101 protein-coding genes and 6 pseudogenes (2 of these 107 cut by a window edge) are annotated in these 113555 nt (G+C 71.7%); 52 read left to right on the forward strand and 55 right to left on the reverse strand.

Annotation, left to right across the window (positions count from 1 at the left end; all coding sequences use genetic code 11):
- Positions 1 to 435 carry the 3' portion of a DUF1990 family protein gene (locus tag CP967_RS00790; protein ID WP_150486050.1) on the forward strand. The gene continues 75 nt to the left of window position 1, outside the view, so the window shows 435 of its 510 coding nt (coding positions 76–510); its start codon lies off the left edge, out of view; its stop codon occupies positions 433 to 435.
- Positions 436 to 456: 21 nt separating this feature from the next.
- Positions 457 to 1893 carry a lipase maturation factor family protein gene (locus CP967_RS00795; RefSeq protein WP_150486051.1) on the forward strand — a complete coding sequence of 479 codons (1437 nt, stop codon included), beginning with the start codon at positions 457 to 459 and terminating at the stop codon, positions 1891 to 1893.
- Between the two features lie 58 nt (positions 1894 to 1951).
- Here the strand turns inward: CP967_RS00795 and CP967_RS33810 are convergent, their stop codons facing one another.
- Together CP967_RS33810 and CP967_RS00800 are read right to left on the reverse strand one after the other, a co-directional pair.
- A complete protein-coding gene (locus CP967_RS33810; protein ID WP_167535281.1) occupies positions 1952 to 2125 on the reverse strand; it encodes a hypothetical protein in 174 nt (57 codons plus the stop codon).
- A 424-nt stretch (positions 2126 to 2549) separates the two neighbouring features.
- Complete coding sequence (locus CP967_RS00800; RefSeq protein WP_150486052.1) at positions 2550 to 4040, reverse strand: SDR family NAD(P)-dependent oxidoreductase; 1491 nt, start codon at positions 4038 to 4040, stop codon at positions 2550 to 2552.
- A gap of 288 nt (positions 4041 to 4328) precedes the next feature.
- Here CP967_RS00800 and CP967_RS00805 point away from each other — a divergent pair, with 288 nt between their 5' ends.
- The 6 genes from CP967_RS00805 (at position 4329) to CP967_RS00830 (ending at position 10512) form a co-directional block, all read left to right on the forward strand.
- A complete protein-coding gene (locus CP967_RS00805; protein ID WP_150486053.1) occupies positions 4329 to 5225 on the forward strand; it encodes an RNA polymerase sigma factor SigF in 897 nt (298 codons plus the stop codon).
- Positions 5226 to 5350: 125 nt separating this feature from the next.
- Positions 5351 to 6610 carry a PP2C family protein-serine/threonine phosphatase gene (locus CP967_RS00810; protein ID WP_150486054.1) on the forward strand — a complete coding sequence of 420 codons (1260 nt, stop codon included), beginning with the start codon at positions 5351 to 5353 and terminating at the stop codon, positions 6608 to 6610.
- Complete coding sequence (locus CP967_RS00815) at positions 6607 to 8238, forward strand: sensor histidine kinase (protein WP_150486055.1); 1632 nt, start codon at positions 6607 to 6609, stop codon at positions 8236 to 8238. The genes CP967_RS00810 and CP967_RS00815 overlap by 4 nt, the downstream gene beginning before the upstream one ends.
- Positions 8235 to 8675, forward strand: coding sequence for a response regulator (locus tag CP967_RS00820; RefSeq protein ID WP_150486056.1), 441 nt, complete (start codon positions 8235 to 8237; stop codon positions 8673 to 8675). The genes CP967_RS00815 and CP967_RS00820 overlap by 4 nt, the downstream gene beginning before the upstream one ends.
- Before the next feature lie 136 nt (positions 8676 to 8811).
- Positions 8812 to 9267: an ATP-binding protein gene (locus CP967_RS00825; protein WP_150486057.1), complete on the forward strand. Its 456-nt coding sequence runs from the start codon at positions 8812 to 8814 to the stop codon at positions 9265 to 9267.
- A 147-nt stretch (positions 9268 to 9414) separates the two neighbouring features.
- Complete coding sequence (locus tag CP967_RS00830; RefSeq protein WP_190175125.1) at positions 9415 to 10512, forward strand: DMT family transporter; 1098 nt, start codon at positions 9415 to 9417, stop codon at positions 10510 to 10512.
- On the opposite strand, the gene CP967_RS00835 is transcribed toward CP967_RS00830, so the two are convergent.
- On the reverse strand, positions 10482 to 11810 hold the full coding sequence (locus tag CP967_RS00835; RefSeq protein ID WP_150486058.1) for a transglycosylase family protein: 1329 nt from the start codon (positions 11808 to 11810) through the stop codon (positions 10482 to 10484). The genes CP967_RS00830 and CP967_RS00835 overlap by 31 nt on opposite strands.
- Before the next feature lie 230 nt (positions 11811 to 12040).
- Here CP967_RS00835 and CP967_RS00840 point away from each other — a divergent pair, with 230 nt between their 5' ends.
- A complete protein-coding gene (locus CP967_RS00840; protein ID WP_150486059.1) occupies positions 12041 to 12427 on the forward strand; it encodes a hypothetical protein in 387 nt (128 codons plus the stop codon).
- A 96-nt stretch (positions 12428 to 12523) separates the two neighbouring features.
- Here CP967_RS00840 and CP967_RS00845 read toward each other — a convergent pair whose 3' ends face one another.
- From CP967_RS00845 to CP967_RS00910, 14 genes are all read right to left on the reverse strand, one after another.
- Complete coding sequence (locus tag CP967_RS00845; protein ID WP_150486060.1) at positions 12524 to 13381, reverse strand: alpha/beta fold hydrolase; 858 nt, start codon at positions 13379 to 13381, stop codon at positions 12524 to 12526.
- A gap of 154 nt (positions 13382 to 13535) precedes the next feature.
- On the reverse strand, positions 13536 to 14792 hold the full coding sequence (locus CP967_RS00850; protein WP_150486061.1) for an amidohydrolase: 1257 nt from the start codon (positions 14790 to 14792) through the stop codon (positions 13536 to 13538).
- Between the two features lie 332 nt (positions 14793 to 15124).
- Entirely contained in the window at positions 15125 to 16246 is a 1122-nt protein-coding gene (locus CP967_RS00855) for a S1 family peptidase (RefSeq protein ID WP_150491623.1), read from the reverse strand.
- Positions 16247 to 16484: 238 nt separating this feature from the next.
- Positions 16485 to 18032: a carboxylesterase/lipase family protein gene (locus tag CP967_RS00860; RefSeq protein ID WP_150486062.1), complete on the reverse strand. Its 1548-nt coding sequence runs from the start codon at positions 18030 to 18032 to the stop codon at positions 16485 to 16487.
- The gene (locus tag CP967_RS00865; RefSeq protein ID WP_150486063.1) at positions 18029 to 19684 is read right to left on the reverse strand and encodes an ABC transporter ATP-binding protein; all 1656 of its coding nucleotides are present in this window, start codon (positions 19682 to 19684) and stop codon (positions 18029 to 18031) included. The genes CP967_RS00860 and CP967_RS00865 overlap by 4 nt, the downstream gene beginning before the upstream one ends.
- The gene (locus CP967_RS00870) at positions 19681 to 20568 is read right to left on the reverse strand and encodes an ABC transporter permease subunit (protein WP_150486064.1); all 888 of its coding nucleotides are present in this window, start codon (positions 20566 to 20568) and stop codon (positions 19681 to 19683) included. The genes CP967_RS00865 and CP967_RS00870 overlap by 4 nt, the downstream gene beginning before the upstream one ends.
- Positions 20565 to 21518 (reverse strand): ABC transporter permease, encoded by a 954-nt coding sequence (locus CP967_RS00875; protein ID WP_150486065.1) that lies wholly within the window; start codon positions 21516 to 21518, stop codon positions 20565 to 20567. The genes CP967_RS00870 and CP967_RS00875 overlap by 4 nt, the downstream gene beginning before the upstream one ends.
- A complete protein-coding gene (locus CP967_RS00880) occupies positions 21515 to 23113 on the reverse strand; it encodes an ABC transporter substrate-binding protein (protein ID WP_150486066.1) in 1599 nt (532 codons plus the stop codon). Before CP967_RS00880 ends, CP967_RS00875 begins: the two co-directional genes overlap by 4 nt.
- Positions 23114 to 23177: 64 nt before the next feature.
- Entirely contained in the window at positions 23178 to 23975 is a 798-nt protein-coding gene (locus CP967_RS00885; protein WP_150486067.1) for a class I SAM-dependent DNA methyltransferase, read from the reverse strand.
- Complete coding sequence (locus CP967_RS00890; RefSeq protein WP_150486068.1) at positions 23972 to 25249, reverse strand: MFS transporter; 1278 nt, start codon at positions 25247 to 25249, stop codon at positions 23972 to 23974. Before CP967_RS00890 ends, CP967_RS00885 begins: the two co-directional genes overlap by 4 nt.
- Positions 25246 to 26406 carry a dipeptide epimerase gene (locus CP967_RS00895; protein WP_150486069.1) on the reverse strand — a complete coding sequence of 387 codons (1161 nt, stop codon included), beginning with the start codon at positions 26404 to 26406 and terminating at the stop codon, positions 25246 to 25248. The genes CP967_RS00890 and CP967_RS00895 overlap by 4 nt, the downstream gene beginning before the upstream one ends.
- A 147-nt stretch (positions 26407 to 26553) precedes the next feature.
- Entirely contained in the window at positions 26554 to 27630 is a 1077-nt protein-coding gene (locus CP967_RS00900) for a PLP-dependent cysteine synthase family protein (RefSeq protein ID WP_150486070.1), read from the reverse strand.
- Positions 27627 to 28466 (reverse strand): Rossmann-like domain-containing protein, encoded by an 840-nt coding sequence (locus CP967_RS00905; RefSeq protein ID WP_150486071.1) that lies wholly within the window; start codon positions 28464 to 28466, stop codon positions 27627 to 27629. The genes CP967_RS00900 and CP967_RS00905 overlap by 4 nt, the downstream gene beginning before the upstream one ends.
- The gene (locus CP967_RS00910) at positions 28463 to 29719 is read right to left on the reverse strand and encodes an ATP-grasp domain-containing protein (RefSeq protein WP_150486072.1); all 1257 of its coding nucleotides are present in this window, start codon (positions 29717 to 29719) and stop codon (positions 28463 to 28465) included. Before CP967_RS00910 ends, CP967_RS00905 begins: the two co-directional genes overlap by 4 nt.
- Positions 29720 to 30147: 428 nt before the next feature.
- On the opposite strand from CP967_RS00910, the gene CP967_RS00915 reads away from it, so the two are divergent.
- The 4 genes from CP967_RS00915 (at position 30148) to CP967_RS00930 (ending at position 35708) form a co-directional block, all read left to right on the forward strand.
- Positions 30148 to 30672: a DUF5709 domain-containing protein gene (locus CP967_RS00915; protein WP_150486073.1), complete on the forward strand. Its 525-nt coding sequence runs from the start codon at positions 30148 to 30150 to the stop codon at positions 30670 to 30672.
- A gap of 97 nt (positions 30673 to 30769) precedes the next feature.
- On the forward strand, positions 30770 to 32212 hold the full coding sequence (gene gndA, locus CP967_RS00920) for an NADP-dependent phosphogluconate dehydrogenase (RefSeq protein ID WP_150486074.1): 1443 nt from the start codon (positions 30770 to 30772) through the stop codon (positions 32210 to 32212).
- Between the two features lie 205 nt (positions 32213 to 32417).
- Positions 32418 to 34109: a PucR family transcriptional regulator gene (locus tag CP967_RS00925; protein ID WP_229888427.1), complete on the forward strand. Its 1692-nt coding sequence runs from the start codon at positions 32418 to 32420 to the stop codon at positions 34107 to 34109.
- Between the two features lie 150 nt (positions 34110 to 34259).
- Complete coding sequence (locus CP967_RS00930; protein WP_150486075.1) at positions 34260 to 35708, forward strand: type III PLP-dependent enzyme domain-containing protein; 1449 nt, start codon at positions 34260 to 34262, stop codon at positions 35706 to 35708.
- A 551-nt stretch (positions 35709 to 36259) separates the two neighbouring features.
- Here CP967_RS00930 and CP967_RS00940 read toward each other — a convergent pair.
- On the reverse strand, positions 36260 to 36616 hold the full coding sequence (locus CP967_RS00940) for a GNAT family N-acetyltransferase (RefSeq protein ID WP_150486077.1): 357 nt from the start codon (positions 36614 to 36616) through the stop codon (positions 36260 to 36262).
- 33 nt (positions 36617 to 36649) lie between these two features.
- Positions 36650 to 37075 carry an aspartate 1-decarboxylase gene (gene panD, locus CP967_RS00945; protein WP_150486078.1) on the reverse strand — a complete coding sequence of 142 codons (426 nt, stop codon included), beginning with the start codon at positions 37073 to 37075 and terminating at the stop codon, positions 36650 to 36652.
- Positions 37076 to 37841: 766 nt separating this feature from the next.
- On the opposite strand from panD, the gene CP967_RS00950 reads away from it, so the two are divergent.
- From CP967_RS00950 to CP967_RS00985, 9 genes and pseudogenes are all read left to right on the forward strand, one after another.
- Positions 37842 to 38198: a hypothetical protein gene (locus CP967_RS00950; protein WP_150486079.1), complete on the forward strand. Its 357-nt coding sequence runs from the start codon at positions 37842 to 37844 to the stop codon at positions 38196 to 38198.
- 573 nt (positions 38199 to 38771) lie between these two features.
- Positions 38772 to 40034 (forward strand): hypothetical protein, encoded by a 1263-nt coding sequence (locus tag CP967_RS00955; RefSeq protein ID WP_150486080.1) that lies wholly within the window; start codon positions 38772 to 38774, stop codon positions 40032 to 40034.
- Between the two features lie 261 nt (positions 40035 to 40295).
- The gene (locus tag CP967_RS00960) at positions 40296 to 40790 is read left to right on the forward strand and encodes an IS5 family transposase (RefSeq protein ID WP_229888437.1); all 495 of its coding nucleotides are present in this window, start codon (positions 40296 to 40298) and stop codon (positions 40788 to 40790) included.
- Positions 40791 to 41801: 1011 nt separating this feature from the next.
- A complete protein-coding gene (uppS, locus tag CP967_RS00965; protein ID WP_373300391.1) occupies positions 41802 to 42638 on the forward strand; it encodes a polyprenyl diphosphate synthase in 837 nt (278 codons plus the stop codon).
- Positions 42635 to 44101, forward strand: coding sequence for an oxygenase MpaB family protein (locus tag CP967_RS00970; RefSeq protein WP_150486082.1), 1467 nt, complete (start codon positions 42635 to 42637; stop codon positions 44099 to 44101). The genes uppS and CP967_RS00970 overlap by 4 nt, the downstream gene beginning before the upstream one ends.
- Before the next feature lie 129 nt (positions 44102 to 44230).
- Positions 44231 to 44470, forward strand: a pseudogene (locus tag CP967_RS34425) (IS630 family transposase); the annotation flags it as partial.
- Between the two features lie 210 nt (positions 44471 to 44680).
- A complete protein-coding gene (locus CP967_RS00975) occupies positions 44681 to 45256 on the forward strand; it encodes a recombinase family protein (RefSeq protein WP_229888438.1) in 576 nt (191 codons plus the stop codon).
- Between the two features lies 1 nt (position 45257).
- The gene (locus CP967_RS00980; RefSeq protein ID WP_229888429.1) at positions 45258 to 46046 is read left to right on the forward strand and encodes an RNA-binding protein; all 789 of its coding nucleotides are present in this window, start codon (positions 45258 to 45260) and stop codon (positions 46044 to 46046) included.
- Positions 46047 to 46082: 36 nt separating this feature from the next.
- Positions 46083 to 46592, forward strand: a complete 510-nt coding sequence (locus CP967_RS00985; RefSeq protein WP_244338951.1) for an SUKH-4 family immunity protein — start codon at positions 46083 to 46085, stop codon at positions 46590 to 46592.
- 15 nt (positions 46593 to 46607) lie between these two features.
- Here the strand turns inward: CP967_RS00985 and CP967_RS00990 are convergent, their stop codons facing one another.
- The gene (locus tag CP967_RS00990) at positions 46608 to 47504 is read right to left on the reverse strand and encodes an IS5 family transposase (RefSeq protein ID WP_268253030.1); all 897 of its coding nucleotides are present in this window, start codon (positions 47502 to 47504) and stop codon (positions 46608 to 46610) included.
- A gap of 256 nt (positions 47505 to 47760) precedes the next feature.
- Between CP967_RS00990 and CP967_RS00995 the strand changes: the two genes are divergently transcribed.
- A complete protein-coding gene (locus CP967_RS00995) occupies positions 47761 to 48561 on the forward strand; it encodes an aminoglycoside adenylyltransferase domain-containing protein (RefSeq protein WP_150486086.1) in 801 nt (266 codons plus the stop codon).
- Positions 48562 to 49320: 759 nt separating this feature from the next.
- Positions 49321 to 49560 carry a DUF6411 family protein gene (locus CP967_RS34430; protein ID WP_150486087.1) on the forward strand — a complete coding sequence of 80 codons (240 nt, stop codon included), beginning with the start codon at positions 49321 to 49323 and terminating at the stop codon, positions 49558 to 49560.
- 725 nt (positions 49561 to 50285) lie between these two features.
- Here the strand turns inward: CP967_RS34430 and CP967_RS01005 are convergent.
- Complete coding sequence (locus tag CP967_RS01005) at positions 50286 to 50735, reverse strand: transposase (protein WP_150486088.1); 450 nt, start codon at positions 50733 to 50735, stop codon at positions 50286 to 50288.
- Between the two features lie 301 nt (positions 50736 to 51036).
- Here CP967_RS01005 and CP967_RS01010 point away from each other — a divergent pair, with 301 nt between their 5' ends.
- The 5 genes from CP967_RS01010 (at position 51037) to CP967_RS01030 (ending at position 56211) form a co-directional block, all read left to right on the forward strand.
- Positions 51037 to 51309 carry a DUF4190 domain-containing protein gene (locus CP967_RS01010; RefSeq protein ID WP_150486089.1) on the forward strand — a complete coding sequence of 91 codons (273 nt, stop codon included), beginning with the start codon at positions 51037 to 51039 and terminating at the stop codon, positions 51307 to 51309.
- Between the two features lie 666 nt (positions 51310 to 51975).
- Positions 51976 to 52311, forward strand: a complete 336-nt coding sequence (locus CP967_RS34440) for an STAS domain-containing protein (protein WP_150486090.1) — start codon at positions 51976 to 51978, stop codon at positions 52309 to 52311.
- A 468-nt stretch (positions 52312 to 52779) separates the two neighbouring features.
- Positions 52780 to 53241, forward strand: coding sequence for an SRPBCC family protein (locus CP967_RS01020; protein ID WP_150486091.1), 462 nt, complete (start codon positions 52780 to 52782; stop codon positions 53239 to 53241).
- Positions 53242 to 53470: 229 nt separating this feature from the next.
- Positions 53471 to 54691, forward strand: a complete 1221-nt coding sequence (locus CP967_RS01025; protein ID WP_150486092.1) for a phospholipase D-like domain-containing protein — start codon at positions 53471 to 53473, stop codon at positions 54689 to 54691.
- Between the two features lie 641 nt (positions 54692 to 55332).
- Entirely contained in the window at positions 55333 to 56211 is an 879-nt protein-coding gene (locus tag CP967_RS01030; RefSeq protein WP_150486093.1) for a hypothetical protein, read from the forward strand.
- Between the two features lie 887 nt (positions 56212 to 57098).
- Here CP967_RS01030 and CP967_RS01040 read toward each other — a convergent pair.
- Positions 57099 to 57449, reverse strand: a complete 351-nt coding sequence (locus CP967_RS01040) for a hypothetical protein (RefSeq protein WP_150486094.1) — start codon at positions 57447 to 57449, stop codon at positions 57099 to 57101.
- Entirely contained in the window at positions 57446 to 57949 is a 504-nt protein-coding gene (locus CP967_RS01045) for a DUF6232 family protein (protein ID WP_150486095.1), read from the reverse strand. The genes CP967_RS01040 and CP967_RS01045 overlap by 4 nt, the downstream gene beginning before the upstream one ends.
- Positions 57950 to 58630: 681 nt before the next feature.
- Here CP967_RS01045 and CP967_RS01055 point away from each other — a divergent pair.
- The gene (locus CP967_RS01055; protein ID WP_229888431.1) at positions 58631 to 58831 is read left to right on the forward strand and encodes a zinc-binding dehydrogenase; all 201 of its coding nucleotides are present in this window, start codon (positions 58631 to 58633) and stop codon (positions 58829 to 58831) included.
- A gap of 29 nt (positions 58832 to 58860) precedes the next feature.
- Here the strand turns inward: CP967_RS01055 and CP967_RS01060 are convergent, their stop codons facing one another.
- A complete protein-coding gene (locus tag CP967_RS01060) occupies positions 58861 to 59796 on the reverse strand; it encodes a helix-turn-helix domain-containing protein (protein ID WP_150491625.1) in 936 nt (311 codons plus the stop codon).
- A gap of 131 nt (positions 59797 to 59927) precedes the next feature.
- On the opposite strand from CP967_RS01060, the gene CP967_RS01065 reads away from it, so the two are divergent.
- Together CP967_RS01065 and CP967_RS01070 are read left to right on the forward strand one after the other, a co-directional pair.
- Entirely contained in the window at positions 59928 to 60314 is a 387-nt protein-coding gene (locus CP967_RS01065) for an MmcQ/YjbR family DNA-binding protein (protein ID WP_150486097.1), read from the forward strand.
- A complete protein-coding gene (locus CP967_RS01070) occupies positions 60311 to 60679 on the forward strand; it encodes an MmcQ/YjbR family DNA-binding protein (protein ID WP_150486098.1) in 369 nt (122 codons plus the stop codon). The genes CP967_RS01065 and CP967_RS01070 overlap by 4 nt, the downstream gene beginning before the upstream one ends.
- An 808-nt stretch (positions 60680 to 61487) precedes the next feature.
- On the opposite strand, the pseudogene CP967_RS34450 reads toward CP967_RS01070, so the two are convergent.
- From CP967_RS34450 to CP967_RS01095, 5 genes and pseudogenes are all read right to left on the reverse strand, one after another.
- A pseudogene (locus tag CP967_RS34450) lies at positions 61488 to 61760 on the reverse strand (helix-turn-helix domain-containing protein); the annotation flags it as partial.
- Positions 61761 to 61941: 181 nt separating this feature from the next.
- Positions 61942 to 62265, reverse strand: coding sequence for a hypothetical protein (locus tag CP967_RS01080; RefSeq protein ID WP_167535301.1), 324 nt, complete (start codon positions 62263 to 62265; stop codon positions 61942 to 61944).
- A 222-nt stretch (positions 62266 to 62487) separates the two neighbouring features.
- Positions 62488 to 63237: pseudogene (locus tag CP967_RS01085) on the reverse strand (transposase family protein).
- A 1201-nt stretch (positions 63238 to 64438) separates the two neighbouring features.
- Entirely contained in the window at positions 64439 to 65098 is a 660-nt protein-coding gene (locus tag CP967_RS01090; protein ID WP_150486102.1) for a nucleotidyl transferase AbiEii/AbiGii toxin family protein, read from the reverse strand.
- On the reverse strand, positions 65095 to 65457 hold the full coding sequence (locus tag CP967_RS01095) for a hypothetical protein (protein WP_150486103.1): 363 nt from the start codon (positions 65455 to 65457) through the stop codon (positions 65095 to 65097). The genes CP967_RS01090 and CP967_RS01095 overlap by 4 nt, the downstream gene beginning before the upstream one ends.
- Before the next feature lie 606 nt (positions 65458 to 66063).
- Between CP967_RS01095 and CP967_RS01100 the strand changes: the two genes are divergently transcribed.
- Together CP967_RS01100 and CP967_RS01105 are read left to right on the forward strand one after the other, a co-directional pair.
- A complete protein-coding gene (locus CP967_RS01100) occupies positions 66064 to 66633 on the forward strand; it encodes an RNA polymerase sigma factor (RefSeq protein WP_308436171.1) in 570 nt (189 codons plus the stop codon).
- The gene (locus CP967_RS01105; RefSeq protein WP_229888432.1) at positions 66630 to 67484 is read left to right on the forward strand and encodes an Ada metal-binding domain-containing protein; all 855 of its coding nucleotides are present in this window, start codon (positions 66630 to 66632) and stop codon (positions 67482 to 67484) included. The genes CP967_RS01100 and CP967_RS01105 overlap by 4 nt, the downstream gene beginning before the upstream one ends.
- 58 nt (positions 67485 to 67542) lie before the next feature.
- Here CP967_RS01105 and CP967_RS01110 read toward each other — a convergent pair whose 3' ends face one another.
- The 6 genes from CP967_RS01110 to CP967_RS01135 all read right to left on the reverse strand — a co-directional run bounded on the left by CP967_RS01110 (position 67543) and on the right by CP967_RS01135 (position 73802).
- Positions 67543 to 68214: a LysE family translocator gene (locus CP967_RS01110; protein ID WP_150486104.1), complete on the reverse strand. Its 672-nt coding sequence runs from the start codon at positions 68212 to 68214 to the stop codon at positions 67543 to 67545.
- Positions 68211 to 69503, reverse strand: a complete 1293-nt coding sequence (locus CP967_RS01115; protein WP_229888433.1) for an ATP-grasp domain-containing protein — start codon at positions 69501 to 69503, stop codon at positions 68211 to 68213. Before CP967_RS01115 ends, CP967_RS01110 begins: the two co-directional genes overlap by 4 nt.
- 48 nt (positions 69504 to 69551) lie before the next feature.
- Positions 69552 to 69887 (reverse strand): Rieske 2Fe-2S domain-containing protein, encoded by a 336-nt coding sequence (locus CP967_RS01120; RefSeq protein WP_150486105.1) that lies wholly within the window; start codon positions 69885 to 69887, stop codon positions 69552 to 69554.
- Positions 69875 to 71296 carry an iron-containing redox enzyme family protein gene (locus CP967_RS01125; protein ID WP_150486106.1) on the reverse strand — a complete coding sequence of 474 codons (1422 nt, stop codon included), beginning with the start codon at positions 71294 to 71296 and terminating at the stop codon, positions 69875 to 69877. The genes CP967_RS01120 and CP967_RS01125 overlap by 13 nt, the downstream gene beginning before the upstream one ends.
- A gap of 65 nt (positions 71297 to 71361) precedes the next feature.
- Positions 71362 to 72399, reverse strand: a complete 1038-nt coding sequence (locus CP967_RS01130) for a class I SAM-dependent methyltransferase (RefSeq protein WP_229888434.1) — start codon at positions 72397 to 72399, stop codon at positions 71362 to 71364.
- Positions 72400 to 72695: 296 nt separating this feature from the next.
- Complete coding sequence (locus tag CP967_RS01135; RefSeq protein WP_150486107.1) at positions 72696 to 73802, reverse strand: IS701 family transposase; 1107 nt, start codon at positions 73800 to 73802, stop codon at positions 72696 to 72698.
- A 250-nt stretch (positions 73803 to 74052) separates the two neighbouring features.
- Between CP967_RS01135 and CP967_RS01140 the strand changes: the two genes are divergently transcribed.
- From CP967_RS01140 to CP967_RS01175, 8 genes are all read left to right on the forward strand, one after another.
- A complete protein-coding gene (locus CP967_RS01140) occupies positions 74053 to 75528 on the forward strand; it encodes an amidase (RefSeq protein WP_150486108.1) in 1476 nt (491 codons plus the stop codon).
- A gap of 108 nt (positions 75529 to 75636) precedes the next feature.
- A complete protein-coding gene (locus CP967_RS01145; RefSeq protein WP_150486109.1) occupies positions 75637 to 77142 on the forward strand; it encodes an MFS transporter in 1506 nt (501 codons plus the stop codon).
- 60 nt (positions 77143 to 77202) lie between these two features.
- Complete coding sequence (locus tag CP967_RS01150) at positions 77203 to 77874, forward strand: HAD family hydrolase (protein WP_150486110.1); 672 nt, start codon at positions 77203 to 77205, stop codon at positions 77872 to 77874.
- Between the two features lie 57 nt (positions 77875 to 77931).
- Positions 77932 to 79161 (forward strand): glycosyltransferase family 2 protein, encoded by a 1230-nt coding sequence (locus CP967_RS01155; RefSeq protein WP_150486112.1) that lies wholly within the window; start codon positions 77932 to 77934, stop codon positions 79159 to 79161.
- 116 nt (positions 79162 to 79277) lie between these two features.
- Complete coding sequence (locus CP967_RS01160; RefSeq protein WP_150486113.1) at positions 79278 to 79790, forward strand: methylated-DNA--[protein]-cysteine S-methyltransferase; 513 nt, start codon at positions 79278 to 79280, stop codon at positions 79788 to 79790.
- A 50-nt stretch (positions 79791 to 79840) separates the two neighbouring features.
- The gene (locus tag CP967_RS01165) at positions 79841 to 80626 is read left to right on the forward strand and encodes a 2OG-Fe(II) oxygenase (RefSeq protein ID WP_150486114.1); all 786 of its coding nucleotides are present in this window, start codon (positions 79841 to 79843) and stop codon (positions 80624 to 80626) included.
- Positions 80627 to 80826: 200 nt separating this feature from the next.
- Positions 80827 to 81558: a 2OG-Fe(II) oxygenase gene (locus tag CP967_RS01170; RefSeq protein ID WP_150486115.1), complete on the forward strand. Its 732-nt coding sequence runs from the start codon at positions 80827 to 80829 to the stop codon at positions 81556 to 81558.
- 35 nt (positions 81559 to 81593) lie between these two features.
- Complete coding sequence (locus CP967_RS01175; protein WP_150486116.1) at positions 81594 to 82166, forward strand: type 1 periplasmic-binding domain-containing protein; 573 nt, start codon at positions 81594 to 81596, stop codon at positions 82164 to 82166.
- Between the two features lie 18 nt (positions 82167 to 82184).
- Here the strand turns inward: CP967_RS01175 and CP967_RS01180 are convergent, their stop codons facing one another.
- The 4 genes from CP967_RS01180 to CP967_RS01195 all read right to left on the reverse strand — a co-directional run bounded on the left by CP967_RS01180 (position 82185) and on the right by CP967_RS01195 (position 85433).
- The gene (locus CP967_RS01180; protein ID WP_150486117.1) at positions 82185 to 82676 is read right to left on the reverse strand and encodes a hypothetical protein; all 492 of its coding nucleotides are present in this window, start codon (positions 82674 to 82676) and stop codon (positions 82185 to 82187) included.
- A 175-nt stretch (positions 82677 to 82851) separates the two neighbouring features.
- Positions 82852 to 83697, reverse strand: a complete 846-nt coding sequence (locus tag CP967_RS01185; protein WP_150491630.1) for an aldo/keto reductase — start codon at positions 83695 to 83697, stop codon at positions 82852 to 82854.
- A gap of 277 nt (positions 83698 to 83974) precedes the next feature.
- Complete coding sequence (locus CP967_RS01190) at positions 83975 to 84994, reverse strand: zinc-dependent alcohol dehydrogenase family protein (protein ID WP_150486118.1); 1020 nt, start codon at positions 84992 to 84994, stop codon at positions 83975 to 83977.
- 82 nt (positions 84995 to 85076) lie between these two features.
- A complete protein-coding gene (locus CP967_RS01195) occupies positions 85077 to 85433 on the reverse strand; it encodes a MerR family transcriptional regulator (RefSeq protein ID WP_208838856.1) in 357 nt (118 codons plus the stop codon).
- A gap of 364 nt (positions 85434 to 85797) precedes the next feature.
- Here CP967_RS01195 and CP967_RS01200 point away from each other — a divergent pair, with 364 nt between their 5' ends.
- Entirely contained in the window at positions 85798 to 87483 is a 1686-nt protein-coding gene (locus CP967_RS01200; protein ID WP_150486119.1) for a carboxylesterase/lipase family protein, read from the forward strand.
- The gene (locus CP967_RS01205; protein WP_150486120.1) at positions 87480 to 88487 is read left to right on the forward strand and encodes an amidinotransferase; all 1008 of its coding nucleotides are present in this window, start codon (positions 87480 to 87482) and stop codon (positions 88485 to 88487) included. Before CP967_RS01200 ends, CP967_RS01205 begins: the two co-directional genes overlap by 4 nt.
- Before the next feature lie 282 nt (positions 88488 to 88769).
- On the opposite strand, the gene CP967_RS01210 is transcribed toward CP967_RS01205, so the two are convergent.
- Complete coding sequence (locus tag CP967_RS01210) at positions 88770 to 89402, reverse strand: DDE-type integrase/transposase/recombinase (protein WP_150486121.1); 633 nt, start codon at positions 89400 to 89402, stop codon at positions 88770 to 88772.
- A gap of 139 nt (positions 89403 to 89541) precedes the next feature.
- On the opposite strand from CP967_RS01210, the gene CP967_RS01215 reads away from it, so the two are divergent.
- Together CP967_RS01215 and CP967_RS34455 are read left to right on the forward strand one after the other, a co-directional pair.
- Complete coding sequence (locus CP967_RS01215) at positions 89542 to 90789, forward strand: serine hydrolase domain-containing protein (protein ID WP_150486122.1); 1248 nt, start codon at positions 89542 to 89544, stop codon at positions 90787 to 90789.
- Between the two features lie 206 nt (positions 90790 to 90995).
- Positions 90996 to 91826, forward strand: a pseudogene (locus CP967_RS34455) (hypothetical protein).
- Here CP967_RS34455 and CP967_RS01230 read toward each other — a convergent pair.
- Together CP967_RS01230 and CP967_RS01235 are read right to left on the reverse strand one after the other, a co-directional pair.
- Positions 91719 to 94760: a caspase, EACC1-associated type gene (locus tag CP967_RS01230; protein ID WP_167535303.1), complete on the reverse strand. Its 3042-nt coding sequence runs from the start codon at positions 94758 to 94760 to the stop codon at positions 91719 to 91721. The pseudogene CP967_RS34455 and the gene CP967_RS01230 sit on opposite strands and share 108 nt — an antisense overlap.
- Before the next feature lie 35 nt (positions 94761 to 94795).
- On the reverse strand, positions 94796 to 95212 hold the full coding sequence (locus CP967_RS01235) for an effector-associated constant component EACC1 (RefSeq protein ID WP_150486125.1): 417 nt from the start codon (positions 95210 to 95212) through the stop codon (positions 94796 to 94798).
- A 505-nt stretch (positions 95213 to 95717) separates the two neighbouring features.
- On the opposite strand from CP967_RS01235, the pseudogene CP967_RS01240 reads away from it, so the two are divergent.
- The 3 genes and pseudogenes from CP967_RS01240 to CP967_RS01250 all read left to right on the forward strand — a co-directional run.
- A pseudogene (locus CP967_RS01240) lies at positions 95718 to 96157 on the forward strand (transposase family protein); the annotation flags it as partial.
- Between the two features lie 97 nt (positions 96158 to 96254).
- Positions 96255 to 96548, forward strand: a pseudogene (locus tag CP967_RS01245) (transposase family protein); the annotation flags it as partial.
- A 159-nt stretch (positions 96549 to 96707) separates the two neighbouring features.
- Positions 96708 to 97349 (forward strand): DinB family protein, encoded by a 642-nt coding sequence (locus tag CP967_RS01250; protein ID WP_150486127.1) that lies wholly within the window; start codon positions 96708 to 96710, stop codon positions 97347 to 97349.
- A 143-nt stretch (positions 97350 to 97492) separates the two neighbouring features.
- Here CP967_RS01250 and CP967_RS01255 read toward each other — a convergent pair whose 3' ends face one another.
- The 4 genes from CP967_RS01255 to CP967_RS01270 all read right to left on the reverse strand — a co-directional run bounded on the left by CP967_RS01255 (position 97493) and on the right by CP967_RS01270 (position 101942).
- Complete coding sequence (locus tag CP967_RS01255) at positions 97493 to 97777, reverse strand: helix-turn-helix domain-containing protein (RefSeq protein WP_167535304.1); 285 nt, start codon at positions 97775 to 97777, stop codon at positions 97493 to 97495.
- A gap of 303 nt (positions 97778 to 98080) precedes the next feature.
- The gene (locus CP967_RS01260) at positions 98081 to 99790 is read right to left on the reverse strand and encodes a hypothetical protein (RefSeq protein WP_150486129.1); all 1710 of its coding nucleotides are present in this window, start codon (positions 99788 to 99790) and stop codon (positions 98081 to 98083) included.
- 506 nt (positions 99791 to 100296) lie between these two features.
- Complete coding sequence (locus CP967_RS01265; RefSeq protein WP_150486130.1) at positions 100297 to 101397, reverse strand: CU044_5270 family protein; 1101 nt, start codon at positions 101395 to 101397, stop codon at positions 100297 to 100299.
- Complete coding sequence (locus tag CP967_RS01270; RefSeq protein ID WP_208838857.1) at positions 101394 to 101942, reverse strand: RNA polymerase sigma factor; 549 nt, start codon at positions 101940 to 101942, stop codon at positions 101394 to 101396. The genes CP967_RS01265 and CP967_RS01270 overlap by 4 nt, the downstream gene beginning before the upstream one ends.
- Before the next feature lie 392 nt (positions 101943 to 102334).
- On the opposite strand from CP967_RS01270, the gene CP967_RS01275 reads away from it, so the two are divergent.
- The 3 genes from CP967_RS01275 (at position 102335) to CP967_RS01285 (ending at position 105414) form a co-directional block, all read left to right on the forward strand.
- Entirely contained in the window at positions 102335 to 102580 is a 246-nt protein-coding gene (locus tag CP967_RS01275) for a hypothetical protein (protein WP_150486131.1), read from the forward strand.
- A 346-nt stretch (positions 102581 to 102926) separates the two neighbouring features.
- Positions 102927 to 103622 carry a GntR family transcriptional regulator gene (locus CP967_RS01280; protein ID WP_244338953.1) on the forward strand — a complete coding sequence of 232 codons (696 nt, stop codon included), beginning with the start codon at positions 102927 to 102929 and terminating at the stop codon, positions 103620 to 103622.
- A 136-nt stretch (positions 103623 to 103758) separates the two neighbouring features.
- Positions 103759 to 105414, forward strand: a complete 1656-nt coding sequence (locus tag CP967_RS01285; RefSeq protein WP_150486133.1) for a purine-cytosine permease family protein — start codon at positions 103759 to 103761, stop codon at positions 105412 to 105414.
- A 37-nt stretch (positions 105415 to 105451) separates the two neighbouring features.
- Here the strand turns inward: CP967_RS01285 and CP967_RS01290 are convergent, their stop codons facing one another.
- The 9 genes from CP967_RS01290 to CP967_RS01330 form a co-directional block, all read right to left on the reverse strand.
- Complete coding sequence (locus CP967_RS01290; protein WP_150486134.1) at positions 105452 to 107497, reverse strand: prolyl oligopeptidase family serine peptidase; 2046 nt, start codon at positions 107495 to 107497, stop codon at positions 105452 to 105454.
- Between the two features lie 192 nt (positions 107498 to 107689).
- The gene (locus CP967_RS01295; protein ID WP_483030204.1) at positions 107690 to 109234 is read right to left on the reverse strand and encodes an MDR family MFS transporter; all 1545 of its coding nucleotides are present in this window, start codon (positions 109232 to 109234) and stop codon (positions 107690 to 107692) included.
- A gap of 148 nt (positions 109235 to 109382) precedes the next feature.
- The gene (locus CP967_RS01300; RefSeq protein ID WP_150486136.1) at positions 109383 to 109988 is read right to left on the reverse strand and encodes a TetR/AcrR family transcriptional regulator; all 606 of its coding nucleotides are present in this window, start codon (positions 109986 to 109988) and stop codon (positions 109383 to 109385) included.
- A gap of 139 nt (positions 109989 to 110127) precedes the next feature.
- Complete coding sequence (locus CP967_RS01305; RefSeq protein WP_150486137.1) at positions 110128 to 110556, reverse strand: hypothetical protein; 429 nt, start codon at positions 110554 to 110556, stop codon at positions 110128 to 110130.
- Positions 110557 to 110610: 54 nt separating this feature from the next.
- Positions 110611 to 111009 (reverse strand): gas vesicle protein K, encoded by a 399-nt coding sequence (locus CP967_RS01310; RefSeq protein ID WP_150486138.1) that lies wholly within the window; start codon positions 111007 to 111009, stop codon positions 110611 to 110613.
- 42 nt (positions 111010 to 111051) lie between these two features.
- Entirely contained in the window at positions 111052 to 111315 is a 264-nt protein-coding gene (locus CP967_RS01315) for a gas vesicle protein (protein ID WP_229888623.1), read from the reverse strand.
- On the reverse strand, positions 111312 to 112130 hold the full coding sequence (locus tag CP967_RS01320; RefSeq protein WP_229888624.1) for a GvpL/GvpF family gas vesicle protein: 819 nt from the start codon (positions 112128 to 112130) through the stop codon (positions 111312 to 111314). Before CP967_RS01320 ends, CP967_RS01315 begins: the two co-directional genes overlap by 4 nt.
- Positions 112127 to 112588 (reverse strand): gas vesicle protein, encoded by a 462-nt coding sequence (locus tag CP967_RS01325; RefSeq protein WP_150486139.1) that lies wholly within the window; start codon positions 112586 to 112588, stop codon positions 112127 to 112129. Before CP967_RS01325 ends, CP967_RS01320 begins: the two co-directional genes overlap by 4 nt.
- 39 nt (positions 112589 to 112627) lie before the next feature.
- Positions 112628 to 113555, reverse strand: partial view of an SRPBCC family protein gene (locus CP967_RS01330; protein ID WP_150491635.1) — the 3' portion only. Its footprint extends 347 nt past the window's final position; the window shows 928 of its 1275 coding nt (coding positions 348–1275); the start codon falls outside the window, past its right edge — the gene reads right to left on this strand; its stop codon occupies positions 112628 to 112630.

Genomic DNA, 113555 nt, shown 5'->3' on the forward strand with positions numbered 1-113555 from the left:
CACCGGGCCGCCGTGGGCCGGGGCCGGGCCGGCTTCGAGGCGGCCGGGGCCGCCGTCACCGAGTGGCGCGTGCACCGGGCCTCCGGCGTCCGGGTGCGGTCGTCCGCGGCCCGCGCGGACACCGGCGCCGCCGTGGCGGTGTCGCTCGGCGCCGGCCCCTTCCGCGTCACCGCCCGGTGCGAGGTCGTGTGGACCGTGTACGACGACGCCCGCACCGGCTTCGCCTACGGCACCACCCGGCGGCACCCCGAGCGGGGCGAGGAGAGCTTCGTGGTGGAACTCGCCGAGGACGGCACCGTGTGGTTCACCGTCACGGCGTTCTCCCGGCCTGCCTCCTGGTACGCCCGGCTCGCCGGCCCCCTCGTACCGGTACTCCAGCGGTGGTACGCGCGCCGGCTGGGCGACACGCTGCGCCGCGAGGTGTCCGGCGGCTGATCCGGGCCGATACTGGAGGCGATGGAGTGGTTCACCGCAGACGGCTACTGGCTCAGCAGGCTGGTCTTCCAGCGCGGTCTCGCCGCCGTCTACCTGGTCGCCTTCCTCTCCGCGGCGCTCCAGTTCCGGGCGCTGATCGGCGCGCGAGGCATCCTCCCGGTGCCCGGACTGCTGCGCCGCACCTCCTGGCGCACGGCCCCCGGGCTGTTCCGGCTGCACTACTCCGACCGCTTCTTCGCGGCGGTCGCCTGGACGGGCGTCGCCCTCTCGCTCGCCCTGCTCGCGGGCCTGGACGGGTGTCTGCCGCTCTGGGCGGCGATGCTGCTGTGGGCGGCGCCATGGGTGCTGTACCTGTCGATCGTCCAGGTAGGCCAGATCTGGTACGGCTTCGGCTGGGAGTCGCTGCTGCTGGAGACCGGTTTCCTGGCGGTCTTCCTCGGCAACGCGGACACGTCCGCCCCCGTGCTGGTGCTGTGGCTGCTGCGCTGGCTGCTGTTCCGGCTGGAGTTCGGGGCCGGACTGATCAAGGTGCGGGGCGACGAGTGCTGGCGCAAGCTGACCTGCCTCGAATTCCACCACGAGACCCAGCCGATGCCGGGCCCGCTCAGCTGGTTCTTCCACCGGCTCCCGAAGCCGGTGCACCGGGCGGAGGCGGCCGCCAACCACCTCACCCAACTCGTCGTGCCGTTCCTGTTGTTCACCCCGCAGCCGGTCGCGAGCGCGGCCGCCGGCCTGATGGTCCTCACCCAGCTGTGGCTGGTGCTGTCGGGCAACTTCGCCTGGCTGAACTGGCTGACGATCGTCATCGCGCTCGCCGCGGTCGACTGGTCCCCGCTCGCCGGACCGCCGCCCGCGCAGACGGATCCGCCCCTCTGGTACGAAGCGGTCGTCCTGGCGGCCGGCGTGCTCGTCCTGGCGCTCAGTTACCGTCCGGCACGCAACCTCCTCACCCGCCGGCAGGTGATGAACAGGTCCTTCGACCCGCTGCACCTGGTCAACACCTACGGCGCGTTCGGAAGCATCAGCCGGATGCGCCTGGAGGTGGTGGTGGAGGGCACGGACGAGACGGTGATCCACGAGGGGACCCGGTGGCGCGCCTACGGGTTCCGGGGCAAACCCGGCGACCCGGACAGGCTGCCGCGGCAGTTCGCGCCCTACCACCTGCGGCTCGACTGGATGATGTGGTTCGCGGCGCTCTCCCCCGCGTACGCCCGCCCCTGGTTCAGGCCGTTCGCCGAACGGCTGCTGCGCAACGACCGCGACACCCTGCGGCTCCTGTGCCACAACCCGTTCCCCGACGGACCTCCGGCCCACGTCCGCGCCCGGGTCTTCCACTACGAGTTCACCGGCCCGCGGGAGCTCCGGGCCACCGGGCACTGGTGGCGCCGGACGTACGTCCGCGACTTCATGCGGCCGATGGCGCGCCCCGTGCCGCCGCGTCCGCCGGACCGCCCGTGAACGAGGACCGGGCCCCCGCGGAGGCGGGGGCCCGGTCCGTGCGACGCGGGTGCGGCGGTCAGTCGACGCCGGGCAGGATATGGGGCTCGGCCAGGTCGTCCTCGTAGCCGGCCAGCCGGATCGGTGCCGACCTCGCCCAGACCTCGATGTTCCGGAGCTTCTCGGGCCGGCGGACCCGCTCCTGGACGAGCTCGGGCGGGCTCTGCTCACTCTTGGTCATTTCAGGTGTCACCGCGGACTCCTTAGTGTCGCGTAACCCCGGGCGGTGGCGGCGCTACGGCTGCGGGAACCGGGGCGACCGCCCTCTCCCGCGCAGGGAAGGGTCAGAAGCAGTTCGGTCGCGGTGGCGCCGTTACGGGGGCGGGACGGGCCTGCTTGAGGCCTGCCCCGGGACGGCCGAGGAAGTTTCGTGGGTCCCTCGGTGGCGTCCGTCCCCTTCAGAGTAACCAGATGAGCGCCGGCCCGCTCGACAGAACGTATGGCCTGGGTCACTTTCAGCCAGGACCGGTGCGGTTCCCGCGGGGGCGCCGCGCCTGAAGGGGCTGGTGGGAGGGCGGCGGACGACGGACGGCGCACCCGGGGGTTCCGGGTGCGCCGTCGTCCCCGTGGGCCGGGGTGGCCGGATGCCGTCGCAGGGGGCGGGGCGGCCCCGCCGGTCACCAGCCCGCGGGGGCGTAGTCCTTCAGGAAGCAGCCGTACAGTTCCTCGCCCGCCTCGCCGCGGACGATCGGGTCGTAGACGCGGGCGGCACCGTCGACCAGGTCGAGGGGGGCGTGGAAACCCTCCTCGGCCAGGCGCATCTTGTCGGGGTGCGGGCGCTCGTCGGTGATCCAGCCGGTGTCGACGGCGGTCATCAGGATGCGGTCCTTCTCGAACATCTCCTGGGCGCTGGTGCGCGTGAGCATGTTCAGCGCCGCCTTGGCCATGTTGGTGTGCGGGTGGCCCGCACCCTTGTAACCGCGGCCGAAGACGCCCTCCATCGCGGAGACGTTCACCACGTAGGCGCGCTTCGTGGCCGTGGCGGCCATCGCCGGGCGGAGCCGGCTGATCAGGATGAAGGGCGCGGTGGAGTTGCAGAGCTGGACCTCCAGCAGCTCGATCGGCTCGACCTCCTCGACGGTCTGGATCCAGCTGTTGGTGTCGTGCAGGTCGGGCACCAGACCGCCCGCGTCGATCGCGGTGCCCGCGGCGATCCGGGCCGGCGAGGCCGAACCGGTGACCAGGGCGAGGCCGGTGACGTCCTGCGCCGAGAGGCCCTGGCCCTCCTTGCGGGCCGCGGGCAGGGCCGCGACCCGGTCGACGGTGCCGCTGTTGAAGGTGCCGATCACCTCGGCCGCGGGCAGCACGCCGGCCGGCAGCGGGGCGGACTCGGCCGCCACCAGCTCGCTGTACGCCTGCGGGGAGCGGCGGACCGTCTGGGCCGCGTTGTTGATCAGGATGTCCAGCGGGCCCTCGGCGGCTACGGAGTCGGCCAGGGCCACGACCTGGGCGGGGTCGCGCAGGTCGATGCCGACGATCTTCAGCCGGTGGATCCACTCGTCGCTGTCGGGCATCGCCTTGAAGCGGCGGATCGCGTCGTTGGGAAAGCGGGTGGTGACGGTGGTGTGCGCGCCGTCGCGCAGCAGTCGCAGCGCGATGTACATGCCGATCTTGGCCCGGCCCCCGGTGAGGAGCGCCCGGCGGCCGGTGAGGTCGGTGCGGGCGTCGCGCCGGGAGCGGTTCTCCCGGGCGCACGCCTGGCAGAGCTGGTGGTAGAAGGCGTCCACCTCGACGTACCGGGTCTTGCAGATGTAGCAGGACCTGGGGCGCTGGAGTATGCCCGCGATCTCGGCGGTCGCCGAGGAGGAGGGCAGTACACCCTGGGTCTCGTCGTCGATGCGGTCGGCCGAGCCCGTCGCGGTGGCCTCGGTGACGGCCTTGTCGTGGGCGGTCTTGGCGGCGCGGCGCTCCTGGCGGCGGCGCTGCTTGACCGTGCGGTAGATGCCGGCGGTGGCCCGGCGGACGGCGATGGCGTCGGGGTGGTCGACCTCGATGGTGTCGAGCTCCGCGAGCACGCCCAGACAGACGGCCAGCCGCTCGGGGTCGATGCCGGGACCGAGCTCGTCGGTCCCGGGAGCGAACTCCGGGCTGTCCTTGGTCACCGTCATCGCCGTTCCTCTGTCACTCGTCACTCATGCCGCTGCCGGGCTTCGGGTGGGGAGGGGTCCGGCCGGGGCCGGCGAGGGCAGGCGCGCGCGGGCGGAAGCCCCGGTCAAGTCTGCCATGGTTCGAACGCTGTCCGGTCCGGCGGTGCGGGCGGCCCCGTTCGGGCGGCGGGTGCCGTCCGGGACGGCGGGGCGCGTACGGTGTGAGAAGAATCCGCGATCCGGTGGCATGAGTTCCGGGAAGCGGGGAAGACGGTGCTCGAAACACCGGATCTTCAGGGAGGGTGCACCATGACGGCCATGTCAGTACGGACCACCGGAGCGATCGACACGGCGTCCTCGCAGCGCGAGGACGCGGGAGCCGTCACCGACGGGGCCGCGCTGCCATGGATCGAGGACGCCGGCCAGGTCGCCCCGCAGGACGCCCGGGCGATGTCGAAGCTGTTCTTCGAACGGCTCCAGGTCCTCGAAGAGGGCACGCACGAGTACCAGTACGCGCGCAACACGCTGATCGAGATGAATCTCTCCCTGGTGCGTTACGCCGCGTCGCGTTTCCGCAACCGGGGCGGCGACGACGCCGAGGACATCATCCAGGTGGGGACGATCGGCCTGATCAAGGCGATCGACCGGTTCGAACTGTCCCGCGAGGTCGAGTTCGCCACGTTCGCGGTCCCCTACATCGTGGGCGAGATCAAGCGGTTCTTCCGCGACACCACCTGGTCGGTGCACGTACCGCGCCGGCTCCAGGAGCTGCGGGTGGAGCTCGCGAAGGCCAAGGAAGCCCTGTCCGCGCGGCTCGACCGTGACCCGACGGTGGCGGAACTGGCCCGGCACCTGGACCGTTCCGAGGAGGAGATCATCGAGGGGCTGGTCGCCGCCAACGGGTACTCGGCGGGATCGCTGGACACCCCGAGCGCCGACAGCGAGTCGGGCGGCGAGCAGCGGACGTACGCGGACCTGCTGGGTGACGAGGACCCCGGCATGGAGAGCGTCGAGAACCTCCACGACCTGGCGCCGCTGCTGCGCCAGCTGGACGAGCGGGAGCGGGCGATCGTCCGGATGCGGTTCGGCCAGGAGATGACACAGGCGCAGATCGGCGCGGAACTGGGCGTGTCCCAGATGCATGTGTCGCGCCTGCTCAGCAGGATCGTGAAGCGGCTGCGCACGGGGATGTGCGTGGAGGGCTGACACGGCGTTCCGGTACTCCGTGACCGGTGCCCGGCAAATGAGCCGGGCACCGGTCACATATGCTTCCAGGCGAAACGGTGCGGGGCGTCCCCCGTGCCGTCCGTCCGCCGAAGGGGAATTCAGACGTGGTCGAGCTGCCGACGGGCGCGCCTTCGCATCCGCTGGGGCCCACCGGGATTCCCGCCCAGCAGACGGGTCCCGGCCCGGCCGGGTCCTCTGTGTGGGACCTCGATGCGGCGATCCTCCTGGTGGAGGACGACTCCGGCGACGCCCTGCTCGTCGAGGAGATGCTCGCGGACAGCGAGCTGGACTCCACCCTCACCCGCTGCAAGACGCTGGCGGAGGCGCGGCGGTTCCTGAGCGACTGCCCCACCCCGGTGTGTGTGCTGCTGGACCTGCACCTGCCGGACGTGAACGGCCTCGACGCGGTCCGGCAGCTCGTCCAGTCCTCGCCGGACGCGGCCGTCGTCGTGCTGACGGGGCTGGCCGAGACGGAGACGGGGCTGTCCGCCGTGGCGCACGGCGCCCAGGACTACCTCATCAAGGGCCGGATCGACCCCGAGGTCCTGAGCCGGGCCATCCGGTACGCCCTCCAGCGCAAGAACGCCGAACGGGCCGCCTCCGCGATCCGGACCAGCAGGCTGATCGCCCAGGAGAACGCGCGCCTGGAGCGCGCCCTGCTCCCCATCCCGGTGCTGCACGACGACGGTTTCGCCGTCGCCGCGCGCTACGAGGCGGGCCGGGCGCACGGACTGCTGAGCGGTGACTTCTACGACGTCGTGCAGACCGCCGACGGCGCGGTGCACGCGGTGATCGGCGACGTCTCGGGGCACGGTGCGGCCGAGGCGGCCCTCGGTGTCTGCCTGCGGGTGGCCTGGCGCACCGCGGTGCTGACCGGGGTCTCGCAGCTGCAGAAGATCCGGCTGCTGGAGGAGATACTCGTGGCCGAGCGGTCGGACCCCCATGTCTTCGCCACCGTCACCACACTGGTCTTCCCGCCGGAGCGGGACCGGGTCCGGATCGCGCGGGCCGGACATCCGGGGATGCTGCTGCGGCGGGGCACGGACGTCAGCTGGGTCGAGCCCGACACCGGCATGGCGCTGGGACTGCTGCCGGGCGCGGGCCACTGGACGCTCACGGAGCTGGACCTCTGCCCGGAGAGCGAACTGGTCCTGTTCACGGACGGCCTGTTCGAGGGACGCACCGGACCGCGGACCCGGCTCGGTGAGGACGGTCTGCTGGAGATGGCCCGAAGACACGGCTCCCTGGAGCCCCGGGCGTTCATCGACGCCCTGATCGCCGAGGCCACCGAGAGTGCCTCACCCTACGGAGGGCTGGCCGACGACGTCGCGGTACTGCAGCTCGGCTGGAGGACGGGTATATGAGCGGCTCCGGTGCCGGGGGTCCGGCAGCACGGACCGGCCGCATGTCACGGCTGTCGGTGCAGAACTGGGTCCATCTGATCCTGGCCGGCTTCGTGCTGGTGGTCTGCGGGTGTGTCGTCGTCGGCGGAGTCGTCCTGTCACGGATGTCCGACCGGACGACCGAGCTGGTGGACCGCATCCAGCCCGCCCGCTCGTCCTCCTACCAGCTGCAGACCTCCCTCCTCGACCAGGAGACCGGGGTACGCGGGTTCGCGCTCACCGGCGACCGGTCGTTCCTGGAGCCGTACGAGGCGGGGAAGGCCGCCGAGCGGCTGAGGCTGAAGCAGGTGCGCGCGCTGATCGGGAACGAGCAGCCGTTCACCGCGGACATCGACCGGATCGAACAGGCGACGCAGCGCTGGCGCGAGGAGCAGGCGAAGCCGCTGATCGCGTCGGTGCGGGCGGACGGCCCGGCGGGCGCGACGTCCGCGCCGGTCCGGCGCAGCAAGACGGAGTTCGACGGACTGCGCCGGCTGAACGCCTCGCTGCAGCAGCACCTGGACACGGCACGTGACCAGGCGCGCACGGAACTCGACGACGCCCGGGCGACACGCGACCGGGTGCTGGCCTCCCTGATGGCCGGCGCGGTCCTGGCCGTCGTGATGCTCAGCCTGCTGCTCCACCGGGTGGTGGGGCGGCCCCTGAACGCGCTGGCCGCGGCCTCCCGCCGGGTGCGGACCGGTGCGGTGGAGGAGCGGATCGACGTCCGGGGGCCCGCCGACGTCACGGCGGTGGCGGCCGCGGTGGAGGACATGCGCCGCCGGCTGACGGAGGAACTGGACGCGGCCCAGCGCCGGGAGACACTGCTGGCCGAGCAGACCACGGAACTGCGCCGGTCCAACTCCGAGCTGGAGCAGTTCGCGTACGTGGCCTCGCACGACCTCCAGGAGCCGTTGCGGAAGGTCGCTTCGTTCTGCCAGCTGCTGGAGAAGCGGTACGGCAAGGAACTCGACGACCGGGGCAAGCAGTACATCGCCTTCGCGGTCGACGGGGCGAAGCGGATGCAGGTGCTCATCAACGACCTGCTGACCTTCTCCCGGGTCGGGCGGGTCCACGAGGGCTGGAAGCCCGTGGACCTCGGCCGGGCCCTGGACCGGGCGCTGAACAACCTCACGGTGGCGGTGGAGGAGTCGGGTGCCACGATCGTGCGCGAGGACCCGCTGCCCGAACTCCTCGGCGACTCGACGGCGTTGACGATGGTCTGGCAGAACCTCATCGGCAACGCGGTCAAGTTCCGCCGCCCCGACGTCCCGTGCCGGATCACGGTGGGCTGCGTCCGGGAGGGCGAGGACTGGCATCTGACGGTCGCCGACAACGGGATCGGCATCGCGCCCGAGTTCTCGGACAAGGTCTTCGTCATCTTCCAGCGTCTGCACGCCCGCGACGAGTACGAGGGCACCGGGATCGGCCTGTCGCTCTGCCGTAAGGTGATCGAGTTCCACGGTGGCCGGATCTGGCTCGAACCGGAGCCCGAGGAGGGTACGATCTTGCACTTCACCCTTCCCGTCCTTCCTGACGCCCCCACACTCACCACGGCGGAGCTGCTTGCACCCGCCCCCCTCGCACCCCACCCGGGAGACACCCCTTGAACGAACCGGCCAAGCCCATCGAGGTCCTGCTGGTCGAGGACGACCCGGGTGACGAGCTGATGACCCGCGAGGCGTTCGAGGACAACAAGATCCGCAACACCCTCCATGTCGTCCGGGACGGCCAGGAGGCGCTGGACTTCCTCTACCGGCAGGGTGACCACCCCGACGCGCCCCGGCCGGATCTGGTGCTGCTGGACCTGAACCTGCCGAAGTACGACGGCAGGCAGGTGCTGGAGAAGATCAAGACCGATCCGGACCTGGCGCTCATCCCGGTCGTGGTCCTCACCACGTCCTCGGCCGAGGAGGACATCCTGCGCAGCTACAAGCTCCACGCCAACGCGTACGTCACCAAGCCCGTGGACCTGGAGCAGTTCATCGGCGCGGTCCGGCAGATCGACGACTTCTTCGTCAGCGTGGTCCGGCTCCCGGGCCGTTAGTAAAATCTGCCGTGCGTAAGATCTGAGTGATCCCTGGAATGGGATCTCCCGGTGCGGGTAGACGAAGGTCGAGAAAGAGGTCCGGAACCGACGGGACAGGTCCGGACCTCACCCTGCGGCGCCTTGGCTGGAGCACATGAACGAACAGGTCACCTCACGACCGGACAGCGCGGCGCCGGGTGCTCCGACCACGGACGTCCTGCTCACGGCCGAGGTGTTCGACGGTGAGCAGGGGTGTATCGCGCAGGCCCGCGCACTGGCCGACCGCTTCCTGAGCCGGCTCGTGGCCGAGTGGCTCGCGGTGCTGGGGGAACACACGCGCAGCGATCTGATGCTGGCGGTGAGCGAGCTCATCACCAACGCGGACCGGTACAGCCACGGCCCGTACATGCTGGAGCTGGAGGGCAACGCCCAGCGGATCAGTGTGACGGTCTACGACAGCAGCACGGCGCTCCCGGTGCTCTACTCCCCCGACCCGGCGCGGCTGGGCGGTCACGGCATGGAGATCGTGGTGGCCCTCTGCGACCGGGTGACGGCCGAGCGGGTGCCGGTCGGCAAGCGCATCCGGGCCGAGTTCGAGCTCAGCAGCTGAACGGTTCCTCGCCCGGGGCGGCCGGGGAAGGGCGTGCCACGGACCGGAGGACGACTCCGGCACGACGGACGTACTACCGGGGCAGTACGTGCGATCGCCGCCTCAAGGACGACGACGCCGGGGCTTCGACGGGACATCGTGGTGTACATGAGCTCCCTCGCGTGGTCCGTGCTGTTGTCGCTGGTCTCCGCGGTCGCCTACGCGGCCGGGGCGGTCGTCCAGGAGCGGGTGGCGGCGGCCGGCGCACCGAGCGTCCGCGCGCTGCTGCGTGACGGCGCGTGGTGGGTGGCCGTGACGCTCAACGGGGCGGGCGCGGTGCTGCATGTGGCGGCACTCGCGTACGGGCCGCTGAGCCTCGTGCAGCCGCTCGGTGCGCTGACGATCGTGTTCGCGCTGCCGATGGCGGCCCTGTTCGCCGGGCGCGGTACGGGGCGTGCCGCCTGGCGCGGTGCTCTGATGGCGACGGCCGGGCTGGCCGGGCTGCTGGCCCTCACCGGCCGTGCGGGCTCGCACTCGCTGTCCGGGCCGGACCGGTCGGCGCTGGCGGCCGGTTCGGCGGTGGCGGTGGCGGCGCTGTTCCTGCTCGCGAAGGGGTTGCGGCCGGGGGTCCCGCGCGGCGTGGTGCTGGCGGCGGGTGCCGGGGTGGCGTTCGGCATGGCCTCGGTCTTCACCAAGACCGTGGCGGTGGACTGGACGTCGGGGGCGGTGGGTTCGGGCCTGCCGACGCTCGCCGTCATCGGGGTGCTCGCCTCGGCGGGCCTGCTGCTCTCGCAGGCGGCGTACCGGGGGGCCGGGCTGACCGCGCCGCTGGCGATCGTCACGGTCGTCAATCCGGTGGTCGCCGCGGCGGTGGGCATCAGCTTCTTCGGTGAGCAGTTCCGCCACGGCACGGCCGGTGCCGTGCTGGCGCCGGTCTGCGGCGCGCTGGCCGCGACGGGGCTGGTGCTGCTGACCGCACGGCGGCCGAAGGGGCCGGAGGACGGCCGGGGCGGGGCGGGGGGCGAGGGGGCGGCCGTTCCCGGTCCCGTGGTGCCCGGTGCGCGCACGCCGCACGGCCCGGGGCTGCCGGAGCCGGTACCGCCGCTCGCCCCGGGCACGGTCCACGCGTCGGGCGGCGTCCCGGCGGCGTCCTGCCCGGCCGGAACGGCGGGGCAGGCCCTGGAGCGTACGGAAGCCGGCGTGCACCGGCCCGTCGGCCCCGGGCCGTGCGGGGTTCAGACCTTGGCGCCCCCGGCCCTCAGGTAGGCCACCGGGTCGATGTCGGATCCGTATCCGGGGCCGGTGCGGATCTCGAAGTGCAGGTGCGGGCCGGTGCTGTTGCCGGTGGACCCCGAGCGGGCGATCCGCTGTCCGCCCCCGACCTGCTGGCCCTCGCGTACGTGGAGCGAGGAGAGGTGCGCGTACTGGCTGTACCTGCCGTCGGCGTGCCGGATGACGATCTCGTATCCGTACGCGCCCGCCCAGCCCGCCGAGACGACCTTGCCGGAGGCCACGGCCTTCACCGAGGTGCCGGTGGGAACGGGGAAGTCGACACCGGTGTGGTAGCCGCTGGACCATGATCCCGCCTGGTGGTACGGGGTTCCGGTGCGGGCGGCCACGGGCGCGGTGAGCCCCGCGCTCTTCTTCTCGGCTTTGGGCTTCTCCGCCTTGGGCTTCTCGGCTTTGGGCTTCTGCGCCTCGGGTTTCGCGGCCTCGGGCTTCTCCGCCCTGGGTTTCGCGGCCTCGGCGGCCCGCGCGGGTTCCGCCGCGGCGGCCTGCCGCTCCGGTGCGGCCTTCTTCTTCGGGGCGGTCTTCGCGGGGGCGGCCTTGCCGGCGGGCTTCTCGGCGGTCTTCGCCTTCGGGGCGGCCCGGCCGCCGGCCGCACGGGCGACGTCGAGGCTGAGGCGCTGCCCCGGCATGATGAGGTCGGGGTCGGAGCCGACCACGGTGCGGTTCGCCGCGTACAGGCTCTGCCAGCCGCCCTTGACCCGTTCGTCCGCCGCTATGCCGGAGAGGGAGTCACCGGGCGACACCGTGTAGGAGTCGCGGACGCCGGGCACGGTGGTCGGCGAGGCGGCTGCCGCGGTCCGGGGCGTTTTCGGGGTGGTGGCGGGTGCCGCCGTCCTGACGGTGACCGCGCCGTCCCCGCCGCGGTGCGTCTGCGGGGCGATGCCGGGCGCGCCGCCGCCCCGGGTGAGCCCGGCCCGTTCCGAGCAGGTGGGCCAGGCGCCCGGCCCCTGCCCGTCCAGTACCTTCTCGGCGACGGCGATCTGCTGGTCCCTGGTCGCCAGGTCGGCCCGCTCGGCATAGGCCGTCCCGCCGTAGGCGTCCCAGGTCGATCGGGAGAACTGCAGGCCGCCGTAGTAACCGTTACCGGTGTTGATGTGCCAGTCGCCCGTCGACTCGCACGCGGCGACCTTCTCCCACACCTCGGTCGTGGCGGCTGTGGCCGAGGCCGCCGTGAGCAGCGGGAGCGCGATGCCCGCGCCGCCCGCCGTCACCGTTAACGAAGCACGGTTGATCCGGCTCGGCTGATATCTGCGGTGCCGTCCGTTCGCGGCCATGACTCGGCTCCCCCACTGGCAGTTTGACACGTCGCAAGCGGCCAACTTATGGGCAGGTGAAGGGTGCTGACAAGTGAGCAGTCGTCGCTCTCCGCACACGGGCCCCGGCGTACGCCCGGTGGTCCGCGCGGGCGCGGGGCGGGTGACCTGCGTGGTTCCGCCGTCCGCCCGGCAGGGACACCCTGGCCGGAAGCGCGGATGCGGGAGGACAGGGCGCCTATGCTCGCCGCATGGAGCAGAGCGAAGTCCTCAAGCGAGTGATCGGCATCCTCACGGAAGCCGGCGAGATGCAGCGCAAGGCGGAGCAGGACGACGTGGCCGGGGCCGACGCGGGCGGCAGCATCGTCACGTCGTTGCTGAACGAGACCATGCCGCACATCGCCATCTCCGCCGACGCGACCGTCGAGGAGGTGGCCCTCCTGGTGGGGCGTGAGGTGGGAGGTGCCGTGGAACAGCTGGTCGGTGCCTTCACCCTCGCCTTCATCGCCCTTTCCCAGGTGCATGATTCGGGCCAGCATGAGGTGACCTCCGCCGATGTCCTGCAGGACCTCGCGCTGCGTGCGGAGGAGCTGAGCGCGGGCGGGGACGGCGACAGCGGGCCGGAGGAATCCCTCTAGACGAGACGAGAGGGGGCGGCGGCCTGTCGTGCGGGCCGTGGGTGCCGCGCTCCGGCCGGTACGGCGTGTCCCGGGGGCCGGGCGGGGGCAGGGCGGTCAGCCGGTGAACGCCGCCCGGAGGGCCGCCGCGAACTCCGCCGGACGTTCGACGACTCCGAGGTGCCCGCCCGGGAACGGTGCCGCCTTCCGCCCGAACCGCTGCGCGAGGGCCCGTACCGGGCGGGCGGTGAGCTGTTCACCGGATTCCTCGCCCACGGCGAGCACCAGCCGGTCCGCCGCGGCCTCCAGGGCCGCCGTGTCGGGCGCATAGCCGGTGAACGGGCAGAGCATGTGCTCCAGGAAGACAGGAAGGTTGGCCCGCATCCGCCGGAGCGTCTCCGGTGTCAGCGGCGGCGGTGCGGAGGCCGCCCCGTCGTCCTGCGGCCGGCTCGCCCCCTCGCCGATTCCGGCGCTCATCACGGCCGCGGCGGCCTTTGCACCGTCCCGCCGGAACGCCGCGCGCACCTCGGCGAAGAGGGCGCGCCCCGTCTCGGGGTCGGGGAGCACCTCCACCACGGGCGGTTCGTGCGCGACGACCGTGCCGAGCCGTTCCGGGTGCCGGCTCAGCAGGTCCAGCGCCACCACGGCGCTCGCGCTGCTGCCGAAGACACAGGCCCGTTCCCCGCCGGAGCCGATGTGCTCGATGAGCCGCAGCGCGTCGTCGCTGTGGTCCGTCACCCGCTGGTCGGCGGGCGGGGCGTCGAGCCGGCTGCGGGAGTAGCACCGCGGGTCGTAGGTGATCACCGTCCAGCGGTCCGCGAGATCGGCGGCCAGGCTCTCGTACAGTCCCGCGTCGGCGCTCCCTCCCGCCATGAGCAGGAGGAGCGGGCCGCTGCCCCGCACTTCGTGGTGGAGGGTCGCCCCCGGCACCTTCAGCGAGCCGGTACGCACCGTCGTGTGCGGCCGGTCGGTCATCGTGTCCTCTCCCCCGGTCTGTTCCGACAGGGCGTCACCGTCCTTGCCGCGCCCGGCCGGTCGTGGGCGCGGGACATCCTGCACAGCGGGACCCCCGGCGGGCAAAGGGTTTTCCGGCCGGGGCGGGCGGCGGGCGGGCGGTGCTCCGGCGCCGTCAGGGGGCGAGCCAGCCGAGCGACGCGACGACGAGCGCGCTGACACCGGTGTCCAGGGTGGGCTGGAGCACCGGGGCGAAGTGCGGGCTGTGGTTGACCGGTACGTCCCGGCCGAGGGTGCCGCCGGCGGTGGCCGCCGCGTGCAGGGCGGGGTCGGTGCCGCCGATGCCCCAGTAGGTGAAGGGGGCTCCGTAGGCCCGGGGGATCTTGCTCATGTCCTCACTGGCCGTCTGCAGGTCGATGGTGTGGGCGTCGTCGCCGAAGTGGGCGGCGAACGCCTCGGCGACGCGCCGGGTGGGTGCGGCGTCGTTGACCGTGGGCGGGAAGGAGGTGATCTGCTCGAACACGGGCGGTTGCGGTGATCCGGACGCCTGGCACTCGGCGGTGACGATCCGTTCGACCGCTTCCAGCACCCGGGTCCGCGTGTCCTGGTCGTAGGTGCGGACGTTGACCTGGATGACCGCGTGGTCGGGAATGATGTTGGGGTCCGTCCCGGAGTGGATGCTGCCCACGGTGACCACGGCGGGGGTGTGCGCGGACAGTTCCCGGGAGACGATCGTCTGGAGGCGCAGGACGATCATCGCGGCCGTCACCACCGGGTCCACCGCCGCCTGCGGCATGGAGCCGTGCCCTCCCCGCCCGTGGACGGTGATGCGCAGGCTGTCCGCCGCCGACAGGAAGGAACCGGTCCGGGTGCCGACGTATCCGGCGGGGTAGGGCATGACGTGCTGGGCGAGCACCACGTCGGGGCGGGGGGCCCTCGCCGTCAGGCCGTCCGCGAGCATGGCGTCCGCGCCGTCGCCGCGTTCCTCGGAGGGCTGGAAGAGCGCCACGAAGGTGCCCCTCCAGGCGTCCTTGGCCTCGGCGAGCAGGCGTGCGCAGCCGATGAGGGCGGCGACGTGCACATCGTGTCCGCAGGCGTGCATGACGGGCTGCTCGGTGCCGTCGCTCGCGGTCGTGGTCACGGTGGAGGCGTACGGCAGGCCGGTGCGTTCGCGTACGGGCAGGGCGTCCATGTCGGCACGGACCATGACGGTGGGGCCCTCGCCGTTGGTGAGGACGCCGACGACCCCGGTGCCGCCGATGCCGTCCACGACGGTGTAGCCGAGGGCGCGCAGGGCGTCGGCGGCCTTCGCGGACGTACGGTGTTCCGCCAGGCCGAGTTCGGGGTGGCTGTGCAGGTCCTTGTAGAGGGCCTCGACATCGGGGCGGACGCGGTCCAGACCTGCCAGCACGGTGCGGACGCTGTCGGTCATGCTCACTCCCTGGGGCCGGGCCTGTGGCGGCCCCGCTTCTCGCTGTTCCGGTCCCGCGGCTCCGGGCCGGGCCGCCCGGTTCCGGCTGCCCGGGCCGAGGTTACCGGCCCGGGAGGCGCCGGATGCCTCCGGGTGCCGGGGCCGGTGCGTCCGGGGTGGGGCCTGTGTGTCCGGGGCGAGGCCTGTGCGTCCGGCGCGGGCGCACGCTTTCAGGCGGCGCGGGACGGCGAGCGCTCCGCGGCCGCACTCCGCGGCCCGGGCGGGAGCCGTCGCCCGGCGTAACCGCCGCCCCCGGGGGCCGCAGGGGCCGCCGGGGACGGCGTACGCCGCTGTCAGGCGGTGTGGAGGGTCAGTCCGTAGCGGTTGAGGATCTCGTTGACCGGCTGGTGCCAGGTCTCCCCTCCGCTGCCGCAGTTGCCCCAGCCGCCCGAGGTGACGCCCTGGGCCTGGTCGCCGCTGATGAACGAGCCGCCCGAGTCACCCGGTTCGGCGCAGACGCTGGTCTTGGTCATCTGGTGGACGGCGCCCTGGCTGTAGTTGACCGTCTCGTTCTTGGCCAGGACGTTTCCGCAGTGCCAGTGCGTGGTGGAGCCGGAGCGGCAGACCGAGGCTCCGACCGGGGCCTCGGCGGATCCCCGGACCAGCTGGTCGGAGACGGTCCCCCAGCCGAGGACGACCGGGACCGTCCACCAGCCGCTGCCCACGTTCACCCAGGCGTAGTCGTTGTCGGGGAAGGACGAGCCCTGGAAGTTGCCGATGGCGGAGCCGTCCCAGCCCCTGACGGCGTCGCCCGCCCGCCCGCAGTGCCCGGCGGTGACGAAGCCGCCGTGGACCGAGAAGCCTATGGAGCAGCGGACGTTGCCCGTGTAGTAGGGATCGCCGCCCACGGTTCCGGCGGCGAAGGTCCGCGGTGCCTCGGCGACTTCCCGCACCGTGACCGGGCCTGTCTTCCGTGCCTGGTCCACAAAGGCGCGGACATCGTTGTCAGTCCGTTCGGCCGTGACGATGGCGACCACGACGCTGTTGGTCCGGGGGTCGGCGTGCCAGCCGGCGACCCCGCTCGGGGCCGTCAGGCCGTCGATCCTGGCCTTGGCCGCGTCGAGCTGCCGGGAGGTGCGTTCGACGAGCCGGACCGCCGCGCCGGTAGCCGTCACGGCACGGGCGCTCGCGCGGTCGGTGACGGCCACGGTCAGCCTGCCCTCGGCCGCGTCGAACCAGGAGCCTCCGTACGCCGCCCCGGCGGCCTCACGTGCCGTGTCCTGCAGGACCGTCGCTTTCTTCTCCGCCTCGATACGGGCCAGTGCCTGATGTTCCGTCAGGCCGAGGTCTCTCTGCATCGCCTCGATCAGGCCGGCGGACGCGGGGGCTCCGGAGGCCGGCCGGGCGCCGGCCGTGGCGGGGTTTTCGGGCGGGGCCGCCTGGGCCGGGCCGGTGGCCGCCCAGGTGCCGAGCATGAGGAGTGCGGACAGGCCGGCCCACACCGTCGTGGATGGTCTCAAGGGGGTGCCCCTTCTGTTGTTCCAGCATCGTGGGGGTGGAACAGGAAGTGACCGAGAACGTTCTGAGAGCGCTCTCAGAACCACAGGACGGACTGTAGCCCAGGAGGAAGGTCAGGTCTATGCCAATTTCGGACCTGCAGTCCGGATCCGGACGCCGGGCGGGGCCCCGGACTCCCTTGCTCCGCCCGGCCGTTCACGGTTCCATGAGCGGCAGTCCCGCCTTCCGCCACGGGGCCCGGAAGGCGTCCCGCCTCCCCGGTACGCCTCCCCCGCCGGTGTCCCGGTTCCGTACCTCGCCGTTGCCGTCCGTGTCCCAGATCCGCACCTCGCCCTCGCCGTCCGCCCGCAGCCGCGGCCAGCCGGGGTCCCCGGTCGCGGCGAATCCCGCCCAGGCCCGCGTCATCCGCTCCGCCAGTGCGTGGTCCGCGGCCCCGGGCTCGCCCCCGATGAGGAAGTGGACGTCGGCGCGGTCCAGGGTGCCGAAGGCGAACGGTACGTCCGCGCAGTGCCAGGCCCGGACCGGCTGCCCCCGGCCGCCGCGCCGCCGCGCGAACCGCGCCAGGTGGGTGCGTCCGCCCGCGCGGGCGTGGGCGTCGGCGAGCCTGCTGCTGTACTCGGCGAAGAGCAGGTCGCCGTGGACCGCCAGATGCACCTCACCGGCGGGGGCTCCCGGCAGCAGCGCGCGGTAGTCGTCCAGCAGGGTCTTCGGCAGGCCGAAGTCGGCCGCGAACGCGTCGAGCCCGCTGTCCGTGGTGATCTCCGCACTGTCGCCCACGGCGTCCAGCAGCCAGTACTCCTCGGTGGTGTGGCAGACCAGCAGGTCCACTCCGGCGCCGGCCCCCGCCTCGTACGCCGTCAGCGGGTCGAGGGGGAGGGTGTCGCCGCCGGCCACCGGGCCGTGGACAGCCGGGTCGTAGTGGCGGGGGCCCGAACCGGGGTCGTCCCGGTAGCGTGCGGCCACGGTGTCGGACGCCGCGACGAGCACCGCGGGGGGCACCTGGAGCAGGGCCTCGTGGGTGGCGGGCGTCCCGGCCGCCGCGGCCACCTCCGCCGTGGTGGCCGCCGCGGAGCGCACCGTGGCGCAGGCGTTCACGGCGCTGTGCAGGACCGCACGGCGGAAGAGGCCGCGGGCCCGTTCCATCACCGTCAGGCACGCCACCGAGGTCGCGCCCGCGGACTGCCCGGCCACGGTGACGTCCCGGGCGGACCCCCCGAAGGCGGCGATGTTGTCCCGGACCCACGTGAGGGCCGCGATCTGGTCGAGCAGGCCACGGTTGTCCGGGCACGGTTCGCCGCCGCCGACGGGTGGCGGGACGTGCCCGAACCCCTCGAATCCCAGACGGTAGTTGAGGGTGACGACCACCAGTCCGAGGGCGGCGAGGGCGGTGCCGTCGAAGTCCGGCTGCGCCGAGGAACCGTAGGCGAAGGCACCGCCGTGGATCCAGACGAGCACCGGGAGCGTGTCGCCTTCCGTGCCCGGTGTCCAGATGTTGAGGGTGAGGACGTCCTCGTCGCCGGCGGTCCAGCCGGGCGCTCCCGGCAGCCGCGCCGACTGCGGTGCGACGGGGCCGAACCGGGTGCAGTCCCTGACGCCCGCCCAGGGGGCGGCGGGGCGTGGCGCCCGGAACCGTGCGGCGCCGAACGGCGGTGCGGCGTACGGGATTCCGCGCAGTGCGACGATCCCCGGACGGCCGGCGAGCCCGCCCCGTACCGTCCCCGACCGGGTGGTGAAGCCGTTCATCCGTGGTTCTCCGTTCCCTCGCCGCCGCCCGCCGTCCGGACGGGGTTCAGCCTGCCACCGGGGGTGAGAGCCGGGCCAGCACCTGATCCGGCGTGATTCACATGCGTGCCGCGTGAATCATCCGCGTCGAGCAGGGCCGCCGTGAAGGGGTGGCGGGGCGCGGTGAGGATCTGCTCCCTGGCCCCGCATTCGACGATCTCGCCGTCGTCCAGCACGGCGATGCGGGTGGCGGGTGCCGCGGTGTCGAGGTCGTGGGTGATCAGGACGAGGCAGAGTCCGTCCCGCCGCCGGATCAGTGCGGCCAGCAGGTCCAGGAGGGCGCGCCGGGCGACCGGGTCGAGTCCGGAGGTGATCTCGTCGCAGACCAGCACACGGGGACGGGCGAGGAGGGCGCGGGCGAGGGCGGCGCGCTGGAGTTCTCCACCGGACAGCAGGCCGGGGCGCCTGCGGACCAGTTCCCCGTCGTCCAGGCCGAGTTCGGCCAGGACCCGCCGGGCTTCGCCGGTGGCCTCGTCCCGGGTGGTGCCGTGCAGCCGGACGGCGGTGCGGGCCACCTGGTCGATCACGGGCCGGTGTTCGTCGAAGGCCGCCCGGGTGTCCTGGAAGACGTACTGTACGGCGGCGAGTTGTGCAGGTCCGCGGTCCCGGACGCCGGCGGGCAGGGGCGCACCGTCGAGCAGGATCCGTCCGCCGTGGTCGCGGTGGAGTCCGGCGAGGCAGCGTCCGAGCGTGGTCTTGCCGCTGCCCGAGCGCCCGACGACGGCGAGGCATTCACCGCGGTGCAGGGAGAGCCGGTCCACCCGTAGGACGGGTGCGCGGCCGCGGCGGGTGCGGTGCCGGGCGACGAGGTCCTCGACGCGCAGCACCTCCGTGCCCCGGGCGGCCTCGCCCGCGTAGGGCGAGGTGCGCGGGCCGGCCAGGAGTTCGCGCGTCCAGGGGTGTCCGGGGGTGTGCAGCACCTGGGCGGCGGGGCCGCTCTCGACCGTGCGGCCGCCGCGCATCACATGGATCTCGTCGGCGAGTTCGCGTACGACGTCGAGGTCGTGGCTGAGCAGGAGGACGGCGACGCCATCGGCGGCCAGGGCGGAGAACTGCCCGGCGACGCGGCGCCGGGTCAGGGCGTCCTGGCCGGTGGTGGGTTCGTCGGCGACGAGGACCCGGGCGCCGAGCAGGAGTGCCTGGGCGAGCACGATCCGCTGCTGCTGGCCGCCGGAGAGCTGGTGCGGGTAGCGGCGCAGCAGTTCCGCGCCGTCGGGGAGCTGGGCCCGGGCGAGGGCCTCGGCCACCCGGTGCCGGGCCGCGGCCCGGCGTGCGGAGCGGGGCAGGCCGCTCACCTGGCGGCGGGCCACGTCCCACAGCAGGGCGCCGGACCGGCGGGCCGGGTTGAGGGCGGTGGAGGGGTGCTGGGGGATGTAGCCGGCCCGGGTGCCGTGCAGGACCACGTCGCCGGTGACGCGGGCGTGCGCCGGGTACGTCCCGAGGAGGGCGAGGCCCGTGGTGGACTTGCCGCTGCCGGAGGCCCCGACGAGCGCGGTGACCGTACCGGCGCGGAGCCGGAGGGAGACCCGGTCGACGAGCAGCCGGCCTCCGGCCTCGACGGTCAGCCCGGTGACGGCCGCGAGGACCTCGGGGTCGTGGCTGTGCTGGTTCATTGCTGTCGGGCCTTCCGGGACGGGGCACGGCCGGGGCGGGGGGCGCGGCCGGGGCGGGGGAAGCGGGGGGCCGTGCGGGTGCCGGGGGCCCGGGGCGCCGGGGGCCGCCGTTCCAGCGTGGCGTCGGCCAGCAGGTTGCCGCCCGTGGTGAGGGCGACGACGAGCAGGGCGGGTACGACGACCGCCCAGGGCTGGACGGGGAGTCCCGGGCGGTTGCGGTCGACCATCACCGCCCAGTCGGTGGCGTCCGGGGCGACCCCGATGCCCAGGAAGGCGGCGGTGGCCACGAGGTAGAGCGCCCCGGTCAGGCGTATCCCGGCGTCCGCGGCGAGGGTGCGCAGCAGACAGCGCCCGACGTAGCCGACGGCCAGCCGCCACCAGCTCTCCCCCTGCATCCGCAGCGCTTCCACGGCCGGCCGGGAGGCGGCCTCGGCGGCGGCGGCACGGATGATCCTCGCGGTGTCGGGGACGGAGACGAGGGCGACCAGCAGGGTCAGCCCGAGGGGGCCGGGCGGGAAGGCCGCGGCGGCCAGCAGGAGCATCAGCAGGGACGGCACGGCGAGCAGGACGTCCAGCGGGCGCATCAGCGCCTCCTCCAGCCACCGCCGGTGGGTGAGGGCGCTCACCAGGGCGAGCGGCAGGGCGGCCAGGTAGGTGAGGGCGGTCGCGGCGAGCGCCACGAGGACCACCGGGCGGCCGCCGAGCAGTATCTGGTGCAGGACGTCACGGCCGACGAAGTCGGTGCCGAGCGGGCCGGCGCCGTCGAGGGTGAACGAGGCGGCGCGGGAGGGTGGTTCGCCCGCGAGGAGCGGTCCGCACACCGCGAGGCAGAGCGGCAGTCCGGCGAGGACCGCGCCGAGCGCGTACCGTCCGGGCCGTTTCACGCCGCCACCTCCGCACGGGGGGCGAACCGGTGGGTGACGAGGTCGGCGCCGAGGTTGACCAGGACGGTGGTGAGGCCGAACACCACCGCGAGCCCCTGGATCACGGGGATGTCCCGGTCGGCGACGGCGTTCATCAGGACGGTGCCGAGCCCGGGGATCACGAAGAGGGCTTCCACGACGACCACTCCGCACAGCAGCCAGTCCACGGTGCGGGCGAGCTGCTGGGCGGCGGGAGTGAGGGCGACCGGCAGTGCGTGTGCATAGCGGAGGCGGGCGCCGGAGACACCGTACCGCTGGGCCTGGGCGGTGTGGGGCGCGGCCAGGGCGTCGGTCATCCCGGCCCTGATCAGCCGGGCGAGGGAGCAGACCGGCCGGGCGAGCAGCACCAGGACGGGCAGGACGAGGGCGGCCGGGTGGGCGAGCAGGTCCGTGCCGTATCCCAGCGCGGTCGGCGGGAGCCAGCCGAGGCGCAGGGCGAAGACGGTCACCAGGAGTACACCGAGGGCGAATTCGGGGATGGCGTAGACGGCGAGGAGAACCGCGGAGACCAGCCGGTCGGCGGGCCGCCCCTCGTGCCGGGCCGCGAACACCCCGAGCCCCACCCCGGCCGGCACGAGGAGGACCACGGTGAGCCCGGTGAGCAGCAGGGTGGGGCCGAAGCCGTCGGCGAGGAAGGCGGTCACGGGGCGGCCGGAGGTGAGCGAGGTGCCGAGGTCGCCGTGGAGCAGCCCCCAGGCCCATGCGGCGAGCCTTTCGTGGGCGGGCCGGTCCAGGCCCATGGAGGCGCGGACCGCGGCGATGCTCTCCGGGTCGGGCTGGTCGCCGGCGAAGGAGACGGCGGCGTCGCCCGGGAGCGCCTCGGTGAGGACGAAGACGAGGAGGACGACGGCCACGGTCTGTGCCAGGCCGAGCAGCAGTCTGCGGGCGGCCCAGGAGCCGGATGCGTTCACGCCAGCCAGACCTTGTCGAAGCGGGCCCAGTCCAGGGTGTTGGCGGGGGCGTCGCGCTCGACGCCGTGCACGGAGCGGGCGGTGCCGATGATCCAGTCCCCGAAGCCCCAGACGAGGAAGCCGCCTTCGGCGTGCAGCCGCCGTTGCATACGGGCGTAGAGGGCGGCCCGGTCCTGCTTGTCCCGGGTGGACTGGGCCTGCTGGTACAGGGCGTCGAAGTCCTTGTCCCGCCAGTGGGTGGCGTTGGTGGTGGAGCCGGTGAGCAGTCGCTGGGAGATGTGGGTTTCGATGGGCATGGCGCCCGAGCGGTAGCAGCACAGGGTTCCGGAGTCGAGGATGTCCTTCCAGTAGGAGTCCTTGCTGCCCGGTCGGACGTGGACGGTGACCCCCGCGCGGGCGGCCTGGTCGCGGAAGATCCCGGCGGCCTCGGTGAAGCCCGCGGCGACGGCGGAGGTGTCGAGGGTGACCTCCAGGTCCTCCGCCCCGGCCTCCCTGAGGAGGCTCCGGGCCCGGCCGATGTCCTGTTCGCGCTGGGGGAGTCCGCCGGCGTAGTACTCGTATCCCTTGCCGAAGAGGTCGTTGCCGATCTCTCCGGCTCCGGACAGGGCGCCGTCCACGAGTTCCTGACGGTCCGCCAGGTGGAAGAACGCCTCACGGACGCGGGGGTCGTCGAAGGGCGGGCGGTCGGTCTTCATGGCGAAGGCCTGCATGGCGCTGTTGCGCAGCCGGATGATCTCGACGGCGCCCGATCCCTCGTGGGCCCGTCCGGTGGTGGGGCTCAGCTCGTGCGCGTACTCGATCTGGCCGCCGAGGAGGGCGTTGGTCCGGGCCGACTCGTCGTTGGCGACGACGAATTCGAGTTCGTCCAGGTGCGGTGCGCCGTCCCAGTAGGCGTCGTTGCGGCGCAGGAGGGTGGTCCGGCCGGGGGTGAAGGAGACGAAGGCGAAGGGCCCCGACCCGACCGGACGGCGGTCGAACTCCTCCGCTCCCTCGGGGACGATGTACGTGCCGAACGCGGCCATGACGTTGGGGAATTCGGCGGTAGGCCGTTTGAGTACGAAGCGGACGGTGCGGGCCCCGACGGCGCGGCTGGCGTCGAGGTCCACGGGTTCCAGGGAGGCGCGGGCGCGGTAGGCCTTGCGCGGGTCGGCCATGCGCCGGTAGCTGTACAGGACGTCGGCGGCGGTGACCGGGCGGCCGTCGTGGAACTCTGCCTTCCGCAGGGTGACGGTCCAGCGGTCGAGGCCCGCGTCCGGTTCCCAGCGCTCGGCGAGCCGGGGTACGGCGGCGAGGTCGGGGCCGTAGTCGGCCAGTTTGTCGAAGAGCGCCTTGCCGCGGGCGGCGTCGGCGAAGAGGTTGCCGAGGTGCGGGTCGAGGGTCTCGCTCGCGCCGCCGCCGGCGAAGGCGGCGCGCAGCCGGCCGCCGCTCCGCGGGGCCCTGGCGCCGCCCCCGGTGGAGCCGTCGTCCGGGCCGCTCGTCCCCGAGCATCCGGTCAGGGCGAGCGCGCCGATCCCGGCCGCGCCCCCGGCGGCGAGGAAGCCGCGCCTGCGCAGACCGGGGAAGGGGTTCGGCTGGGGGAGGTCCGGGTCGGTCATGGGGTTCTCCTGTAAGGGATCGCGGGGTTCTCCCGCAGGGGGACACGGGTTTTCCCGCGAGGGGTCACGGGGTGGTCCGGAGCCGGGCCACGAGGTGGAGCCGGTCGCCGTCGGCGGTGGTCCCGGGTGCGGCACCGGGCCGCCAGGGCGGTTCGGTGCGCGGGCCGGGCCCGTCGTGCAGGGCGAGTACGGCGAAGCCGTGGGCGGTGAGGAAGTGGCGCAGCTCCTGCGGGAAAAGCAGCCGCCAGGCGGTGCGTTCCTCGACGGGTTCGCCTCCGTCGTCGGCGGCCCAGTGGCGGGTGCGCCGCAGGAGCTGGGCAGTGCGGTCGAGGCGGAGCGCGGTGGTGGAGCGGTAGGTGGTGCCGTGCCAGGTGAAGCGGGAGACGGCCGGTGCGGCGGGCGGTTCCTCCCGGCCGAGGAAGTAGGCACCGTTGCGCATCTCGGCGACCAGCAGCCCGCCGGGCACCAGGGCGTCGCGGCAGGAGGCGAGGAAGCCGTCGAGCTGCTCGTTGGTGTGGCAGTACAGCAGGGAGCTGTCCAGGCACACCACGGCGTCGAAGGCGCGCCGGCCGAGGTCGAACCCGGTGAGGTCGGCCCGGACGTAGGCGGGCCCGGGGTGGTGGAGGCGGGCGTGGGCGAGCATGCTGCCGGAGAGGTCCGCGGCCGTCACCCGCCGTCCCGCGCCGTGCAGGTGGGCCGCGTCCCTGCCCGTTCCGCAGCCGAGGTCCAGGACGGCGGGCCCGGCCGCGTACCGGCGCAGGCAGTCCTCCGCCCACCGTCCGGCGAGCCGGCCGGGGTCGGGGAACCGGGCTTCGTAGAGTTCGGGCCGGTCGGTGAGGAGGTTCCCCGTCCGCCTGTTCATGCCGTCACCGGTTCCGTGGGGGCCTGCCGGGTGTCCGGCAGGGCGCCTGTGCGGTGCAGTCTGGCCACCCCGTACGCGGAGGCGAGTCCGAGGAGGAGGCAGCAGAGCCATGGCAGGAGGGCGGCGGCGCTGCCCGCTCCCGCGCGTCCGGCCAGGTCCATGGCCCAGCCGATGCCCGTGTTGCCGAGCGCCGCGGCGATCCCCGACGCGGCGTAGAAGATCCCGAAGTAGGTGCCGGTCAGCCCTGGCCGGCCGAAGGACGGGACCATCTCCATGACGAACGGCTGCGCGATCATGATCCCGAGGTGCAGCAGGAGTGCTCCGGCGAGGACGGGCAGGGCCCGCAGGGCCGCCTGGACCGGTCCGTCCGGGGGCGGTCCGGCCCCCGCCACCACGGCCGGCGGCACGAACGCCAGGGCCATCAGGGCGAGTCCGGCCGCCATCCAGCGGGCGCGGCTGCCCCGGGCCTTGAGGGCACGGGTGAGGGGCAGTTGCACCGTGAGGCCGGCGAGCGTGCCGACGAGGAAGACGAGTCCGGCCGCGCCGTCCCAGCCGGTGGCCTGCCTCGCTCCGTGGGGCAGCAGCAGGTACAGCTGGTTCTCCAGGGTGAACATGCCGGTCATGACCAGGGCGAAGGTGAGGAAGGGCCGGTTGCCGGCGGCCTCGCGCCAGTCCGTGAGAACTCTGGTCCGGGCCGGTGCGGTCTTCCGTGTGGGCAGTACCAGGGCCTGGGCGACGGTGAGGAGGGCGAAGATGCCGGCGGCGGTGAGCGCGGACGCCCGGAAGTCGACGAGCAGCAGGAGGCTGCCGAGGAGCGGGCCGAGGAGCGCGCCGGTGGTCGCGAAGAGGTTGAAGAGGGCGAACGCCTCCGCCCTGCGCTCCCCCGCCTCCTGGGAGAGGTAGGTACGGACGGCGGGGTTGAACAGCGCCCCGGCCACTCCGCTGAGCACGGAGGCGGCGAGCAGGACGGGCAGCCGGTCGCCCAGGGCGAAGAGGGCGAAGCCGGCGGTGCGTATCGCGCAGCCGGTGATGATGACACCGCGCGCGCCGAGGCGGTCGGCGGCCGATCCCCCGAGGAGGAACAGGCCCTGCTGGCTGAGGTTGCGCACTCCGAGCACGACGCCGACGACGGCGGCGGACATGCCCAGGTGGTCGCCGAGGTGGGTGGCGAGGTAGGGGATGAGGAGGTAGAAGCCGGTGTTGACGCCGAGCTGGTTGACCAGCAGCAGGCGTACGGCGAGCGGGAAGGCGCGGATCTCGTGCCAGGTCTTCATCGGGCCGCGCACCGGGGCTCGGCGGTCCGGGGCCGCCGGTCACCGGCCGTCCGGCCGGTGGCCTCCGCACGGCCGGTGGTGTCCGTCCCGCCGGTGGCGTCCGCCTCGCCGGTGGTCTCCGCGCGGGGCCGTACGCCGAGGCCGGGCAGGCCGGGTGCGGTGACGAAACCGTCGGTGCCGCCGATCCCGGTCCAGGGGTCGTGGGCGAGCAGCAGGTGCCCGTCGAGGTCGGCCCAGCGGGCGCGGTCCGCGATGTGTACGGCGGGTGCGATACCGAGGGTGCTGGCGGTCAGACAGCCGAGCATCAGGTCCGTGCCGCTGCCTTCCAGGAGGGCGGCGATCCTCAGGGCGGCGTGCACTCCCCCGCACTTGGCGAGTTTGACGTTGATGCCGTGGACGCGTCCGGCGAGCCGGCGGGCGTCCTGGTGGCCGACCGCGTCCTCGTCCGCGATGACCGGCAGGGGCGAGCGGGCGGCGAGCCGGGCGAGCGTCTCCGGTTCGCCGGGGGCGATGGGCTGTTCCACGGCTTCCACCCCCAGCTCGGCGAAGCGGGGCAGGAGGGCGCGGGCCCGGTCCGGTGTCCACGCGCCGTTGGGGTCCAGGAGGAGCCGGGTGCCGGGGGCCGCCGCGCGGACGGCGCGGACGCGGTCGAGGTCGGCCGTCTCGTCCGGGTCGCCCGCCTTGATCTTGATGAGGGTGAATCCGGCCCCGGCGAGCCGGCGGGCGTGCTCCGCCGCCCGCCCGGGGGTGGTGAGGGAGATGGTGCGCGCGGTGGCGGTCCTGGGCGCGCGGGCCGAGCCGAGGAACCGGTGGACGGCGGTACCGGTGCGCTTTCCGACCAGGTCGAGGAGGGCCGCCTCGACGGCGGCGGTCACCGCGGGCGGGGTGCCGTCCTCGGTGAGTTCACCGGCGCGCAGGGCGTGCAGGGCGGTCTCCGGGCCGGCGAACCGGGTGAGGCGCTCGGCCGCGTCGGCCGTGTGCCGTCGCAGGGCGGGGAGAGCGAGGCCGTAGTAGGCGCTGGTCACGGCCTCGCCGTGGCCCCGGACCCCGTCGTGTTCCACGGTCAGGACGACGGCGTCGCGAGCGGCCATGGTGGAGCGCGAGATGCGCAGCGGTTCGGTGAGTACGAGCCGCACGGTGTGCTGGGTGGTCTTCACAGTTGCCTCTTCCGGAGCTGGGACGGGGCCGGTACGGCCGGGGGGCAGGGCGCGTACGGCCGGGGGCAAGGCGTGCACGGCCGGGGACGGAGCCGGTACGGCCGGGGGCAGGGCATGCGTACGGCCGGGGCAGGCGTGTACGGCGGATCAGTGCCGGGCGGGCCCCAGCGGGTCGGTGACGGTGGTGCACCTGGCCCACCCGCCGGTCTGCGCGGCGCGCGGGTGGGGGACGTCGACGGGCCGGTCCGCGGCCGTTTCGGGGTCCAGCCGGTGGGTGGTGGTGAAGTCGTCGTCGTAGACGGTGCCGAGGTAGCGGTGCGGTCCGTCGGGGAAGACGGTGGCGACGGTCGCCCCGGGGTGGGCGCGTGCGGCCCAGGCGGCGACGCGTGCGACGGCGCCGGTGCTCCAGCCGCCGCTGACGAAGTTGCCCCGGGCGAGTCTGCGGCAGGCGTCGGCGGCTTCGGCGGGGCCGATCCAGTGCACCTCGTCGAAGGCCCCGTAGGCGACGTTGCGCGGGTGGATGCTGCTGCCGAGTCCGCGCATCAGGCGGGGTGCGGCGGGCTGTCCGAAGATGGTGGATCCGGTGGAGTCGACCGCGATCAGGCGCAGGGACGGCCAGTGTCTGCGCAACGGTCCGGCGATCCCGGCGCTGTGCCCGCCGGTGCCGACACTGCACACGAGGATGTCCAGCCGGTCGAGCTGGGTGGCGAGTTCGGCGGCGAGGGAGGCGTAGCCGGCGGTGTTGTCCGGGTTGTTGTACTGGTCGGGCCAGTACGCCCCGGGGAGTCGGCCGAGCAGGTCGTGCAGCCGTTCCAGCCGGGCTCCCTGCCAGCCGCCGTGGGCGGCGGGCCGGTCGACGATCTCGAGCCGCGCGCCGTGGGCACGCAGCAACTGGCGCATGGACGGTTCGAGTTCGCTGTCGCCGACCAGGATGACGGGATGGCCGAGCGCCTGTCCGGCGAAGGCGAGTCCGATGCCGAGGGTGCCGGAGGTGGACTCCACCACGGGGGCGCCGGGCAGCAGTTCACCGCGTTCCTCGGCGCCCAGGAGCATCGACACGGCGGCGCGGGCCTTCATCCCGCCGACGCCGTACTCTTCGAGTTTCGCCCAGAATCCCGGGTGGTCCCCGGGCAGCCGGGTGGTGATCCGGGCCAGGGGGGTGCGGCCGAGCAGGGCGAGCAGCTCGCGGTTGGGGGCGAGGGCTGCGGGCCAGGCGGTGGTCATGGGGTGCCTCCGTGGGCCGCGCGGTAGTGGTGGACGGTGCCGGGCCCGCCGTCGAGCCAGAAGAAGGGGTACGGTTCCGCGCACACGGCGCTCACTCCGGCGCCGAGGAACCGGGGCAGCACGGCGCTGCCCGTCTGGGCGAACATGACCAGTTCCCGGCCGTGCTCCCGGGCGTGCCGGAGCAGCGGGTCGAACGTGCCGTTGCCGAGCGTCATCCCGGAGGCGAGTACCGCGTCGCAGCGGTCGAGGTGGGCCGCCGCGTCCGTGACGACGGGTTCGCCCCACTCGGTGGTGCCGCCCTTCAGGTCGCACGGCACGCCCGTCAGTCCGCGTGCGCGCAGTTCGGCCAGCAGCGAGTTGACGACGCCGACGACCAGGACGGTGCTGCCGGGCGGCTGGTCCAGCAGGTCCACGACGGCCCTGGCCCGTGCCCGGGAGCGTTCCAGCGAGGTTCCGCCGGGCAGGGCCACCGGCCGTGCGCCGTGGGCCGGGGTGTGCGGGGCCGTGTCCATGAGGTAGGCGTCCAGGGCGGCGACCCGTACCGGCAGCAGGGGGTGGCCGAGGAGGTCCGCGAGGGCCGCCCCGGCGCAGTCGGTGACCGTCGCGGCGGGCAGCGCGCCGGGTTCGACGGCGCAGGAGCCGGTCGCCCGGCCGAGCCGGAGGCTGAGGACCTCGTTGCGGTATCCGCCGCGCCGCCCGTCGTGCCGGACGGCCTGGGAGGTGGTGAAGGCGACGGTGGTCCGTTGCCGGCGGGGGTCCGGGCCGAGCTCCCCGGCCAGGGCACGGGCCACGAGTCCGTCGAAGGCGGGTGCCGCGGTGGGCGGCGCCGCCGTCATGCGCGCACCAGCCGGGGGCGTACGCCGGCGAGCAGCGCGGTGACACGGTCGCGTGCGCCGAGGCCGTCGGTGTCGCCGGCCATGACGTGGCCCAGGTATCCGTTGTTGCTGTCGGCCGCCCGGACCTCGGTGCCGGGCTCCGCGAGCTGGACCTCCAGGACGCCGTCGGCGTCCCGGAGCCCGGCGGCTCCGTCGACTCCGGCGAGGACGCCCGCGGTGTCGGGGACGAGGAAGGCGACGGCGGCGCTGCGCAGTCCCGTCTCGCGGGGGCGCAGGTCGGGTTCACGGCCGAGCGCCACATCGACGCAGGCGGCCGCGAGGTCGATGCCGGTGACGTGGCGGACCAGTTCGGTGATGCGGTTGCCGGCCGGGCGCGGGTTGACCTCCACGACGCGGGGCCCGTCGGCGGTCAGTTTGATCTCGGTGTGGGCCACCACGTCGTCGAGCCCGAGCGCCTCCCCGGCGCGTACGGCGGTCCGGGTGGCCGCGGCGGTCTGCTCGGGGGTGAGGCCGGCGGGGAACATGTGACCGGTCTCGATGAAGGCGCGGTCCCCTCCGACGCTCTTGTCGGTCACACCGACGACCCGGACGCGTCCGGCGTACGTCACGGTCTCGACGCTGACCTCGGGCCCGGTCAGGTACTCCTCCAGCAGGATGTGCGGATCGCGCCGCTGGCCGCGGGCGTTGAGCGGGAACGCCGCCAGCGCCCGGCACGCCTCGGCGAGTTGCGCCTCGTCGTCCACACGCCGTACGAACATGCCCGCGCAGAGGTCCACGGGCTTGGCCACGAGCGGATAGCCGATGTCCCGGGCGGCACGGAGCGCGCCGGCCTCGTCCGTACAGACCGCGAAGCGGGGTCCGGGCACGCCGGCGGCGGCCAGGACGCGGCGGGTGGCGTCCTTCCGGCAGGCGTTCTCCACCGCTTCGGCCGAGGGGCCGGGCAGCCCGAGCCGGGCGGCGATCCGGGCGGCGGCCGGCAGGTAGTAGTCGCAGGAGGTGAGCACCCCGTCGAAACGCAGCGCCGTGTGCAGGCGCTCCGCCAGCGGCAGCAGTGCGTCGATGTCGTTGGTCGGCGCGGTCACCAGGGCGCGGGCGTCGAGCAGCGGGTGGCCGGCGCCCTCGGGCGCGGAACGCAGGTAGTGCCTCAGGTCGCGGGTGAGGAAGGTGAAGTCGTGCCCGTCCTCCGCCAGCGCCCGTGGCAGCAGCCTGCTCATCGATCCGACCCAGCTCTCGACCACCAACAGGTGAGCCATGAACTCCCCCTTCTCACAGTGACGTTGGAAAACATGCCGCCGAAGGCGCACCGCCGACGTGCCCCCTGGGCACACCGCGGGACGCGCCGTGGAGGCGTGCCGCCGGGAACCCGCCCCGGGCGTGCCGGCGGGCGTGCGGACAGAGTCCACCCCCGCTCAGGACGACCGGGGCGCCCGACCGGTGACACGTTATCGATAATCGTTTTCATTGTCATCTGAGTCTTCGTCATTCCTGGTCCGGACCCGGCCCCGGGCCGTGCGCGTACCGGTTCCGGGGGCGGTGCGCCCGCCCCCGGGACCCGCTTCCGTTGCGTCCCGCCCGGGACCGGAGTGGAATTGCATACAGGAACCCTGTTCAGGGCGCACTCCACCCGGCGCCCGGCACCGCGGCGGCACAGGACCCCCCGTCCGGACGGAGAGGACACGCGATGACTGACACCGACCAGGGGGACGGTGCGACGGCCGGCCCCGGACCGGGGACGGGCGCATGGGGGGACGACGTCTACCAGCCCCAGGACGACGCGGCCTCCGACCCCGTCGAACAGCTGGACGTGGAGGACATGCTGGACGACTCCGGGCTCACCGACCTGCTCGACGAGGGGTACTCCCCGCCCGAGCGCCCGCTGGCGGTCGGCGACCAGGGCACCACGGCGTCGGAGCAGCACACCGGTGAATCCCTGGAGCGCCGCCTGGCCAGGGAGGTTCCCGATGTGTCCGAACCCCCCGCGGACGGGCCGGGTGACCTTGAGGACGGTGACGGCGAGCTGTACGACAACCAGGTCGGCACGGACCGTTCGGGGCGCCTCACCCAGGGGGGCGACGGGCACGTCCCGGCGCCCCTCACCGCCCAGGACGTCGGGATCGACGGCGCGGCGGCGTCCGCCGAGGAGGCGGCGGTGCATGTGATCCCCGAGGAGAGCGACCTGCTCCCGGGCGAGGAACGCGCGCACTGAGGACACCCCCTCCCGCCGTGTGGGCGCGCGGGAGGCAGGGCAGGCGGACGGAACCCACCCCGCACCACACCTCCGAACGGATTGCAGGAGCACACAGATGAGCGGTACCGCACAGATCGGCGTCACCGGGCTCGCGGTGATGGGCCGCAACCTGGCCCGCAACTTCGCGCGCAACGGCTTCCGGGTGGCCGTGCACAACCGCACCACCGCGAAGACCGACGCCCTGATCGAGGAGTTCGGCGGCGAGGGGGACTTCGTCGCCGCGCACACCCCCGAAGAGTTCGTCGCCGCCCTGGAACGCCCCCGCCGTCTCATGGTCATGGTCAAGGCGGGAGATCCGACCGACGCCGTCATCCGGGAGTTCGTCCCGCTGCTGGAGGCGGGCGATGTCGTCATCGACGGCGGCAACGCCCACTTCGAGGACACCCGCCGGCGCGAGAGGGAACTGCGTGAACACGGCATCCACTTCGTGGGGGTGGGCATCTCGGGGGGCGAGGAGGGCGCGCTCGAAGGACCGAGCATCATGCCGGGCGGGTCAAAGGAGTCGTACGCCTCGCTGGGACCGATGCTGGAGCGGATCGCCGCACGCGCCCAGGACGGCACCCCCTGCACCACCCACATCGGCCCGGACGGTGCCGGGCACTTCGTGAAGATGGTCCACAACGGCATCGAGTACGCCGACATGCAGCTCATCGCCGAGGCGTACGACCTGCTGCGCTCCGTGGCCGGCTACTCCCCCGCCCGGATCGCCGAGACGTTCCGCGGCTGGAACACCGGCCGTCTCGACTCGTATCTGATCGAGATCACCGCCGAGGTCCTGGCGCACACGGACGCCGCGACGGGCAAGCCGTTCGTCGACGTCGTGCAGGACCGGGCGGAGCAGAAGGGCACGGGCCGCTGGACGGTGCAGACCGCGCTCGACCTGGGGGTCCCGGTGTCGGGGATCGCCGAGGCCGTCTTCGCCCGCTCGCTGTCGGGCCACGCGGACCTGCGGGAGGCCGCCCGCACCCTGCCGGGGCCGACGGCGTCCGTCCTGGGCGAGGCGGAGGCAGCGGCGTTCGCGGACCGGGTCGAGCAGGCCCTGTACGCGTCCAAGGTCGTGTCGTACGCGCAGGGCTTCCACCAGATCAGGGCCGGCGGCGAGGCGTACGGCTGGGACATCGACCTGGGCGGGGTCGCGTCGATCTGGCGGGCCGGATGCATCATCCGGGCCGCGTTCCTGGACCGTATCCGGGCGGCGTACGACAGCCGGCCCGGCCTGGTGAGCCTGCTCCTGGACCCCCGGTTCGCACGGGAGACGGGCACCGCCCAGGACGACTGGCGCGCGGTGGTCGCCGAGGCCGCGCGCCAGGGGGTCCCCACACCGGGCTTCGCCGCGGCCCTCGCGTACTACGACGGCCTGCGCGCCGGCCGGCTGCCCGCGGCGCTCACCCAGGGCCAGCGGGACTTCTTCGGGGCGCACACCTATCGGCGTACGGACCGGGAAGGGTCCTTCCACACGCTCTGGGGCGGCGACCGGTCGGAGGTCCCGGCGGGGTGACCGGGGCGCGGCCCGGCCGGAGGGAGGAGCGGGCGCCGGACCGGCCCCTCCCGCCGCGCCGGGTCCTCTCCCCCGTGCCGGGCCCCTTCCGCCGTGCCGGGCCCTCTCCCCCGTGCTCGGCCCCTTCCCCGTACCGGGCTCTCCCCCGTCCCCGGCCTCTTCCGCCGTGCCCGTACCGGCTGCGCGGTCCCCGTATGCTCGCCCCGTGACCAGCAGCCCGCCGCCCGGGGAGCCGGGACCGGAGCCCGTGGACGCCCGCGGGATCTCGCTCCGCCGGATCCTCGCGTTCGACGACGGGGGCGCCCTGCGGTTGCTGCTGGGCCCGGCGGAGGCGGACGTACCGGTCCACGGGGTGGTGTTCGGCGACTCCGGCGGCCAGGAGGCCGGTTCCGGGGGCCCCGGGAGCCGGGACGCCGAGGGGCAGGTGGTGCTGGCCGTCGGTCCGCCCGTGTCGGCCCCGGAGGCCGCCGCGGCGGTGCGGGAAGCGGCCCGGCGCGGCGCCTGTGCGGTGGTGCTGCGGGACACCGAGGGCGTGCCGGCCGCGCCGGAGGTACTGGCGGCGGCCCGCGCGTCCGGACTGGCCCTCCTGGTCCGTGCGCAGGGGACCGACTGGGCCGACACCGCCTCCTTGCTGCGCTCCGCACTCGCACGGTCCGGGGCGCGGGGCGGAACCGGGGACGAGCTGCCGCCGCCCGGTGACGGCCTCGGGGCGCTCGCCGCGGCCATCGCCGCGTCCACGGGCGGCTCGATCACCATCGAGGACACCTCGTTCCGGGTGCTGGCGCACTCCGCCACCCTGCCGGAGGCCGACGGGGTGCGCCGGTCGACCATTCTGGGCGGCCGGGTCCCCGAGGAGCGGATAGCCGAACTGCGGCGCAGCGGGATCCTGCGGGCGCTGTGGACCTCGCGGGAGGTGATCCGGCGCCCCGCGAGCGAGGACGGCCCGGAACGGCTGATCATCGCCGTCCGCAACGGCCCGGAGGTACTGGGATCGATCTGGGCGGCCTCGGACGGCCGCAGCCTCTCACCGCTGGCCGCCGAGGCCCTGCGCCGTTCGGCGGACGCCGCGGCGCCCCATCTGATCCGGCACCGGCTGCGGGAGAGCGGGGCGGTCCGCCGCAGGGACGAAGCGCTGCGGGGACTGCTCCACGGACACGGGGACGGCCCCACCCACGCCTGGTCCCTGGGCCTGTCGCCCGACACCCCGTGTGCCGTGGTGATCGCGGAGAGCGCCAGGGCCGCCGACGCCCCCGCGGTACGCCGGTCCCTGGACGTCCTGGCCCTGCGGGCGGCCTCCTACCGCGCGGGGACATCGGTCCTGCGCGAGGCCGGGCGCCTGCTGGTCCTCCTGCCGGTGCCTTCCGGGCACAGCCGTGAGGCACTCGGGCTGGCCAGGGAGCTGGCCGCGCCGGCCCCGGTGCCGGGCGGCGTGCCGGTACGGGCGGGCGCCGGCCCGGTGGTCGCCTCGGTGCTCCTGGCGGCCTCCTCCCACGAGGAGGCGGCACTGGTCGTACGGGTGCTCCGGAAGCGGGAGCGGCGCGGGGAGGGCGGCGACGGCGCGCGGTACGCCGGGCCGGCCGAGGCGGGCTCCGGACCGGACGTCCTGCGGATCCTGGACGCGGTGCGGCCCCTGTGGGAGTCGGGCTCGGGCCCCGTACACGAACTCGTACGGGCCGACCTCGCGGCGGGCGGGGTTCTCGTCCGGACCCTGGATGCCTACTTCGACGCGGCGGGGGACGTGACGCGGGCCGCCGAGCTGATGGTCGTCCATCCCAACACGCTGCGTTACCGGCTGCGGCGGGTGCGGGAGCGGTTCGGGGTCGACCTGGACGATCCGGACACGCGTCTGCTGGCCACGCTGGCGGTCCGGCTGTGCGACGAAGCCGGCGGTCCGTGACGGTGAAGAGGGCGGGCCGGCGTTCCGGACGGGTGAGGGGCGGCGGTTCGCCGGGAGCCTGAGGGCTTTTGTCCGTACGGCCGGAAATGATGGCGCATCTTGTCCGTCCCGACAAAGACCCGGAGAGCTGCCATCGCCGACTCTCACCGTATGCATCCGGAGAACTCCGCCACGAACGCGGACACCGCCGCTTCCCCCGACTCCCCCGTCCCTCTCGCCTCCCCGGTCCCTCCCGTCTCCCCCGTCCCTCTCGCCGCCCCCCTCTCCCGTACCGCCGGTTTCGCCGGGGCTCTCCGTCAGGCCGTGGCCGACGGACTGCTCGGGGAGGACCGGCCCGTCGCCGGTTTCCTGGACACCGACGGGGTACGGCGCTCGGTCTCCGCCCTGCGGGAGGCCTTCGACGCGGTGCCCGGTGCGCCGGTCCTGCACACCTTCGCCGCGAAGGCGTCCTCCCTGGTGCCGGTGCTGCGGCTGCTGGCCGCGTGCGGGATGGGCTGCGAGGTGGCGAGCCCCGGCGAACTGCGGCTGGCCGTCGAAGCCGGGTTCACGCCGGACAGGATCGTCCTCGACTCCCCTGCGAAGACCCGGGAGGAGCTCCGGCTGGCCATGGCGCTCGGCGTGGCGGTGAACGCGGACAACTTCGCCGAACTCCGCCGGATCGGGGAACTCCGCCCGCCCGAGTCGGGCTCCGTCTTCGGGCTGCGGGTGAACCCCCAGGTGGGCGGCGGTTCCATCGGGGCGATGAGCACGGCGACCGCCACCTCGAAGTTCGGTGTGGCACTGCGTGATCCGGGGGCGCGTGAACAGGTCGTCCAGGCGTTCGCCGACCGTCCCTGGCTGACCCGGCTGCACGCGCACGTCGGTTCGCAGGGGTGCCCGCTGGAGCTCATCGCGGAAGGCATCGCGCAGACGTATCTGCTGGCCGAGGAGATCAACGAGACGCTCGGAACACGGCAGGTCACCGGGATCGACATGGGCGGCGGTCTGCCGGTCAACTTCGACGGCGAGGAGGACCGGCCCGCCTTCGCCGACTACGTGAGGGTGCTCAGGGCCGCCGCTCCCGGGCTCTTCGACGGGCGGTACGCCCTGGTCACGGAGTTCGGCCGGTCACTGCTCGCCAAGAACGGCTTCATCGGGGCGCGCGTGGAGTACACCAAGGACGCGGGCGGACGCCGTATCGCCCTCACCCACGCGGGCGCGCAGGTCGCGACCCGGACCGTCTTCATGCCCGACGCCTGGCCGCTGCGGGTGGGCGCCTTCGACGGGGAGGGCCTGCCCCGGAGCGGGCCGCCGATGGTCCAGGACGTCGCGGGGCCGTGCTGCTTCGCAGGGGACGTCGTCGCCCACGCCCGGGAACTGCCGGAGCTGCACGAGGGCGACTTCGTGGCCCTGTACGACACGGGCGCGTACTACTTCTCCACGCCCTGGGCCTACAACAGCCTGCCCCGCCCCGCCGTGTACGGCTTCACACACGGCGGGGGCGCGGACGGCCGGGTACGGTTCGCCACGGTCCGTGACGCGCAGACGCTGGACTCGGTGGCGGCCGAGAGCGGGCTGGCCCACGCCGACGCCCTGACCGGGCCGGGCCGACGGCCCTGACCGGCCCGCCTCCTGGGGCACCGGCCGCTAAAGGCTGTCCCGTAATCCGTGGTGGAGCAGCGTGCGGCGTCAGACGCGGTGCATCGCAAGGCGGAGGGGCGTCCGCATACTGGATGTATGCGGACGTTCCGACAACGCCGCGAGGTGCCGTGGCTGTCGTCGCGCGCCCGCCAGGGATTACGGGACAGCCTTTAGCCGCGCTCCGGGGGCGGGGCCGCCCGGCCGGGAGCCGGGACGCGCCTCACCCCGCCGGTGAGGGCTCCGGTTCGGGATCCGGCACAGGATCGGGGGCCGGTCCCGGCGGCTGCGGGATCGGATCGGGCGCCGGGCCGGGGGGCACAGGCCCCGGTGGCACCGGAGGCGGGGACGGCACCGGTGTGGGCGGCCCCGGCACAGGCGGTGCCGGGGTGGGCGGCACCGGGTCGGGATACGGATGGGTCATCTCGTCCTCCAACAGCGACGGGTCCGACGCGTGGATCTCCTCTCCACCGTCTCCCCGTGCGGCTGCCCCCGCCTGCCGAGTCCATTCACCGGACGGCCCGGCCGGCGGATCAGAGCAGCTCGGGATGCGATTCCAGCTGCCGCCGCGCCCCTTCCACCATCTCCTCGGGCACCGCGGGCGCCAGGTCGGGGTGGCGCTGGGCCCACTTCACGACGTACGGGCAGAGCGGCACGACGGGCACGCCCTCACGCGCCGCGATGGTGTACAGCTCACGGGCGAGCGCACCCCCGATGCCCCTGCCCTCGTACTCCGGCTGGACCACGGTGTGTACGGGGACGAGCGCCCCGGGCTCCGGGTACATCACGAAGTAGGCGATGACCCCGGCGGCCGTGCCGTCCTCGTAGGCGACCAGCTTTCCGTGCTCGCGGTCGTCCCGGATCTCGACCGGGTTGTTCTCTGCTGCCATGGCGGTGCGCTCCCTGGTGCGGTCGGTGGTCGTCTACGACACGGCGGGCACGGCGTGCGGGCTCCGCTCGGTGCGGGAGCCCGGCACCGGTGCCGAGGCGTCGGCCCCCAGTGCCACGATGCGGTTCCGCGCGTCGACGTGCACGACACTCGGCACGAACGCGCGGGCCTCGGCGTCGTCCACCTGGGCGTAGCTGATGAGAATGACCAGGTCACCGGGGTGCACCAGGTGAGCGGCCGCGCCGTTGATACCGATGACGCCGGAACCGCGCTCACCCTCGATGACATAGGTCTCGAGCCGGGCCCCGTTGTCGATGTCCACGATGTGGACCAGCTCGCCGGGCAGGAGGTCGGCCGCGTCCATCAGATCGGCGTCGATCGTCACCGAACCGACGTAGTGCAGATCGGCCTGGGTCACGGTGGCCCGATGGATCTTGGACTTGAACAGAGTACGCAGCACTTGGGACTCCTCTGAGACGGCTCCCTGCCTGCTTTATGCAGGTCAAGGGCAGTCTCAACTGTACACCGGCATACGCCGAACCATGTTTGTGAGGAACATCGCTCCGGTCGGTCGAGACGGGGTCCCTACCTTGGCCTTTCCCTTCACTCAGGCGTCTGTTGGAGCGATCACCCCGGAGCGCGTAGGGATTCGTACTGACCGGATGCCGACTTACCTGATGAGTCATCAGGCATGCGGGAGTCCTCGCTGCACACGGCCGACGCACGCCCACGCACCACCGAACTGCCGGGCACCGACATCGCTCCGCCTCGCGGAGCACGGCCCCTTTGGCCATCAGCCGGTCGGCGCTCGACCGCTCCGGAAGCCGGCTCTCTGCCCGTCGCCCGTCCGAGGCCCCTCGACAGCATGGAACTCGCGAGCGACGGCTTCCCGCCCGGCGGGCCCGCGAGCCGCAGGCTCGGTAGGAAACCGACCCGGGCCGGCGACGCACAGCCCATTCGGCGCTGAGAGTGGAAGCGCCTATGGGCCCGGCTGCCGGCATTGCTGTAAGCGGGTAGGGCTGAGCGCCTGGGACGCGAACGTCTATTCCATGATCCGGCAGAACCCATCAGCACGCGGCCGGTCGCGACGCGATAAAACGGAACAGCAGGGTCTCCCCCGGTGGTCGTCATGGAACCGGACGACAGCCGACAGCCACGCGAGCCGATTCTGAGGGAGAACCCCGAACCAGGGCTCGCCGCTCGCCCTGAAGCGCGAGAATCGCCGCATGGTCCGCTCATACCCCCGCACTCCTTCCTCCGACCGCGAGGATGCAGGGCGCCTGCGCAGTGAAGCAGCCGAGGCCAAGCACACCGCCGCGATGCGGGCGGCCGGATACGAGCCGCTGGAGCCCTGTCCCGGGAACGGGAAGCCGTGGCGGTCCCGGCACCTGCCGTGCGGAAACATCGTCTCCCCGCGACCGGCGTATCTCAGCGCTGGACGGGTCGGGTGCGCGGAGTGCGCGAAGGAGAGCCGCCGGGCGATCTTCCAGGAGCGCGCCGGCGGGGCCGGGCGGGCCGAGGCGGACATGCGGTCGGTCGGTCTGGAGCCGATGGAACCCTACCGCAACAGCCAGACGCCATGAAGCTGCCGATGCACCACGTGCGGGGCCGTCGGCACACCACGGCTGTCCTCGGTCCGCAACCTGATCAAGGAGAAGGTCGCGTCGGGCTGCGCCACGTGCAACCGCAGGGCCCGAGGCAGACGGCAACGCGAGGCCAATGCCGAAAAGGCGGAGGCCATGATGCGCGCGGCGGGGTACGAGCCGCTGGAGCCGTACCCGTCCGCCGCCGCGTTGTGGAGCTGCCGCCATGCGGCTTGCGGCGAGGTGGTCCGGGTGAAGGCGTCGAGCGTTCGCAGCGGCTACGACCCGTGTCCGGTGTGCCGGGCGGAGGGGTACAGGCAGCGGGCTGCTGCCCGCCGTACCGACCCGGCCGAGGCCACCGCCCTGATGCGGGCGCATGGCTTCGAACCCCAGGAGCCGTACCCCGGTGCTTCGATGGGCTGGCACTGTCGCTGCACCACGTGTGGGAAGGAGTCGAAGCCCCTGTACTCCGGAGTCAAGGGCCGCGGGTATGGTTGCGGACACTGCGCGGGAAGCGCGCCGCTCGACCCCGCGGCGTGCGCGGCCGAGATGCGGGCGGCCGGATTCGAGCCGATGGAACCTTACCCCGGCAGTGACAAGCGGTGGCTGTGCCACTGCCCGAAGGGGCATGAAGCGCATCTCCGGCTGACCGGTGTCCGAACCGGCAAGGGCTGCCGGATGTGCGCCACCCACGGCATCGACCTAGCCGGACCGGCGAAGCTCTACGTCGTCACCCACCGCAAGTGGAAGGCGGTCAAGGTCGGCATCGGCGCCTGCACCGGCTACACCTCCCGCCTCTTGCAGCACCAGCGTCAAGGGTGGCAGCTGTACCGAGCCGGTGACTTCACGACCGGCGCCGCCGCCTACGACGTCGAGCAGGCCGTCCTGGACCACCTGCGCGGCGCCAAGCTGTGTCCGTTCCTCACCAAGGACGTCATGCCGAACGGATGGAGCGAGACCTGTTCCACCGATCGCGTCACCGCGGATGAGGTGTGGGCCATGGTCGAGGAGGAGACCCGCCGCGCAGCGGGCGACTACGCTCCCCGGGCCGGCGCCCGGCCTCGGACCGCCTTACTGTTCGACGCGGAGGCTGCTGCCGAGGAGATGCGCGCCCGCGGGTACGAGCCGCTCGTGTCCTACCCGGGCCGTACGAACGCGACTTGGCCGGCCCGGTGCACCACGTGCGGGCACGAGGGCCGGCCCACCTTCAACGCCGTGCGCAACAGGGGGCAGGGCTGCCGCATCTGCCGCACCAGAGCGGCGCAGGCCAAGCGCGCCGCGGCGACCGCCCTCAAGGCGGAGGGGATGATGCGAGCGGTCGGGTTCGAACCGCTGGAGCCCTACCGTACCGGTCAGACTCCTTGGCGCTGCCGCTGCACCGCCTGCGGCCGCGAGAGCACCCCCACCTACTCCAACGTCAGCAACGGAGGAACCCGCTGCCGTTTCTGCTCCTCGAAGTCATCGAACGCCGAGCAGGCCGCGGCAGGAATGCGAGCAGCAGGGTTCGAACCGCTGGAACCCTTTCCCGGCCGGGCCACGGACCCATGGCACTGCCGCTGCTCCTGCGGGAACGAGGTCATGACGCGTCTGTCCTTCGTCCGGTCAGGAACGAAGGGATGCAAGAAGTGCCCTCGGACCGGCGGCCGAACTGATCCGGCGAAGGCCGCTGCCGAGGTGCGCCAGGCCGGGTTTGAGCCGCTCGAGACCTACCCCGGAAAAACCACCGACCGGTGGCACTGCCGCTGTGCGTGCGGGGCCGAAGCCACGGTGACCTTGACCAGTGTCAGACGCGGCCGAACCAGGTGCGCGACGTGCCCCAGGAACGACGCCAACTGACCGGAACGACCGCTGCGTCCGCCGACTGCGCCCACCCCCGACAGGCATACCCTGACGCGCGCCGGAGATCGCGTCAGGACTTCCGTCGTCGGCATAAGGAAAGGCCCCTGTTCACCAGTTACGTCCACCGCCCCGCGCACGTCGCCGACCTGGCAGCCGTCCTGTGCGAACTCGCGATTTCTGACGCTACCGGCCTCCTCCACCTAGGCCGTGCTCTGGAATTCGGCTCTGCTCCTCGTCCCGCATCGCGATGATCGTGGTGTGGGGCGAGGGGATCTTTCTGACGACCAGTGGGCCGTACTGAAGCCGCTGTTGCCGGTCGCGGTTCCGGGGCGGCCGCCGTTGGACCGGCGGAAGCTGATCGACGGGACCCGGTGGCGGGTGAGGACCGGTGCTCCGTGGCGGGATCTGCCGTCGGAGTACGGGCCGTGGCAGACGGTCTACGGACTCTTCCGCTACTGGCTGCGTGACGGCACCTGGCCCGAACTCCTGATCCGGCTGCAGGCCCGGGCGAACGCCGCAGGGCTGATCGCATGGGAGGTCAATGTCGACTCCACGATCTGCCGGGCCCATCAGCACGCGGCAGGCGCCCGCCGCGACGGACAGGCCCGAAACGAGCCGCCGGGCGGAATCCGCACCGAGCCAGACGACCACGGTCCGGGTCGGTCCCGGGGGCTTCACCACCAAGATCCACCTGGCCTGCGAGCAAGGTCAACGGCCGCTGCCTTTGCTGGTCACCGCGGGTCAGCGTGGTGACAGCCCTCAGTTCGCCGCGGTTCTGGAAGGCATCCGGGCACCCCGTACCGGACCCGGACGCCCCCGTGTCCGGCCGGTGCGGGTGCGGAGCCGTACCCCCGCAAGGTGAGCATGAGGGGCGCGAAGCGCTCTTCCTCGTCCGGGCCTCTCGCACTGACCAGTTGCGCCAGACCCTCCGGGGTGTACCGGACGGTGGCCGGCAGGCCGGCGGCTTCGACTTCCGCCGCGCTGGAGAGGCAGAACCCGCACAGCCTGCATGCGAGGCCACTGGCTGCGAGTTCCAGTCGAACAGCAGGGAGTTCGCGTCCACGGCCAAGACCAGGGCGGCGGCGTCCTTCCCGCAGGCCGGGCACTGGCTCAGCGTCTGGAACAGTGCACTGCCCAGGCTCACCGCGACCACGACCAGTCCCTCTTCGCCCATCTCCTCAACTGCGCCTTGGACCGCTCCCTCGGGCAGGTCGGCGAAGCGCGTCTTGAACAGCTGCCGGCACGGAGAGGGCGCGGTGGAGGGGGTCGGCCGAGCGGAGGTGGACGAGAGCGAGCAGTGCTTGCTTGAAACAGCCGGGCCCGGGTCGGCGGGTGTGGCGTGCCGGACGGGGCTCGTGCAGTAGGCAGGGCAGGCAACATGCTCGACGAGTTCGTACGAGACGTCGAGCACCGCTCGATACGGGACCAGCAGGGCCCCTCAGGTCGCCGGTGTGCTGAGTGGAATCACCACGCCGACGACGAGGGCCCTGCCTCGTCACCACACCCGCTGACCAGCCCATTCCACTCCTGCGGAACAGGATGAAAGAGGTTCAGTAAGCGGGCGGTTACGTGGAGTGGGAAGGCGCGTAAGGAAGACGACACCGAAGGAGATCGAACATTTGAGTCAAGGGTGACGGCTCACCGTTCGGCCGGTCAGGACCCTTCCGTGCCGTCAGACTCCTGGGAAGGAACGCTCCGGTGGGGCGTGCGTATGGGTGATACGGGGTGGGCGTGACCGAGCGGGGTAGGGCCGACCGCGCCGCTTTGGGCGAGATGGGGCTGGGTGTGACGGATCACGGCGTCCACCGCGCACGCACGGCGGCGGAGGACGGCCTTGCCGGGCGACGGTACGGCAATGATCAGCGGCGGGACGAGGGGCCGGCGCGTGCGGTGCCGCGGCACGTAGCCTGCGTGATGGACGGCAACGGCCGCTGGGCTCAACGGCGTTCGCTTCCACGAACGGCGGGCCATCGGGCTGCCGAGACCACCGTCATCGACATCATCGAGGCGGCCCGGGCGGCCGGGGTCGAGTGGCTCAGTCTGTACGCCTTCTCCACCGAGAACTGGAGCCGCCCCGGCACCGAGGTCGACTACCTGATGCGCCTGGTCCGCCGGGTTGTGCGCAAGCACGCACCGCTGCTTCTCGCCCGCGGCATCCGCTGCCGATTCCTCGGGGCCGCCGACCCGCGTATCCCCCGGGAGCTGGCCCAGGACTTCGACGATCTGGCGACGCTGACCGCCGACAACCAGGGGATGACACTCACCGTCGCCTTCGACCACGGCGGACGCCGAGACATCGTCGAGGCCGCCAGGTCGCTGATCCGCAACGGGACACAAGCCGAGGAGGTGACCGAGCGGCTCTTCGCGGACCACCTGCCGTTCCCCGACACTCCCGACGTCGACCTCGTCATCCGCACCTCCGGCGAGCAGCGCATCTCCAACTTCATGCTCTGGCAGGTCGCCTACGCCGAATGGGTCTTCCCCGACGTGCTCTGGCCGGACTTCCGGGCCCCTGACTTCCTCGCCTGCCTGCACACCTACCGGCGCCGTGACCGCCGCTTCGGCGGCGTCCCGGCCCAGACGAACGGAGACCCCTCATGACGACTGGAACCACGGGAACTGCTGACGAGACACCCCTGTCCGCCCCGAGAACGCAGTTCCGCGCCTTCTTCGACGATCCGCGCTGGGCGCTGGCCATAATCCGCGCCACCGTGCTGGAGGCCGCCCACCCGCAGATCGGCGCCGCCCTCGCCGACAACTCCACCTTCGTCACCCACCCCTGGCGCCGGCTGCGCAACACCTTTCTCAGCATGCGGCGCATGTTCGACGATGACCCAGCGGTACGCGAACGGGAGGCTGCCCGGCTCAACAGGCTGCACGCCCGCATGAGCGGCTCCGACACCCGAGGCCGCTCCTACGACGCCATGGACCGCGCGACCCGCGCCTGGGTGGTCGCCACCCTCTACGAGAGCGCCGTCACCATGTGCCGACTGAGCGGTCAGCCGCTCGACCAAGACACCATGGAGCGCATGTACGCCGAGTACCGCGCCTACCTCGCCGCGCTCGACGGCGACGCCGGGGAACTCCCCGAGGACCTGAACGACTTCTGGCGGTACTTCGACAGGGTCGTCGAGGACGAGCTGGAGAACACCGAAGCAGCCAGCATCATCCTCTACCGGCTCTTCGACCACCTGCCCGCCCCGGCACTGCTCGAAGGCGCGCCGACACTGTGGGCGGCCGGCCGGGCCGTCGTCGGTCCGCTCCTCGGGGCGATCACCGTCGCCTCGCTTCCCGAGCCCTACCGGCGCAAGGCCGGCCTGCCCGAGATGCCCGGCGCCCCGACCCTCATGCAGGGCGCCTACCTCGCCGCCGGGCTCACCCGTTTCCTGCCCGAGGGCTGGATCAACGCCGAAACCATCATCGAGACCCTCTCCCTCCCGCCCGACAGCGATGACCCCCGCGCCCGGACCGTGACCGCGCTGCGCGCCCGCATGAAGCGGGCATCGGCCCTGCTCCGCCTCCTCACACCACTGAGCGGTGACACGGCCCCCGGCCCGGCCCCGGCTACCTCGGTGCCGGCAGAGGGCCGGCGCTCGGCAAAGGAGTTCTTCCGTCAGGTGCTGGACCAGACCGGCGACGGCCACCTCGACTGGCCTGACCTCGCCGCCATGGCACGGGAACTGGCCACCCGGCTTGATCTGGACGAACCCGAGGAGACCCGGCTCTACGACGCCTTCGCCGCCTGGTGGCGCGAGCTCCAAGCCGCTCTCGACACGGATGGTGACGGCCGTGTCAGCGCCGACGAGTACGCCGCCGCCGTACCCTCCCTCGCCGGTCCAGCGCTCATCCGCGTCGCCGAGGTACTCTTCGACGCCACCGACAAGGACGGCAGCGGGACCATCAGCGAGGCCGAACACCGGGCACTCTTCCGCACCGCCTTCCACCGCGACCTCACCGCCACCGACGGCACCTACGACCGCAGCGCCTTCGTAGGCGACTTCCTTTCCTTCATGTCCGGCCGCCGCAGGAACACCGCGTATGACCCCCTTCTCACCGACGCCTGACGGACTCGCACATGCTGGTGGCCACGGCCGCACACTTCATACCTACATCCGGGTTTGCGGCTCAGGCGGCGGCGAAATCTCCTCGATCGGCAGGACCTCCCGGGCGAGTGCTTCTCATCCACGCATTCGTCGCTCACGGCGTTGACCTGCTGCAAGCCCGGCCACCGGTCCCGGCTGATCTGCCGGGGCCGCCGCGACGACAGCCGACGCGGCGGACGTGAAAGATTCTCCTGGCTCGACTGCCGGGACCTGCTGATCGCCGCCTACCAGCGACTCGGCAGCCCGGTCGTGCTCCTCCGGGGCAACCTCGACGTCCACGGAGTTGCCGGTCCGCCGGAGTGCACCGCCTCCCGGGACCGGCTGACCATCTACAGTGCCGTTCATGGCTCTCGGCAAGAGGGTGTTGGCCATCACCGCGTCAGGGTACTGACAGTGGCTTGCCCCGGTGTCCGTAAGGGGAATCCTCAACGAACAACGATGATCTCGCCTGATGGGAGAGAGGCACCCGCGCTGACGGCGTCTCATTCAGGGTGTCCGGTGATCTGCACGCTGAGCGGGGGCTTATCGTACGCTCCCGGCGTGGGCGAACGCGTCGGCTACGCGAGGTGCAGTCCGGATGAGCAGGACCTCGCCGCCCAGCGCGGGGCCCTGCTCGGTCTGGACGTCCCGGAGGAGCAGATCTACCTGGACCACGGTCCGACCGGAACGAGCAGCGACCGGCCCGGCCCGGCCCAGGCCCTCGCGGCGGTCCGCGCCGGCGACACTCTCGTCGCCCCCAGGCTGGACCGCCTTGCGCGCTCGGTACCCGGCGCCCGCGGCGTCAAGCTCTCGCTCGGCGGCACGCTCTACGACCCCGCTGACCCGATGGGCAAGATGTTCTTCGACATCCTGGCCGCTTTCGCCGTGTTCGGAGCGGGCCTCCTGCGCATGCGCACCCGGGAAGGCATGGCGGTGGCGCGGGCCAAGGTCAAGCTCAAGGGGAAGCAGCCCAAGCTCACCGCCCGCCGGCAGAGCCACCTGGTCCAGCAGCACCAGTCCGGCGAACACACCATCGCCGGCCTCGCCGAGCTCTTCTCCGTCAGCCGCGCCACGGTCTACCGCGTCCTTGACTGCCACCGGAACGCAGCTACGCCGTCGACTCCCGGTGGGCAGTGACGTGCTGCCCTACGTTTATCAGGTTGCCAAGTACGACCCCGCCGACCGCGACCAACACGGCCACCACGCCTGCACCGAGGACACCACCAGCGACCACGGGCCGGTCGAAACCGCCTACCTGCAGGCCGTCGCCGCCTTCGCCGAGGACAGCGGCGTCGACCAGCTGGCCATCCGCGAGCCGCAGCTCGGAGGCTTCGCCCGCTTCGGCCTGGAGCCACCAGTCGACGGCTACGGCCTGGCCGGCCTTTTCCCCGCAGGCCCCGCCGGATTCCACGACGGGGCACTGGTGCCGATCGATGTCGGCTTGGAACTCGTCCGAGCGATGCTCCGCGACAACGGCGCCTGGTGCCGGCTGGAAGCGGAGGGAGAGTTCACAGTGCACGTCGGCTGGGACCAGTACCTCTACCTCAGCAGCAGCCGGCCCTGCGAAGCCACGCTGACCCGCACGCGAGCACTCGGCCTGTTCACGCAACGCCTGGACGCATCGCCGTACGACTTCGCCCCCGAGGACCCCGCATACGTGCAGCGCCCTGCCGACGCCGGCTTCTGGACCCGCCTCGGCTGGACCGTCAGCGCCCATCGCGCCACGTTCCTGGAGGAGACCTTCGCCCTCAACGCCTCCCGATGGCACCGCCTGAGCCGCGACAACATCAAGACCGTGCGCTCCCGGCTGACCCCACGCGCACAGTTGTCCGTCTGGCCGGACCTGCTCACCGACGTCGACACGGCCGTGGCCGCCCTGCCCGACGAAGGGCTGGGTCCTGTCCGATGGGTCGTCCGCGCGGTCTGAAAGGATCAGATGGACGGATCGAGTAGGGGGCGCCGGTTGCCGAGCGCGCTGTGGCTGCCATATGACGCGAGTTCTCTCGCGCGCCTGGGTTTGGGCGGTGAGGCGGTGTCTGGGCTGGGCGAGCGAGGGTTGCCGTCCGACTGCAATCGCATGTTCGTGCGGAACGCGGGCCGGGAGCTGGAGGTCCGCGACCTTCCGCCGGGTCGGGCTGCGTTCCTCGGCGCGTTCGAGGACGGCGTCAACACGTACTGGCTGCTGATCGACAGCGGCGAAGTCTGGATGGTCCGCGGCTATGAAGGCGATGGGGACCAGCAGTACGGGCTGGTCAACTCTTCGGTTGTCGGTCTGCAGGACGTCCTGGAGGTGTGGGAGGCGTTCGCCTGCTCGGGAAGGACCGATGCGGACGACGACTACGAGGACTACGTCGAAGACGTGCTTGAGCGGGCCAGGCAGAGTGATCCGGCGGTGTTCGAGGACGACGAAGCCTGGTGGTCACGCGTTTTCGAGGAAGTCGAGCTCGGCGTCTTGGTCCCGGAAGACCAATAGGCGAGGACGTGGAGGTCACGGGCGGAGCCACAATCGGATCGCCGCGACCGTGACCGTCCCGTGGAAGACATACGCCCTCTTGTCGTAGCGCGTGGCGACCGCGCGGAATGTCTTGAGCCGGTTGATGGTGCGCTCGACCTCATTGCGGCGCCGGTAGACCGTTGTGTCGAAGCCGGTGGGCCGGCCGCCCTTGCTGCCCCGCCGTTGGCGGTTGGCTCGCTGGCCCCTGGGTTCCGCGATCGTGTGCTTGATCTGCCGGCGCCTCAGGTATCGGCGGTTTCGGCGAGAGGAATAGGCTTTGTCACCTCCGACGTGGTCTGGTCGGGTGCGTGGGCGTCCGCCGCCCGGCCTTGAGACTCTGATCTGTTCGAGCACGGGTATGAATTGCGGTGCGTCACCCCACTGTCCGGGCGTGATGATGAAGGCCAGCGGGCGACGGCCGCCCTCGCTGGCCAAGTGGATTTTGCAGTTCAGCCCTCCTCTGGAGCGGCCCAGGCCCTCGTCGGAACGGTGTTTGTCCGGGCGACTGCGGGGGCCCGGAATTCGTGGCGCGCGGGTAAGGGCACCGGCTGCGTGCTGGTGTGCTCGGCAGGACGTCGAGTCGACGCTCACCATGCTCCAGTCAATTCGGCCCTCTGCATCAGCGTCGGCTTGGACGGCCCGCAGGATCTTCTCCCACGTGCCGTCCGCCGACCATCTGCGATGACGGTCGTGGACCGTCTTCCACTTGCCGAACTGTGGCGGCAGATCCCTCCAGGGCAGGCCGGTTCGTTGCCGAAACAGAATGCCGTTGATCACCCGGCGGTGGCACTGCCAACGCCCGCCTCGGTCGCGGTTACGTGGCAGATGCCGCTCCAGTCGCATCCACTCGTCATCTGAAAGATCACCTCGCCCTACACCGACCGAAACGATCCAGCGCAAGGTGAGTCACAGGACCCGTCGGACACTGCCTAGACCGTCACGACCAGTAGCGGCTTCGGAGTCAGCTGGGTCGACTCGCGGCAGCTGAACACGCAACCCCGCCGGTACCGAGGGCGCTCCGGGCGGAGGGGCGCGTCCCGAATCAGCCCACCGCTTCCGCTACTGACCGATCCGATCCTCCCGAGGGACGTCCCAGCGCCGGCGCAGGCGGCTCCGGGTTTCCCTGGCGATACTCCACACTGGCCGAATGGACGCCAAGACCGAGCTGTTTCGTGCTGTTCCTGCCGAGGTGCGGTCCTATCTGACGGAGCTCGTACGCCGCACGCGCGCGGTGTGCGGCTCCCGGCTGATCGGAGTGGTCGCGGTCGGTTCCCTCGCACTCGGCGACTACCGGCACGGCCGCAGTGACATCGACGTCACGGTCGTCGTCGGGGGGCCGCCTCCGACCGCGGTCCTGCGGGAACTGGCCGGCGCCCTCGATCACCGGCGGTTGCCGTGCCCGGCGGCGGGGCTGGAACTGGTCGTCTACGCGGCGGACTTCGCCCGTGCCCCGTCCGGGGAAGCCGGTTACCTGCTGGATCTCAACACCGGCGCTCAGCTGCCGGGCCGGAGCGCCTTCGATACGGCCGGGACACCGTCGTTCTGGTACGTCATCGACCGCTCCGTGGCCCATCAGGACGGGATCGCGCTCTACGGTCCGCCCGCATCGGAGGTGATCGCGGCGCCCCGGCCGACGGACCTGTACACCGCGATCAGGGCCTCGGTGCGCGAGCACGGCGACGGTGAGGGGCATCTCGCCGACAACCGGGTCCTCAACGGCTGCCGCTCCGTGGTCTACTGCCGCACCGGTCGCTGGTTCGCCAAACGCGACGCGGCCGGGCAGGTCGCCGCCGTGGAGGAGGACTTCCGTCCACTGATCGAGGCCGCTGTCCGCAGCTTCGAACGTCCTCGCGCTGCCGCGCTGCCCCTTCCCGGTCCACAGGTCCGGGCGTTCCTCGCTCGGGTGCGAGCCCGCATCGACGAGAACGCCGCGGAGGCCGGCGCCTGAGCAGGGGCGTCGTGGTGGACGGCCGAGGGGTCACGGTATGCCTTGACGCCATGAGATAGGCAGTTTCCCGCATACTCGCCGGGCGCATCCGGACGAGGATGCTCCAGCTCCCTCCCTGCCGTCTTCGAACGGGCCGGGGTCTCGGGGCCCGGCATCAGCAGCCGCTCCGTCCGGGCCAGAGTCCACGGGGCGTCGTAGCCGTCTCCGCGCACCGGTCCGGCCAGGAGGACATCGCCGCCCGGCAGGTGCCGCCGGAGGACTGAACGAACGTCCGGGCTCGGCCGGTCGCCGCGCGTGGCAGCTGGTACTGGGCAGCACGGGTGAGGGCATCACTCTGCGGGTGGAGGGGATGGGAGGGGGGACGCAGGCCGTCATCACGTCCACTCACCCGGCGAGCGGGTACGTCCTCCGGGGCACCCAGCCGCACGCCATCCGGGCCGCAGGGGCAAAGCGCTCCGGTTCACAGCAGGGCAGGTCCTGTTCCGGAAGACGATGCGGCGCCCGGGGGCCCTGGGCAACAGCTTCCTGATGCAGGCGCTCCGGGACGTGGGGCCTTGCCCCCTGACGTCGGACACACGAGGCACTGGATCCTGCGGATCCGGGAACGGACATCTCGTGGTCATGAAGGACTGCCCGCCGGAGTTCGAGGCGGACGCGGTCGCGCTGTAAAAGTCGCGGCCCGGCGTACATGAGGCGCCGGGTGCCGGGCATACGGCAGGCCAGACAGGGTGACGGAACGAGGAGAAGGAGGTCCGCACCATGATGGTGGTCGGGATAGTGGCCGTGTGCGTCGTCCTGGCGGTACTGGCTTTCCTGGTGCCGCGCCTACGGGGCCCCGAGCGCGGAACACAGCGGTCGCTGGGTGCTGGTTCGAGGGTGGCGGGCAAGGCGCCGGGGCCGGTGGGGCGCCTGTTGAGCAAGCCCTTCCGTAGCAGTTCGCGCGCGGTGAGCAAGAGTGGCTCGGCGGGCCGAAGGACCCGTGGCCGGATGCCCTTCTGACTTCCCTCCCCCTGGTTCCGCATGGGCTGTCCGAGGCCGACTGCGGACTCTGGTCTATCGCGGCGTGGTCTGCTGGAGCCTTCGTCGTACACGGGCGTAGGCATGCGGCCGGGCTCCTTCGCAGCCACCGCCCCGCCTTCGCCGCCCGGGTGGAACCCTGTGCGTCTTCGGCTCCGTTTTCTGCCAGTTGCTCCTACGACATCGTCTCCTCCGGCAGGTTGATGCGTTGGGGAGCCGTATCCGGGTGACCTTCGGGCCCGGTACCCCTCACCGGAGCCGACACCGGCAAGACCGTCGGGAAACAGCAGCCGAAGCCCCGCCCCGCCCCCTGCCACAGGCATCAGCCGGAATAGGACCTCAACTCACGGGCCTTCGAAGCACCCAGGACGGTTACCTGCTTGAAGTGCCGCGCCTTCACGTCCTTCCTCGCGATCGTCCAGAAGACGTCACCTCCATGCAGAAGTCACCGAAGGACAAGACACCGCCCTACCATGGCGCGAGAAGCGCCCAGCCGTCGGGACGAGGCCGTGCCCATGGGCTGGGCCGTCTGCCCCGACCTCCCTGCCCTCTGTGCCGCCATGGCAGCGGGCGGCGGTGACGGGGGCGTCCTCGCCGTAGGAGTCCCTGGAGTATCCGTCGTCTGCAGGTGAGTCTCATCGCGATGGCGCCTGTACTCGTACAGCACGTCCGGCCATGCCTGGAGCAGTTCCTTGGCGTTCGGGTGCTCAACGGGGTCGATAAGCGCCTCGTTGCCCGGCAGGGAGAGGTCGTACTTCAGCCGTGACTCCGCGCGGTCGTAGCCGTCGTCTCCACAGTTCCAGGGCATCGAGCAGCAGTTCGGTGTTCACGCTGCGGCCACCTGTGACTCGCGCCGGGCGGGGGCGTTCGCGCCGGTGGCCACCGGGCCGTCCGTGGATCATGGCCCAGCGGACCCGGGAGGCGATCTCGGCGTCGATGCCCCGGCCGGCGCCGTCTGTGACGGTCTGGTTGACGGCCTGGTTGTTGAAGCCCTGGTCGGCGAGGGCTCTGCGGACGGTTCCGCCGGCCTGTTCGGTGACCTGGTGCAGCGGGAGGATGCCCGCGGTGTTGTCGTGGGTGTTCGCGGCGGGGACGACGACCGCGATGAACGGGTCCAGGACGTCCACCGCCAGGTGGCGGAAAGCCCGCTCGAACACTCATGAACCACCCGCTTGCGGCGGAGTTGGTGGCGGCCCGAGGGCGGGCGCGGGCTGTCCGCGCTGCCAGGCGCCCCTCAGACCCCGCCTGGCCGGCACGACGGCCCGCATCGGCGAAGCGGCGGTGCGGGCCGGACGGGGATCTCCACCGGAAACGGTCTCAACGACCTCTCGCACATCCCAACTCCCTTGAGGACAAGCATTCTTGACACGACCGAGAGGTGTGATCCGGTTGTGGCGGGCAACTGGAAGGACAACGAAGGAGTACAACAAACAGATCCACGACAGTTCGGGAGTTGTCATGTCGACCTACAGCAGAACGGGTGCGCGGAAGACGAGCAGGACGAACGGGCTGGCCATCGCGGGACTGGTCTGCGGCATCATCGGCCTTCTGTTCCTGCCGATCCTCCTCGGTCCGTTGGCCATCATCTTCGGTGCGGTGTCACTGCGCCAGGCCGGTTCCACGATGGCGAAGTGGGCCATAGGTCTCGGAGTGGTCGACATCCTGCTCATGATCCTGATGTTCGTCCTCGCTGCCAACAACGGTGGCAGCTTGACCTGGCACTTCGGCTGACCGTGCCCGGCCGGTCCGGCCACGGCGCCCGCGCGCCGGACCGGCCGGGTGGCGGGAGTCCTCCTGCTCGGCGTCACCGTCGGCCGGCGGCGGTGTGCGGGTGGCCGAGGGTCTCCGGTACCACGGCGCCGTGGCAGCCCATTGCACACCCGTCGCCTGTTTTCCATGCGTGAGCCGGCCGCCTGCGGGACGTGGCGCAACGCCGCTTCGAGGAGCGTGCTCTGACCGCCGGGCCGCATACCGATCGCAAGCGGGCCGGGCGGAGCGGGACCGGTGCGGCACAGACCTGTCTGCGTCCGGCCCGGGCGGCCGGGCCGGACGCAGACAGGTGGGCGGCGACGTCGGCCAGGGTGCGGAGCCTCACGTCGTATCACTGCGACGTCTGCCGCAGGAGCTCGAACGGCGCTTGCCGGACGGAAGCCGGTACGGGCCCCGAAGGAGCCGGTCGCCCGTCGGATCGACGGCCGCGGTCTTCACCTGGTGCGCACGGCCGCGGTACCCAGGTCGCCCTCACCCTCGGAACCGCGAAGGAACGGACCACCGTCCACACCTCCCCTCGGCGTCGGGTACGCGCGCCACTCATCGGCCCCCTGGAAACCGGTCCCCCGGGCATGCCGCGCCGGGCAGCAGTCCGGCCCCACGGCCCCGACAAAAGCGAAGCTCCGAATGCGGCTTTCGCCGCGCTGCCGGAGGACAGCTCCGAGGACCTGTACGGACGTGCGCCCTGCGGGTACCTGTCCACGATGGCGGACGGCACCATCGCCGAGATCAACTCCACGCTACGGCGGCATGGTCCTCGGTCTGTCCGGTCTGACCTACTGCGATTCCACGGGCGTCACCGTGCTCATCGGCGCCTATCAGAGATCGCGGGCGACCGGTTCCCCGGCGAGCCCTGCCGGTGCCAGCCCGGACCAGATGCGCGTCTTCACGGTCGTCGGCCTCGACCAGGTCCTCACTTTCCATCCGAGCACCGAGGGGGCCGTCGCGTCCTTGGGCCGATGACCGGAACGTCCGTCCCGCGGGATTCCCGGCCGGGATGCCGAAGAGCCCGGGACAGGGCTGCCCGCCGCCCCGTCCAGCCGCAACAGACGTGGAGGGCGGGCCCGGCCGGTGCCCGCGGCCGACGAGGTGGCCACGACTGCCGTCCCGTACGGCGCAGGCACCGGCCGCCCCGTGCTCCGCGCCCCGGACGAGTACGGTGCCACGAGCCAGGCCGGTCGGATGAGTTCCCCACCGCAGGGAGGGCGGCGCCGACGAGGCGCGGTGGCCTTCCCGCGGGAGTGACCTCCCGAGCCGCCGGACGGGCGGACCGGCCCTTTCGGCACCCGGCCACGTCCGGGCGGCCGGCACAGGACGCTGCCGACCGGACATGAGACGAGAGGTCTGCGGGTACTCGCGTCTCGGTACGCCGAGGGCGCGGACTGTTCGCCGGCCCCGGTGGTGAGACACCAGCAGGAAGGAAGGTCACCCATGAGCATGGTCAAGGAATCCGTAGAGGTCGAGGTTCCCGTGCGCACCGCCTACAACCAGTGGACCCAGTTCGAGGAGTTCCCGCGGTTCATGGAGGGGGTGGAGGAGGTCAGGCAGCTCGACGGGCGCCGCAACCACTGGATCACCAAGGTCAGTGGGGTCAAGCGTGAGTTCGACACGGAGATCGTCGACCAGCTCCCGGACGAGCGGATCACCTGGCGTACCACCACGGGCGAGACCAGGCAGAAGGGCACCGTCCGATTCCAGCGTCTGGACGACACGCACACCCGGGTCGAGCTCGTCATGGACGTGGATCCCAGCGGCGTTGCGGAGAGGACCGGTGACCTGCTGGGAGTGATCGACCGACGGGTGAAGGGCGACATGCAGCGTTTCAAGTCGTACATCGAGGGCCGCGGCGGTGAGTCCGGATCCTGGCGAGGACGCATCAGGCCGGGTGAGTGACTCCTCCCCGTCCGACGCGTCATGTTGCTTCGGCGCTGGTGAACGGATGGTGCCGTCGGGGCCGGTGCTGTGACCGTGACACGGTCACAGCACCGGCCCGATCACGTGTCACGGACGGGGCCGTGGGCAAGGGAGACCCAGGCAGCGGACGAACGGAGACTGTCCGTCGGCGCGATGCCCCGCTCCCTCGGCCGTAGACCGGAAGTTTTCACAGGCCGGAAGGAAGAGGATGACCAGCACAGAACACGTAACGGAACCGGAGTCCGCGGACGCTCCGCGGAAAGACAGGGCGGCCGACGAGCGGGCCGTGCGGATACGACGCCGTCTGGAGCGCCTGATCGGCATCGCGGCCACCGAGGGGAACGCGCTGGTCGCCCTGCGCAACGGCGACGAGATCTTCCCCGCCATGCTCGAAGCCATCCGGTCCGCCGAGTACACGGTGGACATGATGACCTTCGTGTACTGGAAGGGCGCCATAGCCCGCGAGTTCGCGTATGCGCTGGCGGAACGGGCCCGGGACGGGGTCAGGGTGCGACTGCTGCTGGACGGCTTCGGCAGCCGGCTGATCGACAAGGATCTGCTGGAAGAGATGGACCGGGCAGGTGTGCAGGTGGCCTGGTTCCGCAAGCCTCTGTACCTGTCGCCGCTCAAGCAGAACCACCGCTGCCACCGCAAAGTGCTGGTCGTGGACGAGCAGATGGCCTTCACCGGAGGCGTGGGCATCGCCGAGGAGTGGTGCGGTGACGCCCGCAATCCGCACGAGTGGCGCGATACGCATGTGCAGGTGCGCGGGCCCGCCGTGGACGGCATCGCGGCGGCGTTCGCGCAGAACTGGGCCGAGTGCCACGACGAACTCTTCGACGACCACGACCGGTTCACCGCGCACCGCCCGCAGGGCGACGCGGTGGTACAGGTGGTGCGTGGTTCGGCCAGCCTCGGGTGGCAGGACATGCAGACCCTGGTCCGAGTCATGATCGAGTCGGCCGAGGAACGCTTCCGGCTGGCCACCGCCTACTTCTCCCCGGACGCCTACTTCGTCCGTCTGCTCTGTGCCGCCGCCCGGCGCGGCGTCGAGGTGGAGATCCTGCTGCCCGGCCCGCACACCGACAAGCGGGTCTGCCAGCTGGCCGGACAGCACTACTACGAGGAACTGCTCGCCTGCGGAGTGAAACTCCACCAGTACCAGCCGACGATGATGCACGCCAAGGTCATCACCGTGGACCGCACGGCGGCCCTCGTCGGTTCGACCAACTTCAACCAGCGCTCCCTCGCCCACGACGAGGAGGTCATGCTCGCGGTCCTGGACGACGAGTTCACTGCGACCCTGGACGCTCACTTCGACGCCGACATGGCGGCGAGCCGGCGCGTTCAACCCAGCCGCTGGAAGAGACGCTCCCTCCTCCAGCGCGCCCGCGAATACGCCGTCCAGCCCATTCGCCGCTATCTGTGACGTCCCGCCCGCGACAAGACACAACCGCCGGGCCCGGCGGGGACCTCCTGCTCACAGGACGGTGTGTCCACGATCGGCTGACGAGCGAACCCGTCGAGCTGCGAGGCAGCTTCTCCCTCAACGGCCCGCCCAGCCTGTCCGCCGGGACCGGACTCCCCGTACCTTCACCGCACAAAGCACACAGCACGGTCACGGGACCAGGCAGCCCCGGTGGCGTTCCTCCCCTCGGCGGCGCCGGTGACCTCGGCGGCGCCGGTGCCCTCGCCGGATCTTCCCTGTCGACGCGATCCGTGCGGAAGCCGAGCGCTGCTACGGCCAGGCCAAGGACCACTACAGCGACGCCAGAAGAGTGGAAGCGGAAGCACGTGCCGCCTGCACCGCCGAACTCGACGCGGCACCTCGCTCCGTCCCGGTCTTCAAGAGCCCCTCGAAGACCCAGGACAGTGCCTGGAGAGCCTGGGACCACTGCGGGCCGAGGCAAGACAGGGGGCAGCCAACCCCTGCACCCAGCTGCCGGGAACGGGAACGAGGGTCGACTCGTTCCCCGGCACCGGTGATTCCGTCCTCGGCACCGAGACCCTGATGCGGATCGAGACCCGCATCAACGGGCTGGGAGACGCCAAGGGAAGCAGCTACTGGATATGGTCCCACTCCCCCACTCCGATGAGGGACGCCGGGAGTACATCTCCGCGAACAAGGACCTCATCAGGGCAGCCGCGCACGACGCCGGCCTCCCACCGGAGACGATCGCCGGCATCGCGTGGCAGGAAGCCGAGGGCGGCCCCGGAGCACTCGACGACCCGGCCTTCGAAGTACGTAAGATCATCCCCGGCGAAGACCCCGGCCGGACCTCCATGGACTCCATCGCCCTCCAGGTCCGCCGCGCGGCCGAGGTACTCGGCTACGACGCCGCCCACCTCACCGGCATGCAGCGCAGCGTCCTCGTCGACGCGGTCGAAGACCCGGCCAAGAACGTCTTCACCGCCTCGGATCACCTCGCCCAGCTCAAGGCCGAAAGCGGCTTCGCCGGCGTACCGCCGGAAGAGATGGCCCGCGCCCGGATGCAGGAACGGGCCGCCCGCTCCAACGGGGCCCTGCTACCAGTACCCGGACGCCCAGGCATACGGTCGGGGCTTCGACCGGAAACCGGACGACGCGACGGAGGCACCGAAATGAACCCGGCCGCCGGCCCGCCCACCAGCACGCCCCCTTACCACCGCCGGACCTCCGCACTGCTGGGTACCGGCGTCTGCGCCCTCATCCTGACCCTGGGAGCCCTGGTGACGGCATACACAGCCCTCACCGCCTACATGGTCGAGCCCGACGGGCCCTGGGACCACCAAGCCGTCACCAACGCCCGCGCCGCCGCCACCATCGCCCTCGCTTTTTCCGCGGTGACGGCACTTCTGACCTGGGTCTTCGTCAAGGCCCACTGGCTCCGGACATGGTGGCACGCCGTCCCCGCCGCACTCGCCGTGGCCGCGCTGCTGCGCCTCACCCTCCTGGCCCCCGGCCCCTGAACCGCCCCCGTCTCCGCCGGCCGCCCCGTACTGCCGGCGCTGGCCCGGCCACCCCTTTCCTTCAGGAGTGTGGGCACCGTGCACGAAGCCCGGGCGCTGTGCGTCAGCGGTGAGCACGGCCGACTGTGCCCGCCGGAGAACGCGAAGACCGTCGCCGCCAGCCCCCCGGGTCGCTGTTCACGGTGATCCGGGGCAGGGGGCACATCGTGCATCTTGAGGGGCACGGCACTGGTGAGCTCCCATAATCGACTGCCGCCAGGTCCCTGTGGAATTCGAGGAGCTGTACTCCGCCGGACGCCGCTGTCCGGTGAAGGCGAAGGGCGCCTGGGCCAAGGCCCGCCCCCGGGGCCCGGTCCGCGAGGGCTACGCTCTGGAGGCCGCGTACGGGGGCGCCGGCACAGCCCGGCTTCTGCCCGCGGCCGCTGTGCGGTCGTACCCGCGGGCCGGTCTTCGTCACTCACCGCTGCTCGGGCCCGGCAAGGTCGTCAGCCCTGGGATGTCTGTCCGGGCACCGGGCTGGCACGGCTGTCGTACGGACAGGCCTGGGCCCTGTCCGACAAGCACGCTGCCCGGGGTGGCCCGGGTGCGGGCTGGAACCTGCACGAATACCGTCACTTCTTCCCTTACCCATCTGGGCGGGCAGGGTGCGTCGCCGCTGATGCTGATGGCGAAGTCCCGGCACAAGAAGCCGGAGTACGTACGGAAATGCTTCCGCCCCTCGGCGGAGACGTTCGCCGAGGGCACGAGTCTGCTCGCGCCGGGGGCAGCAGACGGTGAGGCTCTGCGGGCCGGGGATGCAGGGGGAACTCGGCCGCTATCTCAAAGCCTGGGTTCGCTGCTCTGCCTACGGCGCGTAGGCCATGACCGTATCCACCAGGGCGGGCCCGTCAGCCCAGCAGCGCGAACAGCCGGCCCAGCGCCTCCACGACGGGCCTGCCCACTTCGCCCACGGTCGCCGCGATCTGCGAGATGGACGCCAGGACCATGCCGCGTTCACGCAGGGCGGCCCGGTCGGGGGTGAGCGCGGGCAGTGCGTTCTCCACGATCTGGGCCTGGTCCGGGGTGAGAACCGGGCGCAGGTCGTTGAGGAGGCGGGTGAGGTCCGTCACGGCGGCCTGGAGTTCGGGGTCCTGAGCGGTGCCGTCGTTGTAGACGACGGAGCCGTGGTTGATGCCGATGACCTTCTCGCCGTCGTTCACGTTGACGACGTCTCCGTAGTAGTTCGATGTGTCGCTCATAGTTTGATCCCCGTGTTTCCCCTGCCGCCGTTCATGTTGACGACGGAACCGAAGTTGTTCGTGGTGTTGTACTGCTCGAGGACGGCGGAGAACTCGTATTCCGGGTGGTCGATCGCGTACACGATCTGTCCGGCGATCGATCTCAGTTCATCCATGGTCGGCAGGGTCAGGAGGACCCTGGAACCGCTGTTCAGTTCGACGACCAGCACCGGCTTCCTCGACGAGAGCAGGACGACGCAGACGACGGCCAGCGCGAACACGGCCAGGACGGCCAGGGCGGAGCCGCTGCCCCCGTCGGTGGAGTCGAACTGGGCGGAGACCAGGAAGGCGACGACCACCAACAGCAGGGAGTAGCCGGCGGCTTTGCCCCAGGCGGGCTTCAGCCTGAACACTTCGACCCAGCTGACATTGCGCAACGGAACCGCCGCCGACCCCACCCACAGGATCTGCCGCTGGACCCGGAGTTCCAGCGGTTTTCCCCTGCGGGGAGGCAGCGGCATCGGCGGTATCCGAGGAGGCGGCTGAGACGGGGGCCGGGGCGGGAGCTGGGGCGGAGGCCCGGGAGGTGGTCCGTCGGTGCCGCCTGTGTGATCCATGGCTCCCCCGTACTGTCGTCACAGCCACCCGCGCCGTGCGTGGCGCGGGAGCATCATTAAGCCTGTGCCGGGTCATGCGATGGCAGACGAGATACGGCCAATTCATCGTCACTCGTCGTCAGCAGGGTCCGGGCCCCGCAGTGGTCGCAGAGCGCCGGGCACGCGAACCTGGCCGCGAGCTCCCGGGCGGCCCAACGACTGGTGATGGGCAAGAGGAACCTCCGGGGAAGTGGAATCTGCGGATGGTGGCCGCCCAACAGGACCTGTGGCGGTCGACCGAGGTGCTGGCTGCTTTCCAGCACATGGGGTCCAGCCCTTCGCTGAGCAGAGTCGGGCCTCGACCCCGGATGTTGAACACACGAGACGCTGGATCCTGGAGATCTGAGAACGGGCATCTCGTGGTCATGAAGAGCTACCCGTCGCAGTTCAGGGCGGACGCGGTCGCACTGTACGAGTCGCGGCCGGAAGCGACGGTCAGGTCGGTCGCAGCCGATCCGGGGATCAACCCGCAGACGCTGCGGAACCGGGTGAGGGCAGCCGGGGTGAGCCGTCCCCGAGGGCAGCGGCCACATGGTCCCCGGCTGGGTGCGCCTGACCAGCTACGCGAACGAGGCTGCCGGCCTCCCGGCGGACGTCTTCGCCCACCAGCCCCAAGCCGTCGCCGAGGGGCACCTGAAAGTCCCGGTCGCCGAGGTACATCACGGCCTGGCACAGGCCCCGGACGCCCAGGACGATGCCGAATCCGGCATCACCCCGGGCAAGCACGTCGTCGTCCTGGACGGCTGAGAGCCGAGCTGCGGTGCACCGCACTCCGCTCACGGACCGGCCGTGTCCTCCCCGGACGCGAACGCGGCCGGGGTGAGGCCGGTGCGGTCGCGGAAGAAGCGGCCGAAGTTCGCGGTGCCGGAGAAACCGAGATGTGCGGCCACACTCCGGGCGTCCCACCGGGCACCTCCCAGCAGGCGCCGGGCTTCGAGCAGGCGCCGCTCGCCGATGAGGTCACGCACCCCTTTGCCGGTGGCGTCCCGGGCGGCGCGGCTCAGGGTACGCACCGAGCAGCCGAGCAGCTCGGCGTAGTCCGCCGCCCGGTGCAGTTCGCGGAAGTGCAGCTCCAGGGCATCCGCGAACCGGCCGTAGGTGTCACCACGGGGCGCACCGGCCGTCGCCGCGCCCGTGGCAGTGGTGCCGGGGGCGTCGGCCAGGCGCAGCAGCAGCGATTCGAGCAGGCCGCGCCGCAGGGCATGGTGGATACCGAGGGGGCGGCGTCCGAGCTTGCGGTGTTCGTCCAGGAGCTGGAGCGCCGTCTGGTGGAGCCAGGCGGCGTCGTCAGGGTGCGGGCTCAGTACGGCGGGGGCCTCGTGCGAGGTGAGCGGGGCCAGCAGGCGGGCGATGGCGGGCGTCAGGACGTCCGGTTCGAACAGGATGAACGGGCCGCGGGCGGTGCCGGGGGGATGCCAGCACTGCGTGTGTCCGGGTCGCACCCACAGCCACTGGCCGGGGGCGACGGTCCGCGTGAGGTGGTCGACGTCGTGGAGCAGCTCGCCCTCGGTGACCGCGATGAGGTAGTGGAAGGTGGCGCGTCCCGGGCGGGGCGGGTTCCACGGCCAGTCGTCGTGCTGGGCGAAGAAGTCCTCCACGGTGCTCACCTCCAGCCCGAAGGGCGTGCCTACAGGGGGCTGGAAACCGTACAAGGGGACCTCGGCCGACGCGGCCCGGTCATCCGGGGCTGGTTGTCGCTTGCCGACCATCATGTGTCCGCAGACCACCGCCCGTTTTCGGTGGTTTCCGGGCAAGGATGGAGTGTGCCGCCGCAACCGCGGGGCGTGCGCTCCGCGGTCTTCAGTACCGCGGCCCACCACCACTTCAAGGAGGACAACGCCCCATGACTCTGCACAGGACCGCCGCCGATTGCGCGCGGGAGCTTCCCGGAGCCGAGCTGGAGCATCCCTTCGGGGACGACTGGGAGGTCTTCAAGGTGCGCGGCAAGGTGTTCATGCTGATGACCGAGGTCCCCGGGCGTCCCGTCGTGATCCTCAAGTCGGAGCCCGGCGAGGCGCTCGCCCTGCGGGAACACAACAGCCACATCACCCCCGGCTACCACATGAACAAGAAGCACTGGATCACCCTGGAGGACGGGGACGGTGTGGACGAGTCCCTCGTCCGGGAGCTCGTCACCGAGTCCTACCGGCTTGTCGTCGCCCACCTGCCCAAGGCCGAGCAGCCCGTCGACCCGCACAGCTACGCCGGCGGCACGCGGGCATCCCGGTGAGCGCGGCCGGCGACCGGCTCCAGGACACCGCCCGCAAGGCGGCCCTCGCCCTGCCCGACGTCAGCCACTCACGCCCCTTCACCCCCCAGCTCGACGTGTACAAGGTCGCGGGCAAGGTGTTCCTCATCGTCACCGACGACCCGGACGAGCAGATCATCACGGTCAAGTGCGAACCCGAGCACGCCCGTGCCCACATGCACGCCCACGCCTCGATCACACCGGGCCGCTACCTCGACAAACGACACTGGATCACCCTCGGACCGGGGACCGGCATCACCAAGCGCCTCATCACCGACGCGGTCGAGGACTCCTACGACCTGGTCGCCGCCCAGTTGCCACGACGCGATCGCCCCCGCCCCCGATGAGTACCCCCAGCACCCCCACCAGCGGCTGGGCCAACGTCTGCCGGCACCCCCGCACAGAGGTCACTACGAGCGGGGCCTCGCTCGAACCGGCGCTGAGGTGAGCGCAGTCGGTCAGCGGCGGTGCTCACCGCTGGTGTGGGTGATGCGGTCGAGGGGGCGGCCAGAGGACGCCACCGGCCGGCTCAACCAGGACTGCGTCCTGCGCGCCATGCCCGCCCATGAGGGGAGTGCCCCCTCACGGCAGCGCCACCGGCTACGAGCCGGTGCCGTCCAGCGGAGTTCACGCGGACGCGGGGGCCGGGGGCAGCTCGGCCGGGTGGGCGTGCTCGACACGGTCGCGCTTGGTGTACATGTCCCAGCAGTGGTCGGCGAGCTCGTCCGGGTGCGCGGTGGTGATCGCCTCCAGGATCTCGTCCGGGATTTCGGGGTGCTGCCCCGGCGTGCTCAGCCTTACGGCGGTGTCGCTGTTCAGGATCAGGGAGCCGACGGCGAGGTGCCCGCGTAGACGCCGGCGTCGGCCACTTCCCCGTTCAGAGTGTGCACCCGGTTCCGGGCAGCCGCCATGACCGCGGTCGGACCGCTCCGGCCGGCGACGGGCGGCCGGGTAGCCGATGGCCATCAGGAAGGCGCCGTCGCCACGCTCGGTCATCTCCGGCAGCACCACGCGGGCCACCTCCACGAAGGTGATCAGCAGCAGGGGCAGGAAGGCATGGAGAGTGGTCGCGTCCGGGCCGGCAGCCGTGATGAGGGCGGGTCGGAGTCGATCGGGGCGTACTCGACGGCGTCGATACGGCTGAAGCGGCTGCGGATGGCGTCGATCAGCCAGACCGGCGAGGGCCTCGTGCGGGCCGGGCGGCCAGGCGGCCAGGACATCGAGGGTCTCGTCCACGTACCGCCAGGCGGTCGCTTCGGACACGCCGAACCCGGCTCCGACCCGGGCGAAGGTCTCGTTCTTGCGCAGGTGTGCCGGCGTCAGAAGGGCCTGCTTGAAGCAGCTCAACCGTCGCCAGGGCGAACGCGGTTCACGCCTTCGGGCGTGGACGAGCCACGAGACGTGCTCCACCAGCTCGTGCGGGACGTCAGGCATGGAAGGTTACGGAACCGACGAAGCCCCCCGGCCGTCGGCGTGTCGAGTGAGATCACCACACCGACGACGAGGGGCTTCACCTCGTCACCACCCCACCTGACCAGGTCGTTCCACTCCTCAAGCGCCAGGATGAAAGACGTTCAATGAAATCCTTTTTCGCGGCCGAGCAAATCCGTCATTTCCGGGAAGTAGGGTTCATTTGTCCGATTCTCCAAGCGTCTTCCGTAGGGCTCTTACGATAGAAGACATTCGGCTGAATGGGCTCGCACAGCGCAATGAAGATACCACCCTCACGAAGTGCTATCTCTTCAGTGAAAAGGGTACTCATGCTTTTCCGGGCGCGCACCACCCGGAAAGTCAGCTCCCGACGCCCTGGTGGCAGCTCAATGAACATGGGGCGCTTGAGAGTAGTGTTGTTCATTTCACAAAGAATATCCCCCTCGTGCTCAATCGAAACGATTGACCATTTCAGGGTTGCGCTGCGAAATGAGTCGCGCATCGCGCAATGGAAGAGCAGTCCCGTCCTTCGACGCTTCCTCGCACGCCGGAGCAGGAGGCGTGCCGACAACGGAATTTTTTCGTTGCCCTTGAGCCGAATTACCCGTAGAGGCTGGTCTTTCATTGCACCTGCACGTCCTCAGTGATCTTCAGATCGTGTCCTACACGGTCTTGGCCCCCGGGTCACACACACTCACTTCTCGCCGAATGTCTAAAGGTTGCTTCAGAAGGGCGGGCGCGGGCAGGCCAGGGCGGCGTTCGGTCTGCTGGTCCAGCCTGTCATGGCGAGGTTGTGCATGGTGGCGACGGCGTGGTGGGGTCCGTCTCCTTCCTGGCGGCAGTCGCGGAGGGTTTCGCAGTTCTTCACGCGGGCGAAACTGCGCTCGGCGCGGGCGCGGTTGCGTCGGTGTTCGGCGTTGGCCTCCCCCTGGCCGTGCAGGAGTGGGTGTCAGCCTTCTCCCCGGGGCCGGGGCGGGCTGAGGCGATCACCAAGCGGCTGTCCGCGTGGACGATGGCCTGCACGTTCGCTGAGAACCGATAGTTACGGGAGGACACGGCGACCTCGCGGTCGCGGACCGGGACAAGGGTTCCGTCCACGATCCACAACCGTTCGACATCCGCGACGGGCTGCGGCGCCGGCTCCAGCGCGAGAAGCGGCCGCAGGCGATGGATGACCCCGCAGACAGCGGCAGAGGAACAGCCGAAAAACGGGGCAAACTGGCGCATCGTGAGGTTGGTCCGGTGGTAGACGGACACCAGCAGGACCCGGTCGGCCAGGGGCAGGCACCACGGGCACCTTCCACCGGGACCGTTCCCTCCCCCCCTCCCGTACCACCTTCACCAACTTCTCGAACCGGCTCATTCGCAAGTCGGCGAACGTCTCCACCCACAATGACCCGGCCCGCAACACCCCGCCCGTACAAGAGGAATGCCCTGCCTCAGACGTTCTGCAACAAATTTCAGCAGGAGCCATTTGAAGACACTGCCTAGCCCAGGAAGACCCACGCAAGGAGCAGTATCCCCACCGCCGCTATGAGCCCGCCGAGGGACAGCAGCATGAATGCGGTGCGACTGGCGGTGCCCCGGCGTTCTCGGGATTCCTGGGATCGTAGATGACATCGACCTGCTCGCCCACCCTTGCGACGGCGACGGGCGATGAGGGTCCCAGGAACCGGCGCGTAGCACCGGACCGGGTGTGGAACCGCACCACGAGCCTGATACCGCGTTCACGGTAGATGCACTTCACACATACGCCGGTTGTACGTACCCCCTGATTCGCAGGGACAGAAGCCGCCGTCCCAGGCAAGCGATGGCTCCTCCCCCGCCATCACAATCAGCGCGTGCGGAATGAAGGCAGCAGATCCGGATGCGGCGAGAGGCAGGGGCGGCACACCGCGAAACCTAACAAACGATCTGCGCGGGGAAAGGCCGATCGGCAAGGCTGGAACCCGAAGAAGACGTCGGGCAACATCAGTCGCCGCGCGGTCAAAACGACGCGGAGAACGAGAAGTCCGGAACACCCGCACAATTCCGTGCAGGAGCCTACGGACATCCAGCCGTCTCCGCCCCCGGGCAGCAGTAACCGAACGGACTCCGGACGGATCGCATCCAGCAGTTGCCGATGGCGGTAGCCCTCGAGCCGTCCGCCTCCGCCCCTGAAGCCAGGCCGGCGCCGGCAACGACGGCCACACGGGACGCCATGGCAGCGATTCTGAAGGGGTGGGCCCGAGCGGGGCCGGACGGCACCTGCAAGGCGCTGAGCGAGGCTGTGGCACCGGAACACCCAAATCACCGGGCACTGCCACGGCCGGATGATGTCGCTTCCGCTGGCAGACGTCTGCCGCCGGGAGAACACCGGTCCTGAGCCGATGCTGTCAGCACCGGTGGTCAATGGGTCCAGCCGGAAGCCTTCCGGCCGGTTCTTCGAACCGGCCGTTACCGAGTTCCGCCGTCGGGACCCCGACTGGACCTGGGAGCGGGAACGGCACGCGGTGTTCGGCCGTTACCACAGCCCGGTTTCGCCATGAGTCCACTGCGGCGTACCGCTCGGCCGCCCTGTACATCCGCGGTGCGGGGAAGTCGCCCACCGTGGACGGCTCCGGGTCGGAACCTGCCGGCCCCGCCGCGTCCTCCCGTTGCGACGGCGGTGGAGGCGGTGGACGTGTGACGGCCTCTCAGGCGTTCTCGTCATGGATCCGCGCGCCCAGATCCTCCGCCCACTCCAGCGCCCACGCCTTGAGTTCTTCGATCTGCCGTGAGGTGAGCCCGTACGCGGTGTAGTCCTCGTCCTCGTACCAGTCCGCGCCGATCAGCCGGTCCCGGAGGTCTTCGAGGCTGAACTCGTCGTGGGCGCGGCGGCGGCCCAGGGATTCGAGGTCGGCGGTGGAGCGGTGGCGGGAGGCGGCCTGGACGTCGATGAGGTCGCGGACGGTGCCCCGGTCGGCGAGGGCACGGACCTTGGTACCGATCACGTCGTCGAGGGAGAGAACGGGGCCGTAGGGGGTCTGGGCGGGCGGGGCCCAGAGCGCCTCCTTGAGGACGTCGACCTCGCACTCCTCGCCGGTGTCCGGATCGGTCACGAGGAACCGGCCGCTGAGCGGATCGGTCCGGACGTGCGTGATCCGCCATCCGCGCGCGCCGAGGCCTGCGGTGAGCGAGGCGACGATCTCCCGCATCGGAGCGGGGTTCTCGGTGGCGACGTCGAGGTCGCGGCTGAAGCGGTCGACGAGACCGTGGGCCTGCACGGCGTATCCGCCGGTGAGGACCAGGGGGTAGGGGGAGCCGAGGTCGAGGATGTCGGCGAGGAGACGCTCGTGGAGCGGAGTGAGCTTCACGCGGCGGTCGTGCCGGCGGGAGCGGTGCGGAGCAGCTCGGGGAAGGCGTCCTCCCAGACCTCGCGGATGTAGGGACTGATCAAGCGCCGCAACACGGGCCACTGCTCGGTGAGCAGCCGGTGGTGCAGGAGGGCCACCAGGTCCTCCCCCAGTCCTTCTGCGAGGACGGTCCGGTAGAGCGTCACGCGGGATTTCGGGCGGTCCAGGCTGTAGCTCGTCCGCCCGGACCAGACGATGTGGAGCGGCAGGTCCACGTCGCCCTCGACAGGGCCGGCCAGCTCCTGCAAGCGCTCGGGCAGTCGGCTGCGGTAGCGCTCCCTCAGCACCTCGGCGCGGGGGGCGGTGATCGTCGGGTCCATGCGTCCAGTATCGCTGCTGGGAGGCGGCGGCATGGCGGGCACGGGGATCCCCTGTCATACGTACTGGGCGGGCGGCCGCCCCTCCCCCGGACTCTCAGCCGGGGCGCGCCCAGCGCACCATCGCCTGCGCGCGCAGGCCCGGGGCAGCGTGGCAACCGGCTGCCCGCAGGCCGGGGCCGGTCCGCCGGCGGGCGCGGGTGATCACGACGCGGCAGGTTACGCGGAAGGCCGCCGCGGTGGGACCGGCTGCGGCTTCGGCCTCTCTGCCGGAAGTGACGACGGTGGCGAAGCCGGGGCCCATGGCGCCGGCACAGCGGACGGGAGGGGAACCGGGGCGGTGAGGTCAGGATCCGTACCACGGTCGGCCTGTCGAGTACGCGGCGAGCGTCCCGGGCGGGAGCCGGGCCACGCGTCGCCATGGATCAGCCGGGCCGCGCCCACCGGCAGTCCGCAGTCCGCAGTCCGCAGCTCGCGCCGCCTCGTTCGTACCGGCCACCGATCCGACGACGGGCCCGGCCCGGCAGTTCACCGGCCTTGCTCATCGGTCGTGAAGGCCCGCGTGCAACCGCCGGGCGCGGCGTGGTGTTGTGAAGGGTGATGGATGAGATGCCTCTTCAGGTGCCCGAGTTGCTCGCGGTGGATCTCGACCGCGGCTTCGCCGAGCTGGTGCGGTCCCACGGCGGGGTCGTGTACTCGGTGCTGCTGCGCCTCTCCGGTGACTCGCGTGATGTGGAAGATCTCGTACAGGACACGTTCTTACGGGCGTACACGGCGCTGTTCGGATATCCGCCCGAGCGGCGCCGGGCCCTGCAGCCGCGAGCGTGGCTGCTGGCGATCGGTACGAATGTATGGCGCAACCATGTACGTACGCTGACGCGGCGGCCGGTCGCGGACGCGGGTGTGGATGTCGGGGAGCTGCCGCTCACCGACGGAAGTCCGGGGCCCGAGCAGCGGGCGGAGCACGTCGTGGAGCGGGAGAGGCTGGTGGCGGCGCTCGCCGAGCTGCCCGAGCTCTACCGGGTTCCGGTGGTGCTCAGACACATCGCCGGGCTGGGTTACACGGAGATCGCGGAACTGCTGGGGTGTCCGGCCGGGACGGTCAAGGCCCAGGTGTCACGAGGACTGGCGGCGCTGCGCGAGATGCCCCGGCTGACGCAGGAGGAGGTGATCCGATGAGTGGCCTGTACGAGAGGCCCGGCGGGCCGGCCGGTGCCGCGCGGGCCGGGATGGACGGTATCGCGAGCGCCGACGGCGCACCGCTCGGGTTCGACGGCCTGCGGGCCCCCATGCCGGTGGATCTGGGGATCCGGATTCTGCGGCGGGCGGGCGTCGCCGAGAGCGCGTACGACCGCTACTCCGTGGTCGCGGGCCCGGTGGTCGCGCTGTTCGTCGCGCACGGCCGGGGAGCGGTGACCGGGGCCGGTCCGGTGGACGGGTATGCCGGGCCGGAGGATTTCGAGGAGCGGCACCTGCTCCGTACCGGCCGGGCGGCGCTTCCCGCGGGCCGGCCGCTGCCGGGGGTCGTGGGGGCTCTGCGGACCGGCCGTGACCGGAACCTGCGCTACGACTACGGATCGTTGCCGGAGTCCCGGTCCCGGGTCCTGGAGGCGGTGCGGGGCATTCCGCGCGGCCAGCTGCGGCCGGTGGACTGGCTGGGGCCCGAGGCGGGGATGCCGGACGCCACGGCGGCGGAGCTGCTGGAGGCGGTGCGGTCCGGGCCCGCCCCGGTGCTGATCCCCGTCCACCGGCTCGGTGACGAGGACGGCCGGCCGGTCGACTGCGGTCTGCCGGTGGCGCTGACGGAGCGGCTGCGGGCGTACGAAGGGATCGACGAGGAGCGGCTGGGGCGGTTCGCCGCGGCCGGCACCCACTATCTGGGCAGCGGCACCACCAGGATCTTCTGCTACCCGACCTGTGCGCACGCCCGCCGGATCACCGACCGGCACCGGGTGCCGTTCGGGTCGGCGGCCGCGGCGCGGCACGCCGGCTACCGCCCGTGTCTGAGCTGCCGCCCCGTGGCGGCCTGACCGCCCCGCACCGGCCGCGCGGCCGGTGCGGGGCGGTATCCGGCCGCGCGCCGGCCGGTCAGCGGACGAACAGGGTGAGGGCGAGGACCAGGAGGACCAGCCCCGCGACGGCGTTGCCGATCCGGGCGGCGAGCGGGGGGAACGCGGTCTCGCCCGCCGTCCGCCTGGTCACCATCCGTACGCCCACCTCGGTGAGGATCAGCAGCCAGAGCGCGACGATGGCCAGGTACACCAGGGCGAGCAGGGACAGTGCCGCGGCCGACGGGGCCTCCACGGGCAGGAACTGCGGGAGGAAGACGGTCAGGAAGAGGCCGACCTTCGGATTCCCGGCGGTGCAGAGGAAGCCGAGCAGCAGGTGCCTCGGCAGCCGGTCGGCCGGCGGCCCCCCGGCCGTGGCGGGCTGAGGGGCTGCCTGCTGCTCGGGCCGCAGTGCTTCCCACAGCGCCCGTGCGCCGGTCAGGGTAAGCACCGACGCTCCGGCGATCTGCCAGGCCAGGAACAGTTCGGGCCGGAGCATCACCACGGCCATGCTGCCGGTGATCGCCGCGACGGCGTATCCGGCCCCGGCGATCAGCATGCCCGCCGCGGCGGCCAGCACCGGAGGACGGCGGCGGGCACGGCTGACCAGGCGCAGCACCAGCATGCTGTCCGGGCCCGGACTGCAGATCACGGCCGTGCAGCTGGCGAGGAAGGCCGGGCTGGCCGCTACGGCGAGGGCCGTCGAGGTCACCGGTGGCCGCCTGTCCCGGTGGCCACGGGCGCGGGGGTGATGAGCAGGGCGTCCTCCATGGCGCGGACCGCCGCCGTGTCCTTCGCGACCTGCTCGGGGTCGGGGTGGGCCAGGACGACGAAGCCGAGGGTGAGGGTGGCCAGCAGGTCTCGGGTCACCTCGATCAGGTCGCCGTCACGGAGTTTGACCGCCGAGTGGTGGTAGGAGGGCAGCTCCTCGATACCGCGCAGGGCCGCGGTGTTCGAGACGGTGCCGGGCCGGCGGGCCATCAGGAACAGCACCGTCATGTGCTTCAGCAGGTGGTACCCCTTCGGGGCGGCCTCCTCCCCGGCGAACCAGCGGACCGCGCGGTGCACCTGGCTGTCCCCGGTCGCCACGAGGTTGAACGCGGGGTGGCCGCCCCCGTGCGGGCGGGAGTTGATCTCGATCAGCCGGGGGCCGCCGGCGGTCAGCATGATCTCGATGTGCGCGGTGCCGTGCCGCAGGCCCACCGCGTCGAGGACGGCCTCCGCGTAGCGGGTCAGCACCGGCACCTCCGGGCTGTCCGGCGCGACCCAGGTGAGGCTCTGGTAGACGGCCATCTGCCCGCCGTTGTCCGTCTTCCCGTAGCGGCAGATGTCTGCGACGGTGTGCCGGCCCCGGTGGCTGAAGGTGTCGACGACGAACTCGGTGCCGTGGGCGTACTCCTGGACCAGCATCCGGTCGTTGAGGTTGTGCCACTGGTTGATCCGGCCGAGCTGGGCGTCGAACGGGATCCGCCAGTCCGTGCCCGCCGGTACGCGGGTGACCCCGTCGGTGCTGCCGCTCTTGGGCGGCTTGACGACCAGGTCCTTGCCCCGCAGGCCCTCCCGGTCGATCCAGGCCCGCACCGCCTCCGGATCGTCGGTGCAGATCTGGGCGATGGCGGGGACGCCCGCGTCACGCAGGGCCTGGGCCATGGCGCCCTTGTCCCGGCGCGCGGCGGCCAGCGCCGGGACGTTGGCCTGTTCCGGGAGCAGGCGTCCGGTGAGCTGGTCGGCGAGTTCGACACCGCTCTCGGCGCCCGCCAGCACACAGCGCGGTGACAGTGGCCGCAGCGCCGCCACGAGGCGGTCCAGGTCGCCGTCGAAGGTGTGGATCCGGTGGTGGAGCGCGGGGTCCCAGGAGTCGGCGTAGGCCGCGGGAACCGCCGGAAGCGAGCTGACCGCGACCGTGGCGATGCCGCGGGAGGCGAACTCCGGCGCGTACTGCGCCCCGGAGGAGAAGGGATCGACGATGACGGCCGCCTGGGAGACGGGCAAGGGGTTCAACGGGGGATCCTGTCTGCCGGGGCGGCAGCACGCCGCTCCCGCGGCGGTTCAGTCCCCGGCGGCGAGCGCCGGGGACAGCGGTAGATGGCAGAGTTCCACGGCGGCGCCCTCCGGGCCCGGCAGCACCGCGGTGACGGTGTCGCCGGACCGGACGGCGGGCACCTGACGGCGCAGCCGGCTGAGCGATGTGCCCCGCTCGTGCCAGGGGCAGACCAGCCGCCGGCCGTCCGCGTCCGGTACGCCCAGGTTGAGCGGGCCGCCCCGGTGCGGGCAGGACGCGGGGAGCACCGCGCCCCCGGTCCCGGTGCGGATGTACACGTACGGCAGGTCGGCGACCCGGACGCAGTTGCCCGCTCCGCTGGTCCGGAAGGTCACGAGAGGCATGTGCGGTGATCCCCGACCGAGTAGATCTGGTAGACGCACTCCTCGGACTCGATGATCGCGCCGTGCAGGCGGTTGCGCTGGATCACCGTTCCCTCTCCGGCCTCCAGGATGCGGTAGGAGTTGAAGCCGCTGACGAAGCGCATGGTGCCGCTGACGATGTGGCAGAGTTCGTCGCCCTCGTGGCTGTGGGTGTTCGACAGTTCGCCGTGGGGTTCCACGATGTCGGCCACGGGGGCGGTGACCCGGCCCTCCTGGATCGCCGCGTACACGGGGTCGTGCAGATCCTTGTACCGGTCGGCGTCGTCCATCCACGCGATCTGGGTGGCGAAGTCGTCGTCCGCGATGGTGTTCAGCAGCCGGAACTCCTCGATGCCGCGCACGATCTCCGGGATGATCTGCTCGCCGTGGCGCTCGATCAGCGGCTTCACCAGCTTGTCCAGCGCCATCCGCCCGTGGTGCTGATCGATGTGGACGTGCTCCGAGAAGTACCGGGCGTCCGCGGCGCCGTCGAACACGTCCGCGAGAAGGCTCTCCGCGCGACGGCAGAAATCGACCAGGGTGCTTTCCGTGTAGTACAGCGCCCCGACATAACGGAAGAAGTTCTCGTGGTTCTTCCCCAGATAGTGGAAGTAGTTGTTCAGCGCCAGGCTGGACACCAGGTAGTACTGCCAGTAACGGTGGACGTCGGACCCCAGACCGACGGATTCCAAGGTCGCCTCGAAAAGAGTGCTGTGCTTGGTGTCGTGGACGCCGTAACCGTACTCGTCGATCAGGATCTTGAACCATTCGGACTGCTCGGCGCCGTAATAGCCGAGTACGTTCCGGGCCATCGGTGACGCCTCGGAAAGGAAATCGGGGGCGAACTGGATGAGCCACATCCGGGCCGCCCGCCGCGGGTCGGCGGAGTCGCGGATCGCCTTCTCCGCGGGGGACGCCCCGCCCTGGGCGTAGACGTCCAGTCCCTCCAGGTAGGTGAGCAGACCGTCGGTGGTCCAGTCACCGCTCACCTCGACCTCCTGGTCGAGGAAGCCGAAGGCGAAACGTTCCAGCGCCGGCCTGATCATCTCGCCGCGGGCCCGGTTGTCCGGGCTGTAGTAGCGGCGGAAGTCCTCCGTCAGCTCGCCCAGCCCGGCCTTCGGGAAGAACACCAGGTCGGCTTCGTAGATGCTGGTGAGCAGGCGCTGGGCGGCCAGGCTGCTGTACTCCAGGACCTGTGCGCGGCCCGGCACCCGGTCGAAGTCCAGGTAGGGCAGCACCTGGGGGCGCAGTTGCCGTCGGTAGGGGTTGTCGGAGTTCTCCCACTCCTCGTTGTCCGTGTAGACCGGGTTGGCCGCGTAGCCGACGACGGCCTCGCGGAGCGCGTCACCGCGCAGTTCGAACGGCTGGTAGGGAACAGGTGCGTGTGACATGTTCGGATCTGCCTTCCGCTGGTGGATGTGTGGAACCGCGGTCCGGGCGGTGTCGCGCGGGGCGGTCACGCGAGGGAGAGGCTGGTCTCGCTCCAGGAGAGGTCGAGCATCAGGGTGGAGCCGGCCTCCACGTCGACCGGCTCGGCCAGGGGGACCAGTGCCTGCATCCAGTGGGAGCCGATGTTCTCCGGCGAGTTGCGCAGGGTGACACCGCCCCCCAGGTCCAGCTCGAACCAGGCGGCCAGGCCGTGCACCGTCCCCGACTCGCTCACCGGCACCGCGAGTTTGCGACCGCCGGGCTCCAGCGGATCCGCGGCGAAGTCGAAGGAGACCAGTTCCACCCGGTCCGAGAGCGCCCGGTGCGGCCAGGTGTGCAGACGGATCGGGAAGTGGCCGGGCGTGGCGAAGGAGTTCAGGCGGGAGACGTCGAAGCCGCTGGCCGAGCCGACCCGGTTCAGGTTCACCGCGTTCTCGCTCTGCAGCAGCGAGCCCAGCAGCCGGGCCCGCCGCGGGAGCATCACCCCGCCCGGGGCCAGCAGTTCACGGCGCGCGTGCCGGACCGACGGCAGGATGCCCTCGCCGATCAGACCGCAGTCCACGATCTCGGAGATCACCGCGTCCACCCGCCGGGGCAGCTCCCGGCCGACCGCCAGTTCGTCGGAGCGGCAGGCCAGCACCGTCACCTGGCCGGCGAGGCCCTCGGCCGCCACCACCTGCCGGGCCACCTCCGCCATCAGCGGGTTCGCCTCGCAGCTGTACACCTGGGCGGCTCCGGCGCGTACCGCCATCATCGCCAGCAGGCCGGTGCCCGCGCCGATGTCCAGCACCGTCCCGCCCTGCGGAACGACCCGTTCCAGGGCCGTGGCCAGGGCATCGTTGCGCTCGTGGTCGTTGAGCATGGCGAAGTGCCAGCGCGGCACCGACTCACGGGCGAACTCCCGGAACGCGGGGAGCGCCGTCGACAGGCCGTCCGGCTCCGCCAGCACCCGGGCGGCCGCCTCCGCGGCCCGGCTGAGTTCCTGCGCCCTGGCGCGGAGCCCCGCCAAGGCCAGTCGTATGTCTCCCTCAGCCGTCAGATCGGTGATGCTCGTCAATTGAGGCATGTCGATTCGCAGACTCCTAGCGGAATAGCATTCGAGACACGCTGGTACGGGAAACGGTGTCGAGCCATCCGAACAGGGGCTCCGGTCCGCCCCGTATCTCGTTCGGAAAAAGCACCGTGCGCGAGAAGAACAGTGGGTTTATGGGAAGTGTCGAAAAGTCGAACCGGTGGAAGCGCCGGAGGGCCCGGATACGAATTCCGGTGTTCCGATTCCCCTGCGCCGGATCGATTAGAGCATTACCCCGGGTGAGGGGCAAGGACGTACGTCGAGGAGCAGTACTTGTCCCCCGGCGGGGCTCAACGGCCGGCGGATTCGGCCCGGCCGGTCTTCACCGGATCCGGAGGGCTGGGCTTCGACGTCCTCGGGGCCGCCTCCAGTCGCAGCGCGGCGGCCGTCATCGCCAGGGTGGTGTGCCGGTACCAGGCCACCCAGCTGCGCACTTGGTGGCTGCTGAGCCCGGCCCGGGCGTCGGCCTCGTGAACGGCCCTGGCGGCGGCCGGGCCGGCCGCCGCCATCGTCCGGGCCGCCGGGATGCCCGGGGCGGTGAGCGAGGCGTGCAGCAGAAAGCGGGAGGTACGGCCCGAGGGGTGGCGGCGGGCGAGGAGGGTGAGGCCGAAGCCGGGGGCCGGGCGCCCGAACGCCGCTCCGAGGCTCCGGCTGAGCAGTTGCCAGGACTCCTTCTGCCGCGGTTCGGCGGGCGGCACCGGGGGGCCGGGGAGCTGCGGCAGCTCGATGCAGAACGGGAGGCGGCGGAGGCACAGCCACTGGCGCAGCCCGGGACCGGCGAATTCCGGCCCTCCGAACACCCAGTCGACAGGGACCGAGGCCGCGAGCGCGCGCTCCAGCATCTCCTGGCCGAGGTCGGCCATGCTCCGCGGCCGTATCCGCTCCGGCGGCACACCGGCCCGTGCGCAGCGTGCCGGGTCCGAGGTCCACTGCGGCGGCAGGTGCAGTTCCCGGTCGATCAGGCCGCCCACGCCCCGTGACACGTAGCAGAGCAGGGCCGCGGCCTGGGTGTTGCGCTCACGTCCCGCCGCCTTCGCCGGGACGACCGCGACCGAGCCGGTGCCCGCCCGCACCGTCTCGTGGCGGCGGAGCACCACGCAGGACCCAAAGGCCCCCAGCCGCGAGACGACATGGGCGCGGACGCTGTCGCGCAGCAGGTCGGCGTCCCACACGGTGCGGGTGAGCAGCCGCTGCGTGCTCCACACGCTGCCGGAGCCCGCCCGGGCGGCGATCTCCGCGGCGCTGCCCCTGGCGGGGTCGGCAAGCAGCGCCCGGACGTAGGCGAGCGCCAGGTCGCGGGGCTCCGCACGGGCGAAGTGGCCGCTGAGAAGCGTCAGCATCTCCGAGGCGGCGGGAGGGGCGGTACGGGATCGAGGCGAACGAGGTAAGTCGGGCATGACCAGAACCTCCGATAGGTCTAGACCTTAAGGTGCGCGGCGAGAATAGTCGGTCCCCGGCACTCCGGTAACCCCTCGACAGCTCTCGGTGACGGCGGCGCGGGTCCGCGGCCCGGGCCCGTCACGTTCCGTCACGGCGCCGGTGCCGCCCCGGGACCCCCTGGCGCCGGTGTGCAACCACGGCGCCGCTTCCGGTGTTTCCCCCACGTCCGAACCGATCAGACACCCGACTCACCAGGCGAGGCGTGAGATGAGCGAACCCACCGACCTGAGCGCCATCCGGCTGGCCGAGGCGATCCGCAACCGCGAGATCTCCCCGGTCGAAGCGGTCCAGGCGGCGCTGGACCGGATCGAGAAGATCAACCCGGCCGTCAACGCCTTCGTCACCGTCTGCGGTGAGCGCGCACTCGACCGGGCCGCGGCGGCCGAACGGGCCCTCGGTGACGGCACCGCGACCGGCCCGCTGCACGGTGTCCCCATAGGGGTGAAGGACCTCGATCCGGTGGCCGGGGTCCGGATGGCCCGGGGCTCCCTGGTGTTCGCCGAGGACACCCCGCAGGAGACCATCCTCTGCGTCGAGAAGCTCGAACAGGCCGGCGCGATCGTCGTGGGCAAGACCAACACCCCCGAGTTCGGGTTCAAGGCCACCACCGACAGCGCCCTGTTCGGCCCCGCCTCCACGCCCTTCAACCGCACCATGAACGCGGGCGGCTCCTCCGGCGGCAGCGCCGCCGCGGTCGCCTCCGGCATGGTGCCGCTCGCCCAGGGGTCCGACGCCGGCGGCTCACTGCGTGTGCCCGCCGCGTTCTGCGGGGTCTTCACCCTGATGCCGAGCTTCGGCCGGGTCCCGGTGCCCGCCAAGCCGAACGCCTTCCGCCGGCTCAACCCGATGGTCTGCTACGCGCCTCTCGCCCGCACCGTCGCGGACGCCGCCCTCGGCGTCGATCTGATGTCCGGCGCCCACCCCTACGACCCGTACTCGTTCCCCGCCCCCGAGAAGCTCACCGACGCCCTCCACGGGGACCTCACCGGGCTGACCGTCGCCTACAGCCCCGACCTCGGCGGCTATCCGGTCGAGCCGGAGGTCGAGGCCGCCGTCCGGGCCGCCCTGCCCGCGCTCCGCGACGCCGGCGCCACGGTGGAGGAGGTCGGCTTCCGGCTGCCCCTGCCGCACGGGGACCTGACCGCCATGTGGCGCCGTTACCTGTCGGTCGCCCACGCCGAGTCCGCCGCCATCTCCCGCGACAACGGGATCGACCTGCTCGGCGCGTACGCCGGCTCCATCGACCAGGGCTACCTCGACTCCGTCCGGGTCGGCGAGTCGTTCAGCGCCGTGGACTTCCGGCTGGAGGACCTCGACCGCACCCGGGTGCTCTACGCCTTCGAGGAGCTCTTCGACCGCTACGACCTCGTGGTCAGCCCGGTGAACGCCGTCACCGGCATCCCCAACTCCGCCGGGCGCGACACGGTCGGCCCCGACACCGTCGAGGGCCAGGCCGTCGATCCGTTCGTCGGCTGGTCCCTGACCAGCCCGTTCAACCTGATCGGCAGCCCCGCCGCGTCCGTCCCCGTCGGCCGGGCCCGCAACGGCGTCCCCGTCGGACTGCAACTCGCCGCCCGCCGCAGGAACGACGCCCTCGTCGTCCGCGCCGCGGCCGCCATCGAGAGCCGCCTGCCCTGGGCGGCCGGCTACGAGGACCTGGACCTGGACGCCACCACCGTCTGACCCGGCCACCGCCCGGACGGACGCCGCCGGGACGGCCACCGGCACCCATCGGGGCCGTCCGGGCGGACGGCCCCCCTCCCCGGCGGGGAGCGAAGATCGGAGAAACCCGTGCACACCACCACCGGCGGCCGCAGCGGACTCGGCAGCGCCGCCGCCCTCCTCGTGCTGCTGGTCGGACAGGCGATGGCCAACATCGACCTGGCGATCGTCAACCTCGCCGTACCCGCGATCAGCGTCGACCTCGACGTCAGCAGCTCCGAACTCACGCTCATCGTCACCGCCTACGCGCTCTGCTCCGCCGTGCTCCTCGCCCCGGCCGCCCGGCTCGGCGAACGCCAGGGCGTCCGCCGGGTCTATCTGTGGGGCCTGACGCTCTTCACCTTCTCCTCCGTCGTCTGCGGGGTGGCGACCAGCGCCGCCGTGCTCATCTTCGGACGGTGCCTGCAAGGGGCCGCCACCGCCCTGATGATCTCCCAGGTGCTGGTCGGCATCCACCGCTGGTTCACCGGCCCGGCCCGCGCCCGCGCCCTGGGCTGGAACGTCCTCACGCTCTCCGGCGGTGCCGCGCTCGGCCAGGTCCTCGGCGGCACCATCGTCTCCGCCGACCTGCTGGGCACCGGCTGGCGGGCCGTGTTCCTGATCAACGTGCCCATCGGCGTACTGATCCTGGCGCTCGGCCTGTTCCTGCTCCCGCACGACCGGCCCGCCACCACGGCCGGCCGCGGCGACAACGACGTCCCCGGCACCGTGCTGCTCGCCGCCACCACGCTCGCCGTCCTCATCCCGCTCAGCCTGGAGCGGCCCGGCGGGCTCTGGGTGCTGCTGGCCGCGGCCGTACCGCTCGCCGTCCAGTTCGTCCGTACCGAACGGCGGGTCATCGCCCGCAACGGCACCCCCGCGCTCGACCTGCGCCCCCTGAGCGCCACCAGCGTCCGCTGGTCACTGGCCTCCTACGCCGGCACCACGCTGACCTACATCGCCATGCTCTACCTGCTCTCCCTGCACGTGCAGCAGCAGCTGGGCCTTCCGGCCTGGCAGGCGGGCCTCGTCCCGCTCGGCTGGGTTCTCGCCTTCGGCCTCGCCGGCCCCGCCTTCGCCCGCTCCCCGCAGGCCCTGACCCGCTTCCTCCCGTTCATCGGCTGCGCAATGCTCACGGTGACGTACGCGCTCGCGTCCTTCGTACCCGCCGGTGCGGGCACCGCCATCTGGCCGCTGACCGCCGTGCTCTGCATCGGGGGCTTCGGCCTCGGCATCAACCACACCTCCCTGCTCAACCTGCTCACGGCCACCGTCTCGCCGCGCTACGCCGGCACGCTCAGCGGCACCGTCAACACCCTCTCCACCGTCGTCGGGGTCACCGGCGTCGCCCTCTTCGGCGCCGCCTACTCCTGGTTCAGCCGCAGCGCCTGGGCGGGATCCGCGACCGCCTGGGTCCTCACCTGCGTCGGGCTCGCCCTCATCGCCGGGCTCTGCAGCTTCGCCGCGCTCCGCGCCATCAGCACCGCACCGGCCGGGCACCCGGACCCCGGCACCGCGGCCGGCGCAACCGCCGCGCCCACCGCGGTGTTCTCCACCAAGGAGAACACCGGACACACGACGCCCACCGCCGACTGATCCGCCCGTGCCGCCCGTTTCACCGGCGAGAGCCGGCCGAACCACGAAGGACGACCAGCGATGACAGTGCCCGAACCCCACCGCATCCAGGCCAAGGCAGCCCTGTTCGATCTCGACGGGACCCTGGTGGCGACCGAGCACCGCAGCCGTGCCGCCTGGACCCGGCTCTTCACCAGCCACGGCCTGCCCTGCGACGACGCGCTGCTGGCGACCTTCGTCGGACGGCGTGGCCAGGAAGCACTCGCCGACCACGTCCACCGTTTCGGCGGGCCCACCGTGGACGAACTGTTCGACGAGGCGTGCGGCTATCTGACGGGCCCGGACAGCCCGCCGCCGTACGCCGTCCCCGGGGCCGCCGAACTCCTCGCCGACCTGCACTCCCGCGGCGTTCCCCTCGCCGTGGTCACCTCGGGCCTGCGGGCCCACGCCACCGAACTGCTCGCCCACGTGGGCGGTGCCGAACTGTTCCAGGTCATCGTCACCGCCGAGGACGTCCAGGCCGGCAAGCCCGACCCCCAGGGGTACCTGGCCGCCTGCCGGGCCCTCGGGGTCCACCCGGCCGACGGGATCGCCTTCGAGGACGCCCCGGCCGGGATCCGGGCCGCCGCGGCCGCCGGGCTGCGCTGCGTCGCGCTCACCACCACCCACACCGGGGCCGACCTCGCCCGGGCCGATGTGGTGGTGCCCGACCTCACCGCCCTGCGCTGGGCCCGGGACCCGGACGGCCGCTGACCAGCCGGCCCCACCGGCATCACCGAACGCACCTGACACCCCCATGGAGCCGCGAACATGTCCGACGCCCGACCGTCCGAGCCCGCCGCGCTGGCCGCCTCGGCCACCAGCAGCCTGGTCCTGGTCCACGACCCGGCCTGCCGCGCGGTCGCTCCCGACTACTGGGACTGGTCGGCCGACGCCCACCGCGCCGCCGTGGGGGCGCTCACCGCGATCGGCGACGACCGCGTCCGGACCGCGGCGGAACACCTCACCGGCGACCCCTCCGACAGCGTCGCCGCAGCGGCACTGACGACGGCGCTCACCTCGTTGCTGGGCCGCCCCGGCGGGGAGAGTGACGCCGTCGACGCGCTGCGGGCCGCCGCCGCCCGCACCGAATCGCTCTCCCGGCTGCTCGTCCAGCCCGGCGCCCCCGGCGGGGCAGGACCCGCCGGAAACCCGCCCGGCGCCGAGGAGCTGATGGCCGCGGCGGCCCGCAAGCCGCACGGCGGCGATCACCCGGTGGACGCCGCCGTGGTCATCCCGTTCCGCGCCCCCGACGACGCCACCGGCCGGGTCCGCAACCTGGCAGCCGTCCTCAACGCGCTCGCCGACCAGTCCCACCCCCGCGAGCGCTACCGCGTCGTCGTGGTGGAGAGCGACAGCCGGCCCCGCTGGCGCGACCTGTTCTCCGACGCCTGCGACGCCTACGTGTTCGCCCCCGACCACGGGCGGTTCAACAAGTCCTGGACGGTGAACGTCGGCGTGGTCCACGGTGCCCGCCCCGCCGAACTGCTCTGCGTCCTGGACGGCGACATCCTCGTCGACCGCGACTTCGTCGGCCGCGCCGTCGAACGGTTCGCCCGCCCCGGGACCCAGGCCCACTGGCCGTTCGAGGACATGCTCTTCCTCGACCCCTCCGCCAGCTCCCGCGCGGTCCGTGCCCGCTGCCTCGACGGAGCCCCCGAGCCCGGCCAGGACCGGTTGCGCGGGGTCTTCCTGCGCCGGCCCCCAGGGGGCTGTGTATGGCTGCGCGAGGACCTGTTCACCCGGATCGGCGGCATGGACGAGCGGTTCTGCGGCTGGGGCGGCGAGGACCAGGACTTCGTCTGGCGCGCCGAACGGTACGGCCCGATGGACCGGCACGGCGATCCGCTCGTCCACCTCCACCACGACCGTGCCGCCCACCGCGGCGACGACGGCACCCCCTTCTACGAGGAGGTGGAGCGCGCCGGGTTCTGCAGCTGGCCCTGCGACTCCGACTTCGGCCGCCTGGACAGGAACGCCCCGACGCCCGCCGGAAGATGAGCCCCCGGGTCCTCCGGGACCGCACCCTGTCCGTCCCCGGTCCGCCCCACCGGCCGGACAGCACCCGTCCGCACAGCACCGCACCGCACCGCACCGCACCGACACGAGGACCGACCATGGACACCCGGCACACCGTCATCGACTCCGGTCTCGGCCCCCTCACCCTCGTCGCCCGGGGCCGGGCCCTGTCCGGCCTGTACTTCGCCGACCACGTCCGCCGCCCCGCCGAGGAGGCGCTCGGGCCCCGGGTCCCCGCCGAGGAGGACCCTCTGTTCGCCGAGGCCGCCGAACAGCTCCACGACTACCTCGCCGGGCGGCGCCGCCACTTCGCACTGCCGCTCGCACCCGAGGGAGACACCTTCCAGCACGCGGTCTGGGACCTGGTCAAGGCCGTCCCCCACGGCGGGACCACCACGTACGGGGCCATCGCCGAACGCCTCGGCACCCCCAGGCTGGCCCAACGGGTCGGCCAGGCCGTGGGCGCCAACCCGCTCTGCGTCCTCGTCCCGTGCCACCGGGTCGTCGGCGCCGACAACTCACTCACCGGCTACGCGGGGGGCCTCGCCCGCAAACGTGCTCTGCTCACCCTGGAGGAACCCACCGAGGTGGCGGCCTCACGGCTGTTCTGACCCCCCTCTCCCTGCTCCCCGCCCCTCCTCCCGACAGTGAAAGCGCTGCCATGATCCACTCGGCCGGCCTGCCCGCCCCTCTCTTCGACGACTCCTTCCGGGCCGGCGGTCCCCCGCGGACGGCGTTCAGCAGCGAGCTGCCCACGCTCCGGGACCTGGACTGGGCCGCCCTGTACGCACAGCTGAACGAGAACGGGGTGGCGGTCACCGAGCCGCTGCTCTCACCCGAGCAGTGCGAGGAGGTGATCAGCACCTATGAGGACCCCGCGCTGTTCCGCTCCACCGTGGTGATGCAGCGCCACGGGCTCGGCCGCGGCACCTACAAGTACTACGCCGACCCGGCCGCGGTCCCCCTGGTCCGGGCGCTGCGCGAACAGCTGTATCCGCCCCTGGCGTGGATGGCCAACCAGTGGGCGCCGCTGCTGAACGAGCGCGCCTTCCCCGCCCTCCTGGACCGGCTGCTCGCCGAGTGCGCGGCCAACGGCCAGATCCGGCCCACCCCGCTGATCCTGCGCTACGGTGCGGGCGACTACGCCTGCCTGCACCAGGACGTCTACGGCGACATCGTCTTCCCGTTGCAGATCACCGTCATGCTCGCCCGGCCCGGAGAGGACTTCACCGGCGGCGAGAACGTCTTCGTCGAACAGCGCCCCCGGTCCCAGTCGCGGGCCGTCGTCGTGAAGCCACAGCTCGGCCAGGCGATGATCTTCCCGGTCCGCCACCGCCCCGTACGGGGCGAGCACGGCTTCCGCCGCCATCCGGTGCGGCACGGCACCAGCGCCGTGGAGTCCGGCCGCCGCACAACCCTCGGCATCATCTTCCACGACGCCCGCTGACCCGTCCGGCCATGACGCACCGGCCACGGACCCGGCGTCCGTATTCCGCCGGACGGAACGGCGCACGGGCCGCATCCTCGACCGTGGAACGTCCGGTGCCGCCCGGGAGGAGGAGCGGGCCGAAGCGGTACACCGGGACCGGCGCCCATCCGCCGCCCCCGCGGGAGCCGGGGCCACCCACGTCCTTCGAAGGAGTCACCATGACCGACACCGCCCCACTGTCCGGCCCCGTCGGCGACCGGGTCGCAGCGGGCGACTGGGACGCGCTGACCGGCGAGCTGGACGCACACGGCAGCGCACTGACCTGGCCGCTCCTCACCCCGGCCGAATGCGCGGAGATCGCCGGACTGTACGACGAGACCGACCGCTTCCGTACGACCGTCGACATGGCCCGCCACCGCTTCGGCTCCGGCCGGTACCGCTACTTCACCCATGACCTGCCCGGCCCGGTGAGGGAGTTGCGCGAGGCGTTCTACCCGCACCTGCTGCCTGTCGCCCGTGACTGGGCCGGGAAGCTCGGCCGGCCCGCACCCTGGCCCGACACCCTCCGGGAGTGGCTGACGATGTGCCACGACGCCGGGCAGGACCGCTCGGCCCAGATCCTGCTGCGCTACGGCCCCGGCGACTGGAACGCCCTCCACCGCGACGTGTTCGGCGACATGGTCTTCCCCCTCCAGGTCGTCATCGGCCTCGACGCACCCGGAACCGACTTCACCGGCGGTGAGTTCATCATGACCGAGCAGCGGCCCCGCGCCCAGACGCGGGGCTCGTCCGTGACCCTGCCACAGGGGCACGGACTGGTCTTCACCACCCGCGACCGGCCGGTCCCGTCCAAGCGGGGCTGGTCCAACAGTCCCATGCGCCACGGGGTGAGCACCGTCCGCTCCGGCCACCGCCGCACCCTCGGCCTGGTCTTCCACGACGCCTGCTGAGGCCCGACGTGCCCCGAGTACCCGCAAGGAGCGAGATGGACGTCCGCAAGGAGTGGCGGCAGCACCGCTCTCCGCTCATCAGCACCATGGACATGACCGCGTACGGCGCTCCCCTCGTCCCCGCACACCACACCGCCGCGGAACTCACCACCCTGGTCGGCCTGCTGACGGAGCAGGGGAAACGGATCGGGACCGTCGCGGTCGGCCACAGCAGGGACGAGCCCTCCCGGGCCGCCGCCGAAGCCTTCACCGTCACGTGGGAGTCCTGCGGCGGGACGGTGCTCACCGTGGTGGACTGGCCCGAGAGCGCCGCTTCCTGGCTGCGCCCGGCGGTCCGGCTCACGGCGGCGCTGCCGGACGCCTGGGTGATGGCCGCGGCTCCGCTCGGCTTCGCCCAGCTCGCCCGCCGCCTGCGCCACTCCACCGACTGGGACCCCGCCCGCACCTACGCCTTCGCCGCCCTCGGCGACCCCGGCCTCCCGGCCCTCGCCGGCGACCGGACCCTGCACGGTCTGCGTGGCGCCACGGCCGACGGCGGCAGCTGGGAGGTGGACCACCACTCGGTGACCGTCTTCCCGCCGGTCGCGGAGAGCGGGAGTGCCCCCTGAGCGGCCGGTCCGATGAGCTCAGTGCTGGAGGGCACAGTCATCCGCTGCCAGGTGCAGGCGGCGAAGGGTCTCCAGTCCGGTGGTGGGGAACGCGTGCAGGACCCACTTCCGGAGGTAGCCGTCCTCGCCGTGGGTTCGCCGTACCTTCTCGGCAGCCACCAGAACCGCGTGTGCCAGGGAGGTGCGAGGACGTGTGGACGTCCACACGGGGACGCCCTCCTCGTCCGGTGCGTCGAAGCTCGTCGACAGGTCCGGGAAGTGACGGACCGTGATGTGCACGTCGCTGTTCCGGCGACGAAGGATCCACCGTGCCTCTGCCGGTTCGAGGTCGAACGAGAACTGCTGGACACCATGGGGGCCGTAGAGGCCCGTCACGCCTTTCAACAAGTCGGCGAGCGCTTCTGTGCAGTAGCTGACGCTCTCCCGGTGTTTCGTCGAGCCGTCCCAGATCCTGCATGTCGCCCAGCCGGAGCCGCTCAGCTCCCACCTGAAATGCAAGGATCTCGTCACTGAATTCCTCCGGCCGCTCACGGGCCACCCTACAGCGGTGCCGAGGGCGTGGGGCGGCCTGGTACACCGCTCATCCGTCGGGCGCTGCCGCGGATCGGGAACACCGCCGCCCAGCCGGCCGGGGCAGGCCGTGGGCGAGGGCACCGGCCGGGGGCGGACCGGGTGCTGGGCGCGGTCAGGTGAGTTCCATGCCATTGATCAAGTCCACGCTGTCGGCGTCGCGGTGGTCGAAGCTCGGGCCGGACTTCCCGTCGAGGGCGGTGATGTCCGCCATGTCGGCGCCGGTGAGCTCGAAGTCGAAGACGGCGAGGTTCTCGCGCATCCGCTCCGGCCTGGTCGACTTCACCACCGCCGGGACCTCGCGCTGCATCAGCCAGCGCAGGACGACCTGGGCGACGGACTTGCCGTGGGCTCCGGCGATCCGGGTCAGGACGGGGTCCTGGAGCAGGCCGTGCCGGCCCTGGGCCAGCGGCGACCACGCCTCCATCCGCACACCGCGCTTGCGGATCGCCTCCTCGTCGGCGATCCGCTGGAGGTAGGGGTGCGCCTCGACCTGGTCGACGGCCGGGACGATCTCGTTGTGCGTGATGAGGTCGGTGAGCCGGTCGAGGTGGAAGTTGGACACGCCGGCAGCGCGCACCGTGCCCTGCCGGCAGCCGGCCTCCAGGCTGCGCCAGGTGCCGTAGTAGTCGCCGTAGGGCTGGTGGATCAGGCACAGATCGAGCCGGTCCAGGCCGAGCTTGGCCAGCGACGTCTCCAGCGCGCGCCGGGCCGGCTCCTCGCCTGCGTCCTGGATCCACAGCTTCGTGGTGACGAACAGCTCGTCGCGCGGGACGCCGCTGCGGGCGAGTGCGCGGCCGACGGCTTCCTCGTTCCGGTAGGCCGCCGCGGTGTCGACCGCCCGGTAGCCGGCTTCGAGGGCGTCGGTGACGGCCTGCTCGGTGTCCTCCGGCGGGATCTGGAAGACGCCGAAGCCGAGCAGGGGCATCTCGACGCCGTTGTTCAGCGTGACGTGGGGAATCGTGCTCATGAACGTGCTCCTTGTGCTGCGTCGTAATCGCTGTCGCTGACGTAGCCGAGCCGTGTGCCGGCCTCGCCGTCGGCTTCCTGCAGGGCGATGTGCGCCCGGCGCGAACCGGACGTGGGCGCAGCCGGAGGCGCTCTGCGCGTCGGGGCCGCGGACGCCGTCGTTCAGCACGGCGCCGACGGGCCGGTCCTTCGGGCCGGGAGTACTCCGGGCGCCGCCCCTGGTGCACTGCACCGCCCTGCTTCGCTCCCGTGTGTCGGGGCTGCTGCGGTCAGGGCGTCAGGAGGACCTTGACGGCACGGCGCTCGTCCATCGCCCGGTAGCCCTCGGCCGCCTGCTCCAGGGGAAGGGTGAGGTCGAAGACCCGGCCGGGGTCGATCTCGCGCTCCCAGATGAGCCGGATCAGCTCGGGCAGGTACCGGCGGACCGGCGCCGGACCGCCGTGCAGGTGGATCCCGGTGCCGAAGAGCAGGTCGCCGGGGATGCTGACGTCGTGGGAGACGCCGACGAAGCCGACATGGCCGCCGGGCCGGGTCGCGTGGATCGCCTGCATCATGGCCTGTTGCGTGCCGACCGCCTCCACGACGCTGTGCGCGCCGAGCCCGCCGGTCATCTCCTTGACCTTCTCCGCGCCCTCCTCGCCGCGCTCCTCGACGATGTCGGTGGCTCCGAACTCCCGGGCCAGCCGCTGCCGGCCGGGGTGCCGGCTGAACGCGATGATCCGCTCCGCGCCCATCTGCCGGGCGGCCAGCACCGCGAGCAGGCCGACCGCGCCGTCGCCGACGACCGCGACCGTCTTGCCGGGCCCCGCCTGCGCCGCGTCCGCGGCGAACCAGCCCGTGCCCAGTACGTCGGAGGCGGCGAGCAGCGAGGGCACCAGGCCCGCATCGGGCATCCCCGGGGTCGCCACCAGGGTGCCGTCGGCCAGCGGGATGCGCGCCCGTTCGGACTGGGTGCCGATCGACCCCATGACGGTGCGGTGCACGCAGTGCGACTGGTAGCCCGCCCGGCAGATCTCGCAGGTGTTGTCCGACGCCCAGAACGAGCCCACGACGAAGTCGCCGGGCTTCACCGTGCGCACCTGCGGCCCGACCGCCTCGACGACACCGACGTACTCGTGCCCCATCACTTGGTGGTCGACCTGCTGCACGCCGCGGTACGGCCACAGGTCGGAACCGCAGACACAGGTGGCGGCCAACCGGATGACGGCGTCCGTCGGCTGCTCGACCACCGGGTCGGGGCGGTCCTCGACGACGACCTGGCCGGGCTCGGTCATCACTACCTGACGCATAGAAGCTCCTTTTCTCGCTGTGGCCTCCGGACAGCACCGGTGCCGGGCCTGCACGGCACGGCTGCCCCGGGTGCCGAGCGCTTCACCTGCCCGGCTCGAGCTCCGGGAGCAGAGCGCGTGCTTCCCCGCCGGGGCGTTCGGCCCCGGCGGCGTCACCGGCGGCCACGGCCTGCCAGTAGCCGATCTTCAGGCCCACGTACTTCCGCCGCATCCTGACCAGCCGGGCTTCCTCGGCCAAGCGCTCGGCGCGTTCGCGCAGCAACGAGATCTGCTGCTCCGCCGCGTCCGGGCCCAGACGGCCGGTCTCGACGTAGTCCCGCATGTCGCGGACGGACATGCCGGCTGCCGCCAGGCACGCGATCCCGGTCAGCAGGTCCGGGTCCGCCTCGGTGCAGATCCGGTGCCCGCTGCTCTCGCCACGCGCGACGGGCGCGATCACACCCGCCGACCCGCGTAGTACCGCAGTGTGCCGGCCGGCGGCCCTGTCAGGGCCGCCGCCTCCTTGATCGTGCAGGTCCGGTCGCCGGTATCCGCTGCCCCTCGGCAGAGTCCGGAAAACTTCACGTGGTCGAAGTCGAAGTTCCCCTGTCGGCCCGCCCGTCGGCCAAGGACTCCACGGGCACGGCCGGGGGCGTCCCTTCCGTATCCGGATCCGGGCCTCGGACGAGGGCGCCGCCCGGAGTTTCACCCGGTCGCCTCCGCAGACCCCGGGCCGGCTGGCGAGGTGCGCGTGCCTGGGGCGGTTCCGCTGTGAATATGTCCGTTGTCCCCTTCCCGCGGCATCCGACAGGAGACAGCCGGCCATGGCAGCGAAACGCACGGTGGTCCTCGCGGTCCTCGCGGGCGCGCTCTTCCTGACGGTGAGCGCGCCGGCCACGGACTTCCCGGACCCGGCGGGCTCGGGGAGCGGTGTCGCCGCTCCCACGGTACGCACGGACACCGGCCTCGTACGGGGCCGGGCGACAGCGGCCCACACCGTGTTCCGGGGCATCCCCTACGCGGGACCGCCGAAGGGCGCGTACCGCTGGGCGGCCCCGCGCCCGGTGCGCCCCTGGTCCGGTGTGCGGGACGCGACAGAACCGGGGCCGCTGTGCCCCCAGACCGCCTCGGCCTACACCGACGTGTCGAGCCAGGAGGAGGACTGCCTGGTCCTCGATGTCACCGCGCGCGCCCCGGCGTCCACGGGGCGCCCCGCACCCGTCCTGGTGTGGATCCACGGAGACGGGGCCGTGGGGGGTGGCGCCTTCTTCGACGCGCGGCGCCTCGCCGACCGCGGCGTGGTCGTGGTCACCATCAACTACCGGCTCGGAGTGTTCGGCGGCTTCGCCTACCCGGGACTCCAGGGCTCAGGGACGTTCGCGCTGCAGGACCAGCAGGCCGCGCTGCGCTGGGTCCGGCGCAACGCCGCCGCGTTCGGCGGGGACCCCGGCAACGTCACCGTGGCGGGTTCCTCCTTCGGCGCGGCCGCCATCAGCGGCCACCTCACCTCGCCGGGGGCCCGGGGGCTGTTCCACCGGGCCGTCCTGGCCAGCGGCGAGGGAATGATGGACATGCCGGCCGGGGCGATGGGCGAGGGCGTGCCCGCCTATCCGCATTACACCTGGCGTACGGAGCGGGAGTCCCGGGAGACCGGCCTCGGGATGACGTCGGCCCTGGGCTGCGCCGGGCCCGACCCCCGGCAGGCGCTGCGATGCCTTCGCGCACTGCCCGTGAGGGAACTGCTGGAGGTCCCGGGCATCATGAACGCCTTCCAGGCGTTCGCCTACGGCAACGACGTGCTTCCCGAACTGCCGGAGGAGGCGCTCAGGGAAGGCCGCTTCACCCGCGTCCCGGTGATGACGGGGGCCACGGCGGACGAACACCGCCTTTTCGTCGGGATGGCCCACGACGCGATCGGCTCCCCGTTCACCGCCGACCGGTACGAGCGCGCTCTCGCCACCGCCTTCGGAAGCGACGCGGACACGGTGGCCGCGCGCTACCCGGTCACGGCCTTCCCCTCGCCCGCCCTGGCCTGGGCCACCGTGGTGACCGACCGGATGTGGGCCCGCGGCACCCACGCGCAGGCCACCGCCCTCGGGCGCCGCACCCCGACGTACGCCTACGAGTTCGCCGACAAGGACGCCCCCATGTACCTCCCCCTCCCGGGCGCCTTCGACTTCGGCGCCTACCACGCGGGAGACACCCCTTACGTGTTCGAGGACCCGGACGCGCAGAAACACTTCACCGGAGCCCAGCGGCGTCTGTCCGACACCATGACCGACTACTGGGCGCACTTCGCCCGCACCGGCAGCCCGGACCGGCCCGGGCTGCCGCGATGGCCCCGGTTCGAACCGGCGGACGCCGTACCGCACACCCAGTCCCTGGCCCCGGACAGGATCGGGCCGGTCGACTACGCGAAGGAGCACCGGCTCGGCTTCTGGCTACGCCTCGCCGGACAAGCGGCTTCACCGGCACCGCAGCCGGCCAAGGGCAAGGAACCTGCTTCATGACCCCGCAGCCACGACAGCCTCGGATCAACGTCACCCACGACTGGGGCGTACTCAGGGAAACCGTCGTGGGCCGGGTCATCGACTTCACCTTCCCCGCCCAGCTCGCCGCGGGGGTCCCCGAGTCGCTCGGCTTCCTTCCGGAACGTACGCGGGCAAGCATGCCCCGCTGGGCGGGGCTGCGCTGGTCCCAGGCCGATCCCGAAGGGTACGGGCGGTGTGTCGAACAGGTCGAGGCACTGGCCCGCTTCCTCACCGCCCGGGGTGTGGGAGTACACCGCCCCCGCACACTCAGCGACAGCGAACTGGGCCTGTACGACGACGGTTTCAGCATGCAGACGTTTGTACGCGATCCCATGGTCGTCATCGGCGACCAGGTCGTCGAAACGGCGCTGCGACTGCCGGCCCGTTTCAAGGAACGCTTCGGCCTGCGTCCCGTCTTCGAGGAGGCGCAGGCACGCGGAGCACGCTGCTCGGTCATGCCGCCACCGGTGCCCGTACCGGTGGCGGACCTCCGCACGGCCGAAGGGCCCTTCCTGGAAGGCGGCGACGTCCTGCCCATGGGCCGCGACATCCTCGTCGGCACCGGGCGGACCGCGTCCGACGCGGCGGGCGCCCGGTGGCTGGAACGCCTGCTCGGGGACGGTCACCGGGTCCACCAGGTGCCGCTCTCGGACCAGGTGATCCACCTGGACGACGGCCTCACCACCGTCCGCGAAGGGCTCGCCGTGGTCTGCCGGGAGCAGTTCACCAACGGACTGCCTGCACCGGTCGCCGACTGGGAGCTGATCGACGTGAGCCTCCATGACGCCGTCAACCTCCTGGCGGGCAACAGCCTGGTGCTGGCCCCCGGCGAAGTGCTCGTCGACGAGCGTCTGACCGGCCTGGCCGAGACTCTCACCGCCCACGACGTCACGGTCCACACCCTGCCCTACGACGCGGTCACCCCCTTCGCCGGCGGCTTCCGCTGCTCCCACCACCCGCTGGTACGGGAACTCCCCTCATGACCCCCGAAGAGGCTTCGGCTCCGGTCGACCGGCGAGCACACCTGACTGGCGGGCATGCGCGAAGGGACCGTCGGATGGTTCAGCGCCTCGGTGGCGGGGGCCAGGCCGGCCGGGGCGCCTGCGTCGGGTGCGGCGGCGCTCATGTCCCGGGCAGAGTGCGGCTTCGACGCGAACGCGACCTGCACGGGTGTGCCGCCCGCCGCACGCCGGGGCTCCGGCTCCGCTCACTTCCGGCGGCAGCGTCTACCGAACGGGGCCTCGCCCCCGAATTCCGGACACGGGTCATGCGGCTTGTGCCGACGTGGCCGGTGTGCGGCGGAAGGAGTTCTCGGAGGCGGTCGGTGATCGTTGCCCGAGGCGGGAGTGCCGGCGGCGGACGTAGCTGCGGTGGAGCCGTCTGAATGCGTCGAGGCGGGCCTCTCGCTCATCGGACCGGCTCTTTCGTCCTTTGCGGGTCTCGCGTTCGAAGGAGGCGTTGAAGGACTCGGGGAGTGCGTTGTCCGCACTGGAACCGACCGCGTCCATGCTTCGCGGGACCCCTGCTGAACCGCAGGCTTGGGCGAAGGACCTGCTTGTGTACGGGGCTTCGCGGTCGGTGTGCGTGATCGGTCCGGCGAGGCTGCCGCGGGTACGGATCACAGCGGCCAGGGTGTCGGTCACCAGGTCCGCGCGCATGTGGCCGGCGATCACCCGGCCGGCCGGACAGCGCGGGGCGAGGCCGATGACGGTCGCCGGGCAGCAGGACTTCCCACCGTCGACGGGCAGGCAGGTGATGCCGCCGGCGTACTTCGTGCTCGGCTCGCCTGCGGTGAGGTAGCGGCCGATCAGGTCCGGCGCCTTGGCGGCTGCGGGGCCGGGGGCGGTGGTGCGGTGCCGGCGGCGCAGCCGGACCTCTTCGCGGTCTTCCGCCCACACGGTCCACGCGCCCTTTCCCCGGCCCGTCCCAGGCGCCCCTTACCGGCTTGCCCCACCTGGACCCTGGAGGTACCCCCACACCCGTTCCGGAGGCTGCCGTCATGGGCGCGGCCGGCCCGCCCCGGCAGGGTGTGAGGGCATGAAGGCAATACAGAAGACCTCGCGGGTCCGCCTCGCCCCCGCCGTTCTCCTCGCTGCTGCCCTTGCGTCCACGGCGCTCGCGCCTGGTGCTGCGGCCGCTCCCCGCCCGGCGTCTGCGGACGCCGAGGCCTCCGCGGGCGGCCGGCTCACCTCCCGGCAGCTCCAACGCGAAACGGCCCGCGTCCTTGCAGAGGGCGGGTTCGTCGGCATCACGGTGCAGGTGCGCGACGGCGCCCGCACAGTACGCGCCCGAGCGGGCGAGGCCGAGCTGCACACCGGCCGCCCCGTGCCGCGCGGGGCGGAGTTCAGGATCGGCAGCGTCACCAAGGCGTTCGTGGCCACCGTGGTGCTGCAGCTCGTCGCCGAGGGCCGCCTGTCCCTGGACGACACCGTCGAGCGCCGGCTGCCGGGTGTGGTGAGCGGCAACGGCAACAACGGCAGCCTCATCACCGTCAGGAACCTGCTGCAGCACACCAGCGGTATCCACAACTACGGCCCCGAAGAGGACACCGGGAACACCGCGGCCGATTTCGAGCGGACAAGATTCGACCACTGGGACCCCGAACAGCTGGTCGCCGGCGCGATGCGCCACCGGCCGGATTTCCCACCCGCACCGGCCGGTGCCCCCGAGCCCGACTGGAACTACTCCAACACCGGCTATGTCCTCGCCGGGATGATCATCGAGAAGGTCACCGGGCGGCCCTGGGCCGAGGAGGTACGCGACCGTATCATCCGGCCGCTCGGCCTGACCGGCACCTACGCCCCCGGCGACGACCCGTACCTGAAGCCGCCGCACGCCCACACGTACCACCTGTTTCCCGGCTCGGTCACCCGGACCGACACCACGGCCAGGAACGTCTCCCAAGTGGACGCGGCCGCTGCCCTCGTCAGCACAGAGCGCGACGTGGACCGCTTCTTCACCGCCCTGCTCGGCGGGCGCCTGCTGCCTCCCGCCCAGCTCGCGGAGATGCGCAGGACCGTGTCCGTCAGCGAGAACTTCCACGTGGGGTTCCCCGGCCTGCGATACGGCCTGGGACTGATGCAGCAGCCGCTGACCTGCGGCGGCGACACCTGGGGCCACGGAGGGGACCTGGAGGGGTTCACGGTGCGCACCGGCTTTACCGTGGACGGGCGCCGCTCAGTCGTCGTCGCCGCCAACGGCACCGGCGGCGGCGAGCAGCTGCTCGCCGCCGAACGGGCCGTCCGCGGGCTCGTGGACCGCATCCTGTGCGCCGGTACCGCATGACGCGACCCCGGACACTCGGTACCCTGCCACGCCAGCCGCGGCCTGCGGGCCCACCGCCGCCCTGACGGCACGGTGCCGCCGTCCCACGCCTCCGGGCGCCTCCGGGCGCCTCCGTTGCGACGGGAATCCGGGGCGATCCACCGGTCCGGCGCGATCGTCACCACCGCCGTGCTGGACGCCTTGCCCATCACCCGCACACGGTACCCATGCAGTCCCTGGACAAAGTGAACACGCCCGCCGAGCTGCTGGCCTGGGAAGCATCGCTCCAGCGGCGTCTGGGCGGCCCGGTCACCGGCGGCTATGTCGTGGACGTGAAGCTGGACGGCTTCGCGGTCGCCGCGCGGTACCAGAGAGGTCGCCTGGTCAAGCTCGTCGGACGTGGCGACGGCCGTCAGGGCGAGGACTGGAGCCATGCCATCGGCACGATCACCGGTCTCCCCCAGTAGCTGATCCGGCCGCTGACCTTCGAGGTCAGGGGAGAGATCCTCTTCACCCACAAGCAGTTCGAACGGACCAAGGAGGTGCGCGCCCAGCGTGGCGGGGACGCGTTCGCCAACGCCCGCAACGCCGCTGCTGGCACCATCCGGGCGAGGAACAGGCCCTACACCCTGGAGATGACGTTCTTCGTCTTCCAGGCCGTCGAGCTGCCGGGCGGCGAGGTGTTCGCCCACACCTCGCACGCCGACCTGATGAAGTGGGTCGCCGGCACCGGCATACAGACCACGGAGGCCACCCCGCCGAAGGCCCACGTCGTCGCGACGATGGCCGAGGTACAGAAGCAGGTCGCGGCAATCGATGCGATGTGCCCCAGCCTGCCCTTCGACATCGACGGCGTAGGGAGATCCACGACCCGTCGTGAGCCGCACGCTGGGCTCCAGCCGCGTGCCCTCGAAGCGGGAGCATGCCCTGCACAGCGGGGGCACCTCACCTCAGCGGTCCTTGCATTCCACCATGTCTGGCTTGGCCGGCGGGGGCTTGCCGCCCAGCAGGTCGGAGAGGTTGGCCTTGTACATTTCGTTCCAGGCATTGCCCTTTAGGATTTTCAGCAGCGCTGAACACACCTCACTCTTCAAGGACGGGGCACCGGAGCGCATCGCCACGCCGTACCTGCCCGCAACGCCGAAGGGCTCCAGCATCCGCACCTCCGGGTACTTGTTGGCGTAGCCAGCGAGGATGACGTCGTCCGAAGCCATCGCGTAGACATTGGAATTCTTGTTCAGTAGATATTCCAGGCAGTCCTGAGGTGTGGAAGGCTGCGACCTCATCACGGTGAAGCCTTTTTCAGCCAGTATCTCCTCGTACGTCGAACCCAGCCCAGTGCACACCGCGAGATTCTGATTCTTCAGGTCGCTGGATTCGTTGATCTCGCGCTTACCCGAATCCTTGCGCACCAGGAACGCCCCGTTCGCCTGGTAGTACGGGCCCGCGAAGACAATGCTGGACCCATCGGGCGAGGCGCGCTTACGGTCCTCCGTGATGCTGTACGAAGCGATGACGAGGTCGATCTTCCCACTATGTAGGGCGTTGCTCCGATTTTCGCCCGTCACAGGACGGAATTCTATTTCATCCGTGTCGTACCCCATTTCCATGGCAATCTCTTGAGCCATGTCGATTTCGTATCCCGTCAATTTATTCTTCTTCTCGTCGTACGCGCTCAGGCCCGGCCGATCCGCCATGACACCGATACGCAGGCTGGGGTGCGAGACCTTCCACTTCTCGTACTCAACCCCACTCTCAACTCCACCCTCACTCCCGCCGCTCGCCCCGAGCCAGCCGGCCATGACCAGCAGAGCTGAGCACAGAGCGACAGCAGGCAGCCCCATCACTCTTTTCCGCCGCTGGACAGCTTGCACACTGGTGTCCACGAACTTACGTTGCAGGGGGGTGGGATGACTGCTTCGGGTGGAGCTGTTGACCCATTCCCGGGCAAGTCCAAGGCGGGACCCGCGATACAACTGGGCGGGATTCCGCCCATTCCGTTCCCAGACCTCGGCGTCCCGCGCAAGCTGTTGGTGGATACGTAGTCCGGAGCGGTCGTCATCGATCCACTGACGTAACCGTGGCCAGGCATGAAGCAGCACTTCATGGGTGATCTCAACGGTTTCAGCCTCGACAGTGACCAGCTGAGCACCGGCCAGGGTTTCCAGAACTTCAGCTGCGGTGTCCGGACGGGGTGAGTCGTGGAGCAGTCGGATGCGATTGACTCGGCGCCGAGCATCCTGGGTGCCTTCTCCGATGTGGACCAAATGCAATAACAACGACCGGCATGTCTGCTGTTCGGTGGAGTTGAACTGGCCATAGATCGCCTCGGCGGTGTTGTCGACCGAGTTCCCGATATATCCCGTGGCCGCGTATCCGGCCACGGTCAGCGTGCAGCCCTCTCGGTGTTTCCAGGTTGCGCGTAAGGCGTGAGAAAGTAGCGGTAGGGACTCCGGGGCGACGCTTCGCGCTGTGCCGTCAGCGCCAAAATCACGCAGCAAAATGTCAACCAGTCCTGGTTGCAATTCCAATCCGGAGATTTCGGCGGGCCTTGTAATTGCGTCACGCAGCTCGTCGGTGGTCATCGGTCCGACGAAGAGCGGGGCCTTGCGCAAAGCAGGCTGCAGCGCAGGGCAGGCAGCGCAGTGGTCATGAAAATCCGACCGCAGGCCGAGGACCACCAGTGCAGGCGGTTCGCCGCCGTCGCCACTGGCAGCAGCGCACAGGGCGCTGATGAACATCTGGCGCTCGCGCACGTCAGCGCACTGGGTGAAGACTTCTTCGAATTGGTCCACCACCAGCACCAGCCGCGATCCGGTGATCGCTGTTTGGCCGGCTCGGGCCTTTAACATCTCACGGATGACAGCAACGAGTCGAAGCGGGTCACTCTCGATTTCTTTGCGCAGCGATGCGCCCGGCACCCCGGCCAGCCGTTCCAGACGAGTAGCTAGTTCGGCCAACGGATGCTCGGTCGGAGTTATTAGCAGGTGCGGCCAAGTCCTGGATCCGGGCACCGGCATCGCACCCTTGCCCAGAGCGGATAGCAGGCCCGCGCCCAGCAAGGAGGATTTGCCGGTCCCGGAGGGGCCCATTAGAACCAACGGATCGGATAAATCCATACTCCCGGCCAGCCTTCCGGCCAGCTCAGTGATCAATTGTTCCCTGCCAAAGAACCACTGCGCCTGACTAAGGCCGAACGCGACCAAACCCGGGTAGGGGCACGATTGTGGCATCGCATCCACCCGAGCTGGTGCGGGCAATACAGGCGACAAAGGCAGGGGCCGATAGGCAGGGTTCGGACACAGCACCAGGTCTTCGATCCACTCGCTGGCGCGATGGCGGGGGCGGGGGAAGCCCCGTGCGGGCAAAATTCGGTCCAGGTAGCGGTTCGCCTGCCGCAGCGTCAGCTGTTGAGTGCCTTCCGGATCGCCTTCGGATAGTAGACGGATCAGCTCGCCGGTGAAGGCGGTGTGCGGGGCGCCGGGCGTGGCCAGCGCCCGCTCATCCCTGGCAGCCGCAGCCAGGACGTACCCGCCGTGGACCCGAGCCAAGTCGACCTCCTGCTCTTCGACGTCACCCAGGACATCCACTGCCCGCCCCGAGAAACAGCAGTCGAGCACGACGATGATTGATCGAGCTGCAGTTTGCAGCAGGGAGCCACGGACCGCGGCGTAAGCCAGCGCGGTGTAAGCCACCCGTCCTGGGCGGGAATCAGTAGCGACTGTAGCCAGATACAGCTCGCCGGCGGGGCTGACCAGTCCGTGGCCCACGTAGTAGATCCACAGCACGCCCTTAGCACGCTCGGCCTCCTGCGCGATGGCGATCCCCAGCTCCATCGGGTTTGCCGGGTCACGGATCACCCGCAAGTTCTCCTCAGCCAGCCCGCACCGCTCGACCAACGCCTGCCCCAGGTCAGCCAAGTTACCCATCACCGCTGGGACCGGCGGCAGGCTGGAGGCGGGGTTGTGGGAACCGGTGCCGATCAGCAGCACCCGAGTCCCGGGCGCACTCAAGCCGGCCATCGAGACTACTGTCCAGTCGGTACGGTCGACTCGCCCTCATCACCGTCGACCACCCTGGGACCGTCCTCCAACATATCGGCCAACCCGTCGACCAACTCGCGCACTTCTGCCATGTCCGTACTGCGTACCCTCTGCGCGCGGACTTCCATGCTTGTCCCGTCCGGCCGGGTCAGCTTGCATGTCACCTCACCAGTGCGGTGCCGCATCCATGCGATAGCCGCGCTCGCCAGCACCGCTGTTACCCCACCCGGAGCCAGTGCGATCGTCAGCATTTCTGGAACCGTACCTAGAGTGCCAGGCGGTGGCGGCGCTTCCACCAGCCGTACCCGGCCCCGCAGCTCCTCCTCGACAATCAGCCACTCATGCAGGGAACGCAGCTCATCAGCCGCTCCATCCCCCGTGATCGTAACTGTCACGTTCATCCCGGCTCCCCTACAACCCGTACCGCATGACGGCCCATTCCAACCCGCGGCCGTTGGGACGGGCCCCGCTCTTTCACTCTGGTTCTCGCCGCAGAGCTGCCAACCATAGCGGGAAACCGTTACACAGCAGGGGACTTGAGGAAAATGCGAGGTTGTCTCAGGTGGAGAGCTTTGCGAGTCTCTTGTAGCAGGTCAGGGCTGCCGCGAGGAAATGGCTGCCTTTTCGTTCGTACCGAACGATGAGGACTTCGGCGTAATCGGACCTCGTCCCTTTTGATCACATGAGACAGAGGAGGGTGCGGGTTTGGTCCCGGGCAGCCCGGCGGCGAGGTGGAGGGCTCCGATCGCGACGTTCCTGACAGGGCAGTACCACTACTGCCCTGAAGAAATCGGCCCAGTGCGCGGTTGCCGCGCTCGAGACATCGAACCTCTTTCATCCTGTGCTGGAGGGCGGAATGGGCTGGTCAGCCGGGGTGGTGACGAGGCAGGGCCCCTCGTCGTCGGCGTGGTGATTCCACTCATCAAACCGGCGACCGAAGGGGCCCTGTCGGTTCCGTGTCCTGCCACGCCCGACGTCCCGCATGAGCTCGTCGAGCATGTCGCCTGGCTGCTGTATGAGCATCGCCGGACCCGTAGCACCCGTCGGCGCACGCTGGGCTGCTTCAAGCAGGCACCGCTCGCGCTGGTCCACCTACGCAAGAACGAGACGTTCTCCCAGCTCGGTGCCGGTTTCGGATATCGCAGGCCACCGCCTGTCGGTACGTGGACGAGGTCTTGGACGTTCCGGCCTCCTGGGCGCCCGGCCTTCATGAAGCCCTCACCGGTCTCGGTGAGGGCGACCATGCCATCGTTGACGGCACTCTGATCCCCATCGGCCGGTTCCGCGCGGACGAGCCGTACCACTCGATGAAACACCGAAAGCACGGCATGAACGTGCAGGCCATCCATACGCTGCTGACCTGCAACCATTCAGGATGAAAAAGGTTCCATCCACTCGTTGACTCCATAGATGGAGCCTCAGCGTGAGCGAGTACTCCGCGCGCGCCAAGGTCACGAGCGCATGGCCGCCCCTGGCACTGGAGCCAAAGCCAAACTCACCTCAGCTGACCGGGTCCTGGTCACCGTGCTCCACCTGAGAAAACTCGCGCCCACGCACCTTCTGGGCCAACTCTTCAACACCACCGCGATGACCATCAGCCGCACAGCGAAAGACGTCCGCCCGCTCCTGGAAGCCCATGGCGTCCATCTCACCGCCCCAACCGCCCGTTTCCACGCGCCGGAAGACGTCGTCAGCTTCTTCGACACCGACGAGACCAAGATCAAACCGACGTGCTGATTCCCGGGAGGCCCCAAGACGTCGTCTCCCATGGCACATGCCTCGGCCTCTTGTGACAGCTCAGGGCACTGGCCATGGCCAGACTCCGGTTCTTCCGGCCGCTGCGGTCCACGCACGGGATCTTGAGGCCGCGGGTAGCCCATGGCAGGCTCGTGCCGCATGATCGATGAATTCGCGAAGGACAACCTGCACAAGAGACTGCGGCGGGACCGCGAGGCCCTGCTCTGGAAGCTCGACGGCTTGTCCGAATACGACGCCCGCCGACCGTTGACAGTGACCGGGAGCAACCTCCTCGGCCTGGTCAAACACGTGGCCAGCGTAGAGGCCGGGTATTTCGGCGAGGTCTTCGGCCGCCCTTTCCCGAAACCGCTGCCCCGGTGGCAGGACCACGACGGCAGCGATCTGTGGGCGGCTGAGGGCGAGACCCGCGACCAGATCATCGAGTTCTACCGGCGCGCGTGGGAACACTCGGACGCGACGATCAACGAGCTTCCCCTCGATGCCCCCGGCCACGTGCCCTGGTGGCCGCATCCCCATTCCGATACGAACCTGTTCGCCGTCATGGTCCACGTCCTCGGCGAGACCAACCGGCATGCCGGGCACGCCGACATCCTGCGTGAAGGCGTCGACGGCCGAACCGGGATGCGCCCCGAACATGAGACGCAGATCGACGAGAAAGCCCGCGCCGCCCGCTACGCGAAGATCGAGCGGGCCGCCAGATCGGCCGCATCGGGCGGAGCGCAGAGGTCTGTACCACGTGACTTGAGGTTCGAGCGGCACGATGGCGGCCGTGAGGGCTGAGCCGGTCCGGTCCGGTCGTCAGTGATCGTCGATGCCGCGTCGGTGCGGGCAGAAGAAGAGGGCTCGCCGACCGGGACGAGTCCGGTGAGCGCCTCGGCGGCACCGATGGAAGATCGAGCGGTCGACCGCCCGCTACTCCTCGGTCAGCTGCTCCACCCCACGCCGCGCCCGTTCCAGCGCTTCCTGGCCGCGCGCGTCAGCAGAGGCTGCGGGGCCACGTCCGGCGGGGCGGGTGCGTACCGCATGCCGCTGTCACCCGGCGGCCGCTCGACCAGTCCTTTGCCATACAGGGAGGGCAGAAGTGACGCCACTTCGCGTTCCGGTACGCGGAGCCGCTGGACGATCTCGTCCATGCTCGCGTCCCGTAACTCCACCGGGAGGCGGTAGACCCGCTCCTCCGCCGCTCCGGTCCCCGCTGTCCCGAGCATGCGCCCTCTCCCTCGCCACAGCCCGCCCCATGCGGACGCCCACTGCGGCATCCATGACCAAACAGGATGCGAGCGGTCCCACCAGCGGGGATCACGGAACCGCCGCAGGGGGCGGTCACCGCTTGCGGAGAAGCCGGCAACCGGTTCGTCGGGGTGGGGGACGAACCGGCGGCGAGCGGCGGCTGGAGGCGGGCGGTGGTGGGAGGCGGGCGAGCGGGTCACAGGGAGGGCAGCAGGAGCGGCGTGTACCGGCTGGTGACGGACGGCGGCGATCGTCCGCCTGTGGGACGACGGGAGCCCCGGTCATCGGCCGTCGAGCTGGAGCGGCGGGTTCGGATCGGTGTCGTCGCTCATGAAGTCCTTCATGCCCTGCCACAGCGAGCGGGCCTGGTGGACGGTGGCCCCCCGCGCACCGGCCAGGACCTCCGAGCGCTCGCCGAAGCCGGCCGGGAGCGGCGGGAGGCCCAGCGTGGCCAGGGTGCAGGTCAGGAGCTCCGACGGCTCGCCCGGATCGCGCAGCAGCCGCGCCACCTCGCGGGCGTCGCCGCTGCCGGCCGCCGCGACGAACAGCTCCGCGTTCCGGTGTGCGCTCTCCTGCGCCGGCGTCGCCCCGGGCCCCGCCCACCGGTGCCGGGCGGTCGTCCTGCCCTCGCTGATAACGGTGAGGGCGTGGGAGCCGCCCCCTTCGCGGTGGGCGACCAGGGTGGTCAGCCGAGGGTCCTTGAACGCGGTTTCCGCGACCTTCGCCAGGCCGTCGAGGCGCAGCAGCGTCGCTCGGCGTCCGCGCTTGCCCGGCGTCTCCTGCGACGGGGCCGCCTCCATCAGGGTCCACCGTCCGGCCGGAGCGAGCCGGACGGTCGCCCCGCACAGCAGCAGCTCCTGCGAGGCGCGCTGCGGCGAGGTGGGAACGTACGCGATCTCCTGTGCCGCCTGGGGCCGCGCGGACTCCGGCAGCGGCACCGCGGGGGCGGGGACGGTGCCGTTGCGGGGGGTGGAGGCGGCGAGCCGGGACCGGGCGTGGTCGCGGAAGTGCAGGAACGCCCGCAGGGGGGTTCCCACGTATTCCCAGGGCGACTCGGTGGCGTACCGCCCGATGGAGCGGTAGACGTCCAGCGACTCGGCCCAGCGTTCCTGGCGGTTCAGTGCCCACACCAGGTGGTTGCGGATCAGGCGGGCAGCACGGTCCTCGGGCGGGCGCGACGCGGAGTACGCCTGTGCTGTGGCGATGATCCCGTCGACCCGGTCGGCACCGGGAGCCGTCCGGCTGCCGTTCTTACGCGGGTGCCTCCCCTCTCTGTCCGTCTCGACGCCGACTTCCGTCAGCGCCACGACCTCCAGGGCGCGGACGGGGGAGTCCTGCGGGGCGCCTGCGGCGGCACGGGCCGCGTGGTCGAGCATCTCCTCGTGGCTGCCGTGCCACTTGGCGGAGAGGAACTGCACGGCTTGGAGGTGGGTGGGCACGTGGTGGGGCCCGCGGTCGAGCGCGTGGAGCAGGCAGTCGTCGAAGACATCGCGTGGTGCCTGAACGCCTGTGCAGTGGCTCAGGGCCGCGGACCAGGGGACCGGGTCGCCGGGGCAGGCCGCGATGGCCGCTTCGATGACCGGCAGCGCGTCGTCCAGCAGCGAGAAGAAGGCACGGAACCGGTCCGAGGCCACGTCTTCGGCGTACGCGCCCGTGCGGACCTCCCATGCCTCGGCGATCCGCCGGAACGCCTCGACGACCAGGGCGTCGGGGTCGTCCGGCGACTCGGCCCGCCAGGCGTTCAGCCACGCCGCGTCGTCCAGAGCGATCTTGGCGAGGGCGTTCACGGACTCGTCCCGCAGGGCCCAGTCGGCTTCTTCACGTGTGGCGGCGAGGAGTGCGCGGGCCGGCGCGTACGCGCCACGGCGAGCGGCGGCCATGGCGTCGGCGGCGCGTGCGTCCGGTGCGTCGACCACGACCGCGTGGTCCGGCGGCAGCCCGACTCCTGTCGCCTCCAGATGCCTGACCATGCGTCCTGCCTTGCCGAACACGTATGCCTCCTCCGTGGGACCCGTATGTGCCTGTCATGATCGCTTCCGTTTCCCGCTGGCCGCGGGGCCGGCCGCCGAGTCGTGTCCATAACGCCGTCATGACGTGACCGCTACGGCACGGGGACCATGCCGATGATGCTGCCACCCGCCACTGACAGCAGCCCCCTTCCGCCTCAACTCACGTCACCGCTGAGCCGGTTGACACCGCATCAGCCTGGCCGCGGTGACGACGGGCCCGCCTGCGCGGCGGCTGTCGTGCCCCCGGCTCGACGGGGGCCGTCCGGAGGTCCGGCGGGGCAGGGGCGTGCTGGTGGACGGGCCGGCGGCCGGCTCCTGCGCCCGGGCTCGGGTCGTCCGTTCCAGCGGTACGCCGGCGAGCCGCTCTCCGCCTCGAACCGGGCGGGACGGCTCCGGTACGGCAGGCGGCCAGGCGTTCGCGGGCGAGGTCCGGGACCGCGGTCACGGTCCCGGAACGCTCCCCCGCGGACGGCGCGCAAAGTACCGGCTCAGGGCCTGCGGGACCTGTCCCCGGTGAAGGGCGGCGCGGTGTCGGTCCACCGGGCGGCGATGACGGTGGTGTAGTCGAGGACGGTGCCCTCCGGCTGCCCGTCCAGCTCCTTCGTCAGCACCCGTTGTTCGCCGATCGGCGCCCCGGTCCCACGGTCGAAGACGAGCTGGATCTCGGTGCCGGGGGCCCGGTCGCTGCTCAGGCCGACCCCCCGGCCGGTGCGGCCCTCCGGCGTGGTGACGTCACCGAGCGCGCGGATGTCCGGTTCTCCGGCCAGCAGACGGTAGGCGGCCGCGCGGACGCCGGGGGTGACCGGCATGTGCATCGCCACCTGCACGGCGGCGTCGACCACCAACGCGTCCAAGTGCCGCTCCGGTGCGTTGTACCGCTCGTCGAGGTGGGCGCGGAGCTGCTCCCGCAGGACCTTCTCGTCGCTGCTCAGCTCGTCCATGAGCGATACGGGCAAGCCGCCCAGGACACCCTGGTCGGTGGCGCCGCCAGGAGCGTCCTCCTGTGTGACTCCGCGCCCCTCGTAACTCAGCCGCGTGCCGTCGACCGTCCAGCTGCGCGGTGCGCCCTGCTCACGCCAGACGGCCTCGTCCCGCGGGCCCGCGGGACGCGCGCCCAGGTCCGTGTGCCGGCTCCAGCGGCGGTCGGAACCGGAGGCGAGCCAGACCTGTTCCTGCCACCGGGCCGTGAGTGTGTAGCCCTTTCCCGGGACCTCGGTCGCGGCGCCGCTGCGGGTGACCTCGTGCCAGTAGCGTCCCCTGGCCTCCTGGGGCTGCTGTTCCACGTCCGTGGCCGCCGCGACGAGCACCTGCCGGCCCGAGGCGCCGGACGCCGGGGCCCCGTCCCCAGTGGAGCCGGGCGCGGTGAGGACCACGGAGGCGACCACAGCGGCCGTGGCGAGCCCCGCCGACACGGTCCAGGCGGGCCGCCGTATGCCGCGCCGGGCGCGGCCGGGGGCGGCCGGGCGGTTCCCGAGGCCGCTCATGGCTCGGTGCAGTTCTCGCTGCCGTACCTCGGGCGGTACGGGAGCGGTGGGGTCCAGGGCGGCGGGCCGTGCCGCGGCCAGCCGGTCCATGATGTCGTCCTTCACAGTGCGGCCTCCTGGTTGGTCCGGCGGAACGGCTGAAGCCTGCGGGCCGGGGGTTTTGTCTGCCGTGAGTCGGCTGCCTTCCGCAGCCGCCCGCGGGCCCGGTGCAGCCGCACCCGCATGGTCGCGGTCGAGCATCCGACGACCGTGCCGGCCTGAGCGGGCGTCAGGCCGTGCCAGGCGACGAGCAGGAGCACCTCGCGGTCCGTCTGTGACAGCCGGTCCAGTGCGCGCAGCATGGTCAGGCGCTCGGTGACGTCGTCGGCGATGTCCCCGGTCACCGCTTCCTTCGCCCAGGTGCCCGTCCCGGCCGGCACGGAACGCCGGGCGTCGGCCCGGTGATGGGCCCGCAGCACATTGCGTGCGACCCCGAGCAGCCAGGGCAGGGGTTCCTGCGGTATCTCGTGGAACCGCCGCCAGGCCACGGTGAACGTCTCACTCACCACGTCGTCGGCTGCGGTCCGCCCCGCCTGGCTGACGGCGTAGGCCCAGACACGTTGTCGGAAGTCGTCGTACATCGCTGTGAAGCGGGCGTGGTCGTCGCTCACCACCGGTCCCCTCTGATCGTTCGGGCTGTTCACTGAGTAGTGCGCGCGGGCCGGGAAGTGTTACACGCTGGTTGTGGGCGGTCCGGGGCAGGGCCGTCCGCGTACGCGGGAGCGCCCCGCCCGGGCCGTGCGCCGTGTTGCCCTCTCGCCCGCCGGGCGCAGGCCCCCAGGGGCCGCGCACCCGGGCCGCGGCCCGACGTACGGGCCCGCCCCTCGCGGCCCTAGCCGACGGGCCCGGCGCTGCTGGTCAGCCGTCCGTTCCGGGCCTGCCGGAGAGTCCCGGCCCCTGCTCCGTTTGCGTGGAGGTCGCGGACCGGGTTACGTGGAATGCGCCGATCCACGGACCGATCCGCACAACCGGGGCTTTCCGGCCCCAGCCGGAGGTGTCTCCGATGGCCAAGAACCGATCGGGGCCCATGAAGGGCCCGCGCGCCGGCAAGGCAGGGCTGGTGATGAGCCTCGGCAGCAGCGCGCTCGCCGTCATCCGGGCTTCCAAGCAGGTCCGCAGGGCCAAGGGCACCCACGACAGACTGGGCACCGCGGACGCCGTGGCGGGACTGCTGCCGCTGGTCACCTCGGCGGCCCTCGTACTGAGGCAGCTGCGCGGACGCAAGCGGGAGCACGCCGGGACCGTCTGAGTCCCGTGCGGGCAGGGCACCCGGGCGCGGCGTACGGGCGGGGCGAGGGCCGCCGGCCTCCGGGACGGGGCCCGGCGGCCCTCGCCCCGCCGGGGCACGTACCGTCCCGGCGGCACCCCCGCCGGGCGGCCCCGGAGCTTCGCCCGTCCTCCCCGGCACCACGGCGGCGACGGCACAGGCCCGCACGTGTCCGCACGAAGGGGTGCGGACACCGCGTGAGGCGTCGGTAACGAGCCGTTCACCGTCGGGGCTCCGCCCGGGAAACACGCCGTTCCTAGCGTGTCCGTCCATGGATTCCCCGCTGTATACGCGGCCGGACCCGGGCGGCGGTCCGTGTCCGCCGGCCATGCCCTCGCTCCGTGAATCGGTCTACGCGAAGCTGCGCGCGGCCGTCCTGGACGGTGGGTTCGGGCCTCGTGAACGGCTGGCCGAGACGCGGCTGGCCGCGCGGTTCGGGGTCTCGCGCACCCCCGTGCGTGAGGGGCTCGCTCGGCTGCTGGCGGACGGGCTGATCGAGCACGGGGACGACGGTCTCTTCGTCACCGTCCCCAGCCTGGCCCAGCTGAAGGACTTCTGGGAGCTGCGGGTCACCCTGGAACTGCGCGGGATCGTCCGGGCGGAAGAGGACTCCTGCCTCCGTCACGACCGGGCGGTCCTCACCGCCGAGCTGGAACGCTGGTACGCGATGCGCGAGCGGCCGCCGGCCCCGGGGCCCCGCTTCGTCGTCGAGGACGAGCGCTTCCACGCCGAGCTGTCCCGCGCGTCGGGCAATCCCGCGCTCACGGCCGCCCTCGTGGCGGCCGGTGAACGGGTCCGCCGGGTGCGGATGTACGACTTCCTCACCGAGGCCCGGGTGGGGGCGGCCATCGCCGAACACATCGAGATCATGGAGCACGTCCGTGACGGCCGCCTCGGCGAGGGCCACCGGGCTCTGCGCGCCCATGTCGGCGGCTCGATGGCCGTCGTGACGGAGCGTGCCCAACAGGCCATGACGCAGATGGCGTTGCACGCCGACCGCCTCCGGGCCGCCCGGCAGCCCTGACCCCCGCGCTGTCGCGGGCCCCGTCCCACAGACCCCCCCGCCGCCGACGACGCCGGCCGGGCGCCGCTCCCCCGCCCCGGACACCGCACCCGTACCCGCCGTATCCGGTGTCCCCCTCCTCCACGAAGGGCCGCCCATGAGTACGACCGAGTCACGTCCGCCGAAAGCCCCTCCCGGCTCCGGGCCGAGCCAGGCCACCCGGGAGACGCTGGAGGACTACACCCTCCGTTTCGCGCCCCGCAGTTACCGCCGCTGGTCCCCGATGGTCGTGGCGACGACCGCCCTGGGCGGCATCGCCTACATGGCGGACTTCTCCATCGGCGCGGGCATCGGCCTCGCCCACGGCACCGGTAACGCGCTCGTGGCGATCACCGTGGCCGCCGCCGTCATCTTCGTCACCGGCTTCCCGCTCGCCTATTACAGCGCCCGCTACAACATCGACCTGGACCTGATCACCCGCGGCTCCGGTTTCGGGTACTACGGGTCGGTCCTCACCAGCGTCATCTTCGCCAGCTTCACGTTCATCTTCTTCGCCCTCGAAGGCTCGATCATGGCGCAGGGCCTCGAACTGGGGCTCGGGCTGCCGCTGTGGCTGGGCTACCTGGTGTCGACGCTGATGGTGATCCCGCTGGTGATCTACGGCATGAAGGCGCTCAGCAAGCTCCAGGTGTGGACGACGCCCGTCTGGCTGGTGCTGATGGTCGGTCCGCTGGTCTACCTCGTCGCCACCGACCCGGGCACCGTCGACCGCTTCCTGTCCTACGCGGGAACCGACGGCGAGGGCGGCGTCAACACGGCCTCCGTACTGCTCGGGGCGGGTGTCTGCCTCTCCCTCATCGCCCAGATCGGCGAGCAGATCGACTATCTGCGTTTCATGCCGCCCAGGACCGAGAAGAACAGGCGCGCCTGGTGGACCGCGGTGGTCATGGCGGGGCCCGGCTGGGTGGTGCTCGGCGCGCTGAAGCAGGCGATCGGGGTCTTCCTCGCCGTCTACATCCTGGCCGAGGTAGGCCAGGACGCGGCACCTGAGCCGATCCAGCAGTTCCGCGGCGCCTTCGACGCGATGATGCCGTCCTGGATGGTGGTCCCGCTGGCCGTGGTCCTCGTCGTGATCAGCCAGATCAAGATCAACGTGACGAACGCCTACTCCGGTTCGCTGGCATGGACCAACTCCTTCACCCGGGTCACCCGGCGCTACCCCGGCCGCATGGTCTTCGTGCTGGTCAACCTCGGGTTCGCGCTGGCCCTGATGGAGGCGGACATGTTCAGCTTCCTGAACAGCATCCTCAGCTTCTACTCGAACTGCGCCATCGCCTGGGTCGTCACGGTCGCCACCGACATCGGGATCAACAAGTACCTGCTGAAACTCTCCCCGCACGCGCCCGAGTTCCGCCGGGGCATGCTCTACGCGGTCAACCCCGTCGGAGTGGTCGCCTTCGTCGCCGCTTCGGGCCTGTCGATCGCCATGTACTACCACGCCCTGGGCGACACCCTCCAGCCGTACTCCCCCGTCGCCGCCGTCGTCATCGCCTTCGTCCTCACCCCGCTGATGGCGGTCCTCACCAAGGGCAGGTACTACCTGCGCCGCACCGACGACGGCATCGACGAGCCGCTGCTGGACGCCGAGGGCAATCCGGCCGCGACGGCGTACGACTGCCACGTCTGCCACCAGAGTTACGAGCGGCCCGATGTGACGGCCTGCCGGACCCACGGCGCGTACGTCTGCTCCCTGTGCCTGAGCACCGACACCGTCGGGGACCATGTGCTGCCGGCGCAGCCGGCCTCCCCCTGACACCGGCCGGGGGACGGCCCGCGGGCCGTCCCGTGGGTCACGCGGGGGCGGAGCCGGTCCCCAGGTGCTGCCACAGGAAGGTGTGCACCAGGGCTTCGTTGTGGGCGGCCTGCTCGTTGTCGCTCGCTCCCGCGTGGCCGCCGCCGGTGTTCTCGTGGAGCAGGACCCGGTGGCCCAGTTCACGCAGGCGTGCGGCCGCCTTCCGGGCGTGGCCGGGATGGACCCGGTCGTCGCGGGTCGAGGTCATCAGCAGGACGGGAGGGTACTCCCGGTCCTCGGCGAGCCGGTGGTAGGGGGAGAGTTCCCTGAGGTGGGGGAGGTCGGCCGGGTCGTCCGGGTCGCCGTACTCGGCGGTCCAGGACGCTCCGGCGAGGAGCTTGTGGAAGCGCAGCATGTCCAGCAGCGGCACCTGGGCGACGATCGCGCCGAACAGGTGCGGGTAGCGGGTGAGCATGGCGCCCATGAGGAGCCCGCCGTTGCTCCCCCCTTCGGCGCCCAGCATGGCCGGTGCGGTGATGCCCCGGGCGACGAGGTCGGCGGCGACGGCCGCGAAGTCCTCGTAGGCACGCGGGCGTCCGGCGCCGAGCGCGGCCTGGTGCCAGGCCGGCCCGTATTCTCCGCCGCCCCGGATGTTCGCGATCACGTAGGTGCCGCCGCGCTCCAGCCACGCCCGGCCGGTCACCCCGCTGTAGAAGGGGGTGAGGGAGAGCTCGAAGCCGCCGTAGCCGTAGAGCAGGGCGGGGCCGGGACCGGTACGGGAGTGGTCGGGGCCGATCACGAAGTAGGGGACCCGCGTGCCGTCCCGGGAGGCCGCGAAGAACTGATGCACCGCCAGGCCAGCGGTGTCGAAGCGGGCCGGGGCCTGCTTGAGGACGTCCATGGCGTCCCGGCCGTCGCCGATGTGGCCGTGGTAGAGGGTGGACGGCTGCAGGAAGCCGGACACGCTCAGGAAGAACTCGTCCCCGGCGTCCGGGTCCGTGTCCACGACCTCGCCGGCGGACAGCGCGGGGACGTCCGCGAGCGGCTCGCGTGTCCAGCCGCCCCGGGGCGCGGGGGTGAGGACCTCGATGCGGGTGCTGACGTCGCGCATCGTCTCCAGGATCAGGTGGTGGCGGGTCCACGCGTGCCCGGCCAGGGCCGTGCGGCCGTCGGGGGTGAACAGCACCTCGGGGGTGCGCTCGCCCGCCAGGAAGGCGTCGAAGCCGAATGCCAGCAGGGAGCCCGCCGGCTGTCCCAGCCACGCGGACTTCAGGGTGACGAGCAGGTGCTCGCGGTGGGCGTGGACGGTGGCGTCGTCGGGGACCTCGATCCTGACCGGCGTGTCGTCGGCGGTGAGGAGGTAGGTCTCGCTGTGGAAGAAGTCCGTCGACCGGCCGACGAAGTCCCGTTCGAAGCCGGGGGTGCTCTCGTGCCATCCCCAGGCCTCCACGTCACCGGTCCCTGCCTCGAAGACCGTACGGGCGTCCGCCAGCGGTGTGCCGCGCCGCCAGCGGCGTACCGTACGGGGGTAGCCGGCGTCGGTCAGCGAGCCCGGTCCGAAGTCCGTGCCGATGAAGACGGTGTCGGCGTCGATCCATCCGGCACGGGTCTTCGCCTCCGCCACCCGGAACCCGTCCTCGACGAAGCTCCGGGCGGCGAGGTCGAATTCGCGGACCACCACGGCGTCGCCCCCGTCACGTGACAGACGCACCAGGGCCCGGTCGTGGTCCGGCCTGCGCACCTGGGCGCCGGCCCACACCCACTTCTCGCCCTCCTCCGCGCCGAGCGCGTCGAGGTCGATCAGGACGTCCCACCCGGGGTCCTCCTTGCGGTACCGCTCCAGCGTCGTACGCCGCCACACCCCCCTGGCGTTCCCGGCGTCCTGCCAGAAGTTGTAGAGGTACGCCCCGCGGCGGACCGTCCACGGGATGCGGTCCGAGGCGTCCAGTACCTCCCGGAGGCTCTGCTTCAGGGAGGCGAACCCGGGCCCGCGGGCCAGCGCGGCCTCCGTCTCGGCGTTCCGCTCGGCCACCCAGGCGAGGGCGGCCTCGCTCTCGACGTCTTCCAGCCACAGGTACGGGTCGTCATCAGTCACACGGAGCATTCTGCAGGTCCCGGACGCCTCCCTGGACCGGCACCCCGCCGCCCTTCCGTACCGCTGCCCTTCCGTCCTGCCGTCCCGCTGTCCCGCTGTCCCGCCGTCCCGCCGTCCCGGGAACGGCACAGGGCCCCGGCCGGTGCCGGGGCCCTGTGCGGCGTGGGGACGCGGTGGTCCCGCACGCCGGTGGTGGTTCGCTCAGTGCATGGGGGCGGCCTTCGCCTCGGCGGCGGCGGCCTCCTCCGCCAGGCGCTCCATACCGCTCTGCGTCTTGAGCGGCTTCTCCTTGATGAACAGCACCGCGATCAGGGCGAGGAAGGCGAAGGGCGCGCCGACCAGGAAGACGTCCGCGGTCGCGACCCCGTACGCCTGCTCGACCACCTGGCGGGCCGGTTCGGGCAGCGTGGAGAGGTCGGGGACGCTGTGCCCGCCACCGCCGCCGGCCGCCGCGGCACCGCCGAAGCCCTTCTCCATCTCCTCGGTGACCCGGTGGGCGAGGACCGCGCCCAGCGCGCTCGTGCCGATCGCCCCGCCGAGGCTGCGGAAGAACGACAGGACGGAGGTGGCCGCGCCGAGTTCGGCGGCGGGCACGTCGTTCTGGGCGGCCAGGACCAGGTTCTGCATCAGCATGCCGACGCCGACGCCGAGGACAACCATGTAGATGCTGAGCACCGCGAAGGAGGAGTCCGCGCTGATGGTGGACAGCAGGCCCATGCCCGCCGTCATGATGATGCCGCCGGCGATCAGGAAGCCCTTCCACTTGCCGCGGGCGGTGATGATCTGCCCGGCGATGGTGGTGGAGAGCATCAGGCCGAGGATCATCGGGAGGCTCATCAGCCCGGCGGCCGTCGGGGACTTGCCCAGCGAGATCTGGAAGTACTGGGACAGGAAGACCGTGCCGCCGAACATGGCCACACCGACCAGCAGGCTCGCCACGGTGGTCAGGGTGACCGTGCGGTTGCGGAAGATGTCCAGCGGGATCATGGGCTCGGAGACCCGGGACTCGACGAAGACGGCCGCGGCGATCAGGACCACGCCGGCGCTGACCAGGGCGGCGGTCTGCCAGGACGCCCAGTCGAAGTTGTTGCCCGCGAGGGTGATCCAGAGCAGCAGGGCGCTGACACCGCTCATGATGAGGACGGCGCCGAGGTAGTCGATCTTCACCTCGCGGCGGACCGTGGGCAGCTTCAGCGTCTTCTGGAGCAGCACGATCGCCAGCAGGGCGAACGGCACGCCGATGAAGAAGCACCAGCGCCATCCGAGCCAGGACGTGTCGACGAGGACCCCGCCGATGAGCGGTCCGGCGACGGTGCCGACGGCGAAGACGGCACCGAAGATGCCGGAGTAGCGGCCGAGTTCACGCGGCGGGATGATCGCCGCCATGACGACCTGGGCGAGGGCGGTGAGACCGCCCGCGCCGATGCCCTGGACGACCCGGCTCACGATGAGCAGGCCGATGCTGTGGGAGAAGCCGGCGACGAGCGAGCCGACGACGAACATCCCGAGCGAGAGCTGGATGAGCAGCTTCTTGTCGTAGAGGTCGGAGAGCTTGCCCCAGATCGGCACGGTCGCCGTCATGGCCAGCAGTTCCGCGGTGACGACCCAGGTGTACGAGGACTGGCTGCCCTGCAGGTCGGAGATGATCCTGGGGAGGGCGTTGGCGACCACGGTGGAGGCCAGGATGGCCACGAACATGCCGGCCATGAGTCCCGACATGGCCTGGAGTATGTGTTTGCGTGTCATGGTCGGTGCGGCCCCCTCGAGCGCACCGGCCTCACCGCTTTCGGGTGTGAGAGCAGCGGTCATCGGCTTACGTTCCTCGTTCTCTGCTGATGGACCCCCGGAGGGGTTGTGCGGATGTGCCGCGGCCGCCCGGAGCGGCCGATGGGTCTCAGTAGTCCAGTCCGGCGGCGAGCGAGGCGAAGGCCTCGCGGTAGATGCTCTGGAACGGGCGCTTGCGGCCGGAGGCCACCCAGAGCTCGGCCGACGCGCGTACCGCGGCGATCGCCACATGGGCGAGCAGCCTCGGGGCGAGGTCGGAGTCCGGGTCCTGGCCGAGCCGTTCGGCCAGGACGGCGACCAGTGCGCGCTCGTCAGCCCCCTGGGCCGCCAGGAATCCCGGCAGCAGGGAGGGGCTCTTGGTGAGTGCTGCCATACGCAGCTCCCAGCGTTCCTGGTCCTCCTCGAAGTCGGCGAGTTCCTGAGCCAGCCCTTCACTGAGGGCGCCGAGTGCCGACAGTTCCCCCGGTGCGTCCAGCACCGCCTGCCGTGAACGCTCGGCGCATCCCCGGTCGGGGCGGGTGACCGCGTCCTCCAGGCATGCGAAGTAGTTGAAGAACGTGCGGACGGACACGCCGACCTCGTCGGTCACCGCCTCCACCGTCACGTTCTCGATCCCCCGCTCGGCGGCGTACCGGAGTGCCGCGTCCGCCAGGGCGTCACGTGTCGCGCGCTTCTTGCGCTCGCGTAGCCCGGAGGGCGGGTCGTCGGAACTCACGGGAATGCATCTTATGCAATTTTGCACGGTGTGCAAATCTATTTCCGGACCGCCGCGCTCCCCCCGGGCACGACGACGGGCGGGAGGGCCGGCGGATGTCCGCCGGCCCTCCCGCCCGTGTGTACCCGTCCGCCCCCGGTCAGATACGCCCGCCGGTGAGCCGGGTGATCGGGCCGCCGTGGACCTTCGCGGTCTGGCGCCCCAGGGCGAACGCGCCCCCGACCAGGCCGCCGATCCCGGCGGCGGCACCGACGGCGACGGCCTTGCGGTGCTTGACGACGGTCCACGCGGTGCCCGCCGTGGAGGCGGCCTTGCCCACGGTCGAGGCGACGGTCTGCCGGCCGGTCTCCCAGCCGGCGGTGGCCATCCGCCTGGTCGCCAGGCCGGCGGAACGCACACCGGAATCCGCGGCCTCACCGGCCTGCCGGGCCGACGACTTGGCCTTCGAAGCTGCGACCGCGGAGTCGGACTTGGCCCGGTCGGCCGCGGCGGTGGCCTTCTTGGCCTGCGTCTTGGTCCTGGTAGCCGTGTCGTTCACGTTCTTGTTCTCTTCGTTCTCTGCAGTCATGGTGCTCGTATTGCCTTCCCGTTGTGTTCGAAACAGCCGATTCTCACCGCGTGTTCAATCCCTGGGCAGAAGAGATCCCAGTGGACCGAGATCGAGATTGAGGTCGTCCATGGTCAGGCCGTAGCGCTCGCAGAGTTCCGACATGCGGTCCTGGAGGATCATCAGCGTCATCCCGATGCGCTCTTCCTGGTCCTCCTCCAGGTCACCCTGGTCGACCCGGTGGAGCGCGGTGCGCTCCATGAGCTGGCGCAGCAGTTCGACGATGGTGAGTACCAGTTTGATCAGGTCGCGTTCCACCGTGTCTGGGTCGGTCGCCAGGCGCCGCGCGGGCCCGCCGGGTGTCTTCCCGGCTTCCCCCGGAGCCGCGGGGGCGAGGCCGAAGGCGCTTGCCGCCGCCTGCGCGACTTCCCGCAGCTCGTCTCCCTGGGTGTGCCTTCCGGGTTCATCCGCCATGGCGGCCGGCCTCCTTCGTTCCGTTTCGCCTCTCGTCCGGTCTCACCACGGCGCCGGTTCGTCCGAGGTGATCGAGCGGATCACCGCTCTGAGGTTGATGTGCACCAGGTCGATGTCGGCGATGGACAGGACGAGGTCACCGGTGAGCACCGCTCCCCCGTTCAGCAGCCGGTCCAGGAGGTCGATGAGTGCCACCTGGCGCCCGGCGAGTGAATCGGCGGGCTCGTCCGCCGCCGCGGCGGGAACCACCTGTTCGCCGGTGACGCGCACGACTCCGTCGGTGCCGTCGGTGCCACCGGCCGTCATACGCCACCCGCCGGCACCGGGGGCGGTGTGGAGAAGGAGTACGGCGCCCAGGGGCCGGTGATCTCGACACGCACTCCCGGTGTGCCGTCGGCGATCCCCGCGAGCGCGGCCCGGAAGGCGGGGACCTGGTCCACGGGTACCAGATACGCCTCGTTGGCGATGTTCTCCCCCGCACCGGTGGCGAGTTCGCCCTGCTGCGGCCGGTGGGAGACATGGTCGCTGACGAAGCCGGCCACCCTGGCCGGCACCTCGGCCGCCACCGCACCCGCCGCCCGGTAGGCATCCTGGTGGTGCTGCCGCTGCGCACGGCGCTGCCGGAGATAGGCCCGGCCCGGCCCGTCCGCGGCCGGGGCGGGGGCGCTGTCGGCGGGCGGCGCGGCGGCCCGCGGGTCCGCGTACACCTTGACCCCGAGTTCGACGTGGCCTTCGAGGTGCTCCAGCAGGGCCGTGAACTCCCGTCGGCGGTCTGTCAGCAACTGCCGTACGCGCTCGTCGTCGAGGTAGACCGTGGCCAGCCGCATGGGGAGGACGGTCGCGTGGGCGCAGCCGTCCTCGACGACGCGGTGGTGGTCCCGGGCCAGCGCTTCGAGGCGTTCCAGGTCCTCCATCCGCGCCTGCATGCCCTCGGTACCGTACGTGGCCGCCGGCACCGACGAGACCAGGGCGATCAGGCCCGCGGCCCCGACGGTCCGCAGGGGGGCGCCCTCCAGGCCGGGCCGGCCGGGGAGGGCCGCCTGGACGGGCGTCCCTTCCCGGCCGACGGCGTAGACGTAGGTCATGGTGGGCTCGGCCGCGGGGTTCTCCCCGGTGTTCACCTGTCCTCCTCCTCACGGTGGACCGTCTCCGGGCGGCCCGGGGCGTCCCAGGCGTCGGTGGCCGTGGTGCCGGGGAGTCCGGCGGCGGCCCTGAGCCCGGCGATCTCCGCCCGGAGCCGCGCGTTCTCCTCCTCCAGCGGGGCGGCCGCGGTGGCCTGGGCCACCGGCTCACGACCCTGCACCGCCCGGCCGGTGGAGGCCCGGGAGGAGAGCGACGGGTCGTGCTCCCACCAGTCGATGCCCATCTCCTTCGCCTTGTCCACGGAGGCGACGAGCAGTCTCAGCTTGATGGTCAGGAGTTCGATGTCGAGCAGATTGATCTGGATGTCGCCCGCGATGACGACGCCTTTGTCCAGGACGCGTTCCAGGATGTCGGCCAGGTTCGCGGACGGCCCCTGCCCGCCGTACGGGGAGGCTCCCGAGGAGGTCCCCATACGGCCGGCCAGTGATTCGGACACGTGGATCAGTCCCGTCGGTGCTGCTGTCGGCGGCGCATGTCAGCCACGCGCCGCGGCGGTCCGGCGCCGGCCTTCCCCGGCCGGCTCCTCGCCTTCTTCTTCGTCGTCCTCGTCGTCGTAGTCCTCGTACGTACCGTCGTCCGAAGGCTCCTCGTCGTCCGGGGCCGCTTCTTCGTCCTCGTCATCGGCCTCGTCGTCGGCCTCGTCCCCGTCCTCGTCGTCGGCCTCGCGGAATTCCTCCGCGTCGTCGTCCTCGGGGGCCGGGTCCTCGTCCGCGTCGTCGGCCTCGTCCGGGTCGTCCTCGCCGTCGTCAGCCTCGTCCTCGTCGACCGGGGCGCTCTCCTCGTCCGGGTCATCCTCCTCGTCCGGGTCATCCTCCTCGTCCGGGTCGTCGACGAGTTCCTCGTCGTCCTCCGGCCCGTTCTCCCGGCTCTCCGGCCCGTCCTCGCGGTCCTGGTCCTCCGGGGCCTCGGCCTCTTCCCGTTCGACGGCCTCCTCGTGGCCGAGGACGACCTCGCCGTCCCGGACCTCACCGCGCCAGCCGTCCGTCGCCTCGCCCCGCATCATGATGAACTTGCGGTAGAGCTTGAGGTCGAGACGGGCGCGGCGGCCCTGGGCCCGCCAGATGTTGCCGGTCTTCTCGAACAGCCCCTTGGGGAAGTACTCGAGGACCAGCAGGACCCGGGTCAGGTTGTCGGTGAGCGGGTGGAAGGTCACCACCCCCTTGACCGTCCCCTTGGCTCCCTCGGTCGTCCAGGTGATCCGCTCGTCCGGGATCTGTTCGGTGACGTTGGCCTTCCAGCTGCGTGTGGACTTGGCGACCTTCACCTTCCAGTTGCTGGTGGTGTCGTCGGCCTTCTCCACGCTGACGACACCCTTGGCGAAGGTGCTGAACTCCTGGAACTGGGTCCACTGGTCGTACGCCTCGCGCACGGGCACGCCGACGTCGATGTCCTCGCTGATCGTG

It is taken from the genome of Streptomyces nitrosporeus (assembly GCF_008704555.1).
Taxonomy (GTDB): domain Bacteria; phylum Actinomycetota; class Actinomycetes; order Streptomycetales; family Streptomycetaceae; genus Streptomyces; species Streptomyces nitrosporeus.

Excerpts from the sequence above, each read along its gene's own strand:
- CP967_RS00905 (WP_150486071.1), bottom strand. The coding sequence starts at position 28,466 with ATGACGGCGGCGCCGCCCACCGCGGCACCCGCCTTCGACGGACTCGTG.
- CP967_RS00835 (WP_150486058.1), bottom strand. The coding sequence starts at position 11,810 with ATGGCCGCGAACGGACGGCACCGCAGATATCAGCCGAGCCGGATCAAC.
- CP967_RS01020 (WP_150486091.1), top strand. The coding sequence starts at position 52,780 with ATGAGCATGGTCAAGGAATCCGTAGAGGTCGAGGTTCCCGTGCGCACC.
- CP967_RS00915 (WP_150486073.1), top strand. The coding sequence starts at position 30,148 with ATGACTGACACCGACCAGGGGGACGGTGCGACGGCCGGCCCCGGACCG.
- CP967_RS00900 (WP_150486070.1), bottom strand. The coding sequence starts at position 27,630 with ATGACCACCGCCTGGCCCGCAGCCCTCGCCCCCAACCGCGAGCTGCTC.
- CP967_RS00955 (WP_150486080.1), top strand. The coding sequence starts at position 38,772 with ATGGAACCTTACCCCGGCAGTGACAAGCGGTGGCTGTGCCACTGCCCG.
- CP967_RS00890 (WP_150486068.1), bottom strand. The coding sequence starts at position 25,249 with ATGAAGACCTGGCACGAGATCCGCGCCTTCCCGCTCGCCGTACGCCTG.
- CP967_RS00840 (WP_150486059.1), top strand. The coding sequence starts at position 12,041 with ATGGAGCAGAGCGAAGTCCTCAAGCGAGTGATCGGCATCCTCACGGAA.
- CP967_RS01175 (WP_150486116.1), top strand. The coding sequence starts at position 81,594 with ATGGACGTCCGCAAGGAGTGGCGGCAGCACCGCTCTCCGCTCATCAGC.
- CP967_RS01125 (WP_150486106.1), bottom strand. The coding sequence starts at position 71,296 with ATGTCACACGCACCTGTTCCCTACCAGCCGTTCGAACTGCGCGGTGAC.
- CP967_RS01080 (WP_167535301.1), bottom strand. The coding sequence starts at position 62,265 with ATGCGCGACTCATTTCGCAGCGCAACCCTGAAATGGTCAATCGTTTCG.
- CP967_RS01305 (WP_150486137.1), bottom strand. The coding sequence starts at position 110,556 with ATGACTGCAGAGAACGAAGAGAACAAGAACGTGAACGACACGGCTACC.
- CP967_RS01250 (WP_150486127.1), top strand. The coding sequence starts at position 96,708 with ATGATCGATGAATTCGCGAAGGACAACCTGCACAAGAGACTGCGGCGG.
- CP967_RS01205 (WP_150486120.1), top strand. The coding sequence starts at position 87,480 with ATGACCCCGCAGCCACGACAGCCTCGGATCAACGTCACCCACGACTGG.
- CP967_RS01155 (WP_150486112.1), top strand. The coding sequence starts at position 77,932 with ATGTCCGACGCCCGACCGTCCGAGCCCGCCGCGCTGGCCGCCTCGGCC.
- CP967_RS01255 (WP_167535304.1), bottom strand. The coding sequence starts at position 97,777 with ATGCTCGGGACAGCGGGGACCGGAGCGGCGGAGGAGCGGGTCTACCGC.
- CP967_RS00860 (WP_150486062.1), bottom strand. The coding sequence starts at position 18,032 with ATGAACGGCTTCACCACCCGGTCGGGGACGGTACGGGGCGGGCTCGCC.
- CP967_RS00825 (WP_150486057.1), top strand. The coding sequence starts at position 8,812 with ATGAACGAACAGGTCACCTCACGACCGGACAGCGCGGCGCCGGGTGCT.
- CP967_RS01040 (WP_150486094.1), bottom strand. The coding sequence starts at position 57,449 with ATGAGCGACACATCGAACTACTACGGAGACGTCGTCAACGTGAACGAC.
- CP967_RS00865 (WP_150486063.1), bottom strand. The coding sequence starts at position 19,684 with ATGAACCAGCACAGCCACGACCCCGAGGTCCTCGCGGCCGTCACCGGG.
- CP967_RS01310 (WP_150486138.1), bottom strand. The coding sequence starts at position 111,009 with ATGGCGGATGAACCCGGAAGGCACACCCAGGGAGACGAGCTGCGGGAA.
- CP967_RS01025 (WP_150486092.1), top strand. The coding sequence starts at position 53,471 with ATGACCAGCACAGAACACGTAACGGAACCGGAGTCCGCGGACGCTCCG.
- CP967_RS00850 (WP_150486061.1), bottom strand. The coding sequence starts at position 14,792 with ATGACCGACAGCGTCCGCACCGTGCTGGCAGGTCTGGACCGCGTCCGC.
- CP967_RS01060 (WP_150491625.1), bottom strand. The coding sequence starts at position 59,796 with ATGATGGTCGGCAAGCGACAACCAGCCCCGGATGACCGGGCCGCGTCG.
- CP967_RS01290 (WP_150486134.1), bottom strand. The coding sequence starts at position 107,497 with ATGCTCCGTGTGACTGATGACGACCCGTACCTGTGGCTGGAAGACGTC.
- CP967_RS00855 (WP_150491623.1), bottom strand. The coding sequence starts at position 16,246 with ATGCTCGGCACCTGGGCGGCCACCGGCCCGGCCCAGGCGGCCCCGCCC.
- CP967_RS00805 (WP_150486053.1), top strand. The coding sequence starts at position 4,329 with ATGACGGCCATGTCAGTACGGACCACCGGAGCGATCGACACGGCGTCC.
- CP967_RS01100 (WP_308436171.1), top strand. The coding sequence starts at position 66,064 with ATGCCTCTTCAGGTGCCCGAGTTGCTCGCGGTGGATCTCGACCGCGGC.
- CP967_RS00880 (WP_150486066.1), bottom strand. The coding sequence starts at position 23,113 with ATGACCGACCCGGACCTCCCCCAGCCGAACCCCTTCCCCGGTCTGCGC.
- CP967_RS01140 (WP_150486108.1), top strand. The coding sequence starts at position 74,053 with ATGAGCGAACCCACCGACCTGAGCGCCATCCGGCTGGCCGAGGCGATC.
- CP967_RS01045 (WP_150486095.1), bottom strand. The coding sequence starts at position 57,949 with ATGCCGCTGCCTCCCCGCAGGGGAAAACCGCTGGAACTCCGGGTCCAG.
- CP967_RS01065 (WP_150486097.1), top strand. The coding sequence starts at position 59,928 with ATGACTCTGCACAGGACCGCCGCCGATTGCGCGCGGGAGCTTCCCGGA.
- CP967_RS01135 (WP_150486107.1), bottom strand. The coding sequence starts at position 73,802 with ATGCCCGACTTACCTCGTTCGCCTCGATCCCGTACCGCCCCTCCCGCC.
- CP967_RS01315 (WP_229888623.1), bottom strand. The coding sequence starts at position 111,315 with ATGACGGCCGGTGGCACCGACGGCACCGACGGAGTCGTGCGCGTCACC.
- CP967_RS01130 (WP_229888434.1), bottom strand. The coding sequence starts at position 72,399 with ATGCCTCAATTGACGAGCATCACCGATCTGACGGCTGAGGGAGACATA.
- CP967_RS01295 (WP_483030204.1), bottom strand. The coding sequence starts at position 109,234 with ATGACACGCAAACACATACTCCAGGCCATGTCGGGACTCATGGCCGGC.
- gndA (WP_150486074.1), top strand. The coding sequence starts at position 30,770 with ATGAGCGGTACCGCACAGATCGGCGTCACCGGGCTCGCGGTGATGGGC.
- CP967_RS01120 (WP_150486105.1), bottom strand. The coding sequence starts at position 69,887 with ATGCCTCTCGTGACCTTCCGGACCAGCGGAGCGGGCAACTGCGTCCGG.
- CP967_RS00930 (WP_150486075.1), top strand. The coding sequence starts at position 34,260 with ATGCATCCGGAGAACTCCGCCACGAACGCGGACACCGCCGCTTCCCCC.
- CP967_RS01285 (WP_150486133.1), top strand. The coding sequence starts at position 103,759 with ATGAGTACGACCGAGTCACGTCCGCCGAAAGCCCCTCCCGGCTCCGGG.
- CP967_RS00995 (WP_150486086.1), top strand. The coding sequence starts at position 47,761 with ATGGACGCCAAGACCGAGCTGTTTCGTGCTGTTCCTGCCGAGGTGCGG.
- CP967_RS00845 (WP_150486060.1), bottom strand. The coding sequence starts at position 13,381 with ATGACCGACCGGCCGCACACGACGGTGCGTACCGGCTCGCTGAAGGTG.
- CP967_RS01010 (WP_150486089.1), top strand. The coding sequence starts at position 51,037 with ATGTCGACCTACAGCAGAACGGGTGCGCGGAAGACGAGCAGGACGAAC.
- CP967_RS01215 (WP_150486122.1), top strand. The coding sequence starts at position 89,542 with ATGAAGGCAATACAGAAGACCTCGCGGGTCCGCCTCGCCCCCGCCGTT.
- CP967_RS01170 (WP_150486115.1), top strand. The coding sequence starts at position 80,827 with ATGACCGACACCGCCCCACTGTCCGGCCCCGTCGGCGACCGGGTCGCA.
- CP967_RS00800 (WP_150486052.1), bottom strand. The coding sequence starts at position 4,040 with ATGACGGTGACCAAGGACAGCCCGGAGTTCGCTCCCGGGACCGACGAG.
- CP967_RS00940 (WP_150486077.1), bottom strand. The coding sequence starts at position 36,616 with ATGGCAGCAGAGAACAACCCGGTCGAGATCCGGGACGACCGCGAGCAC.
- CP967_RS34430 (WP_150486087.1), top strand. The coding sequence starts at position 49,321 with ATGATGGTGGTCGGGATAGTGGCCGTGTGCGTCGTCCTGGCGGTACTG.
- CP967_RS01150 (WP_150486110.1), top strand. The coding sequence starts at position 77,203 with ATGACAGTGCCCGAACCCCACCGCATCCAGGCCAAGGCAGCCCTGTTC.
- CP967_RS00885 (WP_150486067.1), bottom strand. The coding sequence starts at position 23,975 with ATGAACAGGCGGACGGGGAACCTCCTCACCGACCGGCCCGAACTCTAC.
- CP967_RS01105 (WP_229888432.1), top strand. The coding sequence starts at position 66,630 with ATGAGTGGCCTGTACGAGAGGCCCGGCGGGCCGGCCGGTGCCGCGCGG.
- CP967_RS00970 (WP_150486082.1), top strand. The coding sequence starts at position 42,635 with ATGACGACTGGAACCACGGGAACTGCTGACGAGACACCCCTGTCCGCC.
- CP967_RS00795 (WP_150486051.1), top strand. The coding sequence starts at position 457 with ATGGAGTGGTTCACCGCAGACGGCTACTGGCTCAGCAGGCTGGTCTTC.
- CP967_RS01095 (WP_150486103.1), bottom strand. The coding sequence starts at position 65,457 with ATGGACCCGACGATCACCGCCCCCCGCGCCGAGGTGCTGAGGGAGCGC.
- CP967_RS00830 (WP_190175125.1), top strand. The coding sequence starts at position 9,415 with ATGAGCTCCCTCGCGTGGTCCGTGCTGTTGTCGCTGGTCTCCGCGGTC.
- CP967_RS01280 (WP_244338953.1), top strand. The coding sequence starts at position 102,927 with ATGCCCTCGCTCCGTGAATCGGTCTACGCGAAGCTGCGCGCGGCCGTC.
- CP967_RS00815 (WP_150486055.1), top strand. The coding sequence starts at position 6,607 with ATGAGCGGCTCCGGTGCCGGGGGTCCGGCAGCACGGACCGGCCGCATG.
- CP967_RS34440 (WP_150486090.1), top strand. The coding sequence starts at position 51,976 with ATGCGGCTTTCGCCGCGCTGCCGGAGGACAGCTCCGAGGACCTGTACG.
- CP967_RS00950 (WP_150486079.1), top strand. The coding sequence starts at position 37,842 with ATGGTCCGCTCATACCCCCGCACTCCTTCCTCCGACCGCGAGGATGCA.
- CP967_RS01275 (WP_150486131.1), top strand. The coding sequence starts at position 102,335 with ATGGCCAAGAACCGATCGGGGCCCATGAAGGGCCCGCGCGCCGGCAAG.
- CP967_RS01235 (WP_150486125.1), bottom strand. The coding sequence starts at position 95,212 with ATGAACGTGACAGTTACGATCACGGGGGATGGAGCGGCTGATGAGCTG.
- CP967_RS01160 (WP_150486113.1), top strand. The coding sequence starts at position 79,278 with ATGGACACCCGGCACACCGTCATCGACTCCGGTCTCGGCCCCCTCACC.
- CP967_RS01200 (WP_150486119.1), top strand. The coding sequence starts at position 85,798 with ATGGCAGCGAAACGCACGGTGGTCCTCGCGGTCCTCGCGGGCGCGCTC.
- CP967_RS01190 (WP_150486118.1), bottom strand. The coding sequence starts at position 84,994 with ATGCGTCAGGTAGTGATGACCGAGCCCGGCCAGGTCGTCGTCGAGGAC.
- CP967_RS01165 (WP_150486114.1), top strand. The coding sequence starts at position 79,841 with ATGATCCACTCGGCCGGCCTGCCCGCCCCTCTCTTCGACGACTCCTTC.
- CP967_RS01030 (WP_150486093.1), top strand. The coding sequence starts at position 55,333 with ATGGTCCCACTCCCCCACTCCGATGAGGGACGCCGGGAGTACATCTCC.
- CP967_RS00910 (WP_150486072.1), bottom strand. The coding sequence starts at position 29,719 with ATGGCTCACCTGTTGGTGGTCGAGAGCTGGGTCGGATCGATGAGCAGG.